The organism is Streptococcus suis YS161 (genome assembly GCF_002760245.1).
GTDB classification, from domain to species: Bacteria; Bacillota; Bacilli; order Lactobacillales; family Streptococcaceae; genus Streptococcus; species Streptococcus suis_I.
On the sequence record NZ_ASCA01000033.1, the window covers coordinates 1 to 91,764 of the forward strand.

Below are 91,764 nucleotides of genomic sequence, written 5' to 3' on the forward strand. Positions count from 1 at the left end.
TCTTCACTTGATACCCTTGAAGAAACTGCCAATCTCCTTCTAAAACGATTAGAGAAATACAAGGATTACAAGCGGATCCAGCCGACCATACTGTCATACTATCAATCATTTGCTTATTTCCTTCTTGAACAAAAACAGTACAGCAAGTCTACTTTTTTTGCCACCAAACTCATGGAACTAGCCAAACAAGAAAAACGCTATGATCAACTAGCCCGTGCCTATGTCTATCTCGGACTTGCTGAGAATAAGCAGGAACTAATTGACAAAGGACTACAAATCTTAGAACTGACGGACGAGCAAACTCTACTCGATAACCTCCAATCACTTATCAAACAACACCAAACTGAGGCTGGGCAAAAAGTCCAGACTCGCTTCTCATAGTTCGTGTCAACATCTCAGCGCAGTGGTTGATTGGCAGATTTGTTCGCGTTTCACACTCCAAATCTGACCTAATCAACTGTGCGGGGGTGGGAAGACGAACTCTTTTTTAGACCAGTCGAGTTCTTTCCCACTCCCAGTTTTTTATGTGAGTACGAAAAACGACCCTTTCGGATCGTTCTATTTCATATTAACAGCTATTAGTAAATATCTCTACGATGACCAAATTCAAGTGCCAGAATAACCATTCTATCATCTTGTATATCGCAAATCAGCCGATAATCACCGATACGATAACGCCACTCATTGGCATGGTCCCCTGTCAATCCCTTGCCATGCAACCTCGGATTAACTGTACCGTCTAAGTGTTTATCCACCCATGCAAATAATAATCTTTGGATTTGCTTATCCAATTTTCTGATTTGTTTCTGCGCCTTCTTAGAATACTCTACATGAAACATATTACAGACCAAGTTCCTTCTTGAAATCAGCATGACTGATGGTTTCAGGATCTTTCTGGTACTCCTCGTAGGCTTGACGGTAAATATTCAAATCATACTCATCCTCAATATCACGCTCAAGTGCCTTCTTAAATAAACTTGAAAGACTTTGACCAGTCAATTGAGCATAGCTCTTGAAAAATACTTCTTCCTCTTTGTTTAATCGGATAGTTACTGTACTCATCATCTTACCTCACTTCTTTGTGTTACATTGTAACACATTTCACAAAAATTGTAAAGCCATTCTGATAGACTAGAGCAAAAAACGACCCTTTCGGATCGTTCCTATTTATAGTTTATAGTCTTTCAGTTTGCTTTTAGTACTCGCTTCAAAGGTTTGGGGAACCTTTGAAGGCTGGAGATAGTGCGAACCAAGTTCGCTTCAAAAGCCGCAGGCATAACTCAATGCTTTCTTGTTTCTAGGCATTGACTTGAAACAGTCCCCCAGACTGTTTCAATCAGGCAAGGTGAGTTCAAATAATGATGAAATTATTTGAAGTTGGAGATAAGGAAACGGAGTTTCCTCGTTCGTCGACGTAATAAAAGATAAACTGAATGTCTATATCTTAATAATATTCCCCTTGTCTATAGTCCCATGAATTGAAATGGTCAGACAGGTGCATCATGATTTTGTCGATGTCTAGACCCTTACGGATAACAACAGGACATGGGCTGATAGAACGGCTATCTGCACCTTGTTCTGGAATCAGTTTACCATCTTTGTCTACCATAGACACCATAACCCCTTGCTCATAGCGGGTTTCAATAGTCTTGTCTGGTTGGATAGATGCCACGTAGTCATCCGCCTCGATAATCAAGTCTACTTTAGACGCGATACGCTCACCGATACCTTCTACCTTACCACGATTTCCCTTACCTGACGGGTTAGCAGATGAAGCGTAGACCATACGGCCTTCTTTTTCCCACATTTCCTTAGCAATCTGCTCGCCAGCCACACCAAACTTGATAACAAAGCAAGAAGTCCCACGAACGTCGGTCATCAACTCTTCACGACCATCGCCATAAGCCTGCAACTTGGCGTAAGCCTCTGGTTTCCAAGGCAGGATACAACCCAACAAAATGTCCTCATCCCAATGTTTTTGGTAGAAAGCATCAATCTCAGGAGTCAACTGAGCCAACTCACGCAGCTCCTCCATGCTACCACAAAGAACCACGCCCGGCTTATTACGCTTGCGCTCCTTAGCGTCAAACTTCCGCTCCAAACCAGCCTTGTCAGATGTCATGATGATGTAACCAACCTTAGTCGGGCAGACAATCACGCCTCCCTCACCCTTGATAATGTCAAGACCTTCTTGTGAAAGTGCGCCATCCCAGTGAATTTGTTTCGTCATAATCATTTCCTCTTTTCTTTTGTTTCATAGCAGAGCTAACTGCTTGTTTTCTTCATATTTCGTAGGAGTCTTTCAGTTTACTTTTAGTACTAGCTCTAACTGTCTGGGAGACAGTTAGAGCTTGGAGATAAAACGAACATTGTTCGTGTCAACGAGCTGCAGAATGCTTCAACAGTCAGAGTAGTGACTTTTGAAGTTTTAAAATCATGCTTACGATAGTAAGTAACGCTTGTAAAGTACGGCAAAGCGAGTTCAAATAATGATGAAATTATTTGAAGTTGGAAATAGAGAAACGGAGTTTCCTCGTTCGTCGCAGTAATAAAAGATAAAATGGAAGACTCTAGTTTTGCCAGTAGCTTGGACGGTCCCCCTCATACTCAGCAATCAAATCCTGATATTGTAAGGTAATACCAATATCATCCAAGCCATTGAGCAACTTGTGTTTCCAGTCCTGTTCGATGTCAAAAGGGAATTCCCCAAAAGATGTCCGTATCAACTGGTCGGCCAAGTCAACTGTGATTTCTTGGTCAGGAGCCAGCTGAGCCAGTTGGTCCCTGACTTCTTTGGGCTGGATAATGGGCAGAATGCCATTGTTCAAGTCATTATTGTAATGGATATCCCCGAAGGAACCTGCAATAATGACCTTGAAGCCATAATCTGCCAGAGCCCAAGCAGCGTGTTCCCTAGAAGAACCTGCTCCGAAGTTATCCCCAGATATGAGGATACTAGCTCCTTGATACTCAGGCTGATTGAGAATGAAATCAGGATTATCCGTGTAGTTGTCGTCTAAGTACCGCCAAGCATAGAGCAGATACTTGCCAAAGCCCTTTTTGTCAATCAGCTTGAGAAACTGCTTGGGTAGGAGCTGGTCGGTATCAATATTATCATTCATGAGCGGAACGGTTGTTCCTGTCCATGTGGTAAATTGGTGCATTAAACTCCCTCCTTGAGAATGTCTAGCTGTCTAGTGTCGACAAATCGTCCATAAAGCGCAGCTGCGGCAGCCATGGCAGGACTGCACAAGTGGGTCTTGGCCCCAAAGCCCTGTCGATCTTCAAAGTTTCGATTACTCGTGGAGGCGCAGTGGACACCTGCAGGCACCTTGTCTGGGTTCATGCCCAGACACATGGAACAACCTGGATCTCGCCATTCAAAACCAGCCTCCATGAAAATCTTGTCTAGACCAAGCTTTTCTGCAGCTCGCTTGACAGGGCGACTGCCTGGTACGACAATGGCCGTAACCTGCTCTGCTATTTTCCGCCCCTTAACAATCCTAGCTGCCAGCTGCAAATCGCTGAGGCGAGCATTGGTACAGGAGCCTAGGAAGACATAGCCAACGGGAATGTCCGCAACCTTTTGCCCAGGAGCTAAGTTCATGTAAGCGTAGGCCCGCTCGTCGTTGTGGTCACGGATGGCTGGGAAGGTTTCGTCAAAGCTAACCCCCATAGCAGGCGTGGTCCCCCAAGTGACCATCGGTGCTAAGTCTGATACATCAAGGACTAGATGCTTGTCATAGACGGTGTCCGCATCCGAGTAGAGCTCCTTCCAGTCTGCCACCGCCGCCTCAAAGTCCGCTGGTGCACACTCACGACCTCGCAGGTAGTCAAAAGTGGTCTGGTCTGGAGCCATAATGCCCATCTTAGAGCCGAACTCAATGGACATATTGCAAATGGTCATCCGCTCTTCCATGCTGAGTCGGTCGATGACTGGACCAGCAAACTCCACCACATGACCCAAACCACAATCCACGCCGTAGCGGGCAATCAGAGCCAGGATAAAGTCCTTGGCATAGACACCTGCTTGTACCTGACCGACAAACTCCACTAGGAGCCGCTTGGGTTTGACCTGCCAAATGGTCTGGGTAGCCAGAACGTGCTCCACTTCAGAAGTACCAATCCCAAAGGCAATGGCACCAAAGGCTCCGTGTGTCGCCGTGTGACTATCCCCACAAACGATGAACTTTCCTGGCTGGGTCCTGCCTGTTTCTGGTCCAACCATGTGGACAATCCCCTGATGTTCCGAACCGTGGGCTGCATGGGGAATGCCGAAATCTTCTATATTCTTCGCCAAGGCATCCATCTGAGCCTTGGAAATGACATCACGGATATTGTGAATATCAACGGTTGGTACGTTGTGGTCAAAAGTCGCAAAGGTCAAGTCTGGTCGCCGAACAGGTCGCCCTGTATCCCTCAGTCCTTGAAAGGCCTGGGGACTGGTCACCTCGTGAACATAATGTTGATCAACATAGAGGAGCTGGGGCTGTCCTTCCTGCCCTGTAATCACATGGCGATCCCAGAGCTTATCAAAAATAGATTGTCCACTCATGGTGACCTCCTTTTAAGCTGTGCAATAATCGCCGCTGTCATTTCTTTGGTAGAGGCGCTACCACCTAGGTCTTTAGTGAAAATACCCTGTGCAAAGACCGCTTCAACGGCTTGGCGAATGGCCTGACCTGCTTGGATCAAATCAAAACTTTCTTCCAGCATCATGGCAACAGATAGAATCATACTGACAGGATTGGCAATGCCCTGACCGGCAATATCGGGTGCCGAACCATGGATAGGCTCGTAAAGACTAGGACCTGCCACCGCATGGCTAGCAGAAGGGAGCACACCCAAGGTCCCTGTCAGCACACTGGCCTCATCCGACAAGATATCGCCGAAAAGATTTTCCGTCACCAAGACATCGAAGCGACCTGGATCGGTCATCAGGAGCATGGCCGCACTATCAACCAGCTGGTGCTCCAAGGTCACATCTGGATAGTCCTTGGCCACTTCATCCGCCACCTGCCGCCACAATTTCGATGTCGCTAGCACATTTTGCTTGTCAATGCTGGTGACTTTTTTTCGTCTTTTTTGGGCTAGGTCAAAGGCAGAGCGGACAACCCGTTCGATTTCCTCAGCTTGATAGGTACAGATGTCACTGGCTTGGTCTGGTCCCAGCTGGTGCTCGCCAAAGTAGATGCCACCCGTCAACTCCCGTACCATGACTAAATCCACACCATCCAGCCGGTCGGCTTTCAGAGGAGAATAGTCTTTCAGGCTATCAAAAATTTTGACCGGACGGATATTGGCAAAGAGACCCAATTTCTTCCGAAGTTGAAGCAAGCCTTGTTCTGGTCGAACAGCTGCATTATCATATTGAGGGCTACCGATAGCTGCTAACAAAATCGCATCCGCCTGACGGCAGGCTTGTAAGGTAGCATCTGGTAGAGGATGGCCAGCCGCATCAATCCCAGCGCCACCAAAAGCCCTCTCCTCAATCTCATAATCAAATCCTACTTGCCCAGCAACAGCTTCGAGGACTGCTAGTCCAGCCTCCATGATTTCAGGACCGATTCCATCACCAGCCAAGGCTACTATTTTTTTCGTCATATTTCCTCCTAGCTAGTTGGCAACTCTTTCTCAGATAGTTTCTTATCAATCTGTCCGCTATTTTCTTTCTGTACCATGACATTGGCATGAATATAGGCAATTGCAGAAGCTTTCAATACGTCAAAGTCAATACCAGAGGCGTTAAAGACAGTTTCCGTTGCCTTGTTTTCTACAGCGACAAGCACACGCGCCTGGGCATCAATTCCATCGGTAATGGCGTCGATATGGTAGCGTTCCAAGCTAATTTCTTGGTGGAAGAATTGGTCAATGGCATTAAAGACAGCCTCAACCGAACCCTTGCCAGATTCCACAACAACCACTTCTTCCTCATCTTGATTGATAAAGGTAACTTGAGCCTGAATACTTCCGTCAGACTGACTATCCAAACGCAAATCTTTAAATTGGAAACCATCACGATTGCTGATTTCTGTCCCAGCTACCAAGGCACGAATATCTGTGTCCGTAATTTTTTCTTTCTTGTCTGCCAGATTTTTAAAGCGAGCAAAGAGACCAGCAACATCACTTTCTTCAAAATACAAGTCTAATTCTTTCAGTTTTTCCACAAAGGCATGGCGACCAGATAGTTTCCCCAGTGGCAGAGAATTTTTCTTGACCCCTACCAACTCCGGTGTAATGATTTCATAAGTCAATGGATTTTTCAAGACACCATCTTGGTGAATACCTGACTCGTGAGAGAAGGCATTGCCACCGACCACCGCCTTATTGCGTGGAATGGCAATCCCAGAAAAGCGAGAGACCAATTCCGAAGTATTGAGCGTTTCCTTTAGAACAATCGGACTGGTCACATCGTAAAAATCTTTCCGAATTTCAAGGGCAACTGCTACTTCTTCAAGGGCCGCATTTCCTGCCCGCTCACCGATACCATTGATAGTTCCCTCAACTCGACCAGCACCGTTTTTAATAGCTGAAAGGGTATTGGCAACAGCCATTCCCAGATCATTGTGGCAATGGGGACTGAAAATAATCTCACGGTCCGATCTAACGTTGGTCGTTAGATAATGGAAGATTTCACCGTAGTGTTGTGGAGTGGTAAAACCAACTGTGTCTGGAATATTGATGTAAGTCGCACCTGCATCTACCGCTGTCTGCACCACTTGAAGCAAATAATCCAACTCCGTCCGTGTCGCATCCTCTGGCGAGAACTCCACCACCTCAAAACGCTCACGGGCATAGCTGACATGTTCAGTGATTTGCGCCAAAATTTCTTCTTTGGTCTTTTGAAGTTTAAATTCACGGTGAATGGGACTGGTCGCAATGAAAACATGGATCTGCGGGTACTTAGCATCTTTCAGAGCCTCATAACAAGCATCAATGTCTGACTTGACTGACCGAGCCAAGCCTGTCACAGCCGTCTTGGTCATAGCCGCCGCAATCTGACGAACCGCTTCAAAAGAATCAGGACTGGCCGCTGGGAAACCCGCTTCAATGGCAGAAATCCCCCATTTCTCCAACTGCTTGGCGATGGTCACTTTTTCCTTGATAGAAAAATTCACACCCGGCGTCTGTTCACCATCTCGTAAAGTCGTATCTAAAAATTCAATCACACGCATAAGAATACCTTTCTAAGCTCTTCAAATTAAAGATATACGAACATCTAGTTCCTTACTCTATAATTTTGACAGTCCATTCAACTTACTTTTAGTACTAGCTTCAACAGTCAGAGTAGTGACTGTTGAAGGTTGGAAATAGAGCGAACTTAGTTCGCATCAAAAGCCGAAGACAGCTTGCATAGTCCAGTGAACTGTGCAAGGTGGGAGATTAGACTTGCAAAGCAAGTCACATCCGTGAAGTACGGCAAGGCGAGTTCAAATAATGATGAAATTATTTGAAGTTGGAAATAAGGAAACGAAGTTTCCACATTCGTCGAAGTAATAAAAGTAAACGAAATGACGATAAAAAAGAAAACACCTCGAGGATTACCACCTGCGAGATGTTGTCAACAGCGCCCGCTTGGTAAGCCAAACAGGACTAATGCTACCTAGTGCACTAGCCCAACCGTCGCAACAACAAAGCAAAGAATTTTGTAGTGACAGGTTTCATTTGACTTTTTCCTCTCTGTGTTTTACTTGTTTTCTATGATAACCCACTTTTTTTCACTTGTCAACAGAAAAATGGAAATTTTCTGAAAAATCCGAACAATGGAGCAATTCACAATAGAGCAATTAACGCAAGTTCCTCCACAAATAAAACCAAACCTCATCAGAAGTCTGGTCTTACAGTTCATATTAATTCCGTCTAGAACTTGAAAAAATAGCCACTAGCAATACTGCTCCAAAGACTGACGGTACCAGAGCCATGCCAGCAAATTGTGGTCCCCAATCACCAAAGAGCAACTGTCCAATCCACGAACCAGCAAGCCCAAGGATAATATTTCCAAGACAGCCACGACGGTCATCTGATGAGGTCAAAGCCCCTGCAATCAAGCCAATAATGGCTCCCGCGATAATACTTGTTAACATCTTATATTCCTCCTTATTTACAAAATGGGAGTGGGAAAGAACTCGACTAGGTCAAAAAGAGTTCGTCAACAAGTCCTTATTTCCAGTTGTTGAGCTGAAACAGTCTATCCCCAGACTGTTTCACTCCCACCCCCACATAGCTCCAAAGGTTTGGGGAACCTTTGGAGGTCGGAGATAGAGCGAACAGAGTTCGCATCAGTCGTATAGGTCAGATTTGGAGTGCAAAACACGAATTGCTGAGATTTGCTTCGCAAATCTTATCTCCAACCTTTAACAGTCCACTGGACTGTTAAAGCCAATCAACCACTGCGCTGAGATGTTGATACGAACTCTGAGAAGTGATCCTGGGCTTTTTGCCCAGTTTCATTCAAATATCATTAAATCGCCCATTCGCCGTCACGGAAGATTGGTACACGGGTACCGTCTTCACGGATACCGTCAATGTTCATCTTGTTAGAACCAATCATGAAGTCCACGTGAACATCTGAACGATTAAGGCCTGCTTCTCTGAGCTCTTCTTGGCTCATTTCTGTACCACCTTCGATAGAGAAGGCATAAGCTTGACCAATCGCCAAGTGGTTTGAGGCATTTTCATCAAAGAGGGTATTGAAGAAAGTCACACCTGATTGAGAGATTGGGCTCTGGTCTGGAACAAGGGCAACTTCACCAAGACCACGTGCACCAGCATTATCAAAGACCAATTTCTTCATGACTTCGTCGCCTTTTTCAGCCGTCACGTCCACAATTTCACCGTCTTTGAAGGTTACCTTGATGCCTTCGATGATGTTACCGTTGTAGCTGAGTGGTTTTGTAGACGTTACATAACCGTCTGCCACACGGTAGTCAGGTGCTGTGAAGACCTCTTCTGTTGGCATGTTGGCAATAAAGTGTTCACCTTGGGCATTGACCGAACCAGCCGCTTCCCACAAGTGATTCTTCGGCATACCGAGAACGAGGTCTGTTCCTGGAGCTGTGTAGTGCAATTTAACAAACTGCTCGTCGTTAAGGACCTTAGCCTTAGCCACCAAGCGTGCTTCATGCTCTTCCCAAGCCTTGATTGGATCTTCCTCATAGATACGACAAGTCTTGAAGATTTGATCCCAAAGGAGGTCCACTGCCTCTTCGTCAGACGCTGCATTTGGGAAGACTTTTTTAGCCCATTCCAAACCAGAGGCTGCACCGAGTGTCCAGCTGATTTTGTTAGCTTGGGATGCTTGCCGCATTGGGTTCAAAGCCTGGCTGAGTGCACGAGCGTTGCGAGACAATTTCTCTGGATCAACGCCATCGTAAGCACCTGGATCTTCTGACAAGACAACCAAACGGCTAGCCTTACGCTCCAAGAGGTAGTTCATTTCAGTGATGCGTTGTGGATGAACTTGTTCCAAGAGTTCCACATCTACATTGACCAAACGTTCACGAGCAATCACATCGTCCAACCAATTGACCAAGACTTCCTTAGCACCGTGGGCGTAAGCTTCTTTGACAATCAAACGAGCTAACTCAGCCTGTTCCACACCGATTGTCAACTGCACCGTGTGACCAGGTTGCACATTGATACCTGTTGAAACCAAGAGTTTAGCATATTTAGCAAGATTTTCTTTAAAATTTGGTAATACCATTTTTTTCTCCTTTGTACTTTGAAATACCCTATTATTGTATCATATTTTAAGCTAGACAGATAAAAAAACTTCCTGCTGATACAGGAAGTTGAAAAGGTTAGCTCTGGAAGATAGTTGAAGGTTGGAGATGAAACGAACGAAGTTCGTGTCAGCAAGCCGAAGGTAGAACTCCGCTCCTCTCTTGTTTTATGGGAGCAGGCTGCAGGCTTTACTGAAGTACGCCAAAGCGAGTTCAAACAATCCAGTGGAGTGTTAGAAGTTGGAAATAGAGGCTGGGCAAAAAGTCCAGCACCGCTTCTCAACGTTAGTGTCAACATCTCAGCGCAGTGGTTGATTGGCAGATTTGTTCGTATTTTACACTCCAAATCTGACCTAATCAACTGTGCGGGGGTGGGAAGACGAACTCTTCTATGAATGGTCGAGTTCTTTCCCACTCCCCATCTACCAACGTAATAAAGCAAACTGTAAGTATATATACTCAATGAAAATTGGAATCAGACTAGCTTCAACTATCTGGGAGATAGTTTAAGGTTGGAGATGAAACGAACGAAGTTCGTGTCAGCAAGCCGAAGGTAGAACCCCGCTCCTCTCTTGTTTTAAGGGATCAGGCTGTAAAGCTCCACTGGAGCTTTACACTCATCACATCAAGTCAACAACGTCTGATCCCATCGCAGGGTAAAGTTTACAGTTTGCTTTTAGTACTAGGCAACGAGCTGCAGGCTGTACTGAAGTACGCCAAAGCGAGTTAACGACGTAATAAAGCAAACTGTAAACTTTACTAGTTACCAAAAACCTTTACACGGTCAGAATCCGCCATGTAGTCTTTGTCTGCTGCTGGAGCTGCGATGCTTCCGAATGGTGCTTGGGCACGGAGTTTCCAGTTAGCTGGGATACCGTATTTTTCAGCAACTTGTGCATCAACCAATGGGTTGTAGTGTTGTACGTTCATGCCGATGTTTTTCTCAGCGAAAGCCAACCACACTGCGTACAAGTTGATACCGTGAGCTTGTTCAGACCAGATTGGGAAGTTTTCAGCGTAAAGCGGGAAGCTCTCTTGCAAGCCTTTGACCACGTCTTGGTCTTCGAAGAACAAGATCGTACCTGCACCAGCTGCAAAGCTAGCCAAACGACCTTTTGTAGCTTCAAACGCTTCTGCTGGCGTTACTTTTTCCAATTCGCTGTAGGCAATTTCGTTCCAAAACGCTTCTGATTCTGCACCGAACAATACAACGGCACGACTTGATTGTGAGTTGAAAGCTGATGGAGCTTCTTTCATAGCTTTCTCAACAAGTGCTACTACTTCTTCATTTGATACTGGCAAGTCTTTACCAAGTGCGTAGATTGAACGGCGAGTTTCTTGAAGTTTTGCAAAATTTGACATATAGTTTCCTCTTTTCTATTTGTTACTACATAGTAACGTTTATCACTATGTAGAGATTATATACCTATCAAAAACATTAGTCAAGAGTTTTGATTTCTTTTTTATAAAAAAATTCACTGCTTCCAAAGAAACAGTGAACAAGTTTAAAACAAATCATCAAAGAGGCTGAGCTGGTTATCCTCTGGCATTTTACCGAGGATGCCCATTTCATCCATTTTTTCAACAAGAGTGCTAGATAGACCTCCCCGTTTACGGAGTTCGGTTTTTGAGAGGAATTCACCCTCGGCACGCGCCGCCACAAGCTGCTTGGCAACGTTCTCTCCCAGACCATCCATAGCGACAAATGGTGGGATGAGGGTGTCTTCTTCAATTAAGAAGTCTGTCGCATGGGATTTGTAAAGATCCAGCTTCCCGAACTTGAAGCCACGTTCCAGCATCTCATTGACCAACTCAAGTGTGGTGTAGAGGTCCTGTTCAACGTTTGAGGCTTCATTGTTTTTCTTCTTGAGGGCGATTTCTTCCATCTTGGCCTTGACTTTATCTAAACCACCAGACATGGTCGCCAAATCAAAGGCCTTGGCACGAATAGAGAAATAAGCACAGTAATAGTAGATTGGGTGGTGCACCTTGAAATAGGCTACACGTAAAGCCATCATAACGTATGCAGCCGCGTGGGCTTTAGGGAACATGTACTTGATTTTTCCACAGGATTCGATGTACCAGTCTGGCACCTTGTTATCCTTCATGGCTTGGATATAGCCATTTCGCTCCTCCTCGGAAATCTTGAGCCACATGCCCTTCCGCACCCGTTCCATGATGTTAAAGGCCATCTTAGGTGGCAAACCTGCGTGCATGAGATAAACCATGATGTCATCCCGACAACCGATAACGGTGGATAGGTCGGCAATTCCTGCCTTAATCAAGTCCTGGGCATTGCCCAACCATACGTCTGTACCGTGGGATAGACCAGACAGCTGCAAGAGTTCCGCAAAGGTGGTCGGTTTGGTCTCCTCCACCATCCCCCGTACAAAGTTGGTCCCGAATTCAGGAATGCCCAACATACCTGTCGGCGTCCCAATCTGCTCTGGGGTAACTCCCAGAATTTCCGTACCAGAAAAGAGGGCCATCACTCCCTTGTCATCGGCAGGGATGGTCTGCGGATCAATGCCTGACAAATCCTGCAACTTGCGAACCATGGTCGGATCATCGTGACCCAGGACATCGAGTTTCAAGACGTTCTCATCAATATCGTGGAAGTTAAAGTGGGTGGTCTGCCAGTTGGCCGTCACATCATCGGCAGGATACTGAACAGGCGTAAAATCATAAACATCCATGTAGTCAGGGAATACGATAATTCCCCCTGGGTGCTGACCAGTCGTCCGTTTGACCCCAGCCGCACCAGCAGCCAAGCGTTCTACTTCTACATCACGGTAGAATTTGCCGTAATCCCGCTCATACCCCCTTACAAAACCATAGGCAGTCTTAGCCGCTACAGTACCAACCGTTCCTGCACGGAAGGCATTTTCTTCACCAAAAATATCCCGAACATCCAAATGGGCAGACGGTTGGTCATCCCCTGAGAAGTTCAAGTCAATATCGGGAACCTTGTCTCCATCGAAACCAAGGAAGGTCTCGAAAGGAATGTCCTGACCATCTTTTTTATACTTGGTGCCACATTTTTCACAGTCCTTATCTGGCAGGTCAAAACCTGAACCATAGGAACCGTCTATGATAAATTCACTGTGTTGACAATTTGGACAGACATAGTGAGGAGGCATAGGGTTTACTTCGGTAATCCCAATCATGGTCGCAACGAAACTGGAGCCGACAGACCCCCGTGACCCCACCAGGTAGCCCCGCTCATTGGAACGGTGCACCAACATCTGCGATGCCAGATAAATCACGGCGAAGCCATTACCTAAAATGGAAGTCAGTTCCTTTTCGATTCGCAGGTCGATGATATCTGGCAAGGGATTGCCATAAATTTCAAAGGCTTTCTGATAGGTCAATTCCGCAACCGTTTCCTCGGCCTTTTCGATATATGGTGTATAGAGGTCGGTCTTAACCACCTGGACATCTTCAAACCGGTCCAGCATAGCATTTGGATTGGTAATGACAATCTCACGGGCCAGACTTTCACCCAAGAAGGCAAACTCGTCCAACATCTCGCTGGTCGTTCTAAAGTGGGCTTTTGGCAGTGGTGCTGGCTGAGCGTTCTCACCATTTCCGATGGTCCAGTTAATCGGTGCCCCTTGACCTAGAGCACGAACTATGATTTCCCGATAGATTTCCTCTTCTGGGTCAATATAGTGGACATTTCCAGTCGCCAAAACTGGCAAACCTGCCCTACGTCCTACCTCAATCAACTGCTTGATGGTTTCTTCAATCTCTGCCATGTCCTTAAACTGCTCCTTGGCAATCATGGGAGCATATAGGGCAGGTGGCATAACTTCGATAAAATCATAATAGGCTGCCGTTTTAACCGCTTCATCTATCCCTTTGGAGAGCAAGTCATCGAAGACCTCGCCCTCTTGACAGGCTGTTCCCAATATTAAGCCTTCACGATGGGCATTGAGAACGGTCCGTGGAATACGTGGAACTCCCTCAAAATACTTGGTATTGGAAAGAGAGACCAGTTTGAACATATTTTTCAAACCAACCTGATTAATCACATAGAGCGTGGCATGCTTGACACGAGCCTTCTTATAGGAATCCTCCGCAATCAGCTCCGTATTTAGCTGGTTGAGATTGGTCAAATTGTGCTTCTCCAAGGCATCTTTTAGGAAGATGAAGAGCAGGCGCCCTGTCGCCTCCGCGTCGTAGTTAGCCATGTGGTGGTGTTCAAGAGCAACACCAAACCGCTTGGTGAGAGGACCTAAACCATGACGCTTAAAGTCGGGGTAAAGGTTACGAGCAAATTCCAAGGTATCAATGACAGGCTGGCTAATAATAGGTAAGCCTGCTCGTTCATAGTTGACATTCATAAAGCCAACGTCAAAGGTCGCGTTGTGGGCAACCATGACGGAATCTTGACAGAAATCTTGAAACTCACGCAGGACTTGTTCTAGAGGTTTAGAACCACGCACATGCTCATCTGTGATTCCTGTCAGATCTGTTGTAAATTGACTGAGCGGATGACCCGGATCGATAAACTCATCAAATTCTGCAATGATATTGCCCTTGTACATCTTAGACGCCGCAATCTGAATCAGGGCATTGTTGACCGCAGAGAGACCGGTTGTTTCCACATCAAAGACCACATAGGTGGCATCAGACAGGACTACATCTGCTTCGTTGTAAGCAATGGGCACAGAGTCCTCGACAATATTAGCCTCCATCCCGAAGAGGGGCTTAATCCCAGCTTTACGGGCAGCATGATAGCCATGGGGGAAGGACTGGACATTGCCGTGGTCGGTAATCGCCACCGCCTTGTGTCCCCAAGCCGCCGCACGCGCCACCAAGTCCTCAACGGCAGGCAGGGCATCCATAGTGGACATGTTGGTATGGGCATGAAACTCGACCCGCTTCTCCCCCTCAGGCATGAGATCTTTGCGGATTTCCTTCTTGACCTCTTGGACTTCCTGTACGTTCATAGTCAAATCTCGGGTGAAATTATTGGTCTCCACATTGCCTCGCACCCGCAACCAGTTGCCCTTTTTGACCATATCAAACTTCTGGGCCTCTTCCTCATTCTTAGCCCACTTCTGCAAGGTAAAGGACGAAGTATAGTCGGTCATCTTAAAGTTGATAATGACCCGCCCCGTCTTGGTCGTCTTCTGCTCGACCTCAAAGACCAGTCCCTCAAAGACAATCCGATTTTCCTCGCTATCCACCTCAATCATAGGCGTAATCTCAGCCTTTTCGATATTGACCTTGGCAGGACGATTTTTCTTATATTCTGGGACAAATGGCTGAGCTGCCTCTGGTGGTGGCGCCATTTGAGCTAGTTGTTCAAGGGCCGCCAAGTTTTCTTCATTAGCCTGCTGGTAAATTTCTTCATTTTGCGCATGGAAGGCCGCAGCCTGCTGCTGCGTCATCTCCTGACAAACTTCAATATCCACCGCAAGATTAGCAAATCCAAATCGCTTGTATTGTTCCACAAGATTTGGCAGATGATTCTTCCGAAAATGAACGGTATCAATAGTTTCAGGCCCCTTTATCCACAGAGTATTCTCCCGATAAACAACCTCCAAAGATTGAAACAGCGCCTTGAAACCTGCACTCTGACACAAATCTTCTGTAAAAGCCTCTGGATAATAGGCCTCTACTAAGCCCGCTTCAAAACTTTCCGCATCACTGACAATAGAAAATTGAATCTTATTGCCCACCTTTTCAAACTCCGTCGCCAAACGAGCCTTGAAGAGTTGATAGTCCATGAGCGGCAAGGGGGTTTCAAAACGGAAGGTAAATTCCCAAAGTTTACTGACCTTGTGCAAGACTACTTTCTCAATCGTTGCAGTCGAAAAAGCCCCTGATTGTCGTGCATCAAGAGGCATTCCTATTTGTTGAAGTAAGAGTTGAAACTTATCTGACATGACCATTTCCTTTGTAGTTCGTTAGAAACATTTTACCATAAATAGAGGAAAATTTCTTGGACTAGACGAGCTTTCCGACTATAGGAAGGCAGATAGATTAAGATAGCGATTGAAAGAACGAGCTGAAATATGATACAATCAGTTTAAAGATACAAGGAGATAATCATTTTGTGGGAAACCATTTTCATTGAATACGGCATCTTCTTCCTCAAGATTGTGACCTTACTCATCGCAGTCCTACTTCTACTAGTCCTTTCCACAAAAATGAAGTCGAAACAGACAGACGGTCAAGTGACCATTACCGATTTATCTGAAAAACTGTTGGACCAACAGGACCAATTTGAAAAAGAACTACTGGACAAAAAGGCTTACAAACAACTTCAGGAAGAACGAGAACAAGAAAATCTTGACCAAGAGACAGATAAACCGATCAAACGTTTATTTGTCTTAGACTTTGACGGAGATATCCAAGCCAAGGAAGTTGATAACCTCAGAGAAGAAATCACAGCCATCTTGACTTTGGCTAGTCAAGGAGATGAAGTTTTGGTTCGATTGGAAAGTCCCGGCGGATCGGTTTATGGATATGGTCTTGGAGCCTCCCAACTTCTTCGCCTAAAAGATAAGCAGATCCCCTTGACCATTTCAGTCGATAAGGTTGCGGCTAGTGGAGGCTACCTCATGGCCGCTGTCGCTGACAAAATCGTCGCAGCCCCCTTTGCTCTTGTTGGATCTATCGGTGTCGTTGCAGAAATCCCCAACATCCACCGCCTACTGAAAAAGCATGAGATTGATGTAGATGTCATGACCGCTGGTAAGTACAAACGAACTCTGACCTTTATGGGAGAAAATACTGCTGAAAGTAGAGATAAGTTCCAAGAAGAATTAAACGAAGTTCATCATCTATTCAAAGATTTCGTCCAAGAAAACCGTCCTATACTAGACATCGAACAGGTCAGCACAGGCGAAACCTGGTACAGAACTAGTGCCAAAAAGGTCCACCTAGTTGATGAAATCGCGACTAGTGATGATTTGATTTTGAATCAAATTCACGAGAGACAGGTACTTCTAGTCAAATTTGAAGAGAAGAAATCTCTCATCAACCGCATCGGTGTTCAAGTCGAAACCAGCCTGTCCAACCTCATACTAAAGCTGGTCAACAAATCTAGTTCGATTCGATAAAAAAGAGTTTGCAGAAACTGTACTATTCGTCCTAATCTTTCCACTAGAGACGAAACAGTTTAAACTGCAAACTCTTTTTCGATTTATTAATTTTCCTGATTCAAAATTTGCAAGGTTTCAAGGAGTTGGTCCACATGGACTTCTACAGTATCACCTGTGCCTTTGATTTTCACTTCAACAATGCCGTCAGTTGCTTTCTTACCAACAGTCACACGAATTGGCAAGCCAATCAAGTCACTGTCAGAAAACTTAACGCCGACACGCTCGTTACGGTCGTCAGTTAATACTTCATAGCCTGCACCAACCAAGCTTGTTTCGATTGACTGAGTCAAGGCCATTGCTTCTTCATCTTTGACATTGACTGGAATCAAATGCACATCAAACGGAGCCAATTCTTTAGGGAAGTTGATGCCCCAAGCGTAACGGTATTCACCTTTTGGTGTCTTGTTAACAAAGAGGCGAGCGTGTTGCTCAAGAACAGCTGACAAGAGACGGCTAACACCAATACCGTAACAACCCATAATAATTGGCATAGAACGACCGTTTTCATCTAAGATATTGGCATTCATGCTATCTGAATAGCGGGTACCGAGCTTGAAGATGTGACCAATCTCGATACCACGGGCAAAGTTGAGAACCCCGTGTCCATCTGGAGACGGTTCGCCTTCCTTGACTTCACGAATGTCCACATACTCAGTCACTTGGAAATCACGACCTGCATTGGCACCTGTGTAGTGGAAACCATCTTCGTTGGCACCGACAACAGCATTTTTCACATCTTGAACCTTGCGGTCTGCAATAATCTTGATGTTTTCTGGTAAACCAACTGGGCCAAGAGAACCAAAGCCTGCACCGAAGACTTTCTCTGCATCAGCTGAGCTTGCTACATCAAAGAAATCTGCGCCAAGGTGGTTTTTCAACTTGACATCGTTGACCTGGTCATTGCCAACAAGAAGGGCAACAACTGGCTCTCCGTCAGCCATAAAGAGCATGGTTTTGATGGTTTGCTCTTCAGCGACATTCAAGAAGGCAGCAACTTCGTCGATGGTTTTAGCATCTGGTGTCGCTACTTTAACCAAGTCTTCTTCAACTACAACTGCTGTACTTGGTTTGTATTCGCTAGTTGCCATTTCTAGATTGGCAGCGTAGCCTGATTCGCTAGAGTAGGCGATGGTATCTTCACCAGATACAGACCATGCCAAGAGCTCTGCCTTGATCGCTTCAAGAACATCCTCTGGGATTTCATCAAAAGAATCAACTGACTTGTCCAAGACAACCCAACGGTCCAGATCAGTACGGTCTGGTGTAATGGCCATAAATTCCTGGCTATCCTTACCACCCATGGCACCACCGTCACCGATGATGGCTTTGAACTCCAATCCTGCACGAGTGAAGATTGCCTCGTAAGCTGCCTTATAGTCATCGTAGGTCTGGTCCAAACTATCATAGCTAGCGTGGAAGCTGTAACCGTCTTTCATGATGAACTCGCGACCACGGAGAAGACCATTACGAGGACGTTTTTCGTCGCGGTATTTTGGCTGGATTTGGTAGATGTTGAGCGGCAACTGTTTGTAAGACTGGACCGCATCACGCGCCAATAGTGTCACCGTTTCTTCGTGGGTTGGTCCCAAGATAAAGTCAGAACCCTCGCGGTTTTTGAGCTTGTAGAGGTCATCACCGTAGGTTTCGTAACGACCTGACTCACGCCAAATGTCCGCTGACAAGAGGGCTGGCGCCAAAAATTCAATGGCATCAATCTTATCAAACTCCTCCCGCATAATCGTTTTTGCTTTTTCAATCACACGGTTAGCCAAAGGCAAGTAGCTGTAAATACCAGCAGAAATCTGACGGACATAACCCGCACGTAACATCAAAGCGTGGCTAATCACCGACGCATCCGAAGGCATCTCCCGCAAAGTCGGGATAATCATTTTAGACTGTTTCATATTAAGATACGGAGGTCGTAAAAAACGACTGAAAATTAGGAAACTGGCGCAATGTGCTTGCACATCAGTCAGTTTATCTATTTTCCGAGTTTTTAGACCGAGTTCAATTACGAACCTCCTTAATTCCTTTCATCTTTTGTTTATCAGGAATACACAGGTTTCAGCCCGTGTTCAGTTCCTTTCATAGTTTTCAGAACTTCCTGCGTTTAGCACGCAGTCAATTCCTTTCGTAGTTTACTTGATTAGGAGACAAAGAATTAACTGTTCAGCACCCTCGCTGACGCTCGAGTTCAAATCTGAAAACTCTCTGTTCCTTTCTTTTTCGTAGTTTTCAGAATATCCTGCGTTTAGCACGCAGTCAATTCCTTTCTTATATTCATCATCAGGAAATCCAGAGGCGTAGCTCTCAATCTATTTTCCGAGTTTTTAGACCGAGTTCAATTACGAACCTCCTCTTTTCCTTTCATCTTTTGTCTATCAGGAATGCACAGGTCTCAGCCCGTGCTGATTCCTTTCGTATTTTTTCAGAACATCCTGCATTTAGCACGCAGTCAATTCCTTTTGGAGTTTTAATTTAGAAGAATACACGCATAATATCATTCCAGGTCACGACCAGCATGAGGACAACCATGATTGCAACGCCTGCCAGCGTGATATAGGATTCTGTTTCTGGTTTAAGTGGTTTTCTGCGAATACCTTCTAGAATGTTCATGACAATCTTCCCACCATCCAAGGCTGGAATAGGGATAAGATTGAAAATACCGATATTGATTGATAGCATAGCCATCAGGTTAAAGACTGAAACCCAACCATTTGCAGCAGCCTGATTGCTGACAGAATAAATGGCAACAGGTCCACCCAATTGCTTAACATCAAAATTGGCAATCAAGTTTTTCAAGGCAGTTACAACAATAACTGCTGTCGCACCCGCTTGCTGGAAGCCCCCAATAATCTTATCACCGAAACCAGTTTTCAAAATCGGTGAAATACCAATTCGATAAGCCCCATCTACTTGTTCGGCAGTAACGGAGACATGACGGTTTTTCCCATCATGCTCAACAACCAAATCAAAGCTTGGGGCTGTTGTTGCATCTGTCGCTGCTTTGCTAATAATCGTTGCAACTTCTGTGTAGCTGTCTGTCGTGTTCCCATTGACCGAAAGAATCTTGTCCCCTGTGACAACACCTGCAGCCTGCAAAGCACCACCTTCAGTAATACTTACTGCATTGCTTGATGGGTTGGCAACCCCGCCTTGCATGAAGAACAAAATAATAAATACTAGAATCCCTAAAATAAAGTTATTCATAGGACCCGCAAAGTTGGTTATCAATCGACCCCAAACAGTTGCATTCTGGTATTGCACATCTAGTGGAGCAATACGAATTTCCGTCCCATCCTCCTCCACAATCGTTGCATCGTGGTCAACCTTGTAGGTCTTAGTTTCATCAAGAACCAAGCCTGTGATTTCCAATTTTTCCTCGAAGTCAAAACTGGTTACATTCATTGGCAAACTGAGACTATCCAGTTGCTTTCCAGACAAATTAATCCGCGTCACAACACCAGCTTCATTTAAACTGAGGCTGGCAGGACTACCTGTCTTAATCTCTGTCTTATCTTCACCCCATCCAGCCATTCGAACATAGCCACCTAGAGGAAGAATACGGATGGTGTAAAGTGTCCCATCCTTACCCGTATGAGCGAAAATTTTGGGACCCATCCCAATCGCAAATTCCCTCACAAGGATACCCGCTTTCTTGGCGAAGTAGAAATGACCAAATTCATGGACAACCACAATCACACCAAATATAAATATAAATGCTAAAATTCCCTTCATAGTACCTCCTTAAAATAATCCAAAGAAGTGCATGATTGGAAAGACAAAAATCATACCGTCAAAACGATCCAGGATACCGCCGTGTCCTGGAATAATTTTTCCAGAATCCTTCACACCAAAATGGCGTTTAATAGCACTTTCTACTAAGTCTCCGAATTGTGAGAATATCGAGAAAATCACAACTAACAACAACATCATGCCAAATGAATAGCCCGCCAACAAGGACTTATCGACAATCAAGAAAATGATAGCAACTGCCACCGCAGAAAGAATACCGCCTACAAAGCCTTCAACCGTTTTATTCGGTGAAACCTTCGGCAATAATTTTCTCCGACCAATCTGACGACCGATTAAGTAGGCACCAATGTCTGTTGCCCAGACTAAACAGAGGGCAAAGAAGACTTTATTGAGTCCATCCATACGAGCCAGTATCAAACTATGAAAGCCGATACCAACATAGAAACTTGATGCAATTGGAAAGACCACATCGGAATAGTTGTAATGGCCGATATTAAAAACCGTCGAACCAAGCAGTAAAAATACTACAATGGCGTAGGCTGTGTAATTTCCATCCGTCGGTAAAAATGTCAGATAATTCTGGAGCGGAAGAGCCAAGACTAAACTGGCCAACATAGCTAAGACACCCTCGATAGAATTTGGTGCTAGGCGATGCATTTTAATCAATTCAGCCGTAGCAATGATAGCTAACAGGCCTACAAAAAATTGAAATGCCATCCCACCAGCCAACAAAAAGGGAATGAAAATAGCTAGAGCAACGCCGCCAAATATCACTCGTTTCTGTAAATCGTTTGTCATACCTTCTCCTTATACACCGCCAAAACGTCTGTGGCGACGGTTGTATTCTTTAATCGCTAATTTAAGTGCTTCTCCATCAAAATCAGGCCAAGCAATATCTGTAAAGTACAGCTCGCTGTAGGCTGTTTGCCACGGCAGGAAGTTGCTAAGACGAAGTTCACCACTTGTACGGATAACTAGATCGGGATCGCGTAACGTTGGTGATAAGGTTCCTGTATAGAGGTAATCCGCTATTAATTTCTCATCAATATCACCAGGATTGAACTTGGCATCCAAGACATCTTGCGCAATAGCCTTGACTGCACGAGTCACCTCATCACGACCGCCATAGTTCAGAGCGAAATTGAGAATCAAACCAGTGTTATTCTTCGTTTTTTGTTCAGCTTTATAAAGCGCATTGAGAGTCGGAACAGGAAGTTTGGAATGGTCACCAATCATCTGAATTTTGACATTATTGGCATGGAGTTCAGGAACATACTTATCATAAAACTCCACAGGTAGATTCATGATAAACTTCACTTCTTTTTCCGGTCGAGACCAGTTTTCTGTAGAAAAGGCATAGACAGTTAACACCTTTACTCCCAAATCAGAAGCCGTCTTGGTAACCTTTTGAAGTGCATCCATACCAGCCTTATGCCCCATAATACGTGGTTGCATCCGCTTTTTCGCCCAACGGCCATTGCCATCCATAATCACAGCGATATGCTTAGGGACTTCAATTGCTGTTTCAATGCTTTCTTTCTTTTTAAAATTAAATTTAAACATGGTATTTTCCTTATTGTATAATCGTTTCATTATACCATATTTTTACCTAGGATAGCAAAAATCAGGCAGGGCTAAAACAAGAGAAAACCAAGGTTTCCCTCGGTTTTTCATCCTTATTCTTCAATTGCAGATTCTGGAGTCGCTTCTGTCGTTTCAACTGCCACTTCTTCAACAACTGCAGATGTAGTACCTGAACTTGCTACACGATTACGAATAGCACCACGTTCAAATGTCAAATAAACACCATCAACATCGAGAACAACCTTTTTATCATCGATTTCATCGACAATACCAAATAGCCCACCAATGGTCACAATTTCATCACCTTTTTTGATTTGGCTAAGTGCATCTTGGCGTTGTTTTTGTTGTTTACGTTGCGAATAGAACATAAAACCAATCATGGCAACCATGACAAGCGGCAAAAATAAACCTTCCATTTGTTTACCTCTTTTATTGTTTGATAAGCATGATTATATCAAATTCTTGACAAGAAAGCAAAGTTCGACCAAACAGAAAAAGACCGAACTTTCGTTCAGTCTTCGCACACTATTTTGCGCTCCATACACTCTCAAGGATGTTGGTCTGTTCACGACCTGGACCTACTGAGAAGGTTGAGATACGAACGCCTACCAATTCGCTAATACGACGAACATAGTTGCGAGCCGCTTCTGGCAATTCATCCAAACTACGCACACCTGTGATGTCTTCAGACCAACCTGGCATTTCTTCATAGATTGGTTTGCATCGTTTGAGTTGCTCCAAACTTGCAGGATAATGGTCAATACGCTCACCATCCAAGTCATAAGCCACGCAGATTTTCAAAGTCTCAAGTCCTGACAAAACGTCGATTGAGTTGAGGGACAAGTTGGTAATACCAGATACACGGCGGCTGTGACGCATAACAACCGAGTCAAACCAACCAACACGACGTGGACGACCTGTTGTCGTACCGTATTCCTTACCGATTTCACGGATACGGTCACCGATTTCATCATGCAATTCAGTTGGGAATGGTCCGTCACCAACACGGCTAGTGTAGGCCTTACATACACCAACAACCTTGTCAATCTTGCTTGGGCCGACACCGCTACCGATCGTCACACCACCAGCAACTGGGTTTGAAGAAGTAACGAACGGGTAGGTCCCTTGGTCAATATCCAACATAACCCCTTGCGCCCCTTCAAACAAGACACGTTTGCCTTGATCGAGGGCATCGTTCAAAATAACAGAGGTATCTGTTACATACTTTTTGATTTCTTGACCATAAGCGTAGTATTCTTCAAAGATTTCGTCAAACTCAATCGGAGTTGACTCATACATTTTCTCAAACAAACGGTTTTTCTCAGCCAAGTTTGTTCTCAAACGCTCCGCAAAAATCTCCTTGTCCAAGAGGTCTGCAATACGGATACCAACACGGGCTGCCTTGTCCATGTAGGCTGGACCAATACCCTTGTTGGTTGTACCAATCTTGTTCTCGCCTTTTGATTCTTCTTGCAACTGGTCCAATTTGATGTGGTAAGGCAAGATGACGTGTGCACGGTCTGAAATCCGCAAATTATCTGTTGTCACACCTGAATCATGGAGATAGTTGATTTCCTTCACCAAAGATTTTGGATTGACAACCACACCATTACCGATTACAGAAATCTTTTCTGGGAAGAAGATTCCTGACGGAATCAAGTGCAATTTATACTTAGTTCCGTCGATAACGATGGTATGTCCAGCATTATCTCCACCTTGATAACGTGCGATTACTTCAGCATTAGCAGACAAGAAGTCTGTAATTTTACCCTTACCTTCGTCGCCCCACTGGGTTCCTACAACAACTACTGATGTCATATTCACTCTTTCTCTGAACTGGCTGACCAGTCCAGCCTTTCTTCTACTTCTGGCAGGAATCTCACCTGCAAGTTTCGTTTTTACATATTATTTTATCAAAAAACGAACATTTTTTCAAGAATTTCTTACATTTTCGTTTATAACGGATGTTATCCTTTTATTTAAATAGATAAAAAGAAAAATACGAACAAAGCACCTTCTTAAACATTTTTAAAGTTGTTTTTTGTTGAAATTCCCGAAGTCTGCAGTTTCTGGACAGTAACCAACTTCATTTTTTTCCTTGAAAACGTAGCAGAAATTTGTATTTGTACCCCAAACTAGATAAAATTGGAAGTAGATTTTAAGAGAAACAAAAAAGGATTGCTTATGTTACAGAAATTATCCCCAAACAGTCCCATTCTCCAAGCCACCTTTGGTGTGGAACGGGAATCCTTACGAATGAATAACAACAACCGCGTAGCTCAGACGCCCCACCCAGAAAAATTGGGCTCACGCAATTTTCATCCCTATATCCAGACAGACTACAGCGAACCACAGCTGGAGCTGATTACGCCTGTGGCTCATTCGACCAAGGAGGCCCGCCGTTTCCTAGGAGCCATTACGGATGTAGCTGTTCGCTCTATGGAAAAAACAGAGTATCTCTGGCCCCTGTCTATGCCACCTGTGATTTCAGAGGATGAGATTCAGATTGCCCAGCTGGAGAGCGACTACGAGTACCAGTACCGTGTCGGCTTGGCGAAACGCTACGGCAAACTGCTTCAATCTATGTCAGGCATTCACTATAATTTTGAGCTAGGTAAAGACCTGACCCAGCAACTCTTTGTAGTCAGTGGCTACGATGACCTTATCTCCTTCAAAAACGCCCTCTATCTCAAGCTGGCTCAGAATTTCTTACGCTACCGTTGGCTCTTAACCTACCTATATGGGGCAAGTAGCCTAGCCGAAAAAGGATTCCTAACCACGGAAGTCGGTTGCGTCCGTTCCATTCGTAATTCCAAGTACGGCTATGTCAACTCCGATGATGTTCATATTTCCTTTTCTTCTCTCCAACAGTACGTGGCCGACATCGAACAAGCTGTCCAATCTGGTCAACTATCCGCTGAGAAGGAATTTTACTCTTCCGTCCGACTACGTGGAGCAAAGACTAGCCGTGACTACCTCAGCAAGGGGATTTCTTATTTAGAATTCCGTTCCTTCGACCTGAACCCCTATGACCCGCTTGCTATTAGTCAAGAAACCCTTGATACAGTCCACCTCTTTATCTTATCTCTTCTTTGGCTAGACCAACTGACAGATGTTGATAACACCTTAGCAAAAGCAGATAAACTTAACAATCTCATCGCCCTCAGTCATCCACACACACCTCTACCTAACGATGCCGATGCCACGCCAATCTTAACGGCCATGAAAGCCATAGTTCTACACTTTGGACTGGATGACTACTATGGCCAGCTCATTACACATGTGGAGGCAGCACTTCAAGACCCTCGTTTGACCCTTTCTGGAAAAATAGCAGAGCAGGTTGAAGATGGGTCTCTGGAAAAGTTTGGTCAGCAGCAGGGACAAGTCTTTCATGACTATGCTTGGACAGCCCCTTACGCCCTCAAGGGCTATGAAAACATGGAACTCTCCACCCAGATGATTCTCTTTGACGCCATTCAGCTGGGCTTGAACGTGGAGATTTTGGATGAAGAAGACCAATTTCTCAAACTATGGCATGGTGACCATGTCGAGTACATCAAAAATGGCAACATGACTTCCAAGGACAACTACGTCATTCCTCTAGCCATGGCCAACAAGGTCGTGACCAAGAAAATCTTGGACCAGGCTGGTTTTCCAGTACCTGCGGGAGCGGAATTTGCTAACAAGGAAGATGCCCTGCGGTACTACGGGCAGGTAGCCAGCTCTGCCATTGTTGTCAAACCAAAATCTACCAACTTCGGCCTAGGCATCTCTATCTTCCAGGAGCCAGCCAGCCTTGCGGACTATGAAAAAGCCCTGAACATCGCCTTTTCGGAAGATAGCCATGTGCTCGTGGAGGAGTTCGTAGCGGGAACTGAGTACCGCTTCTTTATCCTTGATGGCAAGTGCGAGGCTGTCCTGCTCCGCGTCGCGGCCAATGTCGTGGGTGACGGTAGCTCAACCATCCGTGAATTGGTGGACCAAAAAAACCAAGATCCACTGCGAGGGCGTGACCATCGTTCGCCACTTGAAATCATCAATCTGGGTGATATCGAACTGCTCATGTTGGAGCAACAGGGCTACACACCTGATACGGTCTTGCCAGAAGGCGTCCAAGCCTTTCTGCGTGGCAATTCCAATATCTCAACGGGTGGTGACTCCATCGATATGACCGACCAGATGAACGAGTCCTACAAGCAACTGGCCGCCGATATGGCAACTGCTATGAGAGCTTGGGCTTGTGGTGTGGACTTGATTATCCCCGACCGCACCAAGCCAGCAAGCAAGGAAGATCCAAACTGCACCTGTATCGAGCTTAACTTCAACCCTGCCATGTACCTGCATACCTATACTTACGCAGGACCTGGTCAGAGCATTACGCCGAAAATTTTGAAAAAATTATTTCCAGAGCTATAGTTTCCCATTTTCCTTACTTTGTTAGTACTTACTTCAAAGGTTCGTGGAACTTTTGAAGGCTGGAGATAGGGCAAAGCACGTTCGCCTCAATAGCTGCAGGTTGCTGGGAGTGGGAAAGAACTCGACCAAGATAAAAAGAGTTCGTCAACAAGTCTTTATTTCTAGTTGTTGAGCTGAAACAGTCTATTCCCAGACATCAATTTATGTGAGCTGACTGCCGTCAGCTTATATCTCCCACTTTAAAAGGTCTCCCAGACCTTTTAAACTCCCAACTAATGTTAAGTAAAATGAATATGGCACCAAGATAATCATTTATATCTGGGTGCTTTTTATGAACCAATTTCCAGCATCTCACTATATCGTTCGTTATTTGTTTTGTTTTCTAATGTATTTTTACTATTTCATTTGAATTTTTAAAAATATCCGTATTATATCTAAAAAAAGTATTCCAAACGACTCATTTTTTGTTAAACTATATATATAACAACTGCAGACGTTTTGATAACGTCCATATATAACAAAAAGGAGTTTTATATGAAGATTAGAAACCGTTCTCTCTTCTATACCGTAGGGTCTGTAGCGGTAACAGCCGGACTCTTGCTTAGCCTTGCTACTTCGCCCATACCATCTGTGCACGCTACTGAAGTGGCGATAGAGAATTATCCGTCGCTTGCAATAACCAAGTCGGAGGTCACGATACAAGGCTATCTTATTGCACCACTTAATAGTAGCGGAACCGCTTTTGACGCCACTAACAAAACAAATCTAGCCCTTGGTGCAAGCATGGATACTGCGGCCGCCGACACTATCCCTATTCAACTAAAAGAACCTCTTCGCAGCCAATTCAACCTCGTTGATCATCCCGAACTAGTCGGAAAATTGGTTCGCATCACAGGAACTAGCGATACATACATGAAGCGAGCTGGGATCAAGCCAGCTACAGCGATTGAAATCGTAGATTCATCTTCTACTAATGTTCAGCCACCAACAAGTGAAAATACAGCTACCAAACCAAGTGACCTTGTTTCTACACCGATTGCTACTGTTCGCTCTGGTGCACAAGGAACAGAGTACACCGTTTCTGGTAAAATTATTAGCCTAGTAAACGGTTGGGGAGGAAACGGCTTTTACCTCCAAGATTCTGACGGTGCTGGTATCTATATCTACCCTGGGGCTGTCTTGGGCTATCAGCCTGGTGATACAGTCCAATTAACAGGAACATTGGGTGAGTATAAAGGCGAACTCCAACTAACCACAGTTAGCAACCACAAGGCTATCTCTGAGCATTTCAACGCTCCCATTACAGAAACAAACATCGCTCAGTTAGCAACACAAGCACAGGCAACACTAGTTTCTCTAAAAAACTTGACTGTCGGAGATATTCAAAGCGATAGCTATCAAAATGCTACCTTTACCGTAACTGACTCCGAAGGACAAACTGTTGATGTACGCTTAGATAGCCGAACAGGTATCAAAACGGCTGATCTTTTGAACCATATCAACAAGGGAGATAAGATTAATCTAACCGCTATTTTATCCACCTATAATGGAAAAATACAATTAAAACCATTTGACCTCTCTCATTTTGAAGTCGTTGAAAAGGCAACAACAGAAACAACACCTGGCAAGACCGAAACTGTAACAGTCGGTCACATTCAAGGTGCAAGTCACCAATCACCTCTAACCAATCAATCTGTGATTCTTAAAAACGTCGTAGTAACCTACGTTACCTCTGCCAATAACTTCTACGTGCAAGATGTCACACCAGATGGAGACGTCAAAACATCTGACGGTATTAATATTTTTACTGACAAATTAAAAACAAATGTCAAGGTAGGAGATCTTGTCACTATCGCAGGACGTGTAGAAGAATACCTCGGAAAAGGTTATACAGAACGTGGAACAGACTTAACCATCACACAAATTCGAGCTACTGAAGTAACTGTGGATGGGACTGCACCTGTACCATCTCCTATAGTCCTTGGTCTTGATCTGACCATCCCAGCAGATATTATCGACAACGACGGTTTGGCTCAATTTGATCCAGAACAAGATGCGCTCGATTTCTGGGAATCCGTTGAGGGCATGGTGGTTGCCGTGGATGATGCAAAAATCCTTGGTCCACTAAAAAACAAGGAAATCTATGTCACTCCTGCCACTAGTCAACTTCCTTTAAATAATGTTGGAGGCGTCAACCTTCGCCCTGAAGGGAATAATACCAATATTATTCCTCTACTTTTGAAAAATGGAAAACAAATCGTCAAATCAGGAGACTATTTCACCGGTCGTATCGCTGGACCAGTCACCTACTCTTACACCAATTATAAAGTCTATGTAGATGATAGCACCCTTCCAACCTTGCACGAAGGAGCTACAAAACCAGAAACGACAACTATTATCCCAAATGATGACAAGCTGACTATCGCTTCTTATAACATTGAAAACTTTTCTGCTGACAGTAAGTCAACATCAGACGCTAAAGTCCAACGCATTGCCAAATCCTTTGTTTCAGACCTACATTCTCCAGATATTATCGGATTGATTGAAGTGCAGGACAACAACGGTGCTACAAATGACGGCACAACTGATGCTAGTAAGAGTGCTGAGCGCCTAATTGCAGCCATTCAAGCAGCCGGCGGACCAATCTATACCTATGTGGATATTGCTCCTGAAAACAACAAAGACGGTGGACAAGAGGGAGGCAATATTCGCGTCGGCTTCCTCTACAACTCAAAACGTGTCAGCCTATCTGACAAACCAATCGGTACCGCAACACAGGCAGTTGCATGGGAAAACGGCGAACTCAATCTCAGCCTGGGCCGAATCGACCCAACCAACCCTGCTTGGGCAGCTGTCCGCAAAACACTTGCAGCTGAATTCGTCTTCAACGGCGAGAAAGTCGTTGTCCTTGCCAACCATCTCAACTCAAAACGCGGTGACAATGGTCTCTACGGAAAAATCCAACCTGTCAGCTTCAAGTCCGAAGAAAAACGCCACATACTAGCACAAACTATCGCTGACTTTACAAAAGCAGGCTTAGCTCAAAATCCAAATGCTAATATCGTTATGCTAGGCGACTTCAATGACTATGAATTTACTAAAACCATAGAAATTTTAGAAACAGGAGGAATGGCTAACCTCGTTAGTCGTCATGATGCATCCGATCGCTTCTCTTACTTCTATAACGGAAACAATCAGTCTCTTGACAATATGCTAGTATCAACTAACTTGTTGGACCGCTATGCCTTTGATATGGTCCATGTCAATTCAGCCTTTATGGAAGAACATGGCAGAGCTTCTGACCACGATCCACTATTGGTACAACTGGATGTGACAAAGGCACAAGAACCAACTCAACCAGAACCAAGCGACAAGCAGACAGATGACTCAGGAACAGTCAATAATAGTGATGACAATGGTATGACCAACAATAACAAGCCAACAAATCTTTCAACTTCTAATCAAACAGCTGTAAATGCTGATGACCGTTCTGGCGCTACAGACAAGGGACAAACAACCGTGACCCCTACTGCCAAAAACAGTCAAAAGAAAATCCTTCCAAAGACAGGAGGAGAAACAAGCTTTGTACTTATCACAATCGGTCTCGTAATCTTGAGCGCCTGCCTTGTCAAAAAACAAAAAGAATCCTAATCATTTTTTGAGCTTGAAAGCATGACTTTCAGGCTCATTTTTCTACTGCTTCACATCTACTTATGCTATAATAATCTTTATGGATAAAATTATTAAGACACTATCAAAAAGCGGGCATTTTCGTGCCTTTGTGCTAGACAGCACAGAAACCGTGAAAACAGCCCAAGAAAAACACGACACCATGGCGTCGTCCACCGTTGCTCTGGGGCGCACCCTCATTGCCAATCAGATTTTGGCTGCCAACGAAAAAGGCGACACCAAGATCACCCTGAAAATCTTGGCTAGCGGTGCTGTTGGGGCTATCATCTCCGTTGCCAATACCAAAGGTCAGGTCAAGGGCTACATTCAAAATCCTGACTTAGACTACAAACGGACAGCGACTGGCGAAGTTATCGTTGGACCTCTCGTGGGCAATGGTCAATTCCTAGTTATCACAGACTACGGAACAGGTCATCCTTACAATTCCATGACACCCTTAATCTCTGGTGAAATTGGTGAAGACTTTGCCTACTTCCTAACAGACAGCCAGCAGACACCATCTGCGGTGGGACTGAATGTCTTGTTGGACGAGGAAGACAAGGTCAAGGTAGCTGGCGGATTCTTGTTGCAAGTTTTACCAGGTGCGACCGAGGCTGAAATTGCCCGTTTCGAGAAACGCATCCAAGAAATGCCTGCCATTTCAAGCTTGCTGGCTTCTGAAAACCATATAGAAGCTCTGCTATCCGCCATTTATGGCGACGACGACTTCAAACGCCTGTCAGAAGAAGAAATCGGTTTTGTCTGCGACTGCTCTAAGGACCGCTTCCTCGATGCTCTGGCCAGCTTGCCAAAAGCGGACCTGCAAGAGATGAAGGAAGAAGACAAGGGCGTGGACATCACCTGCCAATTCTGCCAGACCCATTACCACTTTGACGAAAACGATTTGGAGGAACTCATCAATGGCTAATCTCAACACTCCTTTCATGATTGGTGATGTGGAAATCCCCAATCGCTGCGTGCTGGCCCCAATGGCTGGCGTGACCAACTCGGCCTTCCGCACCATTGCCAAAGAAATGGGCGCAGGCCTGGTCGTTATGGAAATGATTTCTGAAAAAGGCCTTCTCTACAACAACGAGAAGACCCTCCATATGCTCCATATCGACGACAACGAATACCCTATGTCTATCCAGCTTTTCGGTGGCGATGCCGAAGGACTAAAACGGGCTGCCGACTTCATCCAGACCAATACCAAGGCTAATATCGTAGATATTAACATGGGCTGCCCTGTCAACAAGGTCGTTAAAAACGAAGCTGGTGCCAAGTGGCTCAAGGACCCCGACAAGATTTACCACATCATCAAGGAAGTGACCTCGGTCCTCGATATTCCCTTGACAGTTAAAATGCGGACGGGTTGGAACAATACCGACCTAGCGGTCGAAAACGCCCTGGCCGCAGAAAGTGCCGGTGTGTCTGCCCTGGCCATGCACGGACGGACCCGCGAGCAGATGTACACAGGAACGGTTGACCTAGAGACCTTGACCAAGGTAGCTGGCAGCCTGACCAAGATTCCTTTCATCGCAAACGGCGACATCCGCACTGTAGAAGATGCCCGCCAGCGGATTGAGGAAGTCGGAGCCGATGCCGTCATGGTCGGACGGACTGCTATGGGAAATCCATACATCTTCAACCAAATCAACCACTATCTTGAAACAGGAGAAGTCCTGCCCGACCTCTCCTTTGACGACAAACTCAATGTCGCCTTCGACCACCTGACCCGATTGACCAATCTTAAGGGCGAGTCCATTGCCGTTCGTGAATTCCGTGGTCTTGCCCCTCACTACCTCCGTGGCTCAGCTGGTGCAGCCAAGATCCGTGGAGCCGTTGCCCGAGCAGAGACTATCGAGCAGGTCCAAGAACTCTTTGACCAAGCACGAGAAGCCTAGCAGGAACGGATTGCTAAATAAGATAAACTGGCAGGTTAAAACTCGCTAACAATGAAACAGAAAAACGCATAAAACCAAGGTTAGGACCTGATTTTATGCGTTTTTTCTATACTGTTTTACATAGTTTCCTTTCCAAAAAAGGCAAGAAAGGCAGGAGCAATGTAATCCTGATATTGTTGAGGTTGTTCACGAATGAGGGTCGCTGAAATACCAAATTTTCTAGGACTATAATGAGCTTGATAGCCTCGATTTTGCAGTTCCTGAGCGTATTCTTCCTCAGACACATAGAAGACTGGTACTTGATGTTCAGACAAATCCAATAAACCAAGCAGGCGTTCTAACCAAAGGTCCCAGCCATCTGGATAGTCTGGTAAGTCTGTTTCATCCAAGGCACAAACTCTAACTAGCTCATCTTCTTCAAACTGTTCTTGAGCAAATTGAAATCGTTTGGTCAAATCTAAACCAATCAAATCCCCACGGTCCTTGTCATAACCAGACACGACCACACAAACTTGACCACAAGCCAACTTTGCTCGCTCGATCAAATCCAAATGCCCCTTGTGCATGGGGGCAAAGGTTCCAAAAACAACAGCTATGGTTTGATTCATAGATTTCCTTTCTACTGCGAGCAAGCTCACCTCTTCAACTATTTCATCCTTTTTTCAAAACGGAAGAACAATTCTGCGTCTGGAAAGTCAGGCACATGTTCCATGGGGTGAACTGGATTGAAAAACTCCACAATCTGGAAACCACATTTATTGACATAGAAATGAATATTGCGAACTTCAAAATGCGGGGTGTGCGTTTCCCAAACTTCTGTATCTGGATAGGCTTGCTCAATAGCCTGCCAGATGGTCAACCCCAAGCCTTTTCCCTTATGATTGCCATCAACAAACAAGAGGTCCAAGGAGTTGTGATTGGTTGCTGAATCAATCTGAACAACGACACCACCAACCAATTCATTCTCCCAATAAACCTGAAAGGCTTGAGCCTTAGGGGCAAGCAGACTTTCCAAGATTTCCTCACGGCTAATCACCTCTTCCCCCTCTGGCATTTCCTCTGCCAAGGCTTCTAAAAACGCAGCTTGATTGCGGCGGATAAATTCTTCACGTTCTTCTTCCAGAAGCGGTCTTAGTTCTACCATCTTTCCTCCTATTTGACTATATGGTCTTTTAGTTTACTTTTAGTACTAGGCAACGAGCCGCAGGCATAACTGGAGTTAGGCAAGGCGAGTTAACGAAGTAATAAAAGAGAAACTAAATGACGATATCAAACTTGAGCTCTTCGCCCTTAACCCCAACCTTCAAGGTCGAACCAGTAGCCAAGTCACCACGGAGCAACATTTCTGCCAATGGGTCTTCCAATTTGGTTTGTAAGAGTCTACGAAGTGGACGAGCTCCCATTTCTGGGTCGTAACCTTGTTTAGCTAATAACTTAAGGGCTGACGGTTGCAGTTTAAGAGTAATTCCTTTCTCAGCTGTTACAGCCAACAAAGGTTTAATCATGACCTTGACAACATCCTGCATATGAGTTTCCGTTAGGCTATGGAAGACAACTTTCTCGTCAATACGGTTGATAAATTCTGGACGATAGGCTTTTTTCAATTCCTCAAAAATGCGTTTCTCCACTTCCTTGTGGTCCTTAGATAAATCAAGGGCACCAAAACCAACTGTCTTATCATCACGAAGGGCTGTTGCTCCAAGGTTTGACGTCATGATAATAATAGTATTTGAGAAATCAACCTTACGTCCCTTACTGTCCGTCAGAACACCATCATCCAAGACCTGCAAGAGAACATTGAAAATATCTGGATGAGCCTTTTCAACCTCATCAAAAAGAAGAACAGAATAAGGTTTGTTACGAACTTTTTCTGTCAATTCGCCACCTTCTTCATAGCCCACGTAGCCCGGAGGCGCTCCATTGAGACGGCTGGCCGCAAATTTCTCCATATACTCAGACATATCAAAACGGATAAGAGCAGATTCATCATCAAAGAGAACCTCTGCCAAGGCTTTAGCAAGCTCTGTCTTACCGACACCAGTTGGTCCCAAGAACATAAAGGAACCAATCGGTCTGCGACCTGTACGAATCCCTGACTGATTACGGCGAATAGCTCTGCTAACTGCAGAAATAGCTTCTTCCTGCCCAATCACACGCTTGTGCAATTCTGCTTCCAGATTCAGATACTTCTTAGTATCTGATTGGCTAAGCTTGGCTACTGGGATACCTGACAAGCGACTAAGTGTTTCTAAAACATCTTCTTCTGTTACTTCAAGGTCATAGTTTTGACTAGCCTCGGCATCTTCTTTCGTTTTAATCAAAAGCTTGCTGACAGTCTTATATTTTTTATCCATCAAGGCCTTGTCTATGCTCGTCAATCCTGTTTCCTCAGCCTGCCCTTTCACTCGATTTTGTACAGTTGCACTGGCTTCATCCAGCAAGTCAATGGCTGAATCTGGCAGGTTTTTGCTGGTCAAATACCGCTTAGCGTAGGTCACGGCAGTCTCTACAGCTGCTTGTCCAATACGGACCCTATGGTATTTTTCAAAAGTACCTTTTAAACCAGTCAAAATGGCAATGCTATCTTCCACTGTCGGCTCTTCAATGGTCACTTTGGCAAAACGACGAACCAGGGCTGCGTCTTTCTCAATATGCTTTTGGTACTCTGTCTGAGTCGTCGCTCCGACCGTACGGAGGGTGCCACGAGCAAGAGCTGGTTTGAGGATATTGGCTGCATCCAAGGTCGAATCAATCCCCGATCCAGAACCCATAATGGTATGCAACTCATCGATGAAAAGGATGACCTGACCATCTTCCTCGATGTCGTTGATGATATTATTCATCCGCTCTTCGAAATCACCACGGAAACGAGTTCCAGCGATAACGTTCATCAAGTCAAGTTCCAAAACCCGCATCTTAGCCAAGCTGACAGGGACATCACCTGCAGCAACACGTTGAGCAAGACCCAAAGCAAGCGCAGTTTTTCCGACACCAGCATCACCAACTAGAACTGGGTTATTCTTGGTTTTACGTGATAGAATTTGGATCATCCGTGCAATCTCAGCGTCTCGACCGATGACAGGTTCAATCTTCCCTTCACGCGCCAAAGCTGTCAAATCACGAGTGTAGTCTTCTAACCCACCACTTTGAGGTGCTGGGGGCATTCCCATCATCTGTCCCATATTGGCAGGTTTGGCTTTGCCACCCTTCATCACACTGCGGATAGCTTTAAGGTCCTCTTTGGTAAATCCCGCACGTGCCTCCAAGTTTTTACGCAAATCCAAGAAACGAAACTTATCATCTGAGTCTTCAAAACAAAAACCTACCTTGTCCAAAATCTGACTAGCTGTTGACCGCTTGTCCAACAACATAGCCATAAACAAATGTTCCGTTCCCAGCTCCTTAGCCTTGACGACTTCTGCAATTTTCTTGGCAAAACTAGCTGTTTCATCCAAACGTTTAGAAGATGGTAAAATACGAAAACTATCCAACTCTTCACGATAGACCTTGTCGGTCACAACAAAAGTTGCATGTTCATAGTCAGAAATTGAAATAGGATATTCTGCCAAAACAGCGCCGGCGACTGTATCATGGTTGATAACGAAAGACAAGAGAACATGCCAGGTTTCCAAGTAATCACAGGCATAACGTTGGGCCACTAACTGGGCATCTTCAAAAACCCGCTGTAAACCAGTTGAAATTTTCATGAATTATTCCTCTTTCCTATCTAAACGTCGTAGTATTTGACGCATCATGCGTGCTCGAATGGTACTTGCATCTTTTCCTAATATTTCATCAGATCCTGTGGACAAAAAGAGATTGCCTTCTCGTTCTGTCATCAAACCTTCATCAAAAAGGAGTTGTAAAATATCCGCATAAACCGTCGCAGATAGTTGCTCGCCCATATTATTCAATAAATCATGAACCAATTCGTGCTTGTCCGAAAAGGTAATCCGACCAATACGAATGTAGCCACCGCCACCACGCTTGCTTTCCACTATGTAGCCTCGACTGGCTGTAAAACGGGTTTTTATCACGTAGTTAATCTGACTTGGCACCACTTCAAACCGACTGGCCAATTCACTCCGACGCAACTCTGCCACATTGACCTGGTCCAAGATGGCTTTGATATGTTCTTCGATATAATCTGATGTATTCTTCATCGCCATAGTATCGCCTCTTTCTTTGACTATCTTTGACCATTATACCCTAAAATGACGAATTTTGAAAGCAAAAGCCCAGTCCCTTCCGTAGCAGAATTTTGAAATCTGCTCTGCTTTTTTCTATAATAAAAGAAAAAAGGAGAACATCATGAACTTTCAAGACTACATTCAAGATTTTACAAGTGTGACTGTGGAGCAGGCACAGAACCTTCTAGCTGCAAAAGAGGGGGCTGTTCTCTTCATCGGACGAGCAACCTGCCCTTACTGCAACCGCTTTGCGCCAAAACTCCATAAGGTCGCCCAAGACAAGCAAGTGACCGTCCACTTCCTCGACTCCAGCCAAGTCAGTCCTGAACTCCAGGCCCTTCGCGACCACTACCAAGTTCCTACCGTCCCAGGCCTCCTCGTTGCTAAACCAACTGGCGTCCAAGTCCGCTGCGACTCCAGCATGATGGAAGAAGAAATTGTGGCTTTTATTGAGGACTAATGCTAGACATTTCCTACCAAGCCAACACCTTCCACACCTCTTATCAAGGAAGACCACTAGGCAAGATTCACAGCTACCAAAATCCCTACCACCAGACCAATATCTATCTGCGACTAGATTTGGTTGATTTCGATTGCACCATAGCAGAGCAGCTCTTCCAGTCCCTACAGACTTCCTTAGGCGGAAAACCTCTTCAGGTTATACTCTCCTCTGCAGAGCAGGAAAGAATTCATTTCCTCACCGCAGCTGGCTTTGTCTGCAAACGGAAATGTTACGAGTTCGAAGTGACCAAACAAGACTACCTTGGTCAAACAGGCACTACCAACCTAGACATAGCCCGCAAAGGTACCGCACCTTATCAAATAGCCTGTCAGCAAATTTTTGACCACTATCAAACAGTCCACCAAGACATCAATCCATGGACTGCCAGTCAAGAAGAATTCGAGAAGGACTTACCTGACCTGGTTTATACAGACTCAGAAAATTGTGCCTTCGTAGAAAACAATGAAATTGCCTACGTATGCGGAAAAGATGAACAAACTTTTGATTTCTTCATCCAAACAGTTATTTGCCAACTATTTGAACAGTATGAGCAAATTAGCTTTGAGGCTGATGACTGGGAGTGAGAAAGAACTCGACCGGTCTAAAAAGAGTTCGTCTTCTCACCCCCGCACAGTTGATTAGGTCAGATTTGGAGTGTAATACACGAACAAATCTGCCAATCAACCACTGCGCTGAGATGTTGACACGAACTCTGAGAAGCGCGGCTGGACTTGAGCCCAGCCGCCATGCATTTAGCTGACCAATTCCGACAACCAAACAAGCCTAGCTGGGATACGTACATCTTAGAAAGCTAGCAAAAAGCACCGACCACAAGGCCGGTGCTTTTTAAGGAGATTATGAAAAATATTTAGGATTGATACTAGTATAACTCACTCAACCTGTTCAGGCATCAGACCTAAGACCGATTTTGCCAAAAAAGAACCCCCTTTCGGAAGTTCTTGAATTGTCGAGTAGTCTTTCAGTTTGCTTTTAGTACGAGGCAACGAGCCGTAGGCTGTACTGAAGTACAGCACGGCGAGTTCAAATACTCCAGTGGAGTATTTGAAGTTGGAAATATGGAAACGGCGTTTCCTCATACGTCGAAGTAATAAAAGATAAAATGAAGACTAGCAATTATTTACCAAGAGCTGCTGCCATCGTCGCTGCAACTTCTGCTTCAAAGTCGTTTGAAGCTTTCTCGATACCTTCACCTACTTCGAAACGAGCAAATTCTACAACTGACGCGTTTACTGAGTTCAAGTAAGCTTCAACTGTTTTGCTGTCGTCCATGATGTAAACTTGTGCAAGAAGTGTGTAAGCTTGGTCAACTTGAGTGTTGTCAAGCAAGAAGCGGTCCATTTTACCTGGGATGATTTTGTCCCAGATTTTTTCTGGTTTGCCTTCAGCTGCCAATTCAGCCTTGATCGCTTCTTCAGCTGCAGCAATGATTTCGTCTGTCAACTGAGCTTTTGAACCATATTGCAAGAGTGGCAATGCTGGTTTGTCAACCATTGCACGGCTTTCATTGTCTTGCTCGATCTTGTGGTTGATTTGTGCCAATTCGTCTTTGATGAATTGCTCGTCCAATTCTGTGTAAGAAAGAACAGTTGGTTTCATCGCAGCGATGTGCATTGAGATTTGTTTTGCAAGAGTTTCGTCACCACCGTCGATTACTGAGATAACACCGATACGACCGCCGTTGTGTTGGTAAGCACCAAATGCTTGAGCATCTGTTTTTTCAACCAATGCAAAGCGACGGAATGAGATTTTCTCACCGATAGTTGCAGTTGCGTTTACATATGCTTCTTCAAGAGTTTCACCTGAAGGCATTGTCAATTTAAGAGCTGCTTCGTTATCAGCTGGTTTACCTTCTGCAATTACTTTAGCAGTAGTGTTTACCAATTCAACGAATTGAGCGTTTTTCGCAACGAAGTCTGTTTCAGCGTTGACTTCAACAACTGCTGCTACGTTACCGTTCACGTAAACACCTGTCAAACCTTCAGCTGCTACACGGTCAGCTTTCTTAGCTGCCTTAGCCATACCTTTTTCACGAAGCAATTCGATCGCTTTTTCGATATCACCTTCAGTTTCAACCAATGCTTTTTTCGCGTCCATAACGCCAGCACCTGATTTTTCACGCAATTCTTTAACGAGAGCTGCTGTAATTTCTGCCATGTCTATTCTCCTTGTTTGTATTTATAAAATAGAGGAGCGGGCTCAGCCCTGCCCCTCTAGGATTGTTTTTTGATGTTTGGAATTGTATACGAGCTAAAACCCTATAGATTTTAATTCGCCTTCGTTACTTATTTTCCTTCTACAACTTCAACCAATTCTTCGATTGATTCTGTAGATGCTGGCTCAGCTGCCAATTCAGCTTCAACTGCTGCTACGCTGTCTTCACCTTGGTTGCCTTCGATGATAGCGTCAGCCATTTTAGCTGTAATCAATTTAACAGCGCGGATAGCATCGTCGTTTGCTGGGATGATAACATCGATATCATCTGGATCAGTGTTTGTGTCAACCATCGCTACAACTGGGATACCCAATTTTTTAGCTTCTTTAACAGCGATTTGCTCTTTGTGTGGGTCAACGACGAACATTACGTCTGGAATGCGTGGCATGTCAGCAATACCGCCCAAGAATTTTTCAAGACGAGCACGTTGTTTGTTCAACAATGCTACTTCTTTCTTAGGAAGCACGTCGAAAGTTCCATCTTCTTCCATGCGGTTGATTTCTTTCAAACGAGCGATACGTTTTTGGATTGTACCCCAGTTTGTAAGAGTTCCACCCAACCAACGGTGGTTGATGAAGTATTGACCAGCGCGGATAGCTTCGTCTTTAACAGCTTCAGCAGCTTGCTTTTTAGTACCTACAAAGAGGATAACTGCGTCGTTTGCTGCAGCGTCACGAATGAATTCGTAAGCTTGGTCAGCCAATTTTACAGTTTGTTGCAAGTCGATAACGTGGATACCGTTACGCTCTGTGAAGATGTACTTAGCCATCTTAGGATTCCAGCGACGAGTTTGGTGACCGAAGTGTACACCAGCCTCAAGAAGTTGTTTCATTGAAATTACTGCCATGAGTATTTCTCCTTTTTGTTTTTTCTCCTCTCCCGAACTTCGACTTGCAGCCCAACCTTTCGGCAACAAGACCACAATTGGTCCGAGATGAGTATTTGTTGCACAGCAACTCCATTATCATACCAAAAAAGCTGATGATTTTCAAGTAAAAATCATCAGCTTTTATTGTGAATCTTAAAAAATCCTACCTTTTCTTCTATTCAAAGTAGGTTTCGGCAACCACCGCATAGGTCCCTGCAACAACATCCATTTTTTCTAACTGACCGTTAGCATTGATCCTGTAAAAACCTGCTGCTGGGGCTACATTAGGATCGGTCCCTTTCATATTTGGACTGCTGTGGTCTTCTCTAACCTCAATGTAAACCAATCCATCGGATGACTGAACATTTGTAACCACGTGTGATAGAAAATCATCTTTCGTAAAAGGTACGCCATATCTTGTAGCTGCATGTGCCTTGGCCCAGTTTGCCGCCTGTTCGACTGTCAAATTCTTGGTGTCTACAGATGTATTAGGAACAGTTGCTGAGCTAGTTTCAGTTGCTACTGTTGAACTTCTACCGAGGACCAAGTTTTCAAAGAAAGCTTGTAATTCCTGGTTCTTAGTTGGTCGGAAATACAAACGCTTCTCTGGGTTGCCTTGATTTTGCTCGGTAATTCAAGCAATCAACTGACTATCTTTAATCGTAAAGAGATACAGATGAGCCAATTGTGATTTTGAAGCTTCAATATCCGAATAGATCCCAACTACTGCTGTTTTTCCTGCCTCTACTTGACCAGTTTCACTCCAAACTAGGTCAGGAGTTTCTCCTAGAAAATCAGGCGTCATTTGCTGCCCTGAGCCACTGAGAACACCTGAGGGCAAGGTCACACCAAAAAAGTTTCCCGTACGATTTGGGCTATAGGATACATAATTTTGGGGAGGCGAGAATGAAGGTCCCCACTGGTCAACCACAAAATTCCTCAAAGCCTCTGCCTTGCCAGCATCCCAAGGACCGACCTGACTACTTGAACTGCTGGACGTAGATGTTGTGGAACTTTTAGTTGATGTACCGGAACTAGTACTTGTCGAGCTAGAGCTAGCCCTTTCTTTAGATGAGGACACTGCCTCCTGCTTCTGATTTCCGCAAGCTGTTAACATACTTGCAAGAACCATCACAACAAAACTTGATGCAATCAAATTCCGCTTCATTTCCTATCTCCTTTTTCACACTAATCATCCACTCGGTAGAAGTTTTTGACTAACGCCTCTAGCACTTATGAAGTTCTGGACATTTGCTTATATCTACATTATCGACAAATGTTCATTTTCCACTTGACCAAATTCACTATTTAAGGTACAATATTCTTTGTTATGGCGGTATAGCCAAGTGGTAAGGCACGGCTCTGCAAAAGCTTGATCGTCGGTTCAAATCCGTCTACCGCCTTTATTATAGGATTTTATCCGAATTTATACAAGTCAAAAGTCCGATTTTTCGGGCTTTTTTGTTTTGTTATTTGGTAAAATTCGGTTAAAACAGAAAAAGATTTTGGACAAATTTTGGACACCCAAAATATCAACAAACTCCCCATAGCTTGTCGCTATGAGGAGTATGGATATATTACAACTCAGCAATCTGGCTCAAATTAACTTCAGCAATGGTATCATTACCAAACATAGAGATAACCATCTTAACCTTGTTGTTGTCGATTTCTGTAATTTTACCTGTGTAGTCTGTGAAGGCACCGTCGATGATACGAACAGTGTCGCCAACTTTGACATCAATATCAAATTCTTGAACGGTTTGTCCCATAGACACCAAGATTTGACGGATTTCTTCTTCCAAAAGTGGAGTTGGTTTTGAACGGTTACCGTGTGAACCCACGAAACCTGTAACGTTTGGCGTGTTACGAACCACAAACCAAGCTTCATCGGTCATAACCATTTCAACCAAAACATAACCAGGGAAACGGTTTTCTTCCACTTCCTTGACCTCACCGTTCTTTTCAACCTGAACGGTCTGAGTAGGAATTTCTACACGAAGGATGTTTTCCAACATGTTATAAGTGTGGGCACGTTGGAGCAAGTTTTCCTTCACTTTATTTTCATATCCTGAATAGGTTTGCAGAACAAACCAGCCCTTATCAAAACTATCGTACATTGTTACTTCCTTTCTTTGGAAACACGGAATTTTTAGACGCTAAAAAAAGCCCGAAGGCTTTCGCTTTTCTTTATTATATCACTTCCATTTTACAAATGGCAAGTATTTTCTAGAAAAGATTGATCAAGCTCATGATTCCTCGTGACAAAATCAAGTCAAAGAGGTAAACCACCGCTACGAAAAAGGCAGTATATTCCACTACAGACACGAAATCCGTCCAGCTCTGCTTACGAGTTGGCCAAGACGTATCTTTTAAAATGCGGATAATGTCTTTGATAAATTTCATGCGTGACTCCTATCTGGTTTCCTTGTGAACAGTGTATTGTCCACAGTGTTTACAAAATTTATTTACTTCTAACCGTGTTGGCTTGGGATTGCTCGAAAGGCTGATTGAATAGTTTCGAGAACCACAAACAGTACAGGCTAGGCTTGCTTTTTTTAGTGCCATAAAGCCCTCCATCCTTTTCATTCTACCATGTTTTTATGGATTTGACAACTCTCCAAACCAAGACGTGATGTTATCCCACAAGGTTTTTGCTCTTTCTGGTAACTGTGCATCGATTAGATTTTGTTTGGTTTGCTCAATCAAGTTTTTCGCCTGATCTGAAATTTCTTGTACCTGTTCTTGACCAAGACTTGATTCAGTTTGTGCAGCTTCATCTGGAGCTACTTCTACAATACCATTTTGTGCATAGGCATTTTCTACTTCGAACTGAGTTCCTGCAGTATATGGCAAGATTGAATTGGCTACAGTCTGGAAGACCGACGGAGCCATCCAGTAGCTACTGCTATCTATATAATGATTTTCATCTGTCTGCTCAAAACCAACCCACTGACTGATGACCAAATCAGGTGTGTAGGCAATATGCCACTGGTCATTGACAAGATTGACATCAAAACTCGTTTCAGTTGTTCCTGTTTTCCCAGCAATATAATAATTGGCCGCATCTGCTGTCACTCCCGTACCATTGGTATAGGTTCCAAGCATCATTGCTGTCATCTTATCTGCGACAGATCGGTCAATCACCTTGGTACTTGTTTCACGATGCTCTGCTAAAACCTTTCCACTAGCCGTTTCAATACGAGTGATGAGGTGGGCATCCTTCATCACCCCCTTATTCGCAAAAGTAGCGTAGGCCTGGGCCATTTGCAGAGGATTAGTCTCCACTCCAGAACCAATTGAAACACCCAAAACTTTCTCGACATTTTCCATATCAAGTCCAAACTTTTGTCCATACTCGAAGGCTTTGTCAATCCCCAAGGTGTTCACTATATAAGCTACTGGTAAATTGTAAGAGAGAGCCAAAGCTTGATACATTGGAATGGTATCGGAAGTCGAATAATCATAGTTATGCAAGGTGTAATCGCCGTAGGTTTCTGTATGGTTATCCAGAGCCATATCAATCGACCAGCCCGCCGCTACTGCTGGAGCATAGGCAACAAGAGGCTTGATTGTTGAACCAGGACTGCGCTTGGCTTGTGTCGCAAAGTTGAAGGTCCGAAAGACTGCATCCTCTGAACTGTTAACTCGACCAACCAAGGCGCGAACTCCACCAGTCGTCGGATCAAGCGCTACGCTAGCAGCCTGAGCATGGGTACCATCAAAACTTGACGTTGGGAACATAGTCTCATCATTAAAAATCACCTGCATGCTGGCTTGAGAATTTTGATCCATCTCTGTGTAAATCCTATAGCCGTTATTAATAATGTCTGATTCTTTCAGTCCGTATCGCTCAATCGCCTCAGCAATCACAGCATCAAAATAGGATGGATAGGAATAATTGCTTTGTTTCCCTGTATAGGTATCTGAAAGCTGACTGGCTAGGTCTACTTGGAAACCTGCATCTGCAGTCGCCTGATCAATATAACCAGCATTGACCATATTTTGCAGAACTGTATCCCGACGATTAACTGCATTTTCTAGAGAATAATAAGGATTATAAATCTCAGGTCCCTTAAGCATACCTGCAATGACGGCCGCTTGCTCAAGAGTAAGATCACTGGCTGGAATACCGAAGTACTTTTGACTTGCATCTTCCACTCCCCAAACACCGTTTCCAAAGTAGGCATTGTTGAGATACATGGTCAAAATTTCTTGCTTACTGTACTTTTTATTGATTTCCAGAGCCAAAAAGAATTCTCGAGCCTTTCGACTGATGGTCTGATCCTGAGTTAGAAAGGCATTTTTTGCCAATTGCTGGGTAATAGTTGAACCACCTCCAGACCGACCTAACGTCAAGGCAGCCAAAATTGTACGCTGGTAATTAATGCCTGAATTTTTGTAGAAACTCCGATCTTCTGTAGCGATAACGGCATTCTCTAAATTATCAGAGACAGCATCCAGCTCTACATAGGTCCCCTTCTGACCAGACAATGTCCCAGCTTCCGCACCATCTTTATCGTAAATAATCGTTGTAGCTTTTAGCGCCTGTTGTAAATCACCAACATTAGCTGTCTTTGCAAGGAAAAATAGATAGCCACCTACTGTAAGAACTGTCAGGACCATTAAAATGATTAAAATTTTAGTCAGTTGATAACGGCGCCAAAATTTACGAATCGGCTCCGGAATACGTGATTTTTTCTTTGGTTTATCAACAGAGCCACGATTTCCCCTGCGGCGACGGCTAGGTCGGTCTTCATGATCAATTTGGAAATCTTCTGGAACTTCAATCGGCTGATGTTGCAAATCGTCCATACTTTACCTCTTTCTAGTGAATTTTGTACCATTATACACCATTTCCTAAAAACTAGCAGAAAAAAGCCTGCGATAACTTGTGACAACATACAGGGAATTTTTTCCAAAAATATGATAAAATAGGGTCATTCTGAACAAATAAGAGGATTCCCATGACACAAGTATATGATATTACCATCATCGGTGGCGGACCTGTCGGTCTCTTCGCTGCCTTCTATGCCCACCTCCGTCAAGCCAAGGTCAAAATCATTGACTCTCTGCCCCAACTGGGTGGCCAGCCTGCCATTCTCTATCCTGAGAAGGCCATTTTGGACATTCCGGCCTTTCCAAGTCTGACCGGACAGGAGTTGACCGACAATCTCCTTGCACAACTGGCACCCTTTGACACAACTATCTGCCTCAATGAAACCTTAACTGCCATTGAGCCTGGGGAAACCATTACCCTAACGACTAACAAGGGCAGCCACCAGACCAAGACCCTGATTATCGCCATGGGTGGCGGGGCCTTCAAGCCTCGTCCGCTGGAGATTGACGGTGCCGACAGCTTTGACAACGTCCACTACCACGTATCCAATATCCAGCAGTATGCCGACAAGGACATCGTCGTCTTGGGTGGCGGTGACTCTGCGGTCGATTGGTCCCTGGCCTTTGAAAAAATTGCCAAGACCACTCACATCGTCCACCGTCGCGACAACTTCCGCGCCCTTGAACACAGCGTAGAGGAACTCAAGCAGTCCAGCGTCACCATCCACACACCTTTTATCCCTAAAGGGCTTTCTGGGGAAAATGGCAGAGCTTCTGCCATTGATTTCGATAAGGTTAAGAGCGAGGACAAACTCAGCCTGTCTTTCGACCACCTCTTTGTCAACTACGGTTTCAAATCATCTGTCGGCACGCTGAAAGAATGGGGCTTGGAACTCAATCGCCACCGCATTGTCGTCAACAGCAAGCAAGAAACCTCTGTCCCTGGTATCTATGCTATCGGTGATTGTTGCTTCTACGAGGGTAAGATTGACCTGATTGCGACTGGCCTGGGCGAAGCCCCAACCGCTGTTAACAATGCCATGAACTACCTCAATCCAAACGAAAAAGTGCAACCCAAGCACTCAACCAGCCTATAAGATGAAAATTGACATTCGCATTCCCCAAGCCTTTCCACAACTGACTGTCAAGGAGGTCTTGGAAGATTATTTTCTCATTCCCAGAAAAATCCGCCACTTCCTCCGCACCAAGAAGCACGTCCGTGTCAACGGCGAGCTGATTAATTGGCAGAGCCCGATTACCGCAGGCGACCTGCTAGAATTGACCTTTGACCAGGAAGATTATCCTAAAAAAAGCATTCCTCTGGGACAGGCGAACTTGGTGGAGGAACTCTATCAAGATGAGCATTTGATTATCGTCAACAAGCCCGAAGGCATGAAAACCCACGGAAATGAGCCGACGGAAATTGCCCTGCTCAACCATGTCTCTGCCTATGTCGGTCAGACCTGCTATGTGGTCCACAGGCTGGATATGGAAACCAGCGGAGCCATTCTCTTTGCCAAAAATCCCTTTATCCTGCCCATTCTCAATCGGCTCTTGGAAGACAAGGTCATCTACCGTGACTACCTAGCCCTCTGCCAAGGCCAGCTAAGAAAGACAGACTGGATTATCACCGATAAAATCGGACGAGACCGACACGACCGCAGAAAGCGGGTGGTCGATAATCGCAAGGGACAGGTAGCTCTTACCCAGGTCCGCCGCTTGAAGACCCTTGGTAAAAATAGTCTGGTATCCTGCCGCCTCCAGACAGGTCGGACCCACCAGATCCGAGTTCATTTAGCCCACCACGGTCATGCTCTAATCGGTGACCCGCTTTACAGTCAAGTCGCTGGCCCCCGCCTCATGCTCCACGCCCAAAAACTCAGCCTGACCCACCCGCTGACACTCGAAGAAATTAGTGTCGAAGCAAGGTCGGAGAGTTTTGAGAAGGTGATGAGAAAGTAAAGAAACTCACTATTTCATCAGTTGAAATAGTGAGTTTTTACATGTCAGTAGCATCTATTTAGCAGTTCTTCTCTTAGGATCCAATCTGGAGTAAACAAAACTTCCCAGATAGACGATAACAAGAGCTCCTGTAACCAAGCCTAACATTGCATTAAAGTCCTGTGCACTGGGAAGAACACTCACGAGTAAACAGACCAGAAAAGCAACTGTAGCATTCAACTCTTCCTTCTTCTTGTAATAGAGATAGAGTTGGTTCAGCACAACTACATTTAGCGATAGGGCAACAAATAGTAGATGGATTGGCATTCGTTTCCTCCTCAAATGAAACTAATTTTTCTTATTTCGTTTCAGCAATTGCACAAAGGCAAGGTTGAAAAATACGACGTAAATCACCAATTCAAGCCTTCCGATATCGGACAAGCCCAATCGGTAGAGAAAGGCTACCATCAGTATCACTACCAGAATCACGTAGCCTATCTTTTTCCAAAATTTTATTTTTGCCATAGCACCTCCAAGAACAAGAGTCTAAATTGTCGCATTATAAATCTGGAGAATCTTGTTCCTTACCAGCAATGATTTGCCTACTTAACCTGTATTCCCTCTGTTTTAATAAGGGAATCAGGAAATTGGAAAAAACCAGAACCCCTGCATACAGAGTCACATGAGATTCCGTCCATAGCAGACAAAATAAGCCTATATATACCAACTGTTCCAGAAAAATCAAGCCAACCAAATGGTTAAGTAGCAGGCTCCCTCTAACTAGCTTAACCAGTTTAACCCTTGCGTAGCAGTCAACTAGATATTTCACAACCAATAGAAAAAGCAGAAACAAAGTTGGGACAAAACTTTGAACCAATAAACTAACTAACATAAGCCCATAACTGATTTTTGTCAGGCTTGATAACTGACCATTTTTGTCAATTTTTGATTCGAAAGCCTGAACATGTCTCAATTCTTCTTGTAAATCGCTAGACGATTCCTTAGCTAAGAAGAAACAAATCAAGCACTGCAATACACCTACTAAAAACACGATTCCTAATCTTAGATAGAAAGCCAATTCCCCAAAACTGAGGCACCAGCCCAAAAGGAGGAAGGAATTGATCGTTAACAACAGGCAAAGTTGTTTCGATTTTGTATAATAAATCGGTACTGCAGACAGGATATATACAAAAGTCAGACCAGCTAAGACTAAGCCTGATAGTTCTAACGGCAGAGTAGAAAAGGCTCCTAAAATAAGTATCAGAACGATCAACAGAATTTGTAAAATAGTTATTTTTTGAATCATCTTACTGCCCTATCCCTATAATCTCTTGAAGACACCGATTTTTTCCAAATACTCTTTCAATAAAATGATCTAGCAATCCCATTTCCATAGGCTCTCCTTTTCTCTATGACGTTACAATAAACGAATAGCTTATCTCTCTGTTAAATACACAACTGCATCAACAGCTACTGCACCAGCAATTACAGCAAGCGTCCTTTCTACAAGTGTATATCATTTTTTCCACATCAATTTCGCATAGAACATCATGGCTAGAATCAAAAGAAAGAAGAGGATATTTATCCCTATAATCCATTGTTTTACCTCTTCGCTCACATGATCATAAGCTAAAAATGTAAATGATGAGAGAAGCAGACAGCCAAAAAAGACAAGTACAAAGATTTTTTCAATTTTCATCGTTTCATTACCTCACAACGTGGAAGAGCCTGGATAGAAAAGCAATCCTCATTTCAATACATCCAAAATAATTGGAATCTCCGAAACAGCCAAGGATAGATCCAACTTATTCTCAAGTTCGATGTTCCTATATATTTCATCTACCAGCAAATAATAATACGGACGCTCCCCAGTCCACGAATCCAGTATCTTTTTATAAATCCTATATTCTTCCTTATTTTCCCTCTGCATGTATAGATTTATCTTGATGGTATCTAAGAAACTATAGTGTTCCCTACCATTTTCTATGTTTTCAAAATAAGACTTTTCCAAACTTTCTATCGCTTCAACTTCTTCCCTGTTCAACCTACTTTTTATCAAAATCAGGTAACAAAGCAACTGATAAACCAAGTCCTTGTTACCAAGAAAGCTTTCATCCCAAAATTCTTTCAGATGAATTTTATCTTCTTTTCTGACTAAAGCTGTCAAAATTCTTGATTTGTGCCGATAAAAATGTCGATACTCCTTCAAAAAAAATCCAGTGTGAAAGAAAGTTATGAGGGAAAATGGAAGTAACGGGAGTAAACTTCCCCTAAAATCTAGAAGATGGACACCTAACATAAATAGTAGGAACTGAAAAGTAAAAAATATAGTTGTATAAACTTGAAAATATCCCCTATATTTCGTAGAACCTCTGTCTTCTAAATAAATGGCAGGAGAAAGACCGAAAAATTGTAAGAACAAGAAACAGGGTATATGTACATTATCAAAAGATAAATAGGTGCAGAAATAGCTATAAATAATCTTCTGGTTTGTCAAAAATGAAGCCAGCATAAAAGATAAGGTAGAAATGAGTTGGTTGATAAATAAAAAGATTGGCGTACCAACTAGAAAAAACACCAGGGTAAATAATAACAAACCATCCCCATATCTGCCGATAAAAATCGGCGGAATACAAACAAGAGAGAATATCAGTACTCCTACTAATAGCACGAAATAATGCCGCAGTTTCATCTTCTTAATTCCATTCTAAATGTTTGATATCATTATAAGCAATAACGAGGCTAAACATTTGTCTCACCTCGCTAAACTGTCTAATTTACAATCATCAATAAAGCAGACGCCAGCCGTAAAGTGCCGCCCCCAATCCAACAGCTGCTACCAACCCAGCTATTCCAGTTATCGCAAGAACTGTAGTAGAAATCGAGGCAACTTTAGCCATTAAAAACGGGTATTCTTTTCATTTTGTAACCCCTTTCTTTTCTACAGTATAACTGTTTCGTTACTTGTTGTCAATGTTTTTTGGCATTTTTTTAATTTATTTTATTATTGTTATATTTTTGGTGTAAAAAAAGCCTGCTCCCTTGGAGCAAGCTCAATCTGCATCGGTTTCTTTAAGGTATTTTTCTATTTTCAGAGCAATACCATCAATACCTGCTAACTGATAAAGAAGGCGTGATAGTTCATAGCGTTCTTTGACCAGTTTCTTATCCGCAAAGTCTTCTGTCACATTTCCTAAGTCACAATAAAAATCTGCCAAGAAATGAATAGGATAGGTTGACTTGAATTCCTCAATGCAGGCTGTAACCAGCTCAATTCCCTTATCTAGCTGATTGGTTAACCACAGGTAGCGGGTGTAGTTGGACTGAATACTGAAGTAAGCATCTATATCTACCAATAAATCCAACTTATTTTTATCAATCTTTTCAATTACCTCATTATAGAATTGCTCTGCCTCAGCATTCTTCTCATCTCGAATCAATAGAATCAATAAACTATTGTATAGATAGAGATAGCCTCTCCTATTCTCCCCGACTCGTTCCAGTAGCTCCCTCAATTTCTGAATAGCGTATTCTCGCCTAGCTTCCAAATTCTCTGCTAAAACAGTCTCCACCCATTCCAAATAAACTTGGTCTGGAAAGGTCAGATGAGATAGGGTGCCCTTTTCCCTTTCATATAGAAAGCTCAAAGCCTCATAATCTCTTTGGATAAGACAGTTTTTGGCAAGTTTTCTAAACTGTTTCAGGTCAGAGACAATTTCGCTTTCCTCTTCATCAAAAAAATAGTCCATTCTGACTTGGAGTTTTTTAGCAAGGGCATGAAGCAAGTCTGCACCAGGCATGTAGGTTCCCTTCTCAATGCGGCTAATCTGCCCCTGATCACAGACCCCTTCTGCCAACTCCTTCTGTGACCAGCCCAATTCTTTTCTTCTATTTTTTAACCTTGTTGCTAGTAAAACTTTCATATCAACCTCTCAGAATCCAATCTATTTTTATTATAACAGGTTAAGCCCTAGCAGACAAACACCAAAAAACCTCTCATCAAGAGAGGCTTAGAGGTTAATCAAAAATATTTCCCAACTCAACATCCACGCGATTTTCTTTGACATTGATGTCCGTCACGGCTAAGAGGGATTTGTAGTTTGCTACGTTGCGGTCACCTTTTTGGTTTTCCGCAAAGACTGCTACACCTACTAAAGTTGAGTCAAACTCGGAGAGCAGGCTAATCATACCATTGATGGTACCACCATTTTTCAAGAAGTCATCAACGATCAAGACACGACTTCCTGCCTTCAAGCTACGCTTGGATAGGAACATTTTCTCAATACGGTCGCTAGATCCTGACACATAGTTGACAGAAACGGTTGAACCTTCTGTGATTTTCAAATCACGACGCACAATCACAAACGGTACATTAAGGACATTGGCAACAGCATTGGCCAAAGGAACACCCTTTGTCGCAACTGTCATGACAGCATCAATTTTTTCTTCCTTGAAAGCATTGGCAATAATACGGCCAACATTTTTCAAAATGTGTGGTGTAGACAATAAGTCAGAAGAATAGATATAACCACCTGGCAAGATACGATTACTTTCGGCCATCTGATCACGAAGGGCCTGTGCAATTTCGACAGACTCTGCCTTAGAGATTGATGGAGTAAAAACAACTCCTCCACTGGCACCTGTAATGGTTTCAATATGCCCGATAGAGCTTTCCTCAAAAGCCTTTTTAATGATGGCAATATCCTCTGAGATAGATGACTTGGCAGATTCATACTTTTCCGCAAAGGTATTCAAACTAGTTAATTCATAAGGGTGGTTGATGAGGTAATTGGAAATGACAACCATACGCTCACTTCTTCTTAATTTCATATTGTTCTCCTTTTTGGCTTTTTCCTATTATAGCACATAAAAACACAAAAAGCGAACCTTTTTTCTTGAAAAAGTTCGCTTTTTCGTATTTAGCTATAAACTTGTAGATACCACGTTGGAATCCAGCGAGTAAAGTCCGCATACCATTCTGAGATGGTGGCTGCCTGTTCCTGCATCAAGGGGATTTGGAGGGGATCTACGCGCTCTGCCCAAGAAAGAGCGCCTAGACTATTTACTGTTACATAAAGAGCCATGAGTCTCCAAAATTCCTCTGGAATAACCCCTTCAAAGTAGGCATCCAACTGACCACGCGCAAAGGCTGGCGACAAATCAGCCGTGAAAATCGAACGGTTGAATTCTTCCCAGGGGTCTCCTATGTCGTAGCGATCAAAGTCTAATATTTTCAGTTTCCCATCCGCACCCAGTAGGAAGTTACCTGTGTGAAAATCTCCATGATGGTAGGCAATCGGTCTTCCTGCCAGCATGTGACGATTGGCCTGAACAAAGTCTATCATAGCTTGACCATTTGGATAGGAATGACTAGCTGCTTGGTAGGCAGTTAATTTATTGTCAATCTTAGCCTGATAAAAACTGTTCCAGTCTCGCTGACTTTGATCAATCGGTAGGGCATGCAAGATTCGCAAAAACTTCCCTGACTGACAGCCCAATTCATATAAGGTTTGTTCTGTCAGACTAGCAGCCAAGTCATTCATATCCTGACCTTCCATCCATTCATAAAGAGTATAGACCGACTCTTCATCCGCCCAAAAACTTAGTGGCTCTGCCACAGGCAAGTCTTGTCCAAACAAGCTTTGAACCAATCGAAATTCTGCTTGCTTAGCCTCATAGGCTGGCCGCTCTGCTATTCTCAAAAGACCAAGGCGACCATCTTCCAGCTGGACCTTGTACTTTTGGTCCGTGGACCAGCCTTTGGTGAGGGGCTGTCGAGACACTATCCTAACTGCCATCAGTCGATATCTGGCTTATAGAAGGCGCGGTTATCCATGGCAAAGATGCGGTTGGTCATCTCGCCTGGGCCGACCTTGTCCAAGGCCGATAGCATCATCATCATTTCCGCATCGATATTGTCAATCATGTGGAGGATTTCCGCCTCCATAATCTTCGGACGGACTGGGCTTCCATACTCCAAGAGGCCGTGATGGCTGAGGATAACGTGACGCAGAACAGTCACTTCCTCCAGACTGTCATCGATGCCCAATTCCATCAAGACCTTGGTAATCTCTTCATCAATCAGGGAAATGTGCCCAATCAGATTGCCACGGACAGTGTAGCCTGTGTTATCAGGTCCTGTCAGTTCAATCACCTTGGCTAGGTCATGCAGCATGATTCCTGCAAAGAGCAGGCTCTTATTGAGCTGAGGATAGATGTCGCCAATTTTATCTGCCAAGCGGACCATGGTCGCCGTATGGAAGGACAAGCCTGAATAGAAGGCATGGTGATTGGTCTTGGCAGCTGGATAGGAATAAAACTCCTTGTCGTACTTGCTGTAAAGAGCACGTACAATCCGTTGCCAAGTGGCATTTTCAATACGGAAAATCATCTGACTCAGATAGTCCTTGGTTTCCTTAACATCCACAGGTGGCTTTTCCTTGAAATCAGCAGGGTCGTTGGGTTCGCCAGCTTTTGGCAAACGGAGAACCAATTGATTGACTTGCGGGGTATTGTTATAAACTTCACGGCGTCCCTGCACGTGAACAACTGTCCCAGCAGTAAAATCCTTGATTTTCCCTGGCTGGGCATCCCAGACCTTGCCTTCAATCTCACCTGTATCATCCTGGAAGGTCAGAGCTAGGTAATCTTTTCCAGCCCGTGTTTGACGGACATCAGCTGTTTTAATAAGATAAAATCCTTCGAAGAATTCATCTTTTTTCATTTGGTTAATTTTCATTGTCTTCCTCATCTAATGGGGACAAGCCAAGCAGTCCCTTGGTTTGGTCATCTTCGTACAGGTCAATGGTACGAAGACTACGTTCGATAGCGTTGGTGCGAGTGGTTAGGAGTTTGTCAATATTGCTGCTAGCCTGATTGAGTTGTTTCTGAGCCTTAAGTAAGAGGTCAGAAAACTTGCCAAATTCCAGCTTGACATTGCCCAATACCTTGGAAATATCATCGGCCGACCGTTGAATGTTGAGGGTCTTAAAGCCAACGGAGAGGGAATTGAGCAGGGCAGAAAGCGTGGTCGGTCCTGCTACCACGATATTTTCCTGACGGCGTAGGTCATCAAAGAAAATGGGATTGCGGACCACTTCTGAATACAGCCCTTCGGTTGGCAGAAAGAGCACACCAAAGTTAGTCGTTTCAGGCGGATTGAGGTACTTGCTCTGAATGTCCTTGGCAAAACGTTTGATAGCTGCCAGGAGATTTTTGCGATGGAGGTCAATCTGGTCCTTGTCCCCACTTTCGTAGGCATCTTCCAAGCGATAATAGTCCGCCAGCGGAAACTTGGAATCGATTGGCAAGTAGATATAGTCTCCCTCGGTCCGTCCCGGTAGCTTGACCGCATACTCCACACGCTCACTAGAGCCTGAAACTGTGGCAAACTCTCGCTCATATTGGCTAGGTGTCAAAATATCCTCGATAATCTGTCCCAGCTGCAATTCACCCATGATACCACGGGTTTTGGTGCCAGACAGCACCTTATTAAGACTACCCACATCACGCGCCACCGTCTGCATTTCACCCAGACCACGATTGACCGATTCCAACTGCTTGGACACTGTTTCAAAGGAGGCTTGTAGGCGGGTTTGCAGGGTTTTCTCCAGCTTTTCCTCGACTGTTTGCCGCATTTCTTCCAGGCGTTTTTCATTTGACTCCTGAATGGCCTGCAAACGGCGGTCGGTAGCATCTCGCGTTTCCAGGTGGCTCTTACTCAGCTCTTGACGGATGTCGGTTAGCTGTTGGTAAAGCTCCGTGCGGAGTCTTTCCACCTCCTGATGAATGGCTTGCTGCTGTTTGAGGGTAGCATTTTCTAGTTGATAGCTGAGCTGATCAGACAAGTTGTCTGCTGTATCTTCGGCTTGATCTTGCAAAAGCAGGGCCAAGCTCTGCCATTTTCCATAAAGAAAAACTAAGGCCACCAAGACCAGTATCAGCAAAATAAGTAGTACAATATCCATCTAATCCTTGTCCTTACTGTAGATCAGGACCACGTAGCCCTGATCCAGTTGAATGTCTATGTCCCTATCTATAAATTCGTTAGAGGAATAGCATTTTTTGAAAAAATAATTGCTGGCATCCAGCGGGTACTTGGCATGGCGAATGGTCAGGCGGCTTTGGTCTGACGGCATAAAGGAAATGTACTTCATACCAGCAATCGGTGACAAACGGTGCTGACCTGCAGGTCGAAAGCGGACGACGTTCTGACTGTCCACCAATTCAATCTGCTCCATAAAGGCAGCCAAGTCTGGCTCAGCTGGCAAAAAGAGATTGGCCATCATGTGATCCATGCGTCCACCCAAGGCTCCGTAGATACGGACCTGAGCCTGCGGATAGGCCTTGAAGATTTCCTTTAAAGCCAGCTCCAAATCTGTATCATCTTTTTCAGCAGGAGCTTGCAGAAACCGCTCTGCCATCTCCCTTATCCGCCCCAACTCCTCCGAGGTCACCGAGTCAAAATCACCGATGGCCCAGTCAAGAGGCAGGGAATGGTCCAATAGACGAAGAGAGCCTGCATCTACCCCCACATAGAGGTCGGCAGGCTCAGGAAGGCAGTCAAAGGAACCGCCTGCAATGACAGCAATCTTAATCATTGAGGGCTGCTCTCAATTTGGCAACGTTGGCATCCAAGTCTCCTTTGAAGAGATAGGACCCTGCCACAAAGACATTGGCACCCGCATTTTTGGCTGAATGAATGGTCTTGTCGTCAATTCCGCCGTCCACTTCGATGTCAAAGGTCAAGCCCTTGGCTTCACGCAATTTAACCAAATCTGCAATCTTCTCAGCCACTTCTGGTATGTAGGCTTGTCCACCAAAACCTGGGTTGACCGTCATGAGCAGAACCTGATCCACCAAGTTGAGCACAGGCTCAATGGTCAAAAGAGGAGTTCCTGGATTGATGACCACACCCACCTTCATACCAGCAGCACGGATTTTTTGTAGCGTTCCATGCAAGTGAACCGTTGCTTCTGCATGAATAGTCAAGATATCCGCACCTGCTCGAGCAAAAGTCTCAATATGATTTTCAGGATTGGACACCATGAGATGGCAATCAAAAACCAGCTTGCTATGAGGACGCATAGCCGCAACCACATCCGCCCCAAAGCTAATATTTGGCACAAAGTGACCGTCCATGACATCAATGTGCACATACTCCACACCTGTCTTTTCTAGACGCTTGAGCTCTTTTTCAAAATTTGCATAATCTGCCGCCAAAATAGACGGTGCAATCTTATAATGTGACATAGAGTACCAACTTTCTATTTGAATTTCTTACTTACCTTAGTATAGGTTTCACGCTGATTTTGGATTTCGCTGAGGAATTGGAGATAATTGTCAAAGCGACTTTGGGAAATGGCAGAGCTGGCAACAGCTTCCTTGACCGCACAATCCGGCTCATGGGTATGGGTACAGGTCCTAAATTTGCAGTCCTGGCTGGCTTCCGCAATTTCTGGGAAACAATCTGTCAGAGCCTCTGCCTCCTTGACTTCATAGTCTAGGGATGAAAAACCTGGCGTATCCGCAATTTTCCCACCGAAGACATTGTAGAAACTGACCGCACGAGTGGTATGGCGACCCCGCCCCAGACTATCTGAAATCGCCCCTGTTTCCAAGGCTAATTCTGGCGCAATGCGATTGAGAAGAGTCGACTTACCAACCCCTGTCTGCCCCATAAAGACCGTCACCTTATCCTGCAATAATGGTGTCAATTCCTCCAAACTATAGACAAATGGATAGCCAATTTTCTCATAGATAGTCTTGAAGGCATCCATCTCCGCCCAATCTTCCACCAAGTCCATCTTAGAGATATAGATAATGGGATCCATATCCTTCTGTTCAAGGAGAACTAGGAAACGATCCAGTAGATTGGCATTAAAATCAGGTTCCTTGGCCGACATGATAACCACTGCCTGATCGATATTGACGATAGGAGGTCGAACCAAACTATTCTTCCGCTCATGAATCTTTAATATATAGCCTTCTGAATTTTCCTCCGCAGAAAAGTCCACAAAATCACCCACGTAGGGTGTTTGGCCTTTCTTACGAAAATTTCCTCTGGCTCTGGTTTGATAAATCTGTCCATCTGCCTCGACATAGTAAAAACCTGCCAAGGCCTTGATAATTCTTCCTTGCAATGAAGACTCCTTTGTATGTGCTTGTTCCTATTATACCAAATTTCCTAGGAAAAAGGGAGCAAAGCCAAATCCTGCACAGCTAGTATTTTCTTGCCAATGGGAATATGTGCACTAGAAAAGCCCTCAAACGAGAGCTTTCTTGGTATACATAGATGGACTAGTCTCTTTTGCGTGATGTGGCAGCTAATCCCAGACCTGAAAGACCGGACAAGACGCCCTCTAAGACTAGGAGCATAGAGCTGCTATCACCTGTTTTTGGCAGGTTTTTGACAACAGGTTGTGATACTTCCTGTGGTTTAACAGCAGGAGTGCTTGGAGCGGACTTGTCTACCGTTTTCTTATCAGTTGCTGTCACTGCTTGAACCTTGCCAGCTGTCTGGTCAGTTAAGGAAGAGGCATCTGTTAGCTGTTCAACTGGTTTGTCTGTCGGAGTGTCAACTGGTTGTTCAGCTGGCTGGTCGGCTGGTTGTTCAACGGGTTGCTCAACTGGAACTTCAGCTGGTTTTTCAACGGGTTGTTCAACTGGCTGGTCAGCTGGTTGTTCAGTTGGAACTTCAGCTGGCTGTTCAGTTGGCTGTTCAACTGGTTGTTCAGTTGGTTGTTCAGCTGGCTGGTCGGCTGGTTGCTCTGTTGGTTGTTCAACTGGCTGGTCGGCTGGTTGTTCGGCTGGTTGTTCTGTAGGCCGTATTTGCATTGGTTTATAATAAAACTCAACCAATACAGACTCCTCTGTAAATCCTTCCGGTAAAGTTACAGAATCCACTCCTTTTACAGTCCAAGAGAAGTTTGCTGAATATGCACCTGCCGCATAAACCTCCCAACCGTCAAAAACTGGTGCGGTATACGTTTTAGAGCCACCTAGAGGGATAATATCTTGGTATTGACCTAAAACCCCACTAGGATGATACGATACAACATTAGCCGTGGCAGTTTTCTCCTGAGCGTAAACAACGCTAGGCGCATTCAGTAACTGCCCGCCCACAGGAGCAACCACACCACCCAAAACAAGGGTTGAAGTAAGGGCAAGGCCCCATTTAGCAAATTTTTTTGCTTGCATTCAATTTTCCTAAGGTCTTATCGACCTTTCCTTTCTTTTAAACCTCTTATAAACCCCTGCTACAATAGGGTTTGTACCTGTTTTAGTTAAGGGTCGTTAACTAAAACATAGAAAAATCAAAAAAATGCCAACTTGATAAGGCTTGAAAAGCCCGTCAAATCAGCATTTTGAATATTTTCTATTGACAACTTTGATTGTTTTACCAAACGACCGTTTGCTAAAACACATATATTCGCTTACAGTTTATCATTTTCTCCTGTTTCTGTCAAAGAATTATGTGCTTTTTGACGACGAAATGTGATATTATTTCGTTTTAAGACCTGATAGATGGTCGCTGTTGAAATATTCAACTGGTTGACCATGTCTCGGATAGTTGTTTCTTCTACCACATAGCTCTGAATCACTTGTTTTTCTTTTGATTTTGAAATACCCTTATTGCCCAATTTTACACCACGTTCTCTGGCCTTACGCAGACCGTCTTTGGTACGGTCAGAAATGGCTTGGAGTTCCCATTCTGCCACATAGCCCAGCATGAGGCAGAAGAACCTGCCTGTCAGCGAGTCAGTTTCGATTTGTTCGTGGATGGATTGCAGGCGGATCTGATGGCTGGTCAAGTCTGAGATGATAGCAGACAGATGGAGCATCTTTCTGGTTAGGCGGTCTAGCTTATAGACTACAAAACTGGTCTCTATCCCGCTTTCAGCACAGGCTTTGGCTAGCTTGATAGCTTTTTGAAGTTGTGGGCGGTCTTGATGACCTCCCGATTCCTTTTCCATGTAGAGTCTGTCACAGAAGTGTAGGGCTTCTTTTTGCACTTCTAGCCCCAGTTCTTGCCGATTGTCCCTCGAACTCACACGAGCGTAGCCAATGACAACAGATCCTTTTTCTTGGTATTGCTTGATGATTCTCTTCATATTTTCCTCCTTGTTCTACTATTGTAGCGGGGGTTGGTATAAAAGGTCTGATGAACATGTGATCATGGTTTGATAATCATTCCATTTTCCCCTAGCCAAGTCAAGAAAAAAATAGTATAATAAAAAACAAGCGGAGGTGGTGGAACGGCAGACACGCATGCTTCAGGCGCATGTGCCCATCGGGTGTGAGGGTTCAAATCCCTTCCTCCGCATGATAAACGAGAAACCCCAAGTCAGAGTTGATGACTTGGGGTCATTTTTATATCTTCTCACTCATACTCAATGAAAATCAAAATCAGACTAGCTCCAAAGGTTTGGGGAACCTTTGGAGGTTGGAGATAGAGCGAACGTAGTTCGTTTCTACTTACGCAGATAGAACCCTGTTCTATTTTGTTTCAAGTCAACAAGGTCTGATTTTGATTTTCGAAGAGTATTAATTACTCTCCCCAATCCGTACCACCCCATCATAACGAGAAAGAATCTCATCGGACACACGGTGGGAAATATGAATGAGCGTCTTATCAGCTAGTGAGGTAAGGCAGGCTTCAATTACTGTATAGGTTTCCTGATCCAAGGCAGACAGACTTTCATCCAGCAACAAGATATCCTTATCTTGTAGCAAGGCACGAATCAAGAGCAGGCGCTGCTTTTGTCCGCCAGACAGTCCGCTATCATCACTAATTTCCTCGCTCAAAGAGGCATAACTTGGGAAACGACTGTCAAGTTTCATGGTCTTAATGAGTGACATCAGCCTATCTTCTGAAACCTCCCGTCCCATGGTCAAGTTGTAAAGAACAGTATCATGGAAAAGAGCTCCCTCTTGTGGCAGATAGGCAATCTTGTCTTGAATGGTTTGGTAGGACAAGTCTGAAAGAGAGGTTTTATCAAAGTAAATATCCCCTTCTTGCAGTTGGCTATTCTTGGTCAAAATAAGAGCCAAGGAAGATTTGCCAGAACCACTTTCCCCAAGAATTAAATACTTCTTGCCACGTTCAAACGCTACTGTCAGGTCTGCAAAGACCTGCTTATCACCGATAGCATAACTAGCCTTGACCAGTTGCATGCTCTGGAAAGCTGAAGCTAGTTCCTGTCCCTTCGTTTCTTGACCCCAAGTAGATAGCTCAAACTCTTGTTTCAATTCCTTAACGGCATGCCTGTCCAAAAAAGCTGCCGCAATGCTATTAATGGGATCCACCAACTGCTCTGAAATGGTCAGAATAGCTGTCAAGCCACCGATGGTCAAAGCCCCAGAAAAGACTTGAAAACCACCGATAAAGATAATCGAAAGAGTGGTCAGATAAAAGACCAAACCGACTAAGAGCCGCATGGTTACTGTCGTTCGATTGGCCTGATTGACCTTGTCATTGACTGCTTGATAGCGATCATTCAGTCCATCTAAAACTTGCTGTCTTTGGCGGCTATTTTTCACTTGCAAATAACTCAGAAAGACATCTGAAACCCTTGTATTATAGACCTGCTGACTGTCCGAAATCGCCTCCTGATTGAGCCTCCTCCACTTTTTAAACAAATAGGGAATCACAACTGGCAAGAATGAGATCAGAATCAAGAAAATAGCGGTCAGACCATCCAAGCTAAGCAAGGCTAGACTGGCAATACCAAAGGTACAAGCCCCTTGAAAAATCGTAAAGAAGGCGTCGTAATAATCTTCTTTCACCGTCTCCAAATCATTATTGAGCTGGGAAATATAGGCCCCTGCCCCCTGCTCAACAAACCGCCTAAAAGGTAAATCAAACATTTTCCCAATAAAGGTCGCCTGCAATTGGAAACCTACTTGATTGAGATAGCTGACATTGGCAATTTGACGAATGTATTCAAAGACCAGCATGACAAGGACAGTTAGCCCCATCAGCACAAAATAGGACACAAAGGCCTGTCTATCTCTGGCTGCAATAGCATCAATAATATAGCGATATTGGTACAGAAAGCCAACATTGAGCAGGGCTACTGCAAAAATACAAGATAAGGTTAGCCAAAAATTCCTCTTTTTCATTTCTCCTCCACTGTTTGATAGATTTCTAAGCAAACATTTGGTCGCTTTCATCTATATTATAGAATAGGAATTGGAGCTGTTTCCATACGTCCCCTATATGCAACTATTTCTCATTCGCTATTTTTTCAAGTATCGTTTCATACCAATCTGCTATATTCTGGCTATCGACCGCTCGTAAAAGTCCGATACACTTTCTCATCTCCAAAATAGCATTGACACTTCCTGTTTTTCGATAATCATAAAAAGCCCTACCAAATTTAAACAAAATCCGTTCAAAAATTTCCGTTTCATCGAAAAACAGACCTTTGATGGTCTTTTCAAGAAAGATTGCGTCGGCAAGTTCCTTATGTTGAACGCTGACGAGATAGGCACTAAGTAAAATTTGAGAAACTGCCAATCGATGTAGTTTCATTTCACGATAAAACTGTGTACGGCCAATTAGTTCCCTGCAAAAAAGCATCATAGTCTGGTGTTCTAATTCATCCATGGTATTGGCAAATAGTAAGAGTTCGTAATAACTCCAGTTGTCCACTCGAAATAGGTAATCCGTTAAAAAGGCTGTATCTTCTTTCGAAACAACTACTGTCTTATCTAAGTCGCTCAGTTTATACGCGATTAAAATAGCATTCAACCGATGAAACTCCCTACGAGAATCTCTTTCTGCTTTTGCTAATTGTTCAGACAAGATTTTCTTTATGGTTACAACATCTCTGATATAGATGGATTGTTTTAGTTGTTCCAAAATTCTAGTCAGCTCATCTTTTTTGAAATCCTGACTAGCATACACGAACTCGTCCACATCCACATTCATTTCCGCCAGCACACCAAATAATTTACTAACAGTAATGTCGGATTCCCCATTTTCAAACCGAGAAAGTTGAGAAGTAGAAATATGTCCCTTGGCGACCTCCGCCAAACTCTTCCCCTTTCCCTCTCTTATCAATTTTAATGTCCTACCAAAACGATTCATTCTTTACCTCTACACTCACGATTAAAAAATCATTTGTAAACATAATTATTATACCACAACTCCCCATGTTTGTGTGTGTTTTCACATAAAGAAGAAACCAAGCCAGCTATCTGACTTGGTCTATTTTTATTCTGTCGTTTCAGTCGCTACTTTGAAAAAATCTTTGTATTTCAAAAGGTAGCCTTTTCCTGTGGATAGGTCATATTGGACCAGTTTGAGTTCTTCTGCGACTGTTGCATCCCGTTCAACCTGCCCTACACGGTCCTTGTGGAGCACTTCCGTCAAGAGAGCGTAGTAAGGACTGACCTTGTTATTGGTCGTCTCCAGCATCAGTGCATTCATGTCGCTAGAGTTAACTAGCTCATAATTGTATTTCGCTGTATCAAAATTACTCCACACGAAATAATCTGTCTTGTACTGCGCACTTGGGTCCGTCACGAAGGCAGACTCTGGATATAAACCCGGTAGGTGGTCACCGTAAAAAACAACTGTCACTTTCTTATCCAAGGTCTTAAGCTGGTCTAGAAAATCCCTTGTTGCCTGATCCGTAAAGGATAGGAGGCGAACATAGCTGGTCAAGTTTTCATTTTCCTCAGCCGTGAAGCCCTCACCCGAAGCTGTAATACTTGCAGGCTCAGCAGAGTTCCACTGCACATGGTTTTGCATGGTAATGGCAGAAACGAATGTATTCGTTCCTGAACGTACCTGCTCCAAAATCAAGTCATAGGTCTTCTTGTCACTGACAAAATTCCCCTGATAATCCTCAGCCGTCACAGTAAGAGGATACTTGGCACTATTGAGAGTGTAGAATTGCTCAATCCCCAGCTGCTTATAGATAGAATTTCGGTTGTAACTGGTATCGTAGTAAGGATGGATGGCGATACGATTATCTGCTGGATAGAGGTCGCTGATACTTGGCAACTTCTTCATATTTGGTGCTACATCCAAATAGACTGACGAAATAGAAGAATTATAATTGTAAAATGGCAAACCACTATAAACCTGAAACTCAATATTGGCAGTCCCACCACCAAAGTGGTCACTCTTCATCAAGCCACTGGTAGTCTGACTCATGATGTACTCAATATTTGGAAGGACATTTTGACTAAGGGTTACACCGGGAATCCGACGCGGGTCAGCCAAACTCTCACTAAGAATGTAGATTACCGTCTGGTCAGTCAATTGACCTGTCCGTTCTGCATTGATTTCCTCAGCCAAGGCGGTGTACTTCTTCACAATAGCCTTCATGGTCTTCTCAGAGTAATTTTCAGGCTTTTCCATACTGGTCTTGCTGAGCTGTTGCAACCAGAGGAAGGATAGGGTGCGATAGCGCGCCACAAAGGCATAACCCTTCCAGTCTACGTTACGCCAGTTATTGACCTGAGAAAGAATAGGAACCCAGCCAACAATCTTATGATCTTTCTCGTTGCGAATCGCCCAACCCATTCCCAAAATTAGGGAAACAATGACTGAAATTCCTGCCAGCCGTTTCCAGATGGATTTGACAATCTGTCCTTGGAAGTATTTCTTATGAATTCGCCTGTAAACAAAGAATAGGATGACCAAAAAGACGAGCGATATTAAAACAATTCGCAGACTGATAAAGCTGAGAATCATCCCCATGTTTCCAATCCATTTGAAATCGTTGGGGGTCATTGGCTCCGAACGGTAGCGGAATTTGAGAAAATTGGCCGCAATCAAGGTCACATTTAAAGCAGCAATAACAGCAACTGATAAGATTTGACGGTTGATAACCAAGCTAATGATGACATTGAGGAAAAATAGACAGGCAATCTGGAAGACAATGGCTCCTGGAAAGAGGTGGCGTGTGAAATAAGAGCCCGTTCCCCCAGCCATAGAAGCCTGATAACCAATATGCGATAGCGTAGCCAGTGCCAAGCTGATAAAGAGCATACTGTGGACATTGGTCCGATTGTCCTTAAACTCTACAAATGCCTTATGAAGATAGCGAAGAAAAATGTAGGTCCCTATAAAATGAATGGGTGCAAACAAGGGTGTCTGACTAAAAAATTCCACATAGGAGCCATTTTCAACCAAACTCTCATAATGGCTATCTTTCCAGTAAGAAATAGCCAACGGACTGAGTGAAAGTAAGCTGGTCAAGAGCAAATAGCTATCAGGCACCAGATGACTGGCCGACCACTTGCTTAATGTATCTCGGATGCGACCATTCTTCCGCCACAAAAATGCCAACAATACTGGAAGAAGCAACATCAATAGAAGTTCAAACTGAAAGAGATTATTACGGAAAATATTCCAGGGTTGATACTTCTTGGCATTGATTCGATAGACCAGATTGACAAGATATAGAAAAACTAGAAAATAGCCGACATACTTGGCAAAGGTTTTGGTCTTTACAAACTTCTCATATTTATTAAGCAAGACCAATACGTAAAAGGTAAAAATAAGATAGGCAAGCAAGGGCAGAGGAATAAACCAAAGCGGAAAAGATACACCGCTTAGCAAGAGGGCCCGTCCCATCGCCAGCAAAACAGTCATGACCATGACCAGAATGAATTGCTTGCTTGCCTTGGGATTGATTTGTTTCATAACATTTCTCTCTTAGGAAAGATTTGATTTTCGGTAGGCAAAGACATAGTAAGTCAGCCATAGTAGCCATCCAGTCAAACTGATAATGATAACTGGCCATAACCACCACTGTTGCTTGTAGGATAGGATAAGGGTATTCTGCCCTCTTTGGCTGGTAACCCTTGGCACACCAATAGTGGAAAGCTCCATTTCTTCTCTATCCAAGACTTGATCATTCAAAACGAGCTGACTATCTTGGTAGACAATGATTGGCACAGCAGTTTCTTCTGCTTCAGACGCCGTCCAAGTCACCACCAGCTGATTGCCATCAACTTCTTTGGTAAAGTCTTGATTTGGTAAAATCACTTGGTCACGATAGGTAAAATAGGTATTATCCGACTCTTCATTGGTCATATGTTCCGTTCTATCTGACAAGTCTGGTACATAGTCTGGCGTTGATTTCTGAGCAATGTGGATAAATTCGCCCAAGTCTTTAGAATGGAAAGAAGCCCGTAACTCTTCCGTTGTACCGTACAGAGTCGTATGAATGCGTTTTTGCAGGAAGGTATCGCTGTAGTAATGCCCATTGATTTCCTTAAAACTTTCATTCCAAAGGAAACCAACCGAAACAAGCAAGGAAGCAAGAGCCACACCTGAAAAGATTTTCTGCAGTTTTTCGGACAAGCCTGACACCTGGACCCCTACGACTGCCAGTAAAAGAGCATTAGCGTAGAGGAAAAAGCGGAAGGGAAATTGAATCAATTCGACAAGTGTAATTCCTTTCCCTGCAAATAACTGCCAAGGGAAGAGGTTGGTTGATAAGATCAAAAACACTGCGTAGGACAGAGCAAGACCACCCAGAACCAGCGATTGTTTCTTCCAATTTTTCACCAAGAAATAGAGATAGATTCCAAAGAAAATTGGCAATGGGTATGGATAGTATAAGAAAGCTGTTTTGAGCCAGGTTACGGTATTGAGGACAAACTTCTTGTTAACAAATGGTGGCACCAAAGTGTTGGTCGCGTTGATATAAATAAGTGGCAACCAGATGTTGATTGTCAGAAGCAAGAAAATGCCTACCGAAAGGGCTACTTGTCCAATAATCTTCATTTTTTGGTCTGATTTCCACCAACCAATAAGGAAGAGTACACCATAGGCAATGACCAAGAACAAGGTCGATAGCATATGAACCTGCAACATGAGCCCTACCGCTCCTGCCATGAGGAATATCGGTACTTTTTTAGTCTGTAAGAAACGAACCGCAGGAATCAAACAAAGCGGAAAGAGAGCCACTCCCCAGCTGGTAAATCCTTGGGTCGCCCACCAATACTGAATGGAGTAGGTGGTTACAAAGAAGAGGGACAAGAGGATAGAATGAGCATATTTGACCTTGACCTCACGCATGAGGAAATAGAGGGAGGTCGCACTCAGAGTTCCCAAGAGAAGATTGGATAAAATCTGATAGCGGAACCAGGTCCCACTTAAGAGTACCAAGGCTCCCTGTAGATAGGCAAAATAAGGTCCATAGAGAGCATTGACAATCCGTCCTGACTGCTGATAGCCATACAAACTGATAATATAGGAGAAATTGCCCTCCTTCATCTGCATAGCCGCATCATAGAAACGATTGTAGTGGAAAATCAAGTCCGCACCTGTCACCATGCCCTTGGTGAGCAAGTGGGGAACCAACAATAATAAAGAAAAGCCCACAAATAGGCCTAGGGCTACTAAATGGGGATGCTTTTTCAGCATAGTTTTCAACATATAGATACCTTCATAAAAAAAGAGGGAAACCCTCTCTTGTTTTTGTAAATATTCTGCCAATTTGCAGACAATATTTTTCAAAAGTTAGTCACATTTCAGTATAGCAAGCTTTCCACCCACTGTCAACGAACAAGGCAAATAGGAAAACAATTTTCCATTAAAATAAATATTGATTGCAGATTTCTCCGCAATCAATACTTGCTTATAAGCCAACTTCCTGGAGGCTGTCAGACAAACGCGCGAAGTCAGCCATAGAAAGTGCTTCTCCACGGACACTGGCTTCCAGCTCTGCCATGCCAAGTGCCTGCGTCAGCTTGTCCTTGACTTCTTCGGACTTGCCGAAATGGTTGGTCAGGTTGTTCCATAGGGTCTTGCGGCGGTGCACAAAGCTGGCCTTGGACACTCGAAAGAAGAAATCTTCGTCCTTGACGCTCACCAGAGGTTGCTCGCGGCGGACCATTTTGAGAATGGCGGAGTCCACGTTTGGTGCGGGCACAAAGACGGTGCGAGGCACGATGAAGGCCACCTTGGCAGTCATGTAGTACTGGACCGCAATAGACAGGCTACCGTAGGCCTTGGTGTTTGGCTCGGCAGAAATGCGGTCAGCCACCTCTCGCTGCATCATGACCACGAACTCGCTGAAGGGAATCTTGCTCTCAATCAGGTGCATGAGGATAGGGGTAGTGATGTAGTAAGGCAGGTTGGCCACGACCTTAATCGGCAGGTCAGGATTTTTGAAATTCTGAATCTGGGTCTGCAGGTCGGTCTTTAGGATGTCTTGGTTGACCACGGTCACATTGTCAAAGCGACCCAAGGTGTCCGCCAAAATCGGAATCAGGCGGTCATCAATCTCAAAAGCCATGACCTCAGCAGCATTTTCCGCCAAAAACTCGGTCAAGGCCCCGATGCCGGGTCCAATCTCGATGACATTGACATCTTGGTCAATCTCTGCCGTGTCCACAATCTTCTGCAAAATATTGGTATCGGTCAAAAAGTTCTGACCAAATGATTTCTTAAAGGTAAACCCGTGGCGTTCCAGGACGGCACGAGTAACGTTTTTGTCTGCGATTCTCATGTGTGTTCTTTCTATACTACATTTATAACCAAGTGCAATAATAAATCATTTTTGAATTAGGGTCCTCAGTTATAATGTTAAAACATTTTTGATTTAAAATTAAATCAATTACAACTTCTTTGTGTGGATGCCGATATCTGTTGTTTTTTCCGGCTGATACAAAGTAAGTTGCGTGATTCATTTTCTTTCTAAACCCCTCATTATAATTATATTTTGATCCGTGATGAGGGATTTGAACAAGGCTTATATTTCTAAAATACTTAGAATAAACAACTTCAATAGAATTCCATTTTTGTTTACAACTGACCCACTTATTTTTATTCTTACTGTATTTACCAGCTTCATAGTCACCTGTATAAAGACAACCATTGAGAGCTAAACTTCTTTCATTTATCGGATAAATCAAACATTTCCAATTGTACCTACAATAAGGTCTATAGCAACACCTAAAATAAGAACTATCTCTTGTTCCCGAATATAACGTCATTGAATTTACATTTAAACTTCCAGGAACTTTATAATAAGCTTTTTTTAGCGCAGATCTATCTGTATTTGTTCCTAGCTGCCATAAATCTATTAATTTTTGTAAGTCAACTTCTCCCTTTGAATCTAAAATACTCATGCTTAGATTCAATCTTTTTAGCTCTGCATCCAGGATTTGTTTTCTCATATCCTCGCGAAAATTATGCGGAAGATAAATCCATTCAAATGTTCCGTGATTACTACCAAGTATTACTTGAGATACTTCTATTGCTCTATTTTCACTATTTGCATCTTCAGAAATTGGATGTAATTGTACCTCTATGCCCCCCTCTAACTCTCGAATACTATTCCCATCACTATTTATAAATTGAGTTAAAAATTGAGATTGAGGATTTATGAGGTTTCTTAACCTATAAAATTGCTTTGCTCGATTGGTTATTAAAGGAAAGAATAGATTCTTAACGCGACAATAGTCTAATAAAAATTTCAAACCATTCACATGGTCATCATCTAGATGAGATATAAATACAGCGTGAATTGTCTCTCCTTTATTTAAGTTAGATTTTATTTGAGTCTCCACATAAGTTACATCAGTAGCTGAACCACAATCATATATAACTCTATATTCGTTTCCTCTCAATCTCAAAGTTTCTAAATAAAAAGCACCTTGACCAACTGGTAAAATTTCTCTCTTAACGAAATTCATTAGTAGCATCCTCCTATTTAGGTTCGTTTTATTAAATTATGTATGTAATCGTCGACATCTCTCCCCCTCACTTCAACAACTTCACATAGTCACTCTTAGTCACAAAGAGATGACCGACACGAACTTCGTTGTTCACCACACGATAAAGGGCATTCCGATCTTTACTTATAATGATCCTTTAGCGACAGGATGCACAACCGATCAGCCTCCACCATATAAATCAACCGATTTTCCGCATCAATCCTTCTTGACCAGGCACCTTGATAATCATACTTCAAAGGTTCTGGTTTGGCAATACCTTCAAAAGGATGTCGCTGCATATCCTTGATAATCTTATTGATTCTCTTCAGTGTTTTCTTATCCTGACCTTGCCAATAAAGATAGTCTTCCCAGGCATCCTCTGTAAAATGGATTCCCATGCTACTCTGCCTCTATCAGGTTTCGTTCTTGGGTTTGTCCCGCTTTGACTTGAGCCATACCACGCAAGACTTTCTGAGATAGGTAGGCGTTCCGGGCAACAGCAAGGGTTTCTTGTAAGCTATCCCACTCACTCTTTGAGAGTACAACAATATCTTCCTCTGGATTTTTATTAACCACAACCAAAGGCTCAAACTCATCATTGACCTTTTTCATATAGTCCTTTAAGTGGTTTCGAAAATGGGAATACATAATAGCTTCCATAAGCAATACCTCTCATCATTTCTAGCCTCACTATAGCACAGAAAAAAAGAGTTGTCAAACTTATTGTACAACTCTTTAGCGATTCTCCACCTTCCACTCGCCGTCTTCAAACCAGTAAAAATTCTCCGTCAGCTGTGGTTGTTCAAAGATTTCCAACATGGATTCAAAACCGTCTGCCAGCTGAACATCCCTCAGCTCCGCACAGTCAATCCAGAAAACCTCTCCCTCATCTGAAGATTGGAGAACTCCTGCAAACTGGCTAGTTTTGTAGCAAAATACTAGATAACGATAGTGGTCAGTAGGATCCGTCCAGTTTTGAATGCCACAGAGTTCGAGATTGAATACTGTCAAACCTGTTTCTTCTTTGACCTCACGAATGACAGAGGAAATAATTGACTCATTTGGCTCGACATGGCCCCCAGGGAAAGTCACACCAGGCCACTTTTCAGATTTCCTATCCTGGACCAACACCCGCTGACCGTCTGTAATCATGCACATATTGGTTAGGATGACTTGCTCTGTTCTACTCATACTCTCTCACTTCAACAACTTAAGATAATCACTCTTGGTCGCAAAAAGGTGACCAACTCGCACTTCTTTTTCAACCACACGATAGAGTGCAATGTAGTCTTTTCCAATAACGTAACCTCGGGTCAGATGTGGCGGGTCTATCTGCTTACCAAAACGGTTATCGGCGTTAAAGCCACGTTCAGGAAAAATTTGCAAACTCTCCAAAGCTTCGATAATCACCCCAATTCGTCTTTTGGCAATTTCTTCTGAGAACTGTTCCGAGAAATAGGCGTAAATAGCTGCCAATTCCTTCTCCACTGCTGGAGCAAGTATCACTGAATAAGACTCAAATTCCATACTTCTCTTTGACACGCTCTAGGCTGATCCCGTGACCTGCCTCAATCGCCTGTTGGTTTTCCTGGATTTCCTTTTGAAGTTGTAAAAACAACTCTTCTCTTTCCAACTCTTCTTCAGTCAGAATGGGCAACTCATTTTTTACAGCAATGTTTTGCAAAAAGAGATTGAAACCAGCAGTCAAATCCAACTGGTTCATAGCAAATATTTCCTTGGCTTTTTCCAAAAGTCTGGAGTCAGTTTTGAAATTTACTTGGGCATCTTTTTTTATAGTTATCAATCTAGTCCACCTCCTAGTTTTCTATATTGTAACATGAATATATCTCAGTAGCAATCTTCAAAAAAGCAGAAATAGTAACATTTCCGTTCTAGATTGTCTATCTCCCCAAATCATCAAAATAATAGAGATTCAAAAATTCTTCCTCAGTAACTAGACGTTCAAAATTGTAAAACCAGCGATAGACTTCCACGGCTGGGCCATCAAACTCTACCCTGTCGTCCATTTCTTGCACACCGGCAATATGAAACAAACGGCTCTGCTTCCAAATACCATCCGCATTGACATAGCCATCTTCAACTAAACCACGCAAATAGGCTGCTAGTTTGTTCTTATCAACCTGTTCATCCTCCCAAACAAGGACATCAGCCGGCAGCAAGTAGGTCACTTCTTCATAAGATGAATAATTTTCATAAGAAGGTTCAAACTCGTTTTTTACCAAGCACTTAACAGCGTAGACCCTATCCATGATAGCTCTCCATAGCCTCCTCAACTTCCGCCAGATCAATCCCAAACAGCTCCAAGCGTTTGAGCAGTTGCTTCCCGTTGCAGTAGCCGATGCGGAGCTTCTCTCCCAGATACTCCCTCCGCTTGCGACTGTCTCCGCCCATAAGGAGCCCTAAGCGCATTAGATCTGACTTGGTGATGTCAAAGTTATGTTCATCATCATAGTAGCCACGCACGCCTGCTAAAGCCTTTTCCAAGTCCTCAAAGCTGGCGTGTTCAATGCCCAAGGACCGCCCTTTTGTCTTGGACTTAGGGGCAGCTTCGTCCCGCTGTAAGAAAGCGTGTTTGACCGTGGGAATGGCCTGCATAATGATTTTCCGAATCCGCTCCCCATTGTAGTCTGGGTCAGTAAAGACAATGACGCCACGCAGGTCATGGAGTTTCCCAATGCGTTCCAAGTCATCGTCTGATATGGCAGAGCCCCTGGTTTCGTAGGTATCCACCTCGTAAAACCGTTTCAAGTTTGCCGTGTCGTCCTTGCCCTCGACAACGAGGACTTCTTGTATCTTAATTTTCTGAGTCAATTCTGAACAAACTCCTTGCATTCTCGTAGGTCGCTCTCGCCACCTCTTCGACCGACTGGTTGCGAAGTTGGGCCAACATATCCACCACATATCTGGTGTAGCCGGTGCGATTTTCCCGACCACGCTTGGGAACAGGCGCTAAGTAGGGTGCGTCCGTCTCGACCAAGATTTTTTCTAGGGGCAATGCTTGCGCCGCTTCCTGAAGTTCGACGGCTTTTTTGAAGGTCACCACTCCCGAGAAGGAGATGTGCATGCCCAGGTCCATGAAGGCTTGAGCCTCCTCCAGCTTGCCAGAGAAGGAATGCATGATGCCTCCACGCGGGCCGACGCCGACTTCCTTGATGATCTGGTAAGTATCTTCCAGAGCGTCACGAGTATGAACCACAAAGGGCAAATCCAGCTGCTTGGCCAGCTCCATCTGCCGCTTGAAGACACGAGCCTGGGTTTCCTTATCAGCCGTCATCCAGTAGTAATCCAGTCCAATCTCTCCCAGGGCAATGACCTTGGGATGTTTGAGTGCCTCAAGCAAGTAGCTTTCTACTTCCTCGTCATAGGTGCCAGCCTCTGTCGGATGCCAGCCCAATGTCAGATAAATTTCAGGGTGCTGGTCAGCAAGCTCCCTAGCCTTGTCAATGGTTGCTCGGTCAAAACCAACGACATTGTGGAGGGTGATCCCCATTTCCTTGGCAAAGTCTAATTCTTCTTGGACCCGACCGTCAAACTGCTCAACGTTGAGGTGGGTATGTGTATCAAAAATTTGTATCATCGTTCCATCACTTTCTTTCCTACTATTGTAACATATTTCAGAAGATTCTTATGAGAAGAAAAAAACCAGCAGACTCGAGTTTCTGCTGGCTTCTCTTTTCATCTTCTTATGCTACAGTAAGAACTTTACGTCCCTTACGGCGACGAGCAGCTAACACGCGACGGCCGTTTTTAGTTGCCATACGGCTACGGAAACCGTGTTTACGCGCGCGACGGATTTTACTTGGTTGAAAAGTACGTTTCACAATGAATACCTCCTCTTAGATTCTTGTATTCGTTTAGCCGGCTAGTTTTGATCAGTTACTAAACATACCAAACTATTTTATATAAATTCTGTTCGTTTGTCAAGCTATTCTGCCATACTTTTAGGAAAGAATCAGAAAATCATTGAAAAAAGAGGACTAGCCTCTTTTTAATCATGATTCCCTTCAATATCTACAACGACATAGCGGTTTGGTTCGCTACCTTCTGAATAGCTTGTCAAACCATCCATTTTTGAGATAATACGGTGGATAATTTTACGTTCGCTACTTGACATCGGATCTGTATGGTAGGCTTCCTGCTCTGCCAAAACACGTTCTGCCAATTTTTGTGCGTAGCCTTGAAGAACCTCTGCGCGGTGTTCTACATAATCATTCACATTGATTGTGATATAGAAATTACGCTCATAACGGTTGTATAAGAAGTTCTGAGCCAAAAGTTGCAAAGCCTTTAAGACTTTTCCGTGATAACCGATAACACGACCTGGTTCATTGGTATCCACTTGAATATTGATTGTACGGCGATTATGACTTGTATCAATACGCGCCTCAACATCCATATCATCCAGAATTTCTTGTACATAAGCTGTCACTTCCGAAACAACTTGTTCAATATCATACTGGGGCTCAATCTTAATATCTAAATCAGCAAAATTATCTGCTTGATTTTCTGAGACGACTTCTTGATTTACGTCTTCCTTAGCAGATGTTGTTGCATCTGTAGTAGTTAGCAAATCCTCTGAAAGAATTTCAATCCGACCTGTTTCTTCCAAAATCGTTGTCGCTTCTTTTTCATTTTTCAAGATCTGCGCTTTAATATCATCATCAAGCGTTTGACCAGACTTTTCAAATTCTTTCACCGCTGCAACAACTTTTCCTAGGTCAATCGTAGCCTCTGAAACGCTTTTTACTGGTTCATTGAGGTCATTAATTTCATCTGGAACACCGCGAACTGCTTTCTGATTAGCCTTAACAACCGTTGTTTCATTGATAACATCAATATCCACAATCGCTGGCTTTCTACCGAAACCAAGGAAACCTTTTTTCTCACGCGCAACCACAGTAATATGTGCTTTTTTTCGAGGAATATTTAGCTCTACCAAGCCATTTTGGATGGCCTCTTCAACACTTGCTCCTGTAAATTTCATCTTCTCTCTCCTAGTTTTCCTATTTCTTTTTCTGTGCTTTTTTCTGTGCCCGTCGGATTTTTGCCTGACGCTCTTTTTCCGCATCAATTTTCGCTTGACGCTCTGCTATTATTTTAAAAGGATTATTGAACACCAAGGTTTGAGCAACCTGATAGGCATTTGACACTGTCCAATACAAAGCCACCCCACTAGCAGCTGCCACAGCAAAGAAAAAAATCACCACGGGCATGGCATAGGTCATAATTGTCATAGCCATATTCTTCTCAATTGCTGATTTATTGGTCAACCATGAGCTGAGGAATGTAAACACTGCAGCCATAATCGGCAAAATAAAGAGCGGGTCCGGCTCCCCAAGATTTAACCAAAGGAAGTGACCTACTTTCAAGGCTTCAACACGTGTCAGAGCTTGAAAGAGGGCCAAAAGGATTGGCATTTGAATAAAGAGCGGAATCATGGACGCTCTCATGCTGACGCCATTCTCTTTGTAGAGAGCTTGCGTTGCTTCATAGAGCTGCTGGCGACTTTCCATATCCGTTCCTGGATACTCCGCTTGCAACTTTTTCAGCTGAGGTTGAAGCTCCTGCATCTTCCGTGAGGAATTCATCTGTATTTGGAACAACGGCAACAGAAGGGTTCGAATTAAAATGGTAAAAAGTATAATACCGATTCCAATTTGACCGTTGATAGATAGGAACTGAATAATGCTGGCAAACCAGTAAATTAATCTATCCCATGCATCTGTAGATTGACTGGTCACTGGCCCTGTTCCGCAGGCTGTTAAAACAATTAGAGATACTACCAGTAGACCTGCCCATTTAACTTTCTTTTTCAATCACAACACCTTCCTGGTATAGTTTAGCTAGTTTCAAAACATGGATGAGGTTTTGCTTCATTTCTTGATAGGACAATTCCTCTACACCTTTTCGAGCAATGATAACAAAGTCATCTGCTACCAGTTGATGTTGGCATTCAATTAAGATGTGACGAATCCTGCGCTTAATCTTATTTCGCATGACAGCGTTTCCCAATTTTTTGCTGACAGATAAACCTACTCGGAAATGCTTTTGCTCTTTAGGTAATCGGTAGACAACAAACCTCCGATTGGCGACATTGTTTCCTTTTGTAAAAATGTCATTAAAATCTCGTTCACGCTTGACACGATAGCTTTTTTTCAAACTGCCACTCCATCTTTCAAAATTACTTCTATTATACCATAAAATTCAAAAAAGCCAATAAACATACCGTTTAGAGGCCTTTCGAAGCGATTATTTGTGCTTTTGCTTGCTGAATTTGCTGGCGAATGGATTCAAATCCAGTTCCACCTAGCGAATTTCTGCGTAAAACGGCTGTTTCCGATTCTAAAGCTGTATAAATATCCGGTTCAATGACAGGCGACAGCTCTTGATAACGTTCCAAAGGAACATCTTGTAAATAATAGCCTGCCTTGCTGCATTCTAATACCAATTTACCTACAATCTCATGCGCCTGGCGGAAAGGTAGGCCCTTGCTGGCCAGATAATCTGCCAACTCTGTCGCATTTGAAAAGTCCTTCTCTGTCGATTGAGCCATCCTTTCCTTATGGACTGTCATAGATTGCAACATCCCTGCCAAAATATCGATAGATACTAAAATCGTTTCCGCACTATCAAACATGCCTTCCTTGTCTTCTTGCAAGTCCTTATTATAGGTTAAAGGCAGGGATTTCATGACTGTCAGTAGGCCAACTAAGTTCCCATAAACTCTACCAGTTTTCCCCCGAATCAGCTCAGCCATATCTGGATTTTTCTTCTGAGGCATGATGGAAGAACCTGTTGAAAAGGTATCAGACAAGGTGACAAATTGGTATTCATGTGAACACCAGTTGATGATTTCTTCACACAAACGCGACATGTGCATCATGAGGATACTGGCATTTGACAGAAATTCCAAGATAAAATCACGGTCAGACACCGCATCAAGAGAATTACTATAGGGCTTAGCAAATCCCATCAAATCCGACGTCATCTGACGGTCAATCGGAAAGGTTGTCCCTGCCAAAGCCGCCGCACCAAGTGGGGAGATGTCTGTGTGTTGAATATTGAAATCAAACCGTTCCTTATCACGCTGAAACATATTGAAATAGGCCAACAAATGCTGGGCAAAGCTAATAGGCTGGGCATGTTGCAAATGTGTATAGCCCGGCATGATGGTCTCCACATGTTGCTCCGCCACGTCCAGCAAGACCTCCTGCAAGTTAGTCAACTTGCTGATAACCTGGAACAAGGTATCTTTCAAATAAAGGTGCATATCCGTTGCTACTTGATCGTTACGAGAACGAGCTGTGTGGAGTTTGCCTGCAACTGAGCCTATTTTATCCGTCAATAGACTTTCGATATTCATGTGAATGTCTTCGTTACGAACATCAAACACTAACTTGCCAGCCTCATGCTCCTCTAGCAATTCTTCCAAACCAGTTTGAATAGCCTGAGCTTCTTCTTGATTGATAATCCCTGTGGCTCCGAGCATCTTGACATGGGCTAAAGAACCCTGAATATCATACTTGGCCAGTTTTTGATCAAATCGGATGGAAGCTCCGAATTCTTCAACCCATTCCTCAAGACTGGCTTCAAAGCGACCGCCCCATAATTTCTTTGCTTCCATACACTCCTACTTTCTAGTCTTTTTTATGAATTTCTGCGTTTACCTTAGTCGGCAAGCCCCAAAGCTTGATAAATCCGACTGCCGCGTCTTGATCAAAAGTATCTGCACTGGTATAAGTTGCTAAGTCTTCGTCATAAAGTGAATTTGGAGATTTCCGAGCGACAACTTTAGCTGTTCCCTTATACAATTTCACTTTTGCTGTGCCATTAACAACTGCCTGGGTCTGAGCAAGATAGGCCTTCAAGGCATCTGTTGCTGGATTGAACCACAAACCATTGTAAATCAAGTTAGAGAGTTCATTTGAAACAATCGGTTTGAAATGCGATACTTCCCGCACCAGGGTCAAATCTTCAATTTCCTTGTGGGCTGTCAGAAGGGTAATAGCACCTGGACACTCATAAATTTCACGTGACTTGATTCCGACCAAACGATTTTCCACGTGGTCAATCCGACCCACACCATGCTTACCAGCAATGACATTGAGTTTTTGAATGAGATTAGCCAGACTTAACTCTTCACCATTTACAGCAACAGGAATCCCTGCTTTAAACTCAATATCGACATACTCAGGAGTATCTGGTGCATTTTCTGGTGCAGTTGTAATACCAAAAGCATCTTCTGGCGCTTCATTCCATGGATTTTCTAAAACTCCGCACTCATTGGCACGACCCCAAAGGTTTTGGTCGACTGAGTAAGGACTGTCCAGGTCAGCTGGGACTGGTACACCATTTTCCTTGGCGAAGATAATTTCCTCTTCACGCGCCCACTTCCACTCACGGACAGGAGCCACGACTTTCAAGCTTGGATCCAGGGCTGCAATGGCCACCTCAAACCGCACCTGGTCATTTCCCTTGCCAGTACAACCGTGGGCGATAGTGGTTGCTCCTGTCTTATGAGCCATTTCCACCAACTTTTTAGAAATCAAGGGACGACTGAGAGCCGATACCAGCGGATATTTTTGCTCATAATAGGCATGGGCTTGTAAGGCAGGTAGGACATATTCTTGAGCGAATTCTTCTTTTACATCCAATACATGGGACTCAATCGCGCCAATGGACAGTGCTTTATCATGAATGAATGCAAGATCTTTCCCCTCACCTACATCCATACAAACCGCAATTACATCATAGTCTTTTTTCAACCATGCAATCGCAACTGAAGTGTCTAATCCACCTGAATAGGCTAAAATCAATTTTTCTTTCGTCATAAGCATTCTCTTTTCTAACTTTGATGAGTTTTTATAAAACTTAGTGACTATTATAGTGTATATTTATACTTTTTGCAACATAAATATACACATTTTTAAAAATTTTTTGTAAATTTTCAACCTTGATTTGAAAAGGAATAAAAGAAAAAACTGACCGAGGTCAGCTTTTAGCTCAATAATTCCCCAATCATTCCAATGCGCAAACATCCGCAAGATGCTTGTCTAACACTTCCAGATTTGCTATAATGAATAACCAATCTAAAAAAGGAGCAAAATATGGAAACTTGGAATGCCTACACAGCCAACGGCCAACTGACCGACCACCCCCTCACACGCGGAGAAACCATTCCCGACGGTCTCTACCACCTAGTCGTCGAGTGCATCATTCGCCACCGCGACGGCAGCACCCTCTTCATGCAACGCGACAGCACCAAGCCCTCCTACCCTGACTATTATGAAGCGACAGCAGGAGGCTCGGCTTTATTTGGGGAAATAGCAGAGCAGGCCATTTTACGCGAAGTCCGCGAAGAGACAGGCATTGAACTGACAGCGACCCAACTCCGCCACCATACACACTTTGTTGCCCATGATGACCAGTGTATCTTCCACTGCTACTGGGCAGAAACCGACTGGGACAAATTTGCTATCCAAGTCCAAGCCAACGAAACCAGCAACTACATCTGGGTCCCGCAAGAAAAACTAAAAGACTTCCTAGAAACAGAACTGGTTATTCCAAGGCAGAAAGACTATGTAGAGAGGTTACTGGCTTAACTTCTTACTAAAAAACCTCGCAACCGAGCGAGGTTTTCTTTTTTACCAGTTGTATTCATCAACATTATCTTTTGTTACAAGGTAAATCGGAGACACAGTTTCTTTTTCCACCTCTTTTCCTTGATAATGATCAATAGCTGCTTGGATTGCAATCTCACCCATTTTAGCAGGTTGTTGCGCAATAGTAGCTGTTAATTCTCCTTTTTCAATTGCATCATGTGCATCTGGTTGCCCATCAATCCCAACGATTAAGACATTTTGTAATCCAGCAGATTTTACAGCTTGGGCTGCACCAAGGGCCATTTCGTCGTTCTGAGCGAAAATAACTTGCACATCTTTATTGGCCTGGATCATGTTTTGCGCAGTATTCAGTGCTTGTGCACGGTCAAAGTTTGCGGATTGACTTGATAGGACATCGAGTTTTTCTGCCGCAATACTATTAAAACCTTCTCCACGATCAACGGTCGCTGAAGCTCCAGGTACACCTGATAATTCAAAAGCCTTAGCATTTTCTCCAAGTTGCTCTACAATGAAATTTGCAGCCATTTTTCCTGCTTCAATGTTATCTGAAGCAACAGTTGTCAACACTTCACCACCGTTACTTCCCCGGTCAATTAAAATAACTGGAATATTTGCCGTATTTGCAGCTTTGATTGCAGGAACAATTGCATCTGAATCAACTGGATTAATCAAGATTGCATCAACGTTCTGACTAATAAAGTTTTGCACATCATTTGCCTGTCTTGCTGCGTCATCTTGGGCATCAGCCACCTTCAAACTAACACCAGTTTCTTCGGCATAATTATCTAAACCATTTTTCATAGCTACAAAGTAAGGGTTATTAGTGGTCGAAATGGATACTCCAAGGTTCAATTCTGTAGCATCTTTTTTGGTTACTTCCCCTGATGATGTTTGACTACTTGTTCCTAAACCAGTAGTCCCACAAGCTCCTAGAATAATCAACAAAGAGGCTAGAAAGGCTAGAAAGCCTATTTTTTTAGTAGATTTCATGTGTAAACTCCTTTATTATTTTATGGTTTAGCTACTTTAAAACGATCAAGAAGAACTGCAATTAAAATAACAATCCCTTTGACAACTTGCTGCCAAAAAGCAGAAACGCCAATGATATTCAATCCATTATTGAGGACTCCGATAATCAGGGCACCAATCAAAGTTCCTAAAATACGACCTTTGCCTCCAGATAAGGATGTTCCACCAAGAACAACCGCTGCAATGGCATCCATTTCATAACTTGCCCCTGCTGTTGGCTGGGCTGAACTTAGACGGGAAGTGATGATCAAACCTGAAATGGCTGCCATCATGCCTGAAATCGTATAAATAATCATTTTAACCTTATTCAACTTGACACCTGAGATATACGCTGCTTTCTCGTTCCCTCCTAGAGCGTAAACGGATTTCCCAAAGGCTGTTTTATGAAGTAGAATATACAATAATACAAAAACCAAGAACATCAAGATGACCGGAAATGGTATCCCAACGATATAACCCTGTCCCAAAAATTGGAATAAAAAACTGTCACTCAAGCCCTGGGTCATTGGATTCCCATTGGTATAAACCAAGGTCGCTCCTCTAAAAATTGTCATCGTTGCCAGTGTGACGATAAAGGGGGCTAATTTCCCATAAGCTACTAATAAACCATTGAGCATTCCAAGACAACCTCCGAGCAGTATGGCTACTAAAATAGCTATAGGAACTGGAAATCCTGTTGCAATCAGTCCTGCCGATAAGGCACTAGATAGGGCCAAGACAGAACCTACTGACAAGTCAATCCCTCCCGTCAGGATGACAAAGGTCATCCCGAATGCAATGAAGCCATTCGCGGTTACTTGAAGCAAAAGGTTCAACAAATTATTTGTTGTTAAAAAATTAGGATTCATAATGGTAATAACAACCATTAACCCTATCAATGCTATCAAAGTTGTAAACTCTGACATGTATTTCATCGCTTGTTTCACTCTTATTTTCCTCCTGTCGCCAACTGCATGACCTTTTCCTGAGTCGCTTCATTGCGGCTCAATTCACCGCTAATCCGCCCTTCATGCATCACCATTATCCGATCACTCACGCCCAAAACTTCTGGTAAATCTGATGATACCATAATGATTGGAACTCCTCGTTCCGCCAGTTCATTCATTAATTGATAGATTTCACGTTTAGCACCAACATCCACACCACGAGTTGGTTCATCAAGAATTAATACTTTGGGAGCAATCCCTATCCATTTCGCCAAGACAACTTTCTGCTGATTTCCTCCTGAAAGGTTACCGACTGGCATAGTTGGGGTTCCGGATTTGATATGCAAACGCTGGATTAAGCTCTGCACAAAATCCGTACTGGTCTTTTCATCAAAGAAACCTTTTGGACTAAAGTCTTTTGTGCTCGGCAGGGTCATATTGTCTTTAATAGAAAAATCTAGAATCAGGCCTTCTTCCTTTCGATCTTCTGTCAGGAAGCCAATTCCTTTCTCAATGGCTTGTACCGGTTCTTGGATGTCAATCCTTTCTCCATTTAGCCTCATTTCTCCTTCTATAAGGGAATCAATACCAAAAATAGCTCTCATCACCTCTGTTCTTCCAGCTCCCATCAAGCCGGAAAATCCAAGAATTTCTCCGCTGCGAACCTGGAACGAGACATCTTGAAAGGCCTTTCCACTCAAACCAATCGCTTCAAAAACAACATCCCCAATAGCTGCTGTTTTCTCTGGATAATAATCATCGATTTCTCGGCCTACCATTTTTTTAACCAATTCGTCTGGAGTTGTTTCACTGGTCAGTTTTGTATCAACTACAATCCCATCGCGCATCACGGTCACAAGATCTGTAATTTGAAAAATTTCTTCCATTCGATGAGAGATATACACAATCCCGACACCCTCAGATTTAAGACTCCGGATGATACCGAATAAGCTTTCTGTCTCTCGATCCGTCAGGGCAGCCGTCGGTTCGTCCATTATCAAGAGAGACACATCGGACAAGAGACTTTTCGCTATCTCAATCATTTGTTGTTGGCCTACAGACAAGTCTCCAATTACCTTATGAAGTGGAATAGAGACACCGAGACGCTGAAAAGCTTGTTCTGCCTTTCTTCGCATGGCAGATTGATCCAGAAGACCAAATTTTGTTTTTATTTCTCGTCCTAAGAATAAATTTTCCAATACAGTCATGTCTGGCCATGTATTCATTTCTTGATGAATAAAGCTGATGCCGAACCGTTCTGCTTCTTGTGGATTAGAAAAAGCCATTTCCTTGCCATCGATTGAAATAGTGCCCGAAGTGGCCGGGAACAATCCAGTCAAAATATTCATCAAGGTCGACTTCCCTGCACCATTTTCTCCCATGAGTGCATGAACTTCTCCAGACCGGAGTGTCAAGTCAATGCTTTCCAAAACCTTGTTCGTTCCAAACGACTTGGAAATACCCGTCATGTCGATTTTCATTTCGACTCCTTTCTAGATAGTTACACCAGATTGTACGATAATATTAGAATAAGGGGTGTTTTCTCCTGTACGAATAATTGCCTTTACCTCTTGATTTGCATTCTTCAATGCTTCATGGGAAACATATTCCACTGCTACACTATCATCCAATTTCTCCAACACTGCCCTCCATTGATCTGGATTAACTGTTTTAATTTCCTCCGCCAAGATCACTTTTTCAACTACAATATGTTCTAAGTACATATCCAGAACTTCTTGAAAGGTTGGTTGCCCAGAAACGAGTGCTAAGTCAATCTTTGTTACTCCTGGAGGTACCGGCAATCCTAAATCTCCAATACAGACGCGGTCAGTATGTCCTAAATCCGCTGCTAATTTTGCGACTTCACTATTCAAAATACCAGTTTTTTTCATATTTTGGATGCTCCTTCATTGCATTGAGATACGGCATGCCTCCTTGGGCCCCGAATTTTTGAACCGATAGATGTGAGGCAATAGTAGCAAATTGCAAAGCTTCTTTTACTTCTAGGCCCTTGGCAATGGCATGTGCCAGACCTGCATTAAAGGTATCACCTGCACCAGTTGTATCCACAGCTTGAGTTGGAAGGGCCGGGATGGTCTGGATACTTGTGCCATCATGGAAAACCGAACCTCTTGTTCCCAAAGTAACAATTAACTGATTTGGATACATTGCGACACTGTCCTCCACACTTGAATGCGGAAATAGTTCGTGGCATTCGTGTTCATTTGGTGTAATATAGTCTACTAAATCAAGCATTTCCAAATCCGTTTCCCGAGCAGGTGCCGGATTATATAAAACTGTTACTCCCTGTTCTTTGCAGTATCGAGCAATTGCAAGATTCGCATCATGTGGAATTTCATTTTGCAGAACCACCATATCTGCATCACGGACCCAGTCCCATTCTTGTTGCCAACCACTGACTGAAACTTGTCCATTGGCCCCTGGGCAATAAATAATCCGATTATCTCCATCAAAGAGAGTGATTTGAGCAATACCACTAGATGATGGAACCGTTCCCACATCATCGACTAAAATGCCATTTTGTTCTAAATTTTTTAACAATATAGGACCGAATGAATCATTACCAACATTCCCTAACATAATGACACAATCATTCTCTCCCTGTAAACGCCCTAAGGCAACTGCTTGATTGGCACCTTTGCCTCCTGGAACCATAGAGAAACGCTCCCCAAAAACCGTTTCACCTTGTTCTGCAATACGGGTAGTCTCCATCACTAAATCCATGGAGATGCTACCAACTACAACAATTTTACTCATGTTCTCCTCCTTACAGTCTCACGTTCCACATAGTGAACCGGTAATTTTATTCTTTTTTCTTCGATTGGTAGAAAATTGGCAATCTTATAGACCAATTCTGCAGCTTGATAGCCCATCTGGTAAGAAGATTGATGGATAGTCGAAAGTGAGGGATAAATAAATTGACTCATCAAGATGTCATCGTAGCCTATGATTTGTACATCTTCAGGAATAGCTTTCCCTAAAGATAAGAGCTCATGAATATATGCAATTGCATGGATATCCGATGGTGCTATTATACTATCGACATCTGAGTGGGCTACTAGGATTGAACGAGCTTCTTCCTGGATCCGCTCAAAATCAAAACTATGACTATCAGAAATTACCATTCCTATGCCTTGCATCTTTAGGTAGTCCTTGCTAGACTCAAAGCGTTGGTTAATATTTTCTGCACCATCTAGCGGACCTCTTATCAACAAGACTTTCTCAGCTCCTGCCTTTGCAATCACTGCAGCTGCCAATTTCCCTCCTGATTTATTATCTGAGAATACACCGAATTCTGTTTCTTGGTCAACACGGTCAACCACAACAACAGGAATCTCCAGTTCTGGGTGATCAAGTGTAAAATCATGGGTTGAAATAATTCCAGCCGCCTTATTCTGTAGAAGAATTTGCAAATACTCCTCTTCCGTACCTTGGTCAGCACTAATACTTCCAAGCATAACTCGATAGCCCCGCTCCTTCAAAAATTCCTCTGCTCCTTTAGCCAATCTAGGAAAAAACGGATTGGAAATATCTGGTAATAACAAACCAACAAGACGATTTCGTTTTGTTTTGAGAGACTGAGCCAAGGCGTTTGGACTATAATGAAGCGTTTTAATGGCAGCTTTGATTTTCTCGCGTGCCTCATCACTGACGTATCCCTTCTGAGAAATATACCGAGAGACAGTTGATTTGGAAACGCCAGCTTCTTCTGCAACTTGTTTAATTGTAACCATAAACCCCTCCATTTCTCTTGTGAGACCGTTCTCACATTGTCATTGTAATCGTTTTCTTTTTTCTTGTCAAGGATTTTATCTATTTTTCTTACCCAATTTCTAGAAAAAGTTTGCTATTCAGCATCAATAACTGCTACTATTCAACCTTATAAAATCTTTATTGCTAAATCGTGATTATAAACCATTTCAATCTAGATTTTTAAACAATAACATATTGATACTACTCTCCTATCAACTTAAGTGAATTTAGCTGAGTTCATCTCTTCTCAGCAAAAAATCCCCACCGTCACAGGACAGCGGGGGTTATTTCTTTACAAATTTTACAAACTCTTCAACATATTATCAATATGCTGGATCGATTTTTCACGGCCGAGCAAGTAAATAGTATTTGGCAACTCTGGTCCGTGCATTTCGCCTGAAACAGCGATACGGATTGGCATGAAGAGGTTTTTGCCCTTGATGCCTGTTTCTTTTTGAACTGCCTTGATTTGTGGGAAGATGTTGTCTGGTTGGAAATCTTCATCCGTCATAGCTTCCAATTTTTCCTTGAGAGCATTGAGGACCGTTGGCACCGTTTCACCTGCCATGACTTCTTTTTCCTCATCCGTCAATTCTGGGAAATCAGAGAAGAAAAGGTCTGTCAGCGGAACAATTTCATCCACAGAAGACATTTGTGGCTTGTAGAGTTCCACCAATTTTTCTGCCTTGTCTGTCAAGCGACCAACTTCTTCCAAGAATGGTTTAGCAAGGTTGAAAATGGTCTCCAAATCAGCTTTTTTGATGTACTCATTGCCCATCCAAGCCAACTTTTTCGGATCAAAGGAAGCAGGGGACTTGCTGAGGCGTTTTTCGTCAAAGAGTTGAATAATCTCCTCTTTCGAGAAGATTTCTTCCTCGCCACCAGGTGTCCAACCCAAAAGCGTGATAAAGTTGAAAACAGCTTCTGGCAGGTAGCCTTTTTTGCGGTAATCTTCGATAAAGGCCAGGGTATTGGTGTCACGTTTGGACAACTTTTTACCCGTAGCAGAGTTGATAATCAAGGTCATGTGACCAAACTCTGGCGCTTCCCAGCCAAGTGCTTCATAGACCATGAGTTGCTTCGGTGTATTGGCAATGTGATCGTCCCCACGGATAACGTGCGAGATTTCCATGAGATGATCGTCCACCACCACGGCAAAGTTATAGGTTGGATAACCGTCTCGTTTCTGGATAACCCAGTCGCCACCGATGTTGCCACCTTCGAACTCGATTTCGCCCTTAACCATGTCATTCCACTTGTAAATACCAGCTTCGTTGACAGCCAAGCGAACCGTTGGGACAATGCCAGCCGCCTCACGTTCTGCAATGTAGGCTGCTTTTTCATCTTCAGACATACCAAGGTATTCGTTGATATAGCGAGGTGTTTCGCCCGCAGCTTCCTGACGCTCACGCTCCGCCGCCAACTCTTCTTCTGTCACGTAAGACTTGTAGGCCTTACCTTCTGCCAAAAGTTGGTCAACGTACTTTTGATAAATATCCAAACGCTCTGATTGACGGTATTGCTCATGGGTTTCTGGACTCTCATCCCAGTCAATCCCCAACCAACGCAGGTTTTCCAGCTGAGAACGCTCGCCATCTTCCACATGGCGTTTGCGGTCTGTGTCTTCGATACGAATAAGGAAAGTACCGCCGTGATGACGGGCAAAAAGATAGTTAAACAATGCTGTACGGGCATTTCCGATATGCAAAAGTCCCGTTGGACTTGGTGCGTAACGCACACGAATTGGTTTAGTCATGTTTCTCTCCTGTAAAATTTTCATACTCAATGAAAATCGAAATCAGACTAGTTTCAACTATTAGGGAGATAGTTGAAGGTTGGAAATAGAGCGAACGAAGTTCGCATCAACTAAGAGGTAGATGAACCCGCTACTTTTTTGTTTTCGGGTAGCAGGCTGACAAGCTCCACTGGAGCTTGTCACTCATCAAGTCAAGTCAACGACGTCTGAATTTGATTTTCGAAGAGTAGCAATCAAGAACATTATAGCATAGAACACCCTCAGATAACAGAAAAATCAGCCTAGATGGGCTGATTTTGAGGTGTTTTTTGATTCCGTGCCAGCCAGTAGAGGACATAGAGGACTAACAAACCAGTTGCAGCTAGGAAAAGTCCGCTAATCTGATTGACAGTCAAGATTAAGACCAAACCCGAAACCAGTAGTCGAGTAAAGGCTTGACCTAGCATAAAATAGGTCGATACCGCTCCGCCGATGGTCGCCAACTGCTCCTCTGGCATGGAGTTGACAAACTTAGCGTTAAACTTAGGTCCACTAGCTCCAGAACTAATTCCCATTGTAGTAAGGAAGAAGAAAATAATTGGCAGTTGATGTAGCAACATTCCGACAAACACGCCAAGAAGAGAGAAAGTGGCTGCCACTTCAAGCGTCACCATGCTGGTCTTTTTGAAGAGGCTAAATACCAAGGTCGATCCCAAGATATTGCCAACAAAGAAAATCAGAATGGTCAGGGCAAGGGTTGTTTCAACATTGAGGAAGACAAGGCCCGGGTCTTCGCTAATCAAGAGCACCAGAATAGGATAGAGAATAGCTCCGCAGGCATTGATAAGAGGGCTGGTAATCAGGACCAGACGGAACTCGGGAATCTTGCGCAGCTCCACGATGGCTTGTTTGAAGGAAGCTAGAATGCCTGGTCCCTTGGTTTTTTGCTCAGTCTGGCTCGGCTGCTCTGCTATTTTCAAAGGCTGCTCCGTCAGGAGTTTGCGAAAGGCTGGCGTCAGCAGCTGCATGATAAGGAGGGCGGCTAAAAAGGTGCCGGCGTTGAGAAAGGCCAGGTTTTGGTAGGAGAGGAGGCCGACCAAGAGGGCAGAGAGGGCCTGAAAGGCGATGTTGAGGAGGCTGGTCACTGTCTGGCGAAAGGCCGAGTACTGCTCCCGCTCTTCCTTAGGTGCTACGCGTAATCCCAGAGGTGTATAGAGGCCGTTTTCATAGAAGCCAGCGAAGTCTGCAAAGACATTGAAAGTTGCAGCCACCACGACAATCCAGAGGGCTGGCTCAAAGCCCATGCAGAATCCGAGGATGAGGTATAGAAGGACACGGAAGAGCAGGGTCAGCTTGATAGTGCTGATTTTGTTGACCGTCTTGTCTGCCAGATAGCCTGTAAAGAGTCCCATAAAGCTAGGGAAGATTTCCGAGAAGGTCACAATCGCCAGAGCCAGACGGCTGTTGGGCACCAGCAAAACATAGTTCATCAAGGCCAGATAATAGACCACATCGCCAAAATTGGACAACATATCCGCAGTCAGTACCCATAGGTAAGTAGCATTTTTCAAAATCTTTTTCATGATAATCCCTTTCTTTGTTTAATTTTCGGAATATTCTGATTTTTTGTCCTACAGAGGAGCCTGAATAGACTGCTCTCTGTTCACTCTAGGTGTAATAGATATTCAAAGTGGAGAAGGCCATATCTCCTGTGATATGTAGCATCTTTTCTCCCATACCAGTTGCATAGTTATTGACAGCAGACATGGAACTATCTAGCTCCACCACCGCTCGCCAGTTGGTCGGCAGATAGAGGGTCACAGAGGAGAAAGCCGCATCGATATGAAATTCAGCCGTATCTCCCAGAATAGTCGCCTGATCAAAGTAAACTGTACTAGAGCCGAAGACTACTTCCACACTATCATGGAGAAAATTATCGTCGTGAATATAGCGAGTTGAAGAGCCAAAAGCTGTATCACGCCCCTTATCACCAATCACCCCTGTGACAACTCCATGAGCCAGTCTGCGCTTCCTTGGTTTAAAAATCAGTTTCAATCCAAGGCACAGCAGGACAAGTGACAGAACCATATTCCAAGTCCCGAACTTCACCCAATCATAAACTGAGTTCACCGCTATAAAAGCCAGACCGAAACAAAAGACACTGGCAAGCCAATCCAGCTTCACCAAGCGGTGAAAACCAGTCACAAAGGTTAAAACAAACCAGACTGTTGTCCAAAATGGCAGAGCCAAATGCAAGCCCAGTGAATCCCTAAATAAGACCAATCCTGCCAAGACCAGCAGAGCAATCCCTAAACAATATTTTTTCATCTTCCTACCTCATTTCCTGTAACTTTTCTTTAAGCAAGTGGTAATAGTGCCGCGACACATGGACTTCCTTGTGGGTCTTGTAGAAGGCAATTCGACTGGTACCCGAGAAGGACTTGTCCAGCGAATAGACCGCCTTACTGTTGACAATGGTTGACTTGGCCACTCGACAAAAGTAGATTGGCAAGTATTCTTCCAGCTCATAGAGCTTCATCTTGACCTCATAGGCATCGTCACCTGTATGGGCATAAATTTTGGTCCCATCCGTTTCAAAGAAAAGTATGTCACCCAATGAAAGAAAATACTCACTACTCCCCTTGTAAAAGACAAGCGAGGGACGGCTAACTTGTTGCAGAGCCCGCTGAATCTGTTCAATCTCTGGTCCCAGCTGACTGGTTCGGATAACAACTTCAACCTGATCTAAGCTGTCATCAAATTCAATCCTAACTTTCATAGCTCCCTCCTTTTTGATAGGTCTATTATACCAATTCCAACCACAATTACAAGGGCATTTCAGTAAGTGGTAAAATTAGACAGGTAAGTGGTAAACATTCATCATTAAAAGTCGCTAGAATTCAAGTATCTATTTCTCCATCTTTTCAGAGACAGTTCACCTCTAACAGATTACTTTTTATACTCAATGAAAATCAAAAACAGACTAGCTCCAAAGTTTTGGGGAACCTTTGGAGGTTGGAGATAGAGCGAACGTAGTTCGTTTCTACTCAGCAGATAGAACCCTGTTACTATTTTGTTTCAAGGTAACAGGCTGGGAGTGGGAAAGAACTCGACCAAGATAAAAAGAGTTCGTCTTCCCACCCCCGCACAGCTCAAACTGTCTGGGAGACAGTTTGAGGTTGGAGATGAAGCGAACTCTGTTCGCATCAGTCGTAATGGCCAGATTTGGAGTGCAAAACACGAATTGCTGAGATTTGCCTATCTCCAACCTTTAACAGTCCACTGGACTGTTAAACCCAATCAACCACTGCGCTGAGATGTTGACACGAACTCTGAGTAGTGGTCCTGGGCTTCTTTCCCACTCCCACTCATCAAATCAAGTCAACAACATCTGATTTTGATTTTCGATGAGTATTAGTCAATAAGGTGACAAAACGATAAAGAATATAGCATAATAAGAGCCAGCCAAATATCGTTATATAACAGACGAAGCTGAATGAGTGTTGTTGGTACTGCTTCATTTCTTCTTGACTTGTCTGTTTTGATTGAGCATCTTCCTCAGCTACATCCGGCTGACGATAGGCGTTAACCAACAAGCGATAGTCAAAAGGAGGAACTAACGGATCACACGTCAACAGCGTTAACATATCTTGATTTTCAACAGGCAATAATTTTTGCCAATCGGTCGCCTTTATCACTTCTGTATTTTTGACCAAATATGTCAGTGTTGTCCCACCGATTTCAATAAAAATCTTATCTCCTTCTTTTAGCTCCGTTAAACGGAAAAAACGAAGATCTGTATACCAACTACGATGACCTGCAATGACACTTCGGCGCCCCATACCACCAACAGGTAAATCTGTTCCAATAATAGAAGCCACCCCATCATTTAAATGCTGGCTAGTCGCTCCGATATAAATTGGCTGGCGAATTTCAATACTTGGAATGCTTAGATAACCAATCACACCGTCTTCCAAATTAGGAACAACAACAGAATGACTATCCGAACTATTCTTTTCTGCAAAAGGGTCAATTGTTGGGATATCTCCGCTACTGATTTGTTCTTCATAAGTATCAATTGCCGCTTTTTGCTCTGCTGAGAATGATGTTGAACGACTTTGGTAGGACTGATAGTGTCGATAAGTTTGAAACTCATGCACAGACATATTTGTCAGTAAGATTAATGGCATTAATAAACCAATCAGCATGAGAATGTAGCCTATTTTTTTCATGTTCTTCCTCTCACCTTCTGCTGCTTTCTCTTACGTCGAAGGTACAAAACCCCAAAAATCAACAGCATCAGCAGGAAAGCAATTAAATAGGAAAGACTCAACATATCTAAAAAGAATATCGGCTTTTGCTTAGCTGCAACTTTCGGCTCATAAGGAACACGATGCCCACGCACTAATAAACGATGGCTGTTAATCATATACGGAGTGCAGGTCAATAAGGTCGCGTAGTCTTCTCCGGATTGAACCATGACCGGGTCGAAGTTACTCGGTTCAACAACCAAAATCTGATCCACCTCATAGGCTAAGGTTTCTGCTATATTGTGGATATAGAATTGATCACCAATTTTTAAGCGATCGAGATTGGTGAACAAGGAGGCATTCGGTAAACCACGATGGGCTGAAATGACTGTATGAGTACTTTCTCCCCCAACCGGCAATGACGACCCCTCTAAATGTCCAGCTCCTTTTTGTAATACATCTTCGGTTGTCCCAGCATAAATGGCAATCCGCTCATTTATTTTTGGAATTTCCACAAAACCAATTTTTTCCTTCACCTCAAGCATGCGTGCATATTCTGCAATCCCAGCCTTTTCCTCTTCTGAGTAAGGATCTTGCATTTTGCTTGGATCCAAGGTCTGATTATACGCCCGCGCCTTCTCTAATCGCTTGGAAACTTCTTCGCTCGGGAGCTGTTGTGCTTGCTCATAAAAAGATTCTACTTCACGGTCTGCCTCATATCGATAATAAAATTGAGAAATCAACGGATATACCGTAATCAGCAAACCAAAGACAAATATCAGTTTTAAAAGTATGGTTTGTTTGGACAATCCTTTTTTATGCTGTATACGCTTCTTCACCACTCTTCACCTGTTTCTTCTTTTTCCGCCTTTTTGTAAATAGGAAAATTAATAAAATGATAATCAACATTCCTAATGCATACAAAAGATAGCGAATAAGAATACGCTTTTCAGCATTTTCAACTGCTTTACGGTAATCTTCAGCAACATAAGGAACACGATGCCCACGCACTAATAAACGATGCGTGTTTACCATATAAGGTGTACAAGTTAATAACGTTGCATAATCCTGTCCAGGCTTTACCAAAAGCTCGTCAAACTGTGTCGGTTCCACAACTAAAATCTGATCCACCTCATAGGCCAATGTTTCTGAAATATTGTGGATATAAAAAGTATCCCCAATCTCAACCTTGGTCAAATCTGTGAACAAACGTGCCTTTGGCAAACCGGTATGAGCTGTCAAGACTGTATGGGTATCACTTCCCCCGACCGGCAAAGATGTCCCTTCCAGATGCCCAACTCCCTTTTGCAAAACTGTCTCGGCTGTTCCAGCATAAATCGGAATCTTGGCATCAATTTTAGGAATTTCAACATAGCCCATTTTCTCATGCAATTCCAGCATCCTCGCATACTCTGCCCGCCCAGCTTCGTGACGTGACTTAGTATAAGGATCTTCAGCAATGATATTGTTTAAACTCTCGTTGAAAGCATGAGCTAAATCAATTCGCTCTTGAACCTCTTTAGGTGTTAAATTCTTCTTCTCCTGATCGAAAGACTCTGTCAACTGACCAGCTTCATAGCGATAATAAAAATTTGATACATGAGGATAGAGTAAAATCCCCATCCCAATCAGAAAAACCAAGTAAAAAGGAAGGTTACTCTTCTTTTTTTTCTTTTTAGGTTTACCTGATTTCTTTTCGTTTACAACCTGATCTTCTTTTTTCTTCATCATTTTTCCATTATATTCTATAGTATTGCAGAGTTGAACATTTCTCCAAATATCCTCTATTATACCACAATCCGATTCTCAAACAGAAAAATCCCATCGCCACAGATTCAACCTGACAATGAGATTTTTCCTTTATTCGTAGTCTGTCAAACATTATCGTTTCGTATAGGTTACCAAACGATAGCCTAGCAAGAAGAGAATAATGCCTAGCGATAAAACCGCTATGACCACCGCATTCCCTGTATA

The 91,764-nt window shown here is 43.7% G+C and carries 88 protein-coding genes, 2 tRNA genes and 1 pseudogene; 14 read left to right on the forward strand and 77 right to left on the reverse strand.

Annotated features, from left to right (window positions below; genetic code table 11):
- A pseudogene (locus SST111_RS12175) lies at positions 1-381 on the forward strand (hypothetical protein); the annotation flags it as partial.
- 197 nt (positions 382-578) lie between these two features.
- Here SST111_RS12175 and SST111_RS04425 read toward each other — a convergent pair.
- The 9 genes from SST111_RS04425 to SST111_RS04480 form a co-directional block, all read right to left on the reverse strand.
- Positions 579-839 (reverse strand): type II toxin-antitoxin system RelE family toxin, encoded by a 261-nt coding sequence (locus tag SST111_RS04425; protein ID WP_024391431.1) that lies wholly within the window; start codon positions 837-839, stop codon positions 579-581.
- Position 840: 1 nt separating this feature from the next.
- A complete protein-coding gene (gene relB, locus SST111_RS04430; RefSeq protein WP_044687545.1) occupies positions 841-1,062 on the reverse strand; it encodes a type II toxin-antitoxin system RelB family antitoxin in 222 nt (73 codons plus the stop codon).
- A 382-nt stretch (positions 1,063-1,444) separates the two neighbouring features.
- Positions 1,445-2,230, reverse strand: coding sequence for an L-threonylcarbamoyladenylate synthase (locus SST111_RS04440; RefSeq protein ID WP_024391429.1), 786 nt, complete (start codon positions 2,228-2,230; stop codon positions 1,445-1,447).
- Between the two features lie 340 nt (positions 2,231-2,570).
- Positions 2,571-3,164 carry a 3-isopropylmalate dehydratase small subunit gene (gene leuD / locus SST111_RS04445; protein ID WP_099810156.1) on the reverse strand — a complete coding sequence of 198 codons (594 nt, stop codon included), beginning with the start codon at positions 3,162-3,164 and terminating at the stop codon, positions 2,571-2,573.
- Positions 3,164-4,555, reverse strand: coding sequence for a 3-isopropylmalate dehydratase large subunit (gene leuC / locus SST111_RS04450; protein WP_099810157.1), 1,392 nt, complete (start codon positions 4,553-4,555; stop codon positions 3,164-3,166). The genes leuD and leuC overlap by 1 nt, the downstream gene beginning before the upstream one ends.
- Positions 4,552-5,604 (reverse strand): 3-isopropylmalate dehydrogenase, encoded by a 1,053-nt coding sequence (gene leuB, locus SST111_RS04455; protein ID WP_099810158.1) that lies wholly within the window; start codon positions 5,602-5,604, stop codon positions 4,552-4,554. The genes leuC and leuB overlap by 4 nt, the downstream gene beginning before the upstream one ends.
- A gap of 8 nt (positions 5,605-5,612) precedes the next feature.
- The gene (locus SST111_RS04460; RefSeq protein WP_099810159.1) at positions 5,613-7,175 is read right to left on the reverse strand and encodes a 2-isopropylmalate synthase; all 1,563 of its coding nucleotides are present in this window, start codon (positions 7,173-7,175) and stop codon (positions 5,613-5,615) included.
- 675 nt (positions 7,176-7,850) lie between these two features.
- Complete coding sequence (locus SST111_RS04470) at positions 7,851-8,084, reverse strand: GlsB/YeaQ/YmgE family stress response membrane protein (RefSeq protein WP_002938398.1); 234 nt, start codon at positions 8,082-8,084, stop codon at positions 7,851-7,853.
- A gap of 377 nt (positions 8,085-8,461) precedes the next feature.
- Entirely contained in the window at positions 8,462-9,703 is a 1,242-nt protein-coding gene (locus SST111_RS04480; protein WP_099810160.1) for an aminopeptidase, read from the reverse strand.
- A gap of 114 nt (positions 9,704-9,817) precedes the next feature.
- Here SST111_RS04480 and SST111_RS12180 point away from each other — a divergent pair, with 114 nt between their 5' ends.
- Entirely contained in the window at positions 9,818-10,117 is a 300-nt protein-coding gene (locus SST111_RS12180) for a hypothetical protein (protein ID WP_180274026.1), read from the forward strand.
- A gap of 364 nt (positions 10,118-10,481) precedes the next feature.
- Here the strand turns inward: SST111_RS12180 and SST111_RS04490 are convergent, their stop codons facing one another.
- On the reverse strand, positions 10,482-11,084 hold the full coding sequence (locus SST111_RS04490; RefSeq protein ID WP_044687525.1) for a nitroreductase family protein: 603 nt from the start codon (positions 11,082-11,084) through the stop codon (positions 10,482-10,484).
- Between the two features lie 143 nt (positions 11,085-11,227).
- Positions 11,228-15,619 (reverse strand): PolC-type DNA polymerase III, encoded by a 4,392-nt coding sequence (locus SST111_RS04495; RefSeq protein ID WP_099810162.1) that lies wholly within the window; start codon positions 15,617-15,619, stop codon positions 11,228-11,230.
- A 168-nt stretch (positions 15,620-15,787) separates the two neighbouring features.
- Here SST111_RS04495 and sohB point away from each other — a divergent pair, with 168 nt between their 5' ends.
- Positions 15,788-16,798: a protease SohB gene (sohB, locus tag SST111_RS04500; protein ID WP_099810163.1), complete on the forward strand. Its 1,011-nt coding sequence runs from the start codon at positions 15,788-15,790 to the stop codon at positions 16,796-16,798.
- An 86-nt stretch (positions 16,799-16,884) separates the two neighbouring features.
- Here the strand turns inward: sohB and SST111_RS04505 are convergent, their stop codons facing one another.
- The 6 genes from SST111_RS04505 to SST111_RS04530 form a co-directional block, all read right to left on the reverse strand.
- Entirely contained in the window at positions 16,885-18,744 is a 1,860-nt protein-coding gene (locus SST111_RS04505) for a proline--tRNA ligase (RefSeq protein WP_099810164.1), read from the reverse strand.
- 574 nt (positions 18,745-19,318) lie between these two features.
- The gene (locus SST111_RS04510) at positions 19,319-20,578 is read right to left on the reverse strand and encodes a M50 family metallopeptidase (protein ID WP_099810165.1); all 1,260 of its coding nucleotides are present in this window, start codon (positions 20,576-20,578) and stop codon (positions 19,319-19,321) included.
- A 9-nt stretch (positions 20,579-20,587) separates the two neighbouring features.
- The gene (locus tag SST111_RS04515) at positions 20,588-21,394 is read right to left on the reverse strand and encodes a phosphatidate cytidylyltransferase (RefSeq protein ID WP_099810166.1); all 807 of its coding nucleotides are present in this window, start codon (positions 21,392-21,394) and stop codon (positions 20,588-20,590) included.
- Between the two features lie 9 nt (positions 21,395-21,403).
- Positions 21,404-22,159: an isoprenyl transferase gene (locus SST111_RS04520; RefSeq protein ID WP_024384492.1), complete on the reverse strand. Its 756-nt coding sequence runs from the start codon at positions 22,157-22,159 to the stop codon at positions 21,404-21,406.
- 113 nt (positions 22,160-22,272) lie between these two features.
- Positions 22,273-22,596 (reverse strand): preprotein translocase subunit YajC, encoded by a 324-nt coding sequence (gene yajC / locus SST111_RS04525; protein WP_099810167.1) that lies wholly within the window; start codon positions 22,594-22,596, stop codon positions 22,273-22,275.
- A 109-nt stretch (positions 22,597-22,705) separates the two neighbouring features.
- Positions 22,706-23,998, reverse strand: coding sequence for an adenylosuccinate synthase (locus SST111_RS04530; protein WP_002937782.1), 1,293 nt, complete (start codon positions 23,996-23,998; stop codon positions 22,706-22,708).
- A 366-nt stretch (positions 23,999-24,364) separates the two neighbouring features.
- On the opposite strand from SST111_RS04530, the gene gshAB reads away from it, so the two are divergent.
- The 4 genes from gshAB to dusB all read left to right on the forward strand — a co-directional run bounded on the left by gshAB (position 24,365) and on the right by dusB (position 32,169).
- Positions 24,365-26,596, forward strand: a complete 2,232-nt coding sequence (gene gshAB / locus SST111_RS04535) for a bifunctional glutamate--cysteine ligase GshA/glutathione synthetase GshB (protein WP_099810168.1) — start codon at positions 24,365-24,367, stop codon at positions 26,594-26,596.
- Positions 26,597-27,130: 534 nt separating this feature from the next.
- Positions 27,131-30,247 carry a DUF6359 domain-containing protein gene (locus SST111_RS04540; RefSeq protein ID WP_099810169.1) on the forward strand — a complete coding sequence of 1,039 codons (3,117 nt, stop codon included), beginning with the start codon at positions 27,131-27,133 and terminating at the stop codon, positions 30,245-30,247.
- 79 nt (positions 30,248-30,326) lie between these two features.
- Positions 30,327-31,193, forward strand: a complete 867-nt coding sequence (hslO, locus tag SST111_RS04545; protein ID WP_024386123.1) for an Hsp33 family molecular chaperone HslO — start codon at positions 30,327-30,329, stop codon at positions 31,191-31,193.
- Positions 31,186-32,169 (forward strand): tRNA dihydrouridine synthase DusB, encoded by a 984-nt coding sequence (dusB, locus tag SST111_RS04550; protein ID WP_099810170.1) that lies wholly within the window; start codon positions 31,186-31,188, stop codon positions 32,167-32,169. The genes hslO and dusB overlap by 8 nt, the downstream gene beginning before the upstream one ends.
- Before the next feature lie 116 nt (positions 32,170-32,285).
- Here dusB and SST111_RS04555 read toward each other — a convergent pair whose 3' ends face one another.
- The 4 genes from SST111_RS04555 to SST111_RS04570 all read right to left on the reverse strand — a co-directional run bounded on the left by SST111_RS04555 (position 32,286) and on the right by SST111_RS04570 (position 36,338).
- The gene (locus SST111_RS04555) at positions 32,286-32,777 is read right to left on the reverse strand and encodes an adenylyltransferase/cytidyltransferase family protein (RefSeq protein WP_099810171.1); all 492 of its coding nucleotides are present in this window, start codon (positions 32,775-32,777) and stop codon (positions 32,286-32,288) included.
- Positions 32,778-32,815: 38 nt separating this feature from the next.
- A complete protein-coding gene (locus SST111_RS04560) occupies positions 32,816-33,313 on the reverse strand; it encodes a GNAT family N-acetyltransferase (protein WP_218963965.1) in 498 nt (165 codons plus the stop codon).
- Between the two features lie 112 nt (positions 33,314-33,425).
- Positions 33,426-35,876 carry an ATP-dependent Clp protease ATP-binding subunit gene (locus SST111_RS04565; RefSeq protein WP_099810172.1) on the reverse strand — a complete coding sequence of 817 codons (2,451 nt, stop codon included), beginning with the start codon at positions 35,874-35,876 and terminating at the stop codon, positions 33,426-33,428.
- A gap of 3 nt (positions 35,877-35,879) precedes the next feature.
- On the reverse strand, positions 35,880-36,338 hold the full coding sequence (locus SST111_RS04570; RefSeq protein ID WP_099810173.1) for a CtsR family transcriptional regulator: 459 nt from the start codon (positions 36,336-36,338) through the stop codon (positions 35,880-35,882).
- 142 nt (positions 36,339-36,480) lie between these two features.
- On the opposite strand from SST111_RS04570, the gene traF reads away from it, so the two are divergent.
- Together traF and SST111_RS04580 are read left to right on the forward strand one after the other, a co-directional pair.
- Positions 36,481-36,819: a conjugal transfer protein TraF gene (gene traF / locus SST111_RS04575; RefSeq protein WP_099810174.1), complete on the forward strand. Its 339-nt coding sequence runs from the start codon at positions 36,481-36,483 to the stop codon at positions 36,817-36,819.
- Positions 36,819-37,445: a GNAT family acetyltransferase gene (locus SST111_RS04580; RefSeq protein ID WP_099810175.1), complete on the forward strand. Its 627-nt coding sequence runs from the start codon at positions 36,819-36,821 to the stop codon at positions 37,443-37,445. Before traF ends, SST111_RS04580 begins: the two co-directional genes overlap by 1 nt.
- Before the next feature lie 550 nt (positions 37,446-37,995).
- Here SST111_RS04580 and tsf read toward each other — a convergent pair.
- From tsf to SST111_RS04605, 4 genes are all read right to left on the reverse strand, one after another.
- Entirely contained in the window at positions 37,996-39,036 is a 1,041-nt protein-coding gene (gene tsf, locus SST111_RS04590) for a translation elongation factor Ts (protein WP_099810176.1), read from the reverse strand.
- Between the two features lie 128 nt (positions 39,037-39,164).
- Entirely contained in the window at positions 39,165-39,941 is a 777-nt protein-coding gene (gene rpsB / locus SST111_RS04595) for a 30S ribosomal protein S2 (RefSeq protein ID WP_014637198.1), read from the reverse strand.
- Positions 39,942-40,137: 196 nt separating this feature from the next.
- Entirely contained in the window at positions 40,138-40,560 is a 423-nt protein-coding gene (locus tag SST111_RS04600; RefSeq protein ID WP_099810177.1) for a hypothetical protein, read from the reverse strand.
- Between the two features lie 36 nt (positions 40,561-40,596).
- A complete protein-coding gene (locus SST111_RS04605; RefSeq protein WP_099810178.1) occupies positions 40,597-41,130 on the reverse strand; it encodes a DUF4767 domain-containing protein in 534 nt (177 codons plus the stop codon).
- 164 nt (positions 41,131-41,294) lie between these two features.
- Here SST111_RS04605 and SST111_RS04610 point away from each other — a divergent pair.
- Positions 41,295-41,365, forward strand: a tRNA-Cys gene (locus SST111_RS04610).
- Between the two features lie 174 nt (positions 41,366-41,539).
- Here the strand turns inward: SST111_RS04610 and nusG are convergent.
- The 4 genes from nusG to pbp2a all read right to left on the reverse strand — a co-directional run bounded on the left by nusG (position 41,540) and on the right by pbp2a (position 44,774).
- Positions 41,540-42,079 (reverse strand): transcription termination/antitermination protein NusG, encoded by a 540-nt coding sequence (gene nusG / locus SST111_RS04615; protein ID WP_002940254.1) that lies wholly within the window; start codon positions 42,077-42,079, stop codon positions 41,540-41,542.
- Positions 42,080-42,188: 109 nt separating this feature from the next.
- A complete protein-coding gene (gene secE / locus SST111_RS04620; protein ID WP_002940255.1) occupies positions 42,189-42,365 on the reverse strand; it encodes a preprotein translocase subunit SecE in 177 nt (58 codons plus the stop codon).
- Positions 42,366-42,374: 9 nt separating this feature from the next.
- Positions 42,375-42,527 (reverse strand): 50S ribosomal protein L33, encoded by a 153-nt coding sequence (gene rpmG, locus SST111_RS04625; RefSeq protein WP_002940258.1) that lies wholly within the window; start codon positions 42,525-42,527, stop codon positions 42,375-42,377.
- A gap of 33 nt (positions 42,528-42,560) precedes the next feature.
- On the reverse strand, positions 42,561-44,774 hold the full coding sequence (pbp2a, locus tag SST111_RS04630) for a penicillin-binding protein PBP2A (RefSeq protein WP_099810179.1): 2,214 nt from the start codon (positions 44,772-44,774) through the stop codon (positions 42,561-42,563).
- 152 nt (positions 44,775-44,926) lie between these two features.
- Between pbp2a and SST111_RS04635 the strand changes: the two genes are divergently transcribed.
- Both SST111_RS04635 and SST111_RS04640 read left to right on the forward strand, forming a co-directional pair.
- Positions 44,927-45,895 (forward strand): NAD(P)/FAD-dependent oxidoreductase, encoded by a 969-nt coding sequence (locus tag SST111_RS04635; RefSeq protein WP_099810180.1) that lies wholly within the window; start codon positions 44,927-44,929, stop codon positions 45,893-45,895.
- A 1-nt stretch (position 45,896) separates the two neighbouring features.
- Complete coding sequence (locus SST111_RS04640; RefSeq protein ID WP_099810181.1) at positions 45,897-46,760, forward strand: RluA family pseudouridine synthase; 864 nt, start codon at positions 45,897-45,899, stop codon at positions 46,758-46,760.
- 54 nt (positions 46,761-46,814) lie between these two features.
- Here the strand turns inward: SST111_RS04640 and SST111_RS04645 are convergent, their stop codons facing one another.
- The 15 genes from SST111_RS04645 to SST111_RS04710 form a co-directional block, all read right to left on the reverse strand.
- Positions 46,815-47,066 carry a hypothetical protein gene (locus SST111_RS04645; protein WP_099810182.1) on the reverse strand — a complete coding sequence of 84 codons (252 nt, stop codon included), beginning with the start codon at positions 47,064-47,066 and terminating at the stop codon, positions 46,815-46,817.
- 21 nt (positions 47,067-47,087) lie between these two features.
- Positions 47,088-47,264 carry a hypothetical protein gene (locus tag SST111_RS12185; protein ID WP_180274027.1) on the reverse strand — a complete coding sequence of 59 codons (177 nt, stop codon included), beginning with the start codon at positions 47,262-47,264 and terminating at the stop codon, positions 47,088-47,090.
- Between the two features lie 34 nt (positions 47,265-47,298).
- Positions 47,299-48,045, reverse strand: coding sequence for a hypothetical protein (locus SST111_RS04650; protein WP_099810183.1), 747 nt, complete (start codon positions 48,043-48,045; stop codon positions 47,299-47,301).
- Between the two features lie 210 nt (positions 48,046-48,255).
- Positions 48,256-48,438: a hypothetical protein gene (locus SST111_RS04655; protein ID WP_099810184.1), complete on the reverse strand. Its 183-nt coding sequence runs from the start codon at positions 48,436-48,438 to the stop codon at positions 48,256-48,258.
- Between the two features lie 48 nt (positions 48,439-48,486).
- On the reverse strand, positions 48,487-48,906 hold the full coding sequence (locus SST111_RS12050; protein WP_142350747.1) for a hypothetical protein: 420 nt from the start codon (positions 48,904-48,906) through the stop codon (positions 48,487-48,489).
- A gap of 886 nt (positions 48,907-49,792) precedes the next feature.
- Positions 49,793-50,662, reverse strand: a complete 870-nt coding sequence (locus SST111_RS04665) for a helix-turn-helix domain-containing protein (RefSeq protein WP_099810186.1) — start codon at positions 50,660-50,662, stop codon at positions 49,793-49,795.
- A 94-nt stretch (positions 50,663-50,756) separates the two neighbouring features.
- Positions 50,757-51,569: a pur operon repressor gene (purR, locus tag SST111_RS04670; protein WP_099810187.1), complete on the reverse strand. Its 813-nt coding sequence runs from the start codon at positions 51,567-51,569 to the stop codon at positions 50,757-50,759.
- A gap of 89 nt (positions 51,570-51,658) precedes the next feature.
- Positions 51,659-52,537 carry an aminoglycoside phosphotransferase family protein gene (locus SST111_RS04675; RefSeq protein ID WP_099810188.1) on the reverse strand — a complete coding sequence of 293 codons (879 nt, stop codon included), beginning with the start codon at positions 52,535-52,537 and terminating at the stop codon, positions 51,659-51,661.
- Positions 52,537-53,478 carry a 3'-5' exoribonuclease YhaM family protein gene (locus SST111_RS04680; RefSeq protein ID WP_099810189.1) on the reverse strand — a complete coding sequence of 314 codons (942 nt, stop codon included), beginning with the start codon at positions 53,476-53,478 and terminating at the stop codon, positions 52,537-52,539. Before SST111_RS04680 ends, SST111_RS04675 begins: the two co-directional genes overlap by 1 nt.
- Positions 53,468-54,706, reverse strand: coding sequence for a DNA recombination protein RmuC (locus tag SST111_RS04685; RefSeq protein ID WP_099810190.1), 1,239 nt, complete (start codon positions 54,704-54,706; stop codon positions 53,468-53,470). Before SST111_RS04685 ends, SST111_RS04680 begins: the two co-directional genes overlap by 11 nt.
- Entirely contained in the window at positions 54,707-55,339 is a 633-nt protein-coding gene (locus SST111_RS04690) for a thiamine diphosphokinase (RefSeq protein WP_099810191.1), read from the reverse strand.
- A complete protein-coding gene (rpe, locus tag SST111_RS04695; protein WP_099810192.1) occupies positions 55,332-55,991 on the reverse strand; it encodes a ribulose-phosphate 3-epimerase in 660 nt (219 codons plus the stop codon). The genes SST111_RS04690 and rpe overlap by 8 nt, the downstream gene beginning before the upstream one ends.
- A gap of 14 nt (positions 55,992-56,005) precedes the next feature.
- Positions 56,006-56,881, reverse strand: a complete 876-nt coding sequence (gene rsgA / locus SST111_RS04700; protein WP_099810193.1) for a ribosome small subunit-dependent GTPase A — start codon at positions 56,879-56,881, stop codon at positions 56,006-56,008.
- Between the two features lie 157 nt (positions 56,882-57,038).
- The gene (locus tag SST111_RS04705) at positions 57,039-57,938 is read right to left on the reverse strand and encodes an LPXTG cell wall anchor domain-containing protein (RefSeq protein WP_099810194.1); all 900 of its coding nucleotides are present in this window, start codon (positions 57,936-57,938) and stop codon (positions 57,039-57,041) included.
- Between the two features lie 236 nt (positions 57,939-58,174).
- Complete coding sequence (locus SST111_RS04710) at positions 58,175-58,852, reverse strand: recombinase family protein (protein WP_099810195.1); 678 nt, start codon at positions 58,850-58,852, stop codon at positions 58,175-58,177.
- 130 nt (positions 58,853-58,982) lie between these two features.
- Here SST111_RS04710 and SST111_RS04715 point away from each other — a divergent pair.
- A tRNA-Leu gene (locus tag SST111_RS04715) sits at positions 58,983-59,064 on the forward strand.
- A gap of 221 nt (positions 59,065-59,285) precedes the next feature.
- Here SST111_RS04715 and SST111_RS04720 read toward each other — a convergent pair.
- From SST111_RS04720 to SST111_RS04820, 20 genes are all read right to left on the reverse strand, one after another.
- Positions 59,286-60,863: an ATP-binding cassette domain-containing protein gene (locus SST111_RS04720; protein ID WP_099810196.1), complete on the reverse strand. Its 1,578-nt coding sequence runs from the start codon at positions 60,861-60,863 to the stop codon at positions 59,286-59,288.
- A gap of 103 nt (positions 60,864-60,966) precedes the next feature.
- Entirely contained in the window at positions 60,967-61,833 is an 867-nt protein-coding gene (locus tag SST111_RS04725; RefSeq protein ID WP_099810197.1) for a helix-turn-helix domain-containing protein, read from the reverse strand.
- A gap of 126 nt (positions 61,834-61,959) precedes the next feature.
- The gene (locus SST111_RS04730; protein ID WP_099810198.1) at positions 61,960-64,404 is read right to left on the reverse strand and encodes an LTA synthase family protein; all 2,445 of its coding nucleotides are present in this window, start codon (positions 64,402-64,404) and stop codon (positions 61,960-61,962) included.
- Positions 64,405-64,416: 12 nt separating this feature from the next.
- On the reverse strand, positions 64,417-66,147 hold the full coding sequence (locus tag SST111_RS04735; protein WP_180274028.1) for a hypothetical protein: 1,731 nt from the start codon (positions 66,145-66,147) through the stop codon (positions 64,417-64,419).
- 202 nt (positions 66,148-66,349) lie between these two features.
- Entirely contained in the window at positions 66,350-67,222 is an 873-nt protein-coding gene (rsmA, locus tag SST111_RS04740; protein ID WP_099810200.1) for a 16S rRNA (adenine(1518)-N(6)/adenine(1519)-N(6))-dimethyltransferase RsmA, read from the reverse strand.
- A 22-nt stretch (positions 67,223-67,244) separates the two neighbouring features.
- Complete coding sequence (locus SST111_RS04745; protein ID WP_029186435.1) at positions 67,245-68,411, reverse strand: MBL fold metallo-hydrolase; 1,167 nt, start codon at positions 68,409-68,411, stop codon at positions 67,245-67,247.
- A 161-nt stretch (positions 68,412-68,572) separates the two neighbouring features.
- Entirely contained in the window at positions 68,573-68,830 is a 258-nt protein-coding gene (locus tag SST111_RS04755; protein WP_099810201.1) for a Txe/YoeB family addiction module toxin, read from the reverse strand.
- 1 nt (position 68,831) lies between these two features.
- Entirely contained in the window at positions 68,832-69,092 is a 261-nt protein-coding gene (locus SST111_RS04760) for a type II toxin-antitoxin system Phd/YefM family antitoxin (protein WP_099810202.1), read from the reverse strand.
- Between the two features lie 75 nt (positions 69,093-69,167).
- Positions 69,168-69,623 carry an 8-oxo-dGTP diphosphatase gene (locus tag SST111_RS04765; RefSeq protein ID WP_099810203.1) on the reverse strand — a complete coding sequence of 152 codons (456 nt, stop codon included), beginning with the start codon at positions 69,621-69,623 and terminating at the stop codon, positions 69,168-69,170.
- Between the two features lie 6 nt (positions 69,624-69,629).
- Positions 69,630-69,959 (reverse strand): type II toxin-antitoxin system RelE/ParE family toxin, encoded by a 330-nt coding sequence (locus SST111_RS04770; RefSeq protein WP_099810204.1) that lies wholly within the window; start codon positions 69,957-69,959, stop codon positions 69,630-69,632.
- Positions 69,949-70,236: a type II toxin-antitoxin system RelB/ParD family antitoxin gene (gene relB, locus SST111_RS04775; protein ID WP_099810205.1), complete on the reverse strand. Its 288-nt coding sequence runs from the start codon at positions 70,234-70,236 to the stop codon at positions 69,949-69,951. Before relB (SST111_RS04775) ends, SST111_RS04770 begins: the two co-directional genes overlap by 11 nt.
- A 97-nt stretch (positions 70,237-70,333) precedes the next feature.
- The gene (locus tag SST111_RS04780; protein WP_099810206.1) at positions 70,334-70,702 is read right to left on the reverse strand and encodes a hypothetical protein; all 369 of its coding nucleotides are present in this window, start codon (positions 70,700-70,702) and stop codon (positions 70,334-70,336) included.
- Complete coding sequence (gene rnmV / locus SST111_RS04785; protein ID WP_099810228.1) at positions 70,695-71,264, reverse strand: ribonuclease M5; 570 nt, start codon at positions 71,262-71,264, stop codon at positions 70,695-70,697. The genes SST111_RS04780 and rnmV overlap by 8 nt, the downstream gene beginning before the upstream one ends.
- The gene (locus SST111_RS04790) at positions 71,248-72,030 is read right to left on the reverse strand and encodes a TatD family hydrolase (RefSeq protein WP_099810207.1); all 783 of its coding nucleotides are present in this window, start codon (positions 72,028-72,030) and stop codon (positions 71,248-71,250) included. The genes rnmV and SST111_RS04790 overlap by 17 nt, the downstream gene beginning before the upstream one ends.
- Before the next feature lie 106 nt (positions 72,031-72,136).
- A complete protein-coding gene (rpmH, locus tag SST111_RS04795) occupies positions 72,137-72,274 on the reverse strand; it encodes a 50S ribosomal protein L34 (RefSeq protein WP_002939016.1) in 138 nt (45 codons plus the stop codon).
- A 167-nt stretch (positions 72,275-72,441) separates the two neighbouring features.
- Positions 72,442-73,437 carry an RNA-binding cell elongation regulator Jag/EloR gene (jag, locus tag SST111_RS04800; protein WP_002940330.1) on the reverse strand — a complete coding sequence of 332 codons (996 nt, stop codon included), beginning with the start codon at positions 73,435-73,437 and terminating at the stop codon, positions 72,442-72,444.
- A gap of 19 nt (positions 73,438-73,456) precedes the next feature.
- Positions 73,457-74,269: a YidC/Oxa1 family membrane protein insertase gene (locus tag SST111_RS04805; RefSeq protein WP_099810208.1), complete on the reverse strand. Its 813-nt coding sequence runs from the start codon at positions 74,267-74,269 to the stop codon at positions 73,457-73,459.
- Positions 74,253-74,612 (reverse strand): ribonuclease P protein component, encoded by a 360-nt coding sequence (gene rnpA / locus SST111_RS04810; protein ID WP_004194560.1) that lies wholly within the window; start codon positions 74,610-74,612, stop codon positions 74,253-74,255. Before rnpA ends, SST111_RS04805 begins: the two co-directional genes overlap by 17 nt.
- A gap of 70 nt (positions 74,613-74,682) precedes the next feature.
- Entirely contained in the window at positions 74,683-76,077 is a 1,395-nt protein-coding gene (gene argH / locus SST111_RS04815) for an argininosuccinate lyase (protein WP_099810209.1), read from the reverse strand.
- Between the two features lie 13 nt (positions 76,078-76,090).
- Positions 76,091-77,284, reverse strand: a complete 1,194-nt coding sequence (locus SST111_RS04820) for an argininosuccinate synthase (protein ID WP_099810210.1) — start codon at positions 77,282-77,284, stop codon at positions 76,091-76,093.
- A gap of 276 nt (positions 77,285-77,560) precedes the next feature.
- Between SST111_RS04820 and SST111_RS04825 the strand changes: the two genes are divergently transcribed.
- Positions 77,561-78,055 carry an NUDIX hydrolase gene (locus SST111_RS04825; protein ID WP_099810211.1) on the forward strand — a complete coding sequence of 165 codons (495 nt, stop codon included), beginning with the start codon at positions 77,561-77,563 and terminating at the stop codon, positions 78,053-78,055.
- 42 nt (positions 78,056-78,097) lie between these two features.
- Here SST111_RS04825 and SST111_RS04830 read toward each other — a convergent pair whose 3' ends face one another.
- From SST111_RS04830 to SST111_RS04895, 13 genes are all read right to left on the reverse strand, one after another.
- Entirely contained in the window at positions 78,098-79,066 is a 969-nt protein-coding gene (locus SST111_RS04830) for a substrate-binding domain-containing protein (protein ID WP_099810212.1), read from the reverse strand.
- 20 nt (positions 79,067-79,086) lie between these two features.
- Positions 79,087-80,031 carry an ABC transporter permease subunit gene (locus SST111_RS04835; protein WP_099810213.1) on the reverse strand — a complete coding sequence of 315 codons (945 nt, stop codon included), beginning with the start codon at positions 80,029-80,031 and terminating at the stop codon, positions 79,087-79,089.
- Between the two features lie 2 nt (positions 80,032-80,033).
- A complete protein-coding gene (locus tag SST111_RS04840; RefSeq protein ID WP_099810214.1) occupies positions 80,034-81,512 on the reverse strand; it encodes a sugar ABC transporter ATP-binding protein in 1,479 nt (492 codons plus the stop codon).
- 12 nt (positions 81,513-81,524) lie between these two features.
- Positions 81,525-81,923, reverse strand: a complete 399-nt coding sequence (gene rbsD, locus SST111_RS04845) for a D-ribose pyranase (RefSeq protein ID WP_099810215.1) — start codon at positions 81,921-81,923, stop codon at positions 81,525-81,527.
- Positions 81,898-82,809 (reverse strand): ribokinase, encoded by a 912-nt coding sequence (gene rbsK, locus SST111_RS04850; RefSeq protein ID WP_099810216.1) that lies wholly within the window; start codon positions 82,807-82,809, stop codon positions 81,898-81,900. The genes rbsD and rbsK overlap by 26 nt, the downstream gene beginning before the upstream one ends.
- Entirely contained in the window at positions 82,806-83,786 is a 981-nt protein-coding gene (locus tag SST111_RS04855; protein ID WP_099810217.1) for a LacI family DNA-binding transcriptional regulator, read from the reverse strand. The genes rbsK and SST111_RS04855 overlap by 4 nt, the downstream gene beginning before the upstream one ends.
- 320 nt (positions 83,787-84,106) lie before the next feature.
- The gene (gene gltX / locus SST111_RS04860) at positions 84,107-85,561 is read right to left on the reverse strand and encodes a glutamate--tRNA ligase (protein ID WP_099810218.1); all 1,455 of its coding nucleotides are present in this window, start codon (positions 85,559-85,561) and stop codon (positions 84,107-84,109) included.
- A gap of 281 nt (positions 85,562-85,842) precedes the next feature.
- A complete protein-coding gene (locus SST111_RS04865; RefSeq protein ID WP_099810219.1) occupies positions 85,843-87,123 on the reverse strand; it encodes an MFS transporter in 1,281 nt (426 codons plus the stop codon).
- A gap of 85 nt (positions 87,124-87,208) precedes the next feature.
- The gene (locus tag SST111_RS04870; protein WP_099810220.1) at positions 87,209-87,868 is read right to left on the reverse strand and encodes a LiaF transmembrane domain-containing protein; all 660 of its coding nucleotides are present in this window, start codon (positions 87,866-87,868) and stop codon (positions 87,209-87,211) included.
- Between the two features lie 4 nt (positions 87,869-87,872).
- Positions 87,873-88,319, reverse strand: a complete 447-nt coding sequence (locus SST111_RS04875) for a LytTR family DNA-binding domain-containing protein (RefSeq protein WP_099810221.1) — start codon at positions 88,317-88,319, stop codon at positions 87,873-87,875.
- Positions 88,320-88,911: 592 nt separating this feature from the next.
- Positions 88,912-89,772, reverse strand: a complete 861-nt coding sequence (locus SST111_RS04885; protein WP_099810223.1) for a class C sortase — start codon at positions 89,770-89,772, stop codon at positions 88,912-88,914.
- Positions 89,769-90,629, reverse strand: coding sequence for a class C sortase (locus SST111_RS04890; RefSeq protein ID WP_099810224.1), 861 nt, complete (start codon positions 90,627-90,629; stop codon positions 89,769-89,771). Before SST111_RS04890 ends, SST111_RS04885 begins: the two co-directional genes overlap by 4 nt.
- On the reverse strand, positions 90,607-91,518 hold the full coding sequence (locus SST111_RS04895) for a class C sortase (protein WP_099810225.1): 912 nt from the start codon (positions 91,516-91,518) through the stop codon (positions 90,607-90,609). The genes SST111_RS04890 and SST111_RS04895 overlap by 23 nt, the downstream gene beginning before the upstream one ends.
- Positions 91,519-91,764 lie beyond the last annotated feature (246 nt).

Bases quoted from the DNA above. Each gene is read 5' to 3' on its own strand.
- SST111_RS04425 (WP_024391431.1), bottom strand. From the start codon at position 839: ATGTTTCATGTAGAGTATTCTAAGAAGGCGCAGAAACAAATCAGAAAA.
- relB (WP_044687545.1), bottom strand. From the start codon at position 1,062: ATGAGTACAGTAACTATCCGATTAAACAAAGAGGAAGAAGTATTTTTC.
- SST111_RS04440 (WP_024391429.1), bottom strand. From the start codon at position 2,230: ATGACGAAACAAATTCACTGGGATGGCGCACTTTCACAAGAAGGTCTT.
- leuD (WP_099810156.1), bottom strand. From the start codon at position 3,164: ATGCACCAATTTACCACATGGACAGGAACAACCGTTCCGCTCATGAAT.
- leuC (WP_099810157.1), bottom strand. From the start codon at position 4,555: ATGAGTGGACAATCTATTTTTGATAAGCTCTGGGATCGCCATGTGATT.
- leuB (WP_099810158.1), bottom strand. From the start codon at position 5,604: ATGACGAAAAAAATAGTAGCCTTGGCTGGTGATGGAATCGGTCCTGAA.
- SST111_RS04460 (WP_099810159.1), bottom strand. From the start codon at position 7,175: ATGCGTGTGATTGAATTTTTAGATACGACTTTACGAGATGGTGAACAG.
- SST111_RS04470 (WP_002938398.1), bottom strand. From the start codon at position 8,084: ATGTTAACAAGTATTATCGCGGGAGCCATTATTGGCTTGATTGCAGGG.
- SST111_RS04480 (WP_099810160.1), bottom strand. From the start codon at position 9,703: ATGGTATTACCAAATTTTAAAGAAAATCTTGCTAAATATGCTAAACTC.
- SST111_RS04490 (WP_044687525.1), bottom strand. From the start codon at position 11,084: ATGTCAAATTTTGCAAAACTTCAAGAAACTCGCCGTTCAATCTACGCA.
- SST111_RS04495 (WP_099810162.1), bottom strand. From the start codon at position 15,619: ATGTCAGATAAGTTTCAACTCTTACTTCAACAAATAGGAATGCCTCTT.
- SST111_RS04505 (WP_099810164.1), bottom strand. From the start codon at position 18,744: ATGAAACAGTCTAAAATGATTATCCCGACTTTGCGGGAGATGCCTTCG.
- SST111_RS04510 (WP_099810165.1), bottom strand. From the start codon at position 20,578: ATGAAGGGAATTTTAGCATTTATATTTATATTTGGTGTGATTGTGGTT.
- SST111_RS04515 (WP_099810166.1), bottom strand. From the start codon at position 21,394: ATGACAAACGATTTACAGAAACGAGTGATATTTGGCGGCGTTGCTCTA.
- SST111_RS04520 (WP_024384492.1), bottom strand. From the start codon at position 22,159: ATGTTTAAATTTAATTTTAAAAAGAAAGAAAGCATTGAAACAGCAATT.
- yajC (WP_099810167.1), bottom strand. From the start codon at position 22,596: ATGGAAGGTTTATTTTTGCCGCTTGTCATGGTTGCCATGATTGGTTTT.
- SST111_RS04530 (WP_002937782.1), bottom strand. From the start codon at position 23,998: ATGACATCAGTAGTTGTTGTAGGAACCCAGTGGGGCGACGAAGGTAAG.
- gshAB (WP_099810168.1), top strand. From the start codon at position 24,365: ATGTTACAGAAATTATCCCCAAACAGTCCCATTCTCCAAGCCACCTTT.
- SST111_RS04540 (WP_099810169.1), top strand. From the start codon at position 27,131: ATGAAGATTAGAAACCGTTCTCTCTTCTATACCGTAGGGTCTGTAGCG.
- hslO (WP_024386123.1), top strand. From the start codon at position 30,327: ATGGATAAAATTATTAAGACACTATCAAAAAGCGGGCATTTTCGTGCC.
- dusB (WP_099810170.1), top strand. From the start codon at position 31,186: ATGGCTAATCTCAACACTCCTTTCATGATTGGTGATGTGGAAATCCCC.
- SST111_RS04555 (WP_099810171.1), bottom strand. From the start codon at position 32,777: ATGAATCAAACCATAGCTGTTGTTTTTGGAACCTTTGCCCCCATGCAC.
- SST111_RS04560 (WP_218963965.1), bottom strand. From the start codon at position 33,313: ATGGTAGAACTAAGACCGCTTCTGGAAGAAGAACGTGAAGAATTTATC.
- SST111_RS04565 (WP_099810172.1), bottom strand. From the start codon at position 35,876: ATGAAAATTTCAACTGGTTTACAGCGGGTTTTTGAAGATGCCCAGTTA.
- SST111_RS04570 (WP_099810173.1), bottom strand. From the start codon at position 36,338: ATGGCGATGAAGAATACATCAGATTATATCGAAGAACATATCAAAGCC.
- traF (WP_099810174.1), top strand. From the start codon at position 36,481: ATGAACTTTCAAGACTACATTCAAGATTTTACAAGTGTGACTGTGGAG.
- SST111_RS04580 (WP_099810175.1), top strand. From the start codon at position 36,819: ATGCTAGACATTTCCTACCAAGCCAACACCTTCCACACCTCTTATCAA.
- tsf (WP_099810176.1), bottom strand. From the start codon at position 39,036: ATGGCAGAAATTACAGCAGCTCTCGTTAAAGAATTGCGTGAAAAATCA.
- rpsB (WP_014637198.1), bottom strand. From the start codon at position 39,941: ATGGCAGTAATTTCAATGAAACAACTTCTTGAGGCTGGTGTACACTTC.
- SST111_RS04605 (WP_099810178.1), bottom strand. From the start codon at position 41,130: ATGAAGCGGAATTTGATTGCATCAAGTTTTGTTGTGATGGTTCTTGCA.
- nusG (WP_002940254.1), bottom strand. From the start codon at position 42,079: ATGTACGATAGTTTTGATAAGGGCTGGTTTGTTCTGCAAACCTATTCA.
- secE (WP_002940255.1), bottom strand. From the start codon at position 42,365: ATGAAATTTATCAAAGACATTATCCGCATTTTAAAAGATACGTCTTGG.
- rpmG (WP_002940258.1), bottom strand. From the start codon at position 42,527: ATGGCACTAAAAAAAGCAAGCCTAGCCTGTACTGTTTGTGGTTCTCGA.
- pbp2a (WP_099810179.1), bottom strand. From the start codon at position 44,774: ATGGACGATTTGCAACATCAGCCGATTGAAGTTCCAGAAGATTTCCAA.
- SST111_RS04635 (WP_099810180.1), top strand. From the start codon at position 44,927: ATGACACAAGTATATGATATTACCATCATCGGTGGCGGACCTGTCGGT.
- SST111_RS04640 (WP_099810181.1), top strand. From the start codon at position 45,897: ATGAAAATTGACATTCGCATTCCCCAAGCCTTTCCACAACTGACTGTC.
- SST111_RS04645 (WP_099810182.1), bottom strand. From the start codon at position 47,066: ATGCCAATCCATCTACTATTTGTTGCCCTATCGCTAAATGTAGTTGTG.
- SST111_RS12185 (WP_180274027.1), bottom strand. From the start codon at position 47,264: ATGGCAAAAATAAAATTTTGGAAAAAGATAGGCTACGTGATTCTGGTA.
- SST111_RS04650 (WP_099810183.1), bottom strand. From the start codon at position 48,045: ATGATTCAAAAAATAACTATTTTACAAATTCTGTTGATCGTTCTGATA.
- SST111_RS04655 (WP_099810184.1), bottom strand. From the start codon at position 48,438: ATGAAAATTGAAAAAATCTTTGTACTTGTCTTTTTTGGCTGTCTGCTT.
- SST111_RS04665 (WP_099810186.1), bottom strand. From the start codon at position 50,662: ATGAAAGTTTTACTAGCAACAAGGTTAAAAAATAGAAGAAAAGAATTG.
- purR (WP_099810187.1), bottom strand. From the start codon at position 51,569: ATGAAATTAAGAAGAAGTGAGCGTATGGTTGTCATTTCCAATTACCTC.
- SST111_RS04675 (WP_099810188.1), bottom strand. From the start codon at position 52,537: ATGGCAGTTAGGATAGTGTCTCGACAGCCCCTCACCAAAGGCTGGTCC.
- SST111_RS04680 (WP_099810189.1), bottom strand. From the start codon at position 53,478: ATGAAAATTAACCAAATGAAAAAAGATGAATTCTTCGAAGGATTTTAT.
- SST111_RS04685 (WP_099810190.1), bottom strand. From the start codon at position 54,706: ATGGATATTGTACTACTTATTTTGCTGATACTGGTCTTGGTGGCCTTA.
- SST111_RS04690 (WP_099810191.1), bottom strand. From the start codon at position 55,339: ATGATTAAGATTGCTGTCATTGCAGGCGGTTCCTTTGACTGCCTTCCT.
- rpe (WP_099810192.1), bottom strand. From the start codon at position 55,991: ATGTCACATTATAAGATTGCACCGTCTATTTTGGCGGCAGATTATGCA.
- SST111_RS04705 (WP_099810194.1), bottom strand. From the start codon at position 57,938: ATGCAAGCAAAAAAATTTGCTAAATGGGGCCTTGCCCTTACTTCAACC.
- SST111_RS04710 (WP_099810195.1), bottom strand. From the start codon at position 58,852: ATGAAGAGAATCATCAAGCAATACCAAGAAAAAGGATCTGTTGTCATT.
- SST111_RS04720 (WP_099810196.1), bottom strand. From the start codon at position 60,863: ATGAAAAAGAGGAATTTTTGGCTAACCTTATCTTGTATTTTTGCAGTA.
- SST111_RS04725 (WP_099810197.1), bottom strand. From the start codon at position 61,833: ATGAATCGTTTTGGTAGGACATTAAAATTGATAAGAGAGGGAAAGGGG.
- SST111_RS04730 (WP_099810198.1), bottom strand. From the start codon at position 64,404: ATGAAACAAATCAATCCCAAGGCAAGCAAGCAATTCATTCTGGTCATG.
- SST111_RS04735 (WP_180274028.1), bottom strand. From the start codon at position 66,147: ATGTTGAAAACTATGCTGAAAAAGCATCCCCATTTAGTAGCCCTAGGC.
- rsmA (WP_099810200.1), bottom strand. From the start codon at position 67,222: ATGAGAATCGCAGACAAAAACGTTACTCGTGCCGTCCTGGAACGCCAC.
- SST111_RS04745 (WP_029186435.1), bottom strand. From the start codon at position 68,411: ATGAATTTCGTTAAGAGAGAAATTTTACCAGTTGGTCAAGGTGCTTTT.
- SST111_RS04755 (WP_099810201.1), bottom strand. From the start codon at position 68,830: ATGGGAATCCATTTTACAGAGGATGCCTGGGAAGACTATCTTTATTGG.
- SST111_RS04760 (WP_099810202.1), bottom strand. From the start codon at position 69,092: ATGGAAGCTATTATGTATTCCCATTTTCGAAACCACTTAAAGGACTAT.
- SST111_RS04765 (WP_099810203.1), bottom strand. From the start codon at position 69,623: ATGAGTAGAACAGAGCAAGTCATCCTAACCAATATGTGCATGATTACA.
- SST111_RS04770 (WP_099810204.1), bottom strand. From the start codon at position 69,959: ATGGAATTTGAGTCTTATTCAGTGATACTTGCTCCAGCAGTGGAGAAG.
- SST111_RS04780 (WP_099810206.1), bottom strand. From the start codon at position 70,702: ATGGATAGGGTCTACGCTGTTAAGTGCTTGGTAAAAAACGAGTTTGAA.
- SST111_RS04790 (WP_099810207.1), bottom strand. From the start codon at position 72,030: ATGATACAAATTTTTGATACACATACCCACCTCAACGTTGAGCAGTTT.
- jag (WP_002940330.1), bottom strand. From the start codon at position 73,437: ATGAAATTTACAGGAGCAAGTGTTGAAGAGGCCATCCAAAATGGCTTG.
- argH (WP_099810209.1), bottom strand. From the start codon at position 76,077: ATGGAAGCAAAGAAATTATGGGGCGGTCGCTTTGAAGCCAGTCTTGAG.
- SST111_RS04820 (WP_099810210.1), bottom strand. From the start codon at position 77,284: ATGACGAAAGAAAAATTGATTTTAGCCTATTCAGGTGGATTAGACACT.
- SST111_RS04825 (WP_099810211.1), top strand. From the start codon at position 77,561: ATGGAAACTTGGAATGCCTACACAGCCAACGGCCAACTGACCGACCAC.
- SST111_RS04830 (WP_099810212.1), bottom strand. From the start codon at position 79,066: ATGAAATCTACTAAAAAAATAGGCTTTCTAGCCTTTCTAGCCTCTTTG.
- SST111_RS04840 (WP_099810214.1), bottom strand. From the start codon at position 81,512: ATGAAAATCGACATGACGGGTATTTCCAAGTCGTTTGGAACGAACAAG.
- rbsD (WP_099810215.1), bottom strand. From the start codon at position 81,923: ATGAAAAAAACTGGTATTTTGAATAGTGAAGTCGCAAAATTAGCAGCG.
- rbsK (WP_099810216.1), bottom strand. From the start codon at position 82,809: ATGAGTAAAATTGTTGTAGTTGGTAGCATCTCCATGGATTTAGTGATG.
- SST111_RS04855 (WP_099810217.1), bottom strand. From the start codon at position 83,786: ATGGTTACAATTAAACAAGTTGCAGAAGAAGCTGGCGTTTCCAAATCA.
- gltX (WP_099810218.1), bottom strand. From the start codon at position 85,561: ATGACTAAACCAATTCGTGTGCGTTACGCACCAAGTCCAACGGGACTT.
- SST111_RS04865 (WP_099810219.1), bottom strand. From the start codon at position 87,123: ATGAAAAAGATTTTGAAAAATGCTACTTACCTATGGGTACTGACTGCG.
- SST111_RS04870 (WP_099810220.1), bottom strand. From the start codon at position 87,868: ATGAAAAAATATTGTTTAGGGATTGCTCTGCTGGTCTTGGCAGGATTG.
- SST111_RS04875 (WP_099810221.1), bottom strand. From the start codon at position 88,319: ATGAAAGTTAGGATTGAATTTGATGACAGCTTAGATCAGGTTGAAGTT.
- SST111_RS04885 (WP_099810223.1), bottom strand. From the start codon at position 89,772: ATGAAAAAAATAGGCTACATTCTCATGCTGATTGGTTTATTAATGCCA.
- SST111_RS04895 (WP_099810225.1), bottom strand. From the start codon at position 91,518: ATGAAGAAAAAAGAAGATCAGGTTGTAAACGAAAAGAAATCAGGTAAA.